Here is a 115,343-nt window from a genome sequence, read left to right on the forward strand (position 1 = left end):
CGTCATCTATCCTGTTCAAAAATTCCGGACTGAAGGTACGTTTTAACGCTTTTTCAATAACTGCTTTGTTATTTTCTTCGCTGTTCTGCTGGCGAGCTGCCGTTGCAAAACCAACTCCTTCTCCAAAATCTTTTAATTGACGAACACCAATATTTGATGTCATGATAATCAGGGTATTTTTGAAATCTACTTTTCTACCTAATCCATCAGTCAATTGTCCATCGTCTAACACCTGTAATAAAATATTATAAATATCAGGATGCGCTTTTTCAATTTCATCTAACAGAATAACACTGTACGGTTTACGTCTAACCCTTTCTGTTAGTTGACCGCCTTCTTCATAACCAACATAACCGGGAGGTGCACCAATCAAACGGCTAACTGTAAATTTTTCCATGTATTCGCTCATGTCGATACGTATCAATGCATCTTCATTATCGAACATTTGTTTTGCCAACGATCTTGCCAATTCTGTTTTACCAACTCCTGTTGGACCTAAGAAGATGAATGTACCGATTGGCTTTTTAGGATCTTTCAACCCAACACGATTACGTTGAATAGCTTTTACCACCTTGCCAATAGCATCTTCCTGACCAATGACAGCACCTTTTAGATCTGTACCCATGCGGCGTAACTTTTCAGTTTCAGCCTGTACCATCCGTTTAACAGGGATACCGGTCATCATACTCACTACTTCTGCAATATCTTCTTCTTCTATCGGATAGCGTTTGTGTTTGCTTTCTTCTTCCCAATCATGTTTGGCTTTTTCCAATTGTTCCTGCAAACGTTTCTCAGAATCTCTCAATGAAGCAGCTTCTTCAAAACGCTGGCTTTTTACTACTTTATTTTTTTCAAGCTTAATATCTTCTATCTTTTTTTCCAGATCGATTACTTCCGCAGGAACATTAATATTTTTGATATGTTTTCTTGCACCTACTTCATCCATTACATCGATGGCCTTGTCCGGCAATAACCTATCAGTCATATAACGTTCACTCAACTTCACACATGCTTCAATGGCATCTTTGCTGTAAGTAACATTGTGATAATCTTCGTACTTGCTCTTAATATTCGAAAGTATCTGAACAGTTTCTTCAACCGAAGGCTGATCAACAATCACTTTTTGAAAACGCCTATCCAATGCACCATCTTTTTCAATATGCATTCTATATTCATCTAAAGTAGAAGCACCGATACATTGTAACTCACCTCTCGCTAAAGCAGGTTTGAATATGTTGGAAGCATCCAATGAACCGCTTGCCCCACCTGCACCTACAATAGTATGTATCTCATCAATGAACAAAATAACATCCCTGTTTTTTTCCAGCTCATTCATGATAGCTTTCATTCTTTCTTCAAACTGTCCACGATATTTTGTACCGGCAACTAAAGCAGCCAGATCCAAACTAACCACACGCTTATCAAATAATACACGACTTACTTTTCTTTGTACGATACGCAATGCCAAACCTTCCACTATCGCTGTTTTACCAACGCCGGGCTCACCAATTAAGATCGGGTTATTCTTTTTACGGCGACTTAATATTTGCGAAACTCTTTCTATTTCATTTTCTCTACCAACGATCGGATCTAATGAAGCTGTTTCTGCCAGGCGGGTTATATCCCTACCAAAGTTATCGAGTACGGGTGTTTTTGTTTTAGGTTGATTAGCTCCGCCACGTTGAGATTTTTGCTGCTGACCATATTGCTTTTTCTCATCGTCAAAATCATCTTCATTTTCTTCAGAAAATTCTGCTGTAGGAGGATTGCTCGTTACAAATCCCAATTCATTTTTGAAAATATCATAATCAACATCGAACTGGTTCAATATCTGCGTAGCAATATTTTCTTTATTTTTTAAGATCGATAACATTAAGTGTTCGCTTTCAACCATTGTACTTTTATTGGCTTTTGCCTCCAGTACAGTGATGCGAATAACTTTTTCTGCCTGCTTGGTCAATGGCAGTGAATTGATGTTTGCAATATTTTTCCCGGTCTTATCTTTTACTGCTACTTCAATCTCTTTACGCAATTCATATAAATCTACATTAAGCGATTTTAATATTTTGATAGCAGTATTCTCTCCATCCCTTATCAGTCCTAACACTAAGTGTTCAGTACCGATAAAATCATTCCCCAAACGCAAAGCTTCTTCGCGGCTGTAGGAAATTATCTCTTTTACTTGTGCTGAAAAATTATTATCCATTTAATTGAGGTTTAACTTTACAATAATAACGATTATTTCTACGATATAGTTTGCTGCGATTCTAAAATGTTAATATGTTCAAAACTCGAAAAATGCTCTGATCAAATTAGGAAAACTCTCCGACAAATCATATTGAATCAATCAAATATTTATCAAAAAGCCTTTACTTTACATCAACACAAACTGTAGCTACCGAATGAATGTCAAAATAGATACCAAAGAGAGATTTACTGTTATTACGCCGGAAGAAGAACAACTTACTGCTAATATGACAGCAGAATTAAAAGATCTGCTGCTTTCTTACCTCCAAAAAGACATACCACATATCATTCTAAACTTACTTAAAGTTACAACATTAGATGAAAAAACAGGAGAAGAATTGGCAATGTTGCAACAACAATTTTATGAGAACAGCGCATCTTTTGTAATTTGCGAATTGCAGGAAAAGGTTGAAAAACTGCTGGATGAAAAGGAGTTGTTGGAAGTAATGAATGTAACCCCAACTGAAAGCGAAGCCTGGGATGTTTTACAAATGGAAGAAATTGAACGGGAATTATTGGATAGCGGAGAAGAATAATTTTTTTATACGCAGCCTTTTATACTATGTTTTTGTCTTAGGTAAAAATTAATAACGCACACAATCTAAGCCTTTGTTAGCATTAACTATACTAGGAAACAATTCTGCAGTTCCTGCTTTTGGCAGAAACCCTACCGCACAGGTTTTACAAACCCTGGAAGAAACTTATTTGATAGATTGTGGAGAAGGCACTCAAATGCAAATGGCGAAATATAAGATCAGGAGAAGTAAGATAAGCCGCATTTTTATTTCGCATTTACACGGCGATCATTATTTTGGATTAATTGGTTTGCTTACCAGTATGAGTTTGTTGGGCAGAACGCAAGACCTGCACTTACATGCTCCCAGGGAACTGGAAGAAATAATCAACTGGCAGTTTAAAGTAGGTGCTGCCAAACTCTCTTATAATTTAATCTTTCATGCAATAACAGAAGATGGTTTAATTGCAGATGATAAAAATCTTACTGTACATGCTTTTAAAGTGAAGCACCGCATTGAATGTTTTGGTTTTTTGTTTAAACAAAAAACCAAACTCAGAAATATTAATGTAGAAAGAACAAAGGCTTATGAAATACCTACTTCTTTTTATCAAAAATTACAGCAAGGGGAAGATTATATCAATAAAAAAGGAACAGTTATTCCCAATGAAGAAGTAACCTTTGCTCCCATCCCTCCTAAAAGTTATGCTTATAGTGCCGATACTTTGTATTGCGAAGACATCATCGACAAAGTAAAAAATGTGGATTTGCTTTATCATGAAGCAACCTATTTAAAACTGCATGAAGAAAGAGCATTGCTACATTTTCATAGCACTACCATACAAGCAGCAACGATCGCTCAAAAAGCAGAAGTAAAAAGATTACTCATAGGACATTTTTCTTCTAAATATGAAGTGTTGGATGAATTCAGAAATGAAGCTCGTGAAGTTTTCCCCAATACCGACCTGGCTTTGGAAGGTATATGTTATAAGATCTAAAAAATTGAATTATTATGATAAAGATCATTTTGTCAATTTTCTTTTTTCTATTTACTATAAAAGGTTTTAGTCAGACTTTAACAAAAGACACTGTCATCAATGATCCTCCTATTGGGTGTGTAGATAATGACACCAGTAGGGTTTTTACAAAACTGGAAATAGAACCGGAATTTCCCGGCGGGGAAGAAGCGTGGATAGCTTATATAAAAACAAATCAGCATAAAGATCTTGCTGCATTAAATGGAGCGCCGGAGGGCGATTACACTGTTATGTTGATTTTTATTGTAAGCATTCACGGTGTTGTAGAAAATGTGCGGGCTGAAACACACAATGGCTTTGGAATGGAAGAAGAAGCAATAAGACTGCTTCAAAGCGGTCCTTTCTGGAAACCGGGAAGGCAGAACGGATGTATTGTAACAGCCTACAAAAGAATTCCTGTTAAGTTTGTTGTGCGGCAGCAATAACTACTCTAGTGCATAATCTATTTTAATAGTTATAGAAGCTGTTTTATTTATGGAGCTTCTATAAAAAGATCGGCTACAACTTGAAAAGTGATTACTTTTCTTTTTACAACTGCCTATTCCTTTATAACCTTAGTGGTGTACACATCTTTTCCGCTGCCAACACGCACAATATAAACTCCGCCAGCAAGATTGCTAACATTAAGTGTTGTAGTTGTTTGCGATAAAGTAGTGCTTAGTACTTCTGTGCCTACTGTATTGTATATACGAAGCGTTTGCGTATTTACTTTAGAGATTGTGCTACTGGTAATAAATAATTGAGAATGTACCGGGTTTGGATACACTTTAATTATTTGCGCAATAACGGTATCTACCGTAGTTTCTGCCGGAACTGTTGGTAAAGCGCCGCCTTGCGGTGAAGCCAGGCTGCTATCGCATTGGAAAGAAGTTAAGAATGAATTACGAACGCCATTTTTAGAGAATAATGCTCTCATTACTTTGACCTGCCCGATAGTAAACATATTCATGCAGGCATCGTCAGAAAAATCCATAAAATTCATGAACATATCTCCATTTGCATTAGGAGAGCAACTTGACATGTGAGGAAAGCTCGGACATCCGTAGTTATATGTTTCCTGCTGAGGAGTATCAGGAATGCTGTCATTACCACACTCATCATCGCCCCATATATGACGTAAACCCAACCAATGACCAATTTCATGCGTTGCTGTACGACCTTTATTGAAAGGAACACGTAACACGCCGGTTGTTCCAAATACATTATACGCTATCACTACGCCATCTCTATCCGCGGGTCCGCCCGGAGGGGTTGCATAACCTAAGCTACGGCTTACCAAATTACACACCCAAATGTTCAAATATTTTGTGCAATCCCATGCATCGTCACCACCCTGAGCAGCATATTTTACTGCATCATCTGTAGTAAACAATTGTGTAGAAGTGAATTTGCGAATGATACCGCTTGTTTTTCTTCCTTTAGGATCTACCTGTGCTAAACAGAAATTTATTTTAGCATCTGCAGCCACTGCTCTAAATGCCGCAGGTGTTAAAGCCGCATCTGCATTTTGGCGACGATAGTCTTTATTTAACACAGTCATTTGAGAAAGCACCTGTGCGTCGCTGATATTTTGTTGATCGGTATTATATAACACATGTATAACTACCGGTATGTTTATTATTTGATTAGGAATAGTATCATTTACAGCGGTTCCGGTTGGACGAAATGCCAACGTTGTAGCCTGTTGCTGAATTTTATTAATAGAAGATTGTAAGGAAGGATCTGCAGCGATCAATTGTTGAATATATTCAACAGTTCCGCAAACACGTTGCGCTTGTGCAGTTAGCAAACATCCAAGAAGAGCAATAGTCCCAAAAAACGATTTCATATAAAATTTCAAAAAGTCTTAAAAAATCCGAGTGCGTTGCAAACGGTTTATAAGGCTCCGCATAGGGTGGGAATATGCACAGGATACGAGGAATCGCTTAGGAGGATGAAGGACGATAAATTTATTGAGGATAATTGGTAATGAAGACTACTTCATTGCTCTGAAAAATAGGGTAACTTGTAGAAGAATGAGAAATACTACATTCAGAGGAGTAACAAAGATAAAAACATTTGCGGCATATGCAAACATTTAAGCCACAAATGTTTAAACAATAACATTTTACTTACCAAACAGTTATTATTTTTGTCCAACATATTGAAATTCACAGGAATGAATAAATATCTATTTTTAATAGGTTTAATTGCCTTAACTGCTTGCCATAACAATTCGTCAAATTCTGATGAATCTGCTCAAAATCAGCAAATTACGACTGTCAATAATATCCCTGTTCCTCCGGATATTAATCTAAATATTGTAAATGTATACCCGCACGATACCAGTTGTTTTACCGAAGGATTACAGGTGTACAACGGAAAGATGTATGAAGGAGCTGGAGACAATGAGAATTCTGCCCTGCAGATCTCTGATATAAAAACAGGCAAAGTGCTGCAACAGCATAAAATGGGCGCTGCCGATGTATTTGGAGAAGGCATTAATGTATTTAAAGGAAAGATATTTCAACTTACCTGGACCAGCCATTTTGTAAATGTGTACGATGTAAATGACATTACTAAAACCATTAAAACGTTTACCTGGCCGTATGAAGGTTGGGGAATGACAAACAATGGCACCGATCTGATCATCAGTGATGGATCCGCCAATCTCTATTTTGTAAATGCCGATGATTTTAAAATTAAAAGCACCATACAGGTAAATGATAACTTAGGACCCGTAGTTAAGTTAAATGAGTTGGAATATATTAATGGATATATCTACGCTAATGTTTGGCTTACTGATAATATTGTAAAAATTGATCCTGCTAACGGGCATGTTGTTGGTAAAATTAATTTAACCAGCTTGTTGGATAAATATGCTCCGGGACAAACGATCCCTGACAGAACGGATGTGCTAAATGGAATTGCGTATGACAGTACTTCTAAAAAAGTATATGTTACCGGTAAACGTTGGCCAAAGTTGTTTGAAGCTACGTTAAATTAAAATTCACCCTAGTAAAAACTTTACAACACCTTATTGTGTAACAGAATCGTAAGTTCCGACAGGGCTTTTGCTTGGTATACTAATTATATTCCCACTTGTTGATCCATTTTGAGAAATGTTAAATAACAATGCTCCTAACCCGATCACTCCAATTATTACTGCCGCAATCCACCAACGCTCCTTTTTGGGCAAAGGATTATCATTAATCAATAATGTGCTGTCGTGTTGTACAACAGTTTCAGGAAGGACATCTCTTTGTACTACAGATTTTGTTTCGGTATATGCAGCAGGTTGGTGTGATATAGTTTCTACTCTTACCGGTTGGTTAAAAATCTCTGCAACTTTTACACCCACAAAATTTATTTCTCCATTATTGCTTTTAGAGAATGTGCCAACACCTTCCAACGTTATATTGTTCTCTGTATCCAACAACATTTTTAAGTGCTGGCTTTCGGCGCTTAGTTCATTGAACACAGCAACTTTTTCATCATAGGGAGTAAATTCAATAACTTCAACCGGTGCTTTTATTTGATGTGTAAAGAAATCGGTATTGGCAGGAGTACGTACGATCTTTAGTTCACCAATACCAGGTAAAAAACAGTTTTTATTTCTAAAAAGATATGAAGCAATTGAATGTTGCATGGCGCTGACAAGGTGGCAAAGATAAGCGGGATAACTGATAATGGATACTTGCAAAATTGATAATTAAAAAATAAAGAAATTATCAATTTCCCATTCACTAATTATCTATTAAAAACTATACTTCGCCCCTATCAAAAAATTCAAGCCATACACAGGATAATTATGCCAGCGTTCATATTTATTATTGAGCAGATTATTGATATCGAGCCATCCACTCCACTGTTTAGTAATAGAATATTCTACTCCTGCACCCAGATCAGCTCCGCCGCTAAGTGATTTGTTTATATTACCGGGCAATAAGTAAGGAGCGCCGCCAAAAGCATAGAGGTCTGCTTTTAACAGTATTTTTTTATCCGCCCACCAACGTACGGAAGATTCCACTTCAATGGGCGATTGATGCCAGGCTTTAGTATTGTCAGTTAAACCGGTAAAGCCATTAATGGTTAAGCCTCCATTAAACGTAAACCGCTCTTTATTGATATAACTAAAGTCAACGTGTATGCGAAGATTATCTGCTTTACTTTCATTACGGATGTAAAAACTATTACCAATTATGGAATCGTTTACAAACAACGGAAGATTATGGTAAGTAACTAATCCTATCTTGGCATTAAAATTAAAGTGATTACCTACCGTTGCTTTAATGCCTCCATAAAATTCCGTTTCTCTTGTGTTAGTTTGCGATAATGGTGTTTGCAAATAAGGATTAACGCCTGATAAATATTGATAGGTATTCTTAATGATTTCCCCTACCCAACCTGCCTGTACCAAGAATATTTTATCCTTTACCGGAAATTCAACATTAATATCAGGTAATACATTCAATTGCGAGTTATCCCATGTTGGAGTAACGCCGGCTTGCACCGTAAACTTCTGTGCATCGTACACTACAGCAGGTGCTAATTGAAATACATTATTATGAATGGATACATTAGCCGGTAAATTCTTGGTGTCGTATGTAGTGGCGTCTGCGTTCAATGCCACTTTAACAGTAAACTTATCATTAATGGTTTTATCAACCGGTGCTTTAACAACTACCGTATTTTCTGTTACCTTATCTGCATTGCTGACAAAGCTAAATTGTATGTTAGGATTATAATTGATACCTGCAGCATTTACATCTTTATTGCGCAAGCCTGCATTTAAAATAAGCGTACTGTAACGTTGTTTAACCTCGTCTTTGCTAAAAGTATCTATTGAATGATCATATCCATATAAATAATAATTGCTTTGGTTGATAGCTGCTTTACCATAAAACTCATTATTGGCAGTAAAATAGCTGCCTGCTGCTTTTACATTGAATTGGGAATAATCCTGGTTGGCAATATTTCCCTTTGATGAAATATAATCAGCGTAAATATTTACTAATGATGTTTTACCATCTCCTAAACTAAACCCTGCTCTTGCATACGGAGTTGAATAATTACCGAATCCTACTTTAATAAAATTGCGGGTACCTAATTCCATTATCGTATCTGTCTGCAATGCCAAAGGTTTTAATGGTAAAGGCTGATAAGTATAAAATAAGTTTTGAGCTGGGATATTATATTGCAATCTTACTTTAGAAGTATCGGCACTTAAGTTAGATGCCTGGAAATTTATTTTCACCGCATTACGCAATACAGGTTTATACGATGACGTGATCTCTATCACCTGCTTGCGTGTTGTATCCTGTGCAACTGCATTGATCGTACTAACTGTACACAGTACACTAAATAAATATAAGGTTAGTCTTTTCATTAATTATCTAGTTTTGAACCGGACTTTTCTTCTGCAACTGCTTTGTCGTACTTCTGTTGCGCTTCCTGTTTTATTTCTGCAATAGTTGAATTTTGTGCTACACTTTGGTACGTTGCCTTTGCATTGAAATAATCTTTCTTCTGCATGAACACATCACCTATTAAGATATAAGCTTTGGTTAACCAATAATCATAAGATGGCGTTTCTTTAATAACCGTCTGCGCTGATTTTTCAGCAGCATTATAATTGCCCAAACTGAACTGACAATTTGCTAATTCATACCTTGCTTCTGCTCCCCAGGCGGATTTATTTATTGCTGCGCAGGATTTGAACGATGCCATTGCCCCATTACAGTCGTTTGCGGACTGTTGAGATTTACCCAATACTAAAAACGCCACCGATTTATCATCTGTGCTAATTCCTTTTTTGGTTAATAACTCTTTTGCTGCATCATTTGCCTGTGTATAATCTTTCAATTGATAATAACAACGAACTACTCCTCTCAAGGCTTCCAGTTTATTATCTTCATTTACCGCATTTGCTCTTAACAGGTCAAAATCCTTTTTAGCATTCTTATAATCCGTTAATTCAAAATAATTAATACGGGCTGCAGATAAGGTTGCCTTTTCGAAATACTTGCTGATACCTTGTGCACTTACAACCTCGTAATTTTTCAAAGCATTTTGCCAATCTTTATTTTGATTATAACATTCTGCTGAAAAATAATTTGCATCTAATACATAAGAACCGTTTGGATATTTGTTTAGATAATTATTGAACCCGGCAATAGAACCCTTACAATCTCCATTACTGTATTTTAATTCAGCCGCCGCATAGGTCAAAGAGTCCGCTTCTGACACAGAAATACTTTTGCCCATACTATTTACCAGCGTAACATATTCATCGGGTTTTCCTTCCTCTACATAAATGCTTTTAATATTGTCCAGCGCTTCATCGGCTTCGGTTGATTGCGGATATTGCTGTAGTAATGTTTTGTAATTAGTTAATGCTGAATTATTATCATTCAGGTTATAATAGCACAATCCTAATTTCAAATAAGCCGCTGGCTTATATCCGGTGTTATTGGTTGTAAGCAAATTATTCAAAGCAGGAATGGCGCTTTTAAAATCCTCGTTTGCCATATAAGTGTTTGCTATTTCCAGGTCTGCATCCGGCACCAAACTGCTTTGTGAATATTGACGCGTAAGGTTATTCAATATTTTTATTTTATCAGGAGAACTTTTTATTCCGGCTATCATTGCTTTCTGGAATAAAGCATAATCGCTTTGAGGCAATGCATTGTCCACAACATAACTATACATGGTATTGGCTGTAGAAAAATCTTTTATCATGTAATAGCAATCAGCGGTGCGTACATATGCATCTTGCTGTAATGTGGTAGAAGTGATCAATGGCTTGCCCAATGGCTCAAAATAAGTTAACGCCTGGCGATAATTTTCTTTCTTAAGCCAGCTATAACCTATATTATATTTTGCAGCGGTTGGCGTTGCTTCTCCTTGTGAAGGAACATTACTTTGTAAATACAACCCCGAAAAGCGAATGGCATCATCATATTTTCCGGTACGATAATCAATTTCTCCTTTCCAGAAATTCGCATACGGAGTAACGTTAGAGGCAGGCAATGCTACCAACTCATTAAACAGATCGTCTGCTGCATTTATTTGCTGATCGTTCAAATATTCTACCGCTCTTCCATATAAAATGCGTGGATACACTTTTTGCATAGAAGCGGTTGGCTTGGTAAAGGAACGATATAATGTGAGCGCATCATTAAAGTTGTTGGTATTTGCCAGCAATGCCACCAGCAGTTCTTTTGCTTCTGTTACATAGTCAGAATTAGGATAATCATTCAAAAATTTCTTCGTTTCATTTAGCGCAATATCCTGGTAGCCTAATTCATAAGAAAGTTTGGCATAATTAAATCGGGATATCTCCTGTTGTGCTTTATTACTGCTGTTCAATGCACAATATTGAAATGCATTCCTTGCATTTTCCTTTTGATTTGTTTTTAAATAGCAATCACCCAACAAATACATAGAGCTTTGTCCTAATGAATCTTTTTCATTGCTCAATTGTTTAAACCCATCAATTGCTTTATTCAACTGTCCATCTTTATAATAGCAATAACTTATTTCATATAGATTTTCCTTGCTTACTTTATTACTATTGTTCACATAATATTCCAAGTAGGGCAATGCTGTTTTAAAATCTCCTTTTTCAAAATATATCTGCCCCAACAATTGTTTCATTTCCTTATCGTAATACAAGCCGCCTTTTTGCAAAGCAGCTTCACCGTATTGTCTTGCTTTTTCTTTATCCCCTTGCAAATAATATATTTCAGCTACATAATAAGGAACTATGCCTTTATATTCATTTTCATTTTCTACTACCTGGAAAGCCTGTAAAGCTTCACTGTATTGATGTTTGTAAAAACAAATAAACCCATAATAATAATTAGCCGCCTTGTAATATTTATTATCAGGTAATTGATGAATTTCATTGAACAGCGGAAAAGCTTCATCAAAGCGTTTTAGATTAAAATAGCAATAGGCTTTTTCAAATTTTGCATCTGCAATTTCATCATTGGTCAGGTTATCTAATCCTGCCCGTTCATAATTAAATAATGCGTCCGTAAAATTTTCCTTTGCAAAATAATAATGTGCCAAATGAAAGCTCATTAATTGGTTACGAGGATCATTGTTTGTCCAATCAATGTAATGCTTTGCATCTTCAGCAGCGATCGGCAGTTGCAATTTCAATCCGCATACAATGTAGTAGTAATCGAAGTCTTCATTTAAATAAAGATGATTGCTTTTTTGGTTATCAAGATATTGTTGTTTGATCTCTTTAAACAACGGATAAGCCAACGCATATTGCTGTTGGATAAATAATTCCTTTGCTTCTTTGAATGCTTTTTGCGGATCGGTCACAGGAAAGGTTGCCTGTGAAAAAGCCGTACTGAAGACAATGGCAAAAAATATAAATAGAGAACTGAACTTTTTTATCATGTTCGTGTTAAGCCGGTTATTGATAAGTGTAAAAGTAAATATTAGTGCATACACTCAAACATTGTTCCAATTGAATTGTGAATAAGTGGATAATTGTTATTAAAGAAACACAAATTAATTTTATACCTCTGTTAAAAAATCGACAAATTACTTTTTATGAAGAAATTACTTTCTATTAATTATTCTGATGGGGCTTTTAATGTTGCTATGTTATTTTTAAGAGTTACCGTTAGTGTTTTAATGATGAGTCACGGGTATCAAAAATTAGTTGGATTTGGTGACATAAAAGATCATTTCATTTCCTTCTTAGGATTGGGCGCAACGCTTTCTTTGATCCTTTGCATTTTTGCAGAATTCTTTTGTTCCATATTATTAATATTAGGATTGTTTACGCGGCTTGCTGCTATTCCTTTAATAATAAACATGTGTGTAATAGTGTTTAAAGTAAATCATGCCGATTTTTTTGGCAAAGGTGTAGACGGACCTTGCCTTTACCTGATCTGCTATGTTGTGTTGCTGTTAATTGGCCCTGGTAAAGCTAGTGTAGATAATATGATCGGAAAATAAACAGATCCAATTTATAAGTTAAAGCAGATATTTAAAAATGTCTGCTTTTTTATTTTATATATACAATCTTTCCAACTTCACCACCACCCCACTCCACTGCACTAAAGCCAGATCGTTTAAATGAAGCTAATTCCTGTTCCGGCATGCTTATTTTTTCTTTTAAAGATTTATACTCCATGTATACGGTAAATACTGTTGTTGGCTGAGGGGTTATTACAAGTTTTGTAGAATTATCTATATTATCATTGATCCAGAAGTGAATAAAATTATATTTATTTTTTTCAAGATAAGGCAGCCAATAAATTAAAAAATCATTTATCTCCTTTTGGTTTAAACCGATCATAGAAAGCTTTTCATATAAAAAATCTCTACTATTCTCTCCACCAACTACAAATCCGTTTTTATACTGAAAGTGGTTGGAAGGAAACGCATAAGATCCTTCCCAAAATAAATATTCATATTTACGGTTGCCAGGAGAATCTATCAAGCTTCCATCCGGCAAAGCAGTGAATTGCCATCCTTTTGCATAGTCGGGATAGGTTGTTTGCAGTCTACCTTTAAAATCCAACTTAACAGAAACGGTGCAGCTTTTCTCCGGATAAAGATAAATAGCAGGTTTTGCTACGGTAACAATTTCTGTCTTTGGGGAAAGGTATAAGATCGTGTCACTTACTACGCTATTAAGATTAATATATTGTTCATCAATTGCATCATTTTCTTTAAAGTATAAGTATTGAAATAAGGCACGCAAACTATCTATGTTGCGCAACGGCAACTCTCCATTTTTAGCTGATCTTCCTATATATACCTTTCTTCTGCTTATAGTATCTGTTGTACAATACACTTTAATCTTTGATGCCGCAATGGTATTTTCTTTATTAGTTAACCCATTACAGATCTTTAGCTGTATAGTAATTTGATTTTGCGAAAACAATGAAGAATAAGCTACAAGTAATGGCATTAAGAAAAATCTCTTATACATTTTATTCATTTAACTATCCAATGCTATTCCTTTATAAATTACATAAAGGATTCAATACCCCAGGTATTTTCTTACTACAACAAAACAAATTAACAACAACAATAAAATAATGGCTATAGCAAGATAAACCCAAGGCTGATCCTTCCAGCGGCGTTTGTCTTTACGCTTCTTCTTTTTGGCGAGTTGTTTTTGTAGATTATCATGCAATTCATTTACATACGACTGAACATTCTTTTTTGCGTCAAAACTTTGCAAGCCTTCTACTGCATCGTTCACAAAAGGATCATCTGCCATCGATCTTTCAACGTCATGCTGCTGCTCACTGCTTAATTGGTTTTGCAGGTATTGCATCAACTGTTGATTATCGATGTCTTTATTGCTGTTAGATAATATGTCTTTTAGATCCTCACTCATTTTTTTGTAATTGCTGCAGCATTATTTTCAAGTTTCGTTTGCCGTTTTGTATGTAGCTTTTTACCTGCAATAAACTATATCCTGTTATACCTGTTATTTCCTGGTAACTTTTCTTTTGAAGATAGAACAAAGTTACGCATTCCCGCTGCTCTGCATTAAGTTGTTCCAAGGCAGACTCCATATTGTTAAGCGTAGTATCCTTTTCCAGAACAGCATTTTTTATTTCCTCATCAGGAGCATTTAACAGGTTTTCTTTTATTTCTTTGAACTGTTTGTCTTTATTCCTCAATTGCATCAGGCAATAATTCTTTGCCACCATGTACAGCCAGCTTTTGAAATAGTCCACTTTGTATTTATGTAATTCGGAGATCACCTTTAGAAAGATCTGCTGTACCGCATCTTTCGCTTCTTCTTCATTTTTTAAATATTTCATGCACACCCCCAGCAGTAACAATGTATAGCGCTGCAATAAAATACCCAACCACTCATTATTTTTATCAGTGTAAAATAATTGAAGCAGTTGGTTATCGTCAATATGTTTATACTTATCGGAGCTCAAAACGAACGTTTTCTATTGTGTAGATGTAAACTTAGTCGAAATTCCATAATTTAGTTTCACACAACGAAACTTATTGAAACATGTTTACCAGCGAAACAACCATTCGTATACATTATGCACTTACCGATCAAATGGGGATGGTGTATTATGGAAATTATGCCCAGTTTTATGAAATAGGCAGAGTAGAAGCTTTCAGGCAATTGGGCTATTCCTATAAAGACATTGAAGCATTTGGCATTATTATGCCTGTAACAGATTTTCATTGCCGCTATCTTCGTCCTGCAAAGTATGATGATATTATAACGGTAAAGACCACTCTAAAAGAATTACCACATCGACATAAGATCCTTTTTTATTCAGAAATATATAATGAACAAAAAGAATTATTAAGTACTGCCGAAATTACCTTGTACATACTGGAAAAAACTTTTATGAAACGCACCGAATTACCCGAAGCATTAAAGGAAACGTTGTTGCCTTATTTTTCAAATTAATTGCAGAATGTCGTAATAGCACTATCAATTGTCGCTTTTTGCATCTCTACTATTTTTTCTGTAGATTACATTTGCAGTACTAAAACTTTAAACATGAAAAAGATAAAGATCTGGTATTGGGTATTTACCATTTTATTTGCAGGCTTAATGTTTTTTTCAGCCATTCCTGATGTTATGGTTTCAAAAGACGCCATTAATATTGTGACAGATATGTTAGGTTACCCGAAATATTTTATTGCATTTATTGGAGTAGCAAAAGTGTTAGGTGTCATTGCTATTTTGATCCCGGGTTTTCCACGCATTAAAGAATGGGCTTATGCAGGATTATTTTTCGATTTGATCGGCGCTACTTATTCCGGTTTGGCAAAAGGAGGTTTTCAATTGCCGATGTTGGGTATGCTGGTGTTTTTTATACCGGGAATATTATCGTATGTTTTTTATCATAAAAAAATAAGTACTGTTGATTAAATTAATAAGTAAAAAGGTCGGTATTAATACCGACCTTTTACTTATATAAAATGATACATCCTTATTGTACTACAAATGTGATCGGTTGTCTGCGATAAGCATTTACAACACGTCCATTTTGCCTGGCAGCAATCCATTTGGGGCCCATTTTAATTACACGAATTGCTTCAGCCTCCATTCCATAACCTTTATTTGTTTCTGCTTCAACATCTGAAATACTGCCATCTTTTGAAACTATAAACCTTATAATAACAGTATAAGTACCATTCGGTGCTTTATTGGCTATTGGAACATAGGCATCCAGGTTTTTCATTAAAAAGTCGCGCCAACCTGCAAGCCCTCCCGGAAAAGATGCTTCCTTTTCTACTCTTGCAAATACAACATTTTCCTGTGCGGTATTCGCTTTTTTCCCCGACATAACAGGACTTGTAGAATCAACTTTTGCCGTGATTTGTGCTGAACTAAAATTCATCAAGCCAAATAAAATAATAGCAGTTAAAAATATTTTTTGCATATAAGGTATTTGTCAACAAGATACAAATTGTAATGAATCGGCAAATTATCTGTTGCAAACGATTGCGCTTAAAAAATTCCATTTAACGTGAGTTCTGTGCTGTTTATAGTATTTTAGCTTTACTCACCGCTAATTCTATATGAAAAAGATACTTTCTTTTTGTGCTATTTATTTATTTGCTCTTTCAACCTTTGCACAATCAACTATACCTGTTGATACCAACTGGAATCAATTATCCAATGTATTAACAAGAATAAAAGCACCAACATTTCCTAACGTAGCTATTAATATTGTAAATCTTGGCGCACCCACTAATGGCACTACCATCGCAACTTCTTACATCCAAAAAGCAATTGATTCCTGTACTAAAATCGGAGGAGGAAGAGTTGTTATTCCTGCCGGAACATTTTTAACGGGAGCGCTTACACTAAAAAACAATGTCAATCTCTATATTTCAAAAAATGCTACCTTAAAATTCAGTACTAATACTAATAATTATTTGCCGGTGGTATTAACCCGTTTTGAAAGTGTGGAGTGTTATAACTTCTCTCCATTTATTTATTCTTATGGTGCAAGCAACATTGCAGTAACCGGTTCGGGCACTTTAGATGGACAAGCGTCTAACAGCAATTGGTGGGCATGGAAAACTTCTGCCCAGGCAACTACTGATAATAACTTATTGAATCAACAAGGGCAGGATGGCGTTCCTGTAGAACAACGGGTATATGGCAGTGGTCATCAGCTGCGCCCGGCATTCATCCAGTTTTATAATAGCAAAAATATTTTGATAGATAGTGTTACTATTATTAATTCTCCCATGTGGGAAGTAAATCCTGTGTTAAGCGAAAATGTAACTGTCTCTAACATTACTATCAATTCTCACGGACCTAATAATGATGGCTGCGATCCTGAATGTTGCAAAGACGTATTAATATATAATTGTTCTTTCAGTACAGGCGATGACTGTATTGCTGTTAAATCAGGCAGAAACAATGATGGCAGAAGAGTAAATGTTCCTTGTCAATATGTAGTGATACAAAAATGCACCATGGCTGATGGGCATGGCGCTGTAACATTGGGCAGCGAATGCTCCGGTGGCATCAATAATGTATTTGCGGAAGATTGCAATATGAGTAGTACGAACCTGGGTACTATTCTTCGTTTTAAAACCAACTCTTTACGTGGCGGTATTATTGAAAATATTTTTATGCGTAATTGTACTGTTGGGCAAATCACTACCGGAGATATTTTAGATGTGGACATGAATTACCAGGAAGGTGATGTAGGAACATTCACTCCCGTTATCCGCAACATAGAATTAAATAACGTCACTTGTGCTAAGAGCGCTTCGGTATGGAATGTAGATGCTTATGCCCGTTCCCCATTAACGGACATAAAAATTATTAATTGCAATTTTAGTAACGCCTTTACAACGGGCACATTAACCAACGTAAGCAGGCTACAGGTGTACAATAGTTTTATCAACAATAAAATTCCATTGATACCAACCAATGCTACCGGTTTTACAGAAGCTGAAACCTATAGCAATAAATCCTCCTGGGGATGGAGCAATGTATTAACAGGATATAGCGGAAACGCATACATGGAATTTGCAGACAGCAGCAATTATATTGAATGGACCACTACACGAACATCAGATGAAATCGACACATTGAATATTCGATATGCCAATACAGATACTGTTACCAAGCCTTGTACTGTTTTGGTGAATGGTACCAATGCGGGACAATTCACCTTTTCTTCTACACAATCCAATTGGGCAAACGAAAAGAAAAATATCTTTTTATATAAAGGAACCAATACGATTCGGTTGGTTGCTTTCAACAATAAACCCGGCGCTTATATTGATCGGTTTAGTACAATGGTACGTCCTGCAATGATAACACTTAGCGATACGTTTGCTTTATGTCCTAATGATGACCTGCAATTAAATTCGGGCATGCATGGCAACAGAAGTTGGCAGTGGCAGATCAATACGGATACCGGCTTTGCAAATATTTATGATAATGCTTTATATACCGGCACTACAAACGATACATTACATCTAACCAACTTACCTGATTCTTTATATGGCAATCAATATCGTTGCGTGATCACTGCACCGGGTTCGCAAAACCTTAGTCACACGTTTGTTATAAAATTTGCTGTTAACTGGACAGGTGCTGTCAGCACTTTATGGGAAGATCCTGCTAATTGGGCATGCGGTATAATCCCTGACACTAATACTGATGTGATCATAAAAGCTCCTGTACTTAATTATCCTGTTGTAAACGATCCTTCTTTTGCAAGAAGCGTAAGTGTTTATTCATCAGCAACATTAATTATTCATGATAATTCGTTATTAAATATTGGGAGAAAACAATAAAACAGGGCGAATTCATAAATAGCAAAGTGGGAAAATCATATCGAAATCGTCGAAATTATTCTTCAGGATCGCATCCGGAAAGGTGATTTTGCCGAATTTATCTTTACGTATGGCACATTTATGCACCAAGTAGGCGAATTTATCATTGAAGACAGGATTACTAAGTATAAATTCAGCAAACTGCTCTTTCCGGCAGGCCATGCATTTATTCTGACACTCATTTTTATTGATTTTCCTCCTTGCCGATGGTTTTGTAGATATTAAAATCTCAAAATTTCGGCAACGTTTGCATTTCACCTATATTTGCGACCAAAATTTAGACGAACATTTATATGAACCAATTGATTTACGCTATCCCCGCCGTAGGACTTATTGGCTTGCTTTACACATTTATTAAGTTCTCGTGGGTATCGAAACAAGACGCCGGAACTGACCGGATGAAAGAAATCAGTAACTATATAGCCGAAGGTGCTATGGCTTTTCTTAAAGCAGAATACAAGATCCTTACCTATTTCGTAATTATCGCCGCTTTATTATTAGGTGTTATGGGCAGTACCAATGCCAACAGTCATTGGAGCATTTCGCTTGCCTTTGTGTTGGGAGCGGTTTTCAGCGCTACTGCCGGTTATATCGGTATGCGCATTGCTACCAAAGCTAACGTACGCACTGCAGAAGCTGCACGTACCAGCCTAAGTAAAGCCTTAAAGGTGTCCTTTACCGGGGGCAGTGTAATGGGCTTAGGCGTTGCCGGTTTGGCGGTTTTGGGCTTAGGCGGATTGTTCATTATTTTAAAAGCAATTTTTGCTCCTGATGCTCCTGTTGGCAGCATTGAAATGGAGCGTACAATAGAAATATTAACAGGCTTTAGCTTAGGTGCTGAAAGCATTGCTTTGTTTGCCCGTGTAGGCGGCGGTATTTATACCAAAGCTGCTGATGTGGGTGCCGATCTGGTTGGTAAAGTAGAAGCCGGCATTCCGGAAGATGATCCACGCAACCCGGCTACTATTGCCGATAATGTGGGTGATAATGTGGGGGATGTTGCCGGTATGGGCGCTGACTTATTCGGAAGCTATGTGGCAACTGTTTTGGCAACAATGGTATTAGGTAGAGAAACCGTTAGCGCAGGTGATAAATTTGGTGGACTGGCTCCTATTCTTTTACCAATGCTGATAGCTGCTATGGGTATTTTATTTTCTATTGTCGGAACTTTCTTTGTAAAAATCTCTGATAAAGCAGGCCTTAGCACAGAAGCTGTTCAAAAAGCATTGAACATGGGTAACTGGGGCTCGATCGTATTAACTGCAATCGCTTCTTACTTCTTGGTATATTTTGTTTTACCGGATCATCTTTCTTTAAGAGGATATGATTTTACACCGAGTGGTGTATTTGGAGCGATCCTAGTTGGATTGGGTGTAGGTACCTTAATGAGCATTATTACCGAGTACTTTACGGCAATGGGTAAACGCCCTGTATTAAGCATTGTTCGTCAGTCAGGCACCGGTCATGCTACCAATATTATTGGCGGATTAGCAGTAGGTATGGAAAGTACTTTATTGCCTATCCTGGTATTGGCTGCAGGTATTTATGGCTCTTATCATTGCGCAGGATTATATGGTGTGGCTATTGCTGCTGCAGGCATGATGGCTACTACTGCTATGCAATTAGCAATTGATGCTTTTGGTCCGATCGCTGATAATGCCGGTGGGATTGCCGAAATGAGTGAACTACCAAAAGAAGTGCGTGAAAAAACAGACATATTGGATGCAGTGGGTAATACTACTGCCGCAACCGGTAAAGGTTTTGCGATCGCTTCTGCTGCTTTAACAGCATTGGCTTTATTTGCTGCATTTGTGGGCATTGCAGGTATTGATGGTATTGATATTTATCATGCGGATGTATTAGCCGGTTTATTTGTCGGCGGTATGATCCCTTTTATATTTTCATCTTTAGCCATTAAAGCAGTTGGTCAGGCTGCTATGGCAATGGTGGAGGAAGTGCGTCGCCAGTTCCGTACTATTCCGGGTATTATGGAAGGAACGGGAAAGCCGGAATACGATAAATGCGTGGCTATTTCAACAGATGCTTCTATTAAAAAAATGTTATTGCCGGGCGCTATTGCTATTTTATCTCCTTTAGTGATTGGTTTTATTTTTGGACCGGAAGTATTGGGTGGTTTCCTGGCAGGCGCTACCGTTAGTGGTGTGTTAATGGGAATGTTCCAGAACAATGCCGGCGGTGCATGGGATAATGCTAAGAAATCTTTTGAAAAAGGTGTTGAAATAAATGGTGAAACACATTACAAAAAGTCAGAACCACACAAGGCTTCTGTAACAGGTGATACCGTGGGCGATCCTTTTAAAGATACCAGCGGACCATCCATGAATATCTTAATTAAACTGATGAGTATAGTATCATTGGTGATCGCTCCTACGTTAGCTAAAATTCATCATAACAAGATAGAAGAAAACCGTAAAGCTAAAATTGAAACACTTATGCGGGTGGGAAGGGATAACAAGTAAAAATTTTGAAAGAAAGTAGTTTTTCTTTTACTTTTTTGCAACTATTTTCGTGCTCTATTCAAAAACGTCTAATCAGAACCATTATAACCATGACCTTGATGTATCTACATCGAGGTCTTTTATTTTAGGGTTAGCATTTTTTTAACTGGTCTCCTTTTATATTTGAGTTAAAGAATAACAGCTATCTTGAAAGTAAAATTCCTACTCATATCATTTTTTATATCCTGTATCATTACTGCTCAACCACTACACCCATTCCCTCAACATTCTACATATTTTGATGGAGTAATTGTTCCTGATCATATTTCACAAAAAGAACTGGATGATTCTGTTACTTCATTTTATGATCAGTGGAAAGAAAAATATTTAAAACAGAGCGCATGTTCCAATAGCTATTATATCTGGGCAGAGAATAGTGCTAAGAACTACGCAAGCGTTTCTGAAGGACAAGGCTATGGAATGATGATAATGGTATTGATGGCAGGATATGATACAGCAGCACGATCAATATTTGATGGATTGTTCAGGTATTACAAAGAACACCCCAGCAAAAGAAATCAATATTTAATGTCGTGGGCACAAATCAATAACTGTAAAGAATTTGAGGAAAGCGCTGCAACAGATGGAGATATTGATATTGCTTATTCCCTTTTGTTGGCAAATGCGCAATGGACAAGCAATAGCGGTATAAATTACTTCCAGGAAGCAAAAAATATCGTTAATGCAATTGAAATGCAGGACATCAATAAAACATCTTTTACCATTTTAGAAAGCAATTCTATTGAAGAAGATAGTAGGGATTATTTTGATATGCGTTCTTCTGATTTTATTCCGTCTGAGATAAGATCATTTTCTGTTACCGATAGCAATACATGGGCAAAAGTGTTGAACAATAATTATACGTTGTTTAATTTTCTGCAAAATGAATACAGTGATGGAACTGGACTGGTACCAGATTTCATTCAGAGCATAAACATCAAACCCAAACCTGCCAGAAGACTTTATTTAGAAAGTATTTACGATGGCATGTATTATTACAATGCCTGCCGGGTGCCCTGGCGTATTGCTACTGATTATATTGTGAATGGAGATGTTCGTGCAAAAAAATTTATAGCTCCTATCAACAAATGGATACAGGAAACTACACAAGGCAATCCTGATAATATTTCTGCCGGCTATTCTTTACAGGGCGATGATATCAAAACAAAAAACTTTGAAGCTCTAAGCTTTATTACTTCGTTTGCTGTTGCAGCTATGATCGATAATAAAAATCAACAATGGCTAAACAGCTTATGGGATTATACCATTCATTTTAAATTGAATGATTTTGATTATTATGATAATACTATAAAGATGATCAACCTGGTTATTTTATCTCATAATTACTGGGCTCCTTAAGGCAGTTTCACTAACTTACTGGCACAAATGAACATTCTTTTTATTTTCACTTATCTAACCTGGCTACTCTCAGAGATCTATTTAAACAGGTTTTTGCGTTCTAATAATACCGATAAACAAAATGCAGATAAAAATTCTTTATTGTTGATATGGATAGTAATTATTGTAACAATCATTACTGCTTTATTTATTACAAATTCTATTTACTGTCCTATATCTTCTCATACTGCGATTCGTTTTATCGGTCTCTGCATAATTATAATTGGTGTACTCTTGCGCCTTTATATTGTTGCCTCGTTGGGAAATTTTTTCACAGTTACTGTTACCATCCGGCAAGATCATCAACTAAAAAAAGACGGATTTTATAAATACCTCAGGCATCCTTCCTATGCCGCTTCTCTCCTTTCCTTTATTGGTTATGGCGTTACACTCAACAACTGGATGTCCTTATTAGTCATAGTATTCGCCATTTTAAGCGTATTTATTATTCGAATCAGAATAGAGGAAAGAGTATTGATCGGGCATTTTGGCTCAGCATATCTTGATTATAAGAAAACAACAAAGGCAATCATTCCATTCATTTATTAACGTTTCGGTATAGATGTTGTATTTAACGTAATACATCATATTACTATACCATGAAAAAGAAATATTTAATAGCAGGGGGTGTAATAGCTTTTATAACCGCTGCACTATTTTTAAAATACAGGCGTTCTATTCCTAAAGGTGCTTCTCCTGTAAAAGATTTTGACAAAGAAAAATATCTAGGCAAGTGGTTCGAAATTGCCCGCCTGGATTATCATTATGAACATAACCTGAACCACACCACAGCAGAATATTTTGTAAATAAAGATGGCAGCATTAAAGTGGTAAATACCGGGTACGATTACACTAAAAATGAAACCAAGACCGCTACAGGCAAAGCTGTATTTGCGGGGTCTGACAAAGAAGGCAAATTAAAGGTTTCGTTCTTCGGCCCATTTTATGCAGGTTACAATGTTATTGCCATTGATGAAGATTACAAATACGCATTGGTTGCCGGAAGAAATTTAGATTACCTGTGGTTGCTTTCCCGGGAAAGAACAATGCCGGAAGATGTAAAGAATGAATACTTGTCTATAGCAGCGTCCATTGGTTATAAAACAAATGATCTAACCTGGGTTAATCAATATTAAATTATATAGAAGTAGCGTAAATTAGTGTGTTGATATAATGATGACACACAAGAAAAATATTTTTATAATAATAGGCAGCGCAAGTAAACATTCTTCCGGTGAAAAATTGATTGATAATTTTATTTCGCTAACCAAAGACGTTTTTGACGTTATTGTTTTTAATGATCTAAGATCGTTGCCTCATTTTGACCCAGAACTTTCTATTGATGAGCCACCTCAAACAATTAAAGCATTCAGAGCATCAGTTGATAAAGCAGATGGGATCATTATTGCAACACCTGAATATATTTTCAGTATCCCCAGCGGGTTAAAGAATGCTATTGAATGGTGTGTATCTACTACCCTTTTCACCGATAAGCCAACAGGTTTAATAACGGCATCAGCTCAAGGAAAAAAAGGCCATGAAGAGTTGCAGTTGGTCATGAAAACAGTAATGGCAAAGTTTACAAATGAAACTACCTTATTGATCCAAGGTGTGAAAGGGAAAATAAATAATGACGGCAAGATCATTGACGAACAAACCTTATCTGCCTTCCTTACATTTATTGAAGCTTATAAAAAGCTGCTGACTTAATTATTTATCGGGCTATATCTACGATATTACTATGAAATTTTTTAAACCCGTTATCCAGCCATTTAGCATGCACCCCATCATTGTAATATTCATCCGTGCCGTTGTCACTTATCAACTGAACCTTGCCTGTAAAGATTCCGTTATTGTAAACCGGGATAATAGCTTCCGATTTTAAATTCTTAACATCAATATTAATTAAAACCGGTGCGTCTGTTGCTGATCCTGTCCAACTATATAATGCTTCATTTAATTCTTCATCGCTGTTACCGGCAACAATTATGTATTTATTACCCAAGCGAATCATATCCCGAATCCCTCTGCCACCCAAGTCCAATTCAATTGGTGCTCCTATCGAAATATTTTCTTTTGGATGTCCTTCATTGAACCATGTTTCAAAATTTTGTATTGGTGCAATTAATGCTTTAGCCCGTTTTGATACAGGGACCATCGGTGCACGAAAACCAATGTACAATGTAGTACTATCAGGAGCAAATACCATTCCTTCTGCATTAAAGCCATCGGTACTTTTTGGAGTATTTCCGTATCCGGCAGCTTTGGAAAGCTTGTAGCCATTATCATCTCCCCACTTTAAAATATCTCTACGCAATTGCATGTAATATCCTTTAAAAGAGAATTTTACATTATTCCCTGTACCATCTATATCCGTTGCAAAAATGCAGCTGCGGTTAGGTTCTTCCTTAAAATTCTTTCCGCCATTACTCATCGAACCTGTCCAGTAAAAACGTTTAGGTTTTTTTAAGCTTGAAGCAACAGCTTCACAATCCACTTCCTTAGCGCCATCAGGCAATTGCATTTCACTGCCATAATTATATGCAGTTAATGGAAGTCCGGATTGATATCGATGATAAATAAATAAAAGATTGTGCTCATCATCTGCCACCAGCATATAATTACTATCTAATGCAATTGCTGCAGAAGCATCTGCCATAGCTGTATGCCAATATGTATCTTTTGAATCCGAAGCAGATGCTGCAAAATTTATCACCAGCGTTGTGCTTTTTTTATTCTGTGTAAGCGTTAGCGTTATATTACTATAGCCAACGCCTGCAGGGTTCATTTTGATAATTGCATGCCCGTCTTCTTTTGTAATAGTGATTTTATCATCTCCGATAACAGATATATTATCGCTATTGGAGGTAAGCATATAATCTGTTTTTGCAAGAGGCATATTATTTTCCTTTACATCTACCACAATTCCCTGGTCAGAAGCCGGGTCTGTTGGATCACCAATGACGCTACTGATGTATGGCGGATTTAACAAAGGAGTTGTAGCTGTATGATCAAAGGTCAACTCCAATCCGCCATCCTGCTTATATTGAAAAGCAAATAAAAAAATGCCTGCGAAACAAAATACTATTATCTGTATTCTTTTTACAAGCATTGCAATATTATTATTCATCTAAAAAATTAATCTATTACTAATTGCCAACCTATTCTAAATTCATTGTGCCATTTATTGGTGTTAATAGATTCTCCACCATATTTGAGGTTAGATTGAGGTTGAAGATTCTGGTCAAAAGAGGCTTTGAGCATTGAATTATAGCCCTTCAGCATATACGAAACGCCGCAAGCCCAATGGTTACTTACGCCATCTACCAAATCATTGGCATTCATTTGATCATAACGGGCTGATAAAATCAGTTTAGCAGGCTTTACATAATAGTTGCCTTGTACATACCAGCCACCTGCATTAAAGTTGCCGCCGGTAAAGCTTTTTGGCAATCCATTTAAGTGTGCATCCGCCGAGTCGTGTGGCGTTGCGTGCAACAAAATAGTTTCTGCCTGTAAAGAGAAGTTACGATATTCAAACGATGCGTCTACGCCCCAGATCATTTTTTGCCCGTTAATAACTTTTAATTCCATTGCTGAAGCGCTGCTGTTTAACATAGCGCCTGTTTCGCCCGGTAAAAAAGTAGCACCTGAAGGTAAAATACGATTGGAGTAACGAATATTGGCACCTACTGAAATATTGGGTGTAGTCAATCCTTGTACATCAATCATCTCTTCATTATGATTTTCAGGATATGACGCTTCTACTCTTCCTATGAATTCAAAGCCGCCGCTTGGATCGTTGGTGCCACCTAATATTGTTTCTCCAACACCTGAGTAAACACCAATAGCACTTCTTAAACGTCCGCTCCAGTCAGAACGGCTCAATTTAATTCCTACATCACGGCGAGACATAAAATCTCCTTTTGTTATTTGTGGACGTTCCCAATATGGCGACTCGAAATGTTCAACTAAAGAGTTTAATGAAAAAGGAACTTTAGAATACCCAAACTTAATGTTGAATAATTTCTTTAGTCCTTTATAAGTAATATTGGCATCTAACAACGGACCTCCATCAGGTTGATAAGCAGTTCCCCATTGCGCAAAATCCAGTTGTACATTATATTCGTAGTCTTTTCCTACTTGCCCTTTAACATCCAGGCGGGCATCTTTTAGCTTGAACAGATTTTTTGTAAGATCAGGCGTTGCACCGGCAGGATATTGTCTTAGATCGATATAAGAAGAAAAAATAGTACCAATCTGAATGGTGTTATTTCCACTGTTTATTTTAAAAGGTTGAATACCGTTGATATTATAATCGGTATACCCCATTTGCTGTTGTGCAGATAACTTACTAAAAGAAAGAACAAGTATTAGTAAGGATGCTATTTTAGCAGTTGTTAGTTTCATTTTTATGATTGATGAGCTTGGTAAATAAATTTATTATTGATTATATCCTTGTACAGTTAAGTTATCAAAACGGTCGTTACCTGATGTATTGGTATTACCATTTGAAAAAGTGATCTTGATCTTAAAGTTTGGATTATTATTCGCAGCAGGAATAGAAGAGAAATCAAATGTATGCAACTCATATGCAGGATCTATTGCACCGATCGTATATGTTGAATTAGCAAGATTAGCCGAAGTATAAGTTGTTCCGTCTGTTGTATAGGAAATAGTATTGACCAATGCAGCATTAGCCGCACTGCTGGCTTCAACTGCATAGCTTACTGTAATAGTTTTATAACCTGTTGTTGGTGCGGTAATAATCAGATCATTGACAGGATTTCTTACACGAAGTGATTTACCATCTACATCACTGTTTTGAGCATTAAGACCTCCCGCTGTGCTTGATTGTGAATCATAATATCCTGTAGTGCTTGATACTGTAGCAAAATCCATAGACAAAGTACCTCCACCAACAGTTGAGGTTGGAACTAGCAAATTGGTCGTAGGATTATCATTATTAAAGTTCCAGTAATGTAATAATGTTAAAACAGAGGCATTACTAACGGTTATGGTTAGTATCTGTGTTCCCGTACCGCTTCCATTAATAGCTTTTAATGTTACCGGGTATGTACCTGCAGTGGTAGGAGTACCACTGATAACACCGGTAGAAGTATTAATAGTTAACCCTGCCGGTAAACCTGTTGCATCATAACTTGTAGGATTATTAGATGCAGTAATAGCATAACTAAAAGATGAACCAACGGTACCGCTTGCAGTGGTAGTGCCAGAGATAACAGGAGTATTCCCTACAGGTTGATCACTAACACCAATGGTCAATGTTTGAGTTCCTGTACCGCTTGCATTAGTAGCTTTTACTGTAACATTAAAAGAACCTGCAACAGTAGGCGATCCGCTGATAACACCTGTTGAAGCATTTACCGTTAACCCAGAAGGTAAACCTACCGCAGCAAATGTTGTTGGATTATTAGAAGCAGTAATGGTATAATTAAAAGGACTGCCAACAGTAGCGCTTGCCGTAGCACCACTTGAAATAACCGGCGCATTTCCTGAAGGAGTAGAACTATTGAGGTCGTCTCCTGTAACTGTTAAATTATCAAAACGATCATTACCTGATGCACCTGTATTACCATTTGAGAAGGTAATTTTTATTTTAAATTTTGAATTATTGTTCGCTGCAGTAATGCCAGAAAAATCAAATGTGACCAACTGGTAATCCGGATCCAATGCGGTTATTGTATAAGTAGCATTATCAAGATTAGCTGAAGAATAATTTGTTCCGTCTGTTGTATAAGAAACTGTATTTGTCAGTGCTGCGCTGCCGCTGCTGGCTTCTATTGCATAAGCGATCTTGATATTTTTATATCCTGTTGTAGGGGCAGTAATAACTATATAGCTGCTTGGGTTTCTTACACGAAGCGACTTGCCATCCACGTCATTGTTTTGGGCGTTTATTCCTCCCGCTGTACTGGATTGTGAATCGAATAAAACAGTTGTACGTGATACTGCAGGAGAATCAATGTATATAGCACCTCCGCCAATTGTGTAATTGGGGATCAGCATTTCGGCGGTGGTATTATCATTATTAAAATTCCAATAATGTAACACAGTTCCTGTTGCACCACCTGATGGAGGTGGAGTATTAGTAGAAGGAAGCCTGTCTTTTACGCATGAGGTAAATGCCAAAATAGTAATGGCAAAAGCAAGTAAATTTTTCATGTAGCTGTTTTAATTGGCGGCGAAGGTATTTTTGTGCTGTTAAGAAAAGGTTACGTAATTGTAAACAAACTATTACTGTAAGCCTGCAAACGTTGCCAGTTGGTGATTGGATTGTTAACGTGGAAAAGACGTGTAAATAAAAGGAAAATTCGGGTGTCGATTTATAACAAGCAAGTTATAGTCAAAAAAAAATCCCGGGTGTTTCTAAAAGAAACATACCGGGATAAAATTTTCATTGTGTAGTGATTACCGCTACTAAACTAAAGCTAAGCTTCAGCTTTTAATATCACTACAAGTATATAATTGATTATTATCAATATAATAATTTACTCAACTTCGGAAAATACGTATGGCAAAACGTATTTTTACGATATAAACAGTATTTTTACGGCGCAGCCTAAATGATTTATTGTAGGATTACCAGCTTACCTCTTAACCACACTATCTTAATAAGCCCGGGCAAACAACACTCGTTGTTTACTGGGCTTTCCACTTAATATACACGACCCTTCTTCTTCAGGGTTATTTAAAGGGATACAGCGAATGGTAGCTTTAGTGAGATCTTTTATTTTTTCTTCTGTTTCCGGCGTGCCATCCCAATGAGCTGAAATAAAACCACCTTTATCATCTAATAGTTGTACAAACTCATCCATATTTTCAGCCTTGGTTATATGCTTTTCCCGGTAACTTCTGGCTTTATCATAAATAGCTGTTTGAATAGTATCTAACAATTGAATGATATTTTCGCCCAACCCATCTATACTCATACTCATTTTTTCTTTAGTATCACGACGGGCTACTTCTACTACATTATTGGCAATATCCCTCGCACCAATTGCAATACGAACAGGAACTCCCTTCATTTCATATTCAGCAAACTTCCAACCGGGACGTGCATTATCATTATCATCATACTTCACTGAAACACCTGCGGCTTTTAATGTTCTCACCAGGTCGTTTACTTTTTCATCGATCTGCTTTTTTTGTTCTTCACCTTTAAAAATTGGAACGATCACCACCTGTATTGGTGCTAACTTGGGAGGCAATATCAAACCGTCATCATCACTATGCGCCATTACCAAGGCACCAATTAAACGTGTACTAACACCCCAACTCGTAGCCCATACATAATCCAATTGATTATTCTTATCAGAGAATTTCACATCGAAAGCTTTTGCAAAATTTTGCCCAAGGAAATGTGATGTACCTGCCTGTAATGCTTTCCCATCCTGCATCAAAGCCTCAATACAATAGGTATCAACAGCACCGGCAAATCGTTCGTTAGCTGTTTTAACTCCTTTAATTACAGGAACAGCCATATAGCGTTCTGCAAAATCAGCATATACATCTAACATCTGCACGGTTTCGTCTACAGCTTCCTGTGAGGTAGCATGTGCAGTGTGTCCTTCCTGCCACAGAAATTCGGCAGTGCGCAAAAACAAGCGTGTGCGCATTTCCCAACGGACTACATTAGCCCATTGGTTTACCAAGATCGGAAGGTCACGATAAGATTGAATCCAACCTTTATATGTATTCCAGATAATTGCCTCACTGGTAGGACGAATTATTAATTCTTCTTCCAGTTTTGCTTCAGGATCAACCATTAGCTTGCCTTTATTTTCCGGATCTGTTTTTAAACGATAATGTGTAACGATGGCACATTCTTTTGCAAACCCTTCTGCATTTTTTTCTTCTGCTTCAAATAAACTTTTAGGAACAAACAAAGGGAAGTAAGCGTTTTGATGACCGGTTTCCTTGAACATTTTATCCAGCACATCCCGCATATTTTCCCAAAGTGCATATCCGTAGGGTTTGATAACCATGCAGCCTCTAACTGCACTATAGTCTGCCAAACCTCCTTTTATAATAAGATCGTTATACCATTGCGAATAATCCTGTTCTCTGCTTGTAATTTCTTTGCTCATTTTTTATTTTTTATTACGCTGTTTTAATTGATTATCGTTGAGAACAATTGAACAGTGGCCGTTAAACTATACGCTTAAATAAAAGTTTAATAGCAGTAATGCCGATGAACGAAATGTGACACAACGATGCTTATTTAAGAAACAAATGCCTGTATCAAAAAAAAATATAAAGATTTAACACTTTAAAGCACCTAAAAACTTCCTAAATAACATCTAAATAACCGGCGCAAAAATAGTAACTTTAATAGGTAATTAAACAGGTTAGTAATGAAGAAGATTTTTTTATATACAATGATCATTGCAGCTTTTGTAAGTAGTTGCTCTACTGTCTATAAAAGCGGGCAAACAGTGGATGATGTTTATTATTCACCTATGACAGGTGGCGGTTATGTTGCAGCAAAGCCGGCACAACAATACCAGGAGCCTTATAGAGACCCGGAAATCGTAATGAGTATACGGGACCCGAGATGGAGGGATATGTATGATGATTACGCCTATTCATCCTATTACTCTCCTTATTACTACGGGTATACTTCTGATTATTATTACAACCCCTATTATTGTCCTTTTCCCGTTTACAGTTATGGTTACGTAAGTCCTTACAATTACGGATATGGTTTTCCATATGGCGGCTACAATTACAATATTGTTTCCTATCAGCCTATAAACACTACGCCCAGGAAGACCAACCTGGATGCTTATAAAAGCGGTTATAATAATGATAACAGTACTATAAACAGGTATCAACCGGCTCCGCAAAAAAATTACAACAACTCTAATTATCAATACAGAACTACAGCACCATCTGATAATTACCAGGCCCCTACTTATAATAATACCGAGTATAATAATAGCAATATTAACCGCAACTATACGCCTTCTCCTTCCTACAATAGCGGAGGTTCATCATCTGGCGGCGGAAGCGGCGGCGGTGTGTCCCGGCCAAGCAACGGCAGACAATAATTAAACTCATAAGAAAGATCATACATGAATCATAAGAAAAAATACTTACTCTCTGCCTTACTGTTTATTACTATTGGAGCTTATTCACAAATACCTGAAGATGCATTGCGTTATTCTTTTTACCCGCAAAATGCATCGGCACGTATAATGGCAGTAGGTGGCGCAATGGGTTCTTTAGGAGGGGATATCAGTGCCAACTATGTAAACCCTGCCGGGTTAGGCATGTACAGAACATCGGAATTGGTTTTTACTCCGGGGTATTTTTTAAACAACAATTCAATCGATTTCAGAGGAACAAGTACACAAAACAATAAGAACAGTCTGGGTTTAGGTCCAACCGGTTTTGTATTTGGGTTTGATGATCAGGGGAAACCAAATACTAGTCATGCTTTCAGCATCGCAATATCACAAACTGCTAATTTTAATAATACTTTGCGTTATTCAGGCTATAACAATTACAGTTCCTATGCGGAACAATGGGCTGAAGAATTTTCAAAAAGCAATCTTTCGATCAACGATGCGATAAACAATCCCGGTTTTGCATTTGGAACAGCGCCTGCTTTATATACTTACCTGGTAGATACGATCACCGTAAATGATACCGTGCGCATAAAAGCGTTGCCTGAATTTACGTTGGCGCAGGGCAATGCATTGTATCAACAAAACACAGTAGAAACAAAAGGCGGCATTTATGAGCTTGCCATCAGCTTTGCGACCAATAAGAATGATAAGTTTTTATTTGGGGGCAGCCTGGGAATACCGATACTGAATTACGACAACACCACTACTTTTTCAGAAACAGATACTTCCTCTAATCACAATAACTATTTTAATCATTTTACATATACAGATGCTTACAGTGTTTCAGGTGTAGGTTTTAATGTAAAGCTTGGCGCTATTTATAAGCCTAAAGAATATATTCGACTTGGATTAGCGTTACACACTCCAACTTATTTTACTTCCTTACAGGAATCGAGAAGAACTTCCCTGGCAACTTATAAAGAAGGATATGCCAACAATAATGATTCTGTAAGTTCTGATCTTTTTACATCTGGACAGCCCGGGTTGAATAAATACAACCTGCTAACGCCTTTCAAACTTATTGCAAGTGGAAGTTACGTATTCAGGGAAACGGCGGACATCACCAAACAAAAGGCATTTATTACTGCAGATATTGAATATGTGGATTATAACATCGCCTCTTTTTCTACAGATAATGAAGCCGCCTTACAGGATGAGCTGGATTATTTTCACCAGTTGAACAGCGTGATAAGAAACCAATATAAAGGCACTTTTAATTTCCGTGCAGGAGGTGAGTTAAAGTTTAATACGATCATGGGCAGATTGGGATTTGCTTATTATGGCAATCCTTATAAAGATGCTGCACTAAAAGCTACCAGAACGTTATTGAGTGGTGGAATTGGTTACAGGAATAATGGCTTTTTTATTGATCTTACATATGTTTATTCTATCAACAAGGATGTGAACTTTCCATACAGATTGGAAGATAAAGCCAATACATTTTCTACCGTTGATACGAAGAGAGGAAATATTGTAGCAACGTTAGGAATTAAGTTATAACTGCTTGCTGAATTGCGTTAAAATCAGGGGCATTCCATTTTACTTCTTCATCTTTTTTAAACCAGGTCATTTGCCGTTTGGCATAATGCCGGGTATTCAGCTTTATGTTGTCTATTGCTTTTTCTAATGAAAGCTTGTTATCAAAATATTCAAATAACTCTTTGTATCCTACCGTCTGCAATGCGTTGATGTGGCGATAAGGCAATAAAGCCTTCACCTCTTCCACCAATCCATCATTTATCATTATGTCTACACGCTGATTGATCCTTTCATACAATTCTTCTTTCTGTAATTGCAATCCTATCTTTATAATATTAAAATCTCTTTGTTTTTTATTTTTTGCTTGAAAGTCAAGTATGGATCTTCCTGTTGATAATTTAACTTCCAATGCACGCATTAATCGTTGAGGATTTTTTATTTCACCTTTTGAGTAATAATGCGGATCATTGTCTTCCGCCTGTTTTTGTAACCATGCTAAGCCTTTGGTTTCATAATCAGTTATGATCTTATTTCTTATTTCAGGATCAATAGAAGGCATTGCATCCATGCCTTCACAAAAAGCTTTTATATACAATCCGGTTCCCCCAACCATAACAGCATGATCATTATTTTCAAAGATCGTGCGCACTTCCTGTAAAGCGTATTTTTCAAATACAGCAGCGTTCATTTCATCGTTAATTGAATGAGAATTGATGAAATAATGTTTTACTGATTGAAGTTCTTCTGTTGAAGGTTTTGCCACACCAATATTCAATTCTTTGTAACATTGGCGACTATCGGCAGAAATGATTTGTGTGGAAAGGAACTGGGCCAGTTGTACAGCAATAGCCGTTTTGCCAACAGCCGTAGGACCAACTATTATAATGCAGGTTTTATTCTTCATCAATTTGTGTGCATGTGAAGTACACTTTCAAATTGTTATCAATAAAATTCAATTAAAATCCATCGTTGCTTTCATCTGCAGCAGATTCTTCTTCACCAAAGGCGGATTCATCTTCCTCTCCTTCTTCTCCAAAGCCATCTTTTAATGCATCCGGTTGCAGATCGTATTTTTCTTCTACTTCAGCCAGGCGACTATCCACCAAACCTTTGGTTCCGTATTGCGAAGGAGCAATACCTTCTGTACGAATACAGCTTGGATAGGTCAGCTTTTTATTCTCTTCTTTATCAACGTTAATTAATTCAACCAGGAATGTCCAGAGCTTATTAAAATCGTACACATAAATAAAGCGTTGATTAGGATCTTTAACTTCTGTACCGATCACTGTTTCGGACATAATTAAAGGCTCTACTTTATACACATGGTCATCGTATTTTTCTGCTGAAATCTCTCTGCCACGTTGCCAATTATCGTTACTGCGATAGAAAGTTGCCTTGTGTTTACTATCGAATTCATATGCTTTTAAAATAGCTGAATGCAGGTCTGCAAATGTTTGTGTATGACGAATAGCAATATCTCTGTAAATACTGTCATCATCTTCCCAATATGTTCTGAATCGTAAGATAGCCATGTAGTAAAATTACAAATATCAGATTATAAATAACAAAATTAAAATTTGAAATTATTCATTAACAACCACTCCTATTTCCTTTGCTTTTTTAAGCATAAATGCATACGCTGCATCATAATCATTGGGTATAATCCCATCCAAAATAGCTTCACGAATTGCATTTTTAATATCACCAACCTGTCGCCCCGGCGAAAGATCAAATCTTTGCATGATAAGCTCTCCTGTTATCGGTGGTTGCCAGTTGCGAATATTATCTTTTTCTTCTACCTCTTTGCAACGTTCCCGCACATGTTCAAAATTATCTAAGTAACGTTTTACTTTTTGTTTGTTTTTAGAAGTAATGTCCGCTTCACACAAGGTCATCAATGCCTCAAAGTCTTCCCCGGCATCAAACAATAATCTTCGAATAGCGGAATCCGTTATATTTTCTTTGGTTAAGCCGATAGGGCGCAAGTGCATTTCTACCATTTTACGAACGAACTTCATTTTTTCGTTTTGCGGCAGCTTCAATTTGGAAAATATTTTCGGCACCATTCGGCCACCCACTACTTCATGTCCATGGAATGTCCAGCCATGCCCTTCTTCAAATTTCTTGGTAGCAGGCTTTGCTATATCATGTAATACAGCTGCCCAGCGCAACCACAGATCATTCGTATTTTGAGAGATATTGTCTATTACCTGTAATGTGTGATAGAAATTATCTTTATGCCCCTTGCCATCAATATATTCTGCTCCCGCCAACTCCACCATTTGCGGAAAAATAATTTTCAATAAGCCGCTTTTATACAACAGATCAAAACCAACAGATGGCTTATTGCTTAATAATATCTTATTCAATTCATCAGCAATACGCTCTCCGCTTACAATTTTTATCCGTTCTGCATTTTGCTTGATTGCTTCAAACGTTTTTTCATTAATAGTAAAATGAAGTTGCGATGCAAATCGAATAGCCCGCATCATACGCAAAGGATCATCACTGAATGTTCGGGAAGGCTCCAGCGGTGTTTCTATATTTTTTAGTTCGATATCTTTTATACCATTGAAAGGGTCGAGCAGTTTTCCAAAATCATTTTTATTTAAGCTGATAGCAAGCGCATTGATCGTAAAATCGCGGCGATTTTGATCATCTTCTAATGTGCCGGTTTCAACTTGTGGTTTTCGGCTGTCATAATTATAACTTTCTTTGCGAGCTCCAACAAACTCAATTTCTATGCTATCTGTTTTTATTTGTGCGGTGCCAAAATTTTTAAAATAATGCACTTCGGGTTTGGGGCGAAATTCCTTTGCTACTTCATGTGCCAATGCAATAGCATCGCCAATGCAAACTACATCCATATCCTTCGTCTGTCTGCCAAGTATCTTATCTCTTACAAAACCGCCGATCAAATAGCAAGGCAGCTCCAGTTTTTGAGCTGAGCTTGCAATTTTGTTTAAAATAGATATTTCTTTATCGGAACATTTAATATACATCAATGCAAAAATAAGAAGATAGAACGCTGATTTTATGATATCAGGATAATCGCTGTAAATCACAGAAACAATGCTTGCGTAATCATATCAGACCTGCAATTGGGTATTTGGAATTTATAATTCAAACATGGCATCAATATTGACCATATACACCCTCGCTAAAAACTACGCAATTAACTGCGTACTTTTGCCAACTTGACTTATATATAAAAAATTATGGATAAACAATTTTACGTGCAGGGTACTGAGGAAGAAATGGAGTTTCTTCCCATGATACCTCTGAATGAAGACGATGCAGAAAATATCGATGAACAGACGATCTCGAGCGAATTACCCTTATTACCTTTAAGAAATACGGTGCTTTTTCCGGGTGTGGTTTTGCCTATTACTGTAGGCAGAGATAAAAGTATAAAAGCAGTAAATGATGCTTATAAGGCTGACAAATTGATAGGGGTTATAGCGCAAAAAGACAGTACTGTGGAAGAACCTACTGTCAGCGATCTGCAGGAAATCGGTACTATCGCCAAAATTGCCAAGCTTATAAAAATGCCCGATGGCGGTACTACTATCATTATCCAGGGAAGAAAACGTTTTAAGGTAGAAGAAATAACAACTGATGATCCTTATTTTAAAGCCAAGACAAAACTTTTAACAGAAGAGTTGATTAAAGATGATAAGGATTTTAATGCCATGGTGGGTAGCATTAAAGACCTGGCTGCTCAGATCATCAACCTCTCCCCTAACCTTCCGAATGAAGCTGCTATTATCTTAAAGAATATTGAGAACCCTTCTTTTTTAATTCACTTTGTAAGCAGCAATTTAAGCAGCGAAATAAAAGACAAACAACGCCTGCTGGAAATAAACGATGTAAAAGCACGAGCGGAATTGCTGATGAACCTGATGCAAACCGAATTGCAATACACCGAATTAAAAAATAAAGTAACCAATAAAACCCGGGCTGAATTAGATAAGCAACAACGTGAATATTTTCTGCAACAGCAAATGAAAGCTATCAAAGAAGAGTTGGGAGGCGATAATGTAGCTGAATTAAAAGAAATGCAGAAAAAAGCGGAAGCAAAAAAATGGACACCAGCTGCAAAAGAAATGTTTGCTAAAGGAATTGAGAAGCTCGAAAGAATGCATCCCAGCACGCCCGATTATTCTGTTGTTTATAATCATTTGGATCTAATGTTGGATCTACCATGGGCAGAATACACCGCTGATCAATACGATCTAAAGCGTGCTAAGAAGATATTGGATCACGATCATTACGGAATGAACAAAATAAAAGAACGGATATTGGAATATCTCGCTGTATTAAAATTAAAAGGTGATATGAAAAGCCCGATACTTTGTTTTGTAGGCCCTCCCGGTATTGGTAAAACAAGCCTTGGTAAAAGTATTGCCAATGCCATTGAAAGAAAATATGTAAGAGTAAGTTTAGGCGGCTTGCATGATGAAAGCGAGATACGTGGTCATCGTAAAACCTATATTGGCGCCATGCCAGGAAGAATTGTTCAATCTATCCGTAAAATAAAATCCAGTAATCCTGTAATGATATTGGATGAAATAGATAAGATCGGCGCTGATCATCGTGGTGATCCGTCTTCTGCCTTGTTAGAAGTATTAGATCCTGAACAAAACAATAATTTCTACGATAATTATTTAGAGCTGGAGTATGATCTAAGTAAAGTATTATTTATTGCAACCGCTAACAATCTTGCTAATATTCAACCGGCATTAAGAGATCGGTTAGAGATCATTGATCTAAGTGGTTATGCAGTGGAAGAAAAAATTGAGATCGCCAAGCAACATCTTATTCCAAAACAGCAGGATGCGCATGGCTTAAAAGATGTGCGTATTAAAATAAGTGACGCTGTTTTAGAAAAAACTATTGAAGATTATACAAGAGAAAGTGGCGTGCGTGATTTGGATAGACAATTAGCTTCCATCATGCGCAATCTTGCTAAACAATACGCCATTAAAGGAAAAATAAAACCAACGCTCTCCAAAGAGGATGTTGAAAAAATATTAGGCAAGCCCCGTTTTAGCAATGAAATTTATAAAACAGCCAACATGCCCGGCGTTGCTGTTGGTTTAGCCTGGACTTACGTAGGCGGAGATATTCTATTTATCGAAACGCAATTAAGCGATGGTAAAGGAGAATTAAAATTAACAGGCAACCTTGGCAACGTAATGAAGGAGAGCGCCACTACTGCTTATACCTGGCTGCAGGCAAACGCTAAAAAGCTATCCATCGATACTGAAGATTTTAATAAAAAGAATGTTCACATACATATTCCGGAAGGTGCTGTTCCTAAAGATGGTCCAAGCGCCGGCATTACTATGATGACCGCATTGGCAAGCGCTTTTACAGGCAGAAAAATAAAACCTTACTTAGCCATGACGGGTGAAATTACCTTACGCGGGCAAGTATTACCAGTTGGTGGCATTAAGGAAAAAGTACTGGCTGCCAAGCGTGCAGGCTTAAAAGAAATTATTATGTGCTGGCAGAATGAAAAAGATGTACATGAAATAAACAGCGAGTTCATTAAAGGCATTAAATTCTATTATGTAAAGACCATGCAGCAGGTTTTAGACATAGCCTTAACATAAATTTTTATTTGACCAAACAACCAATTAGTTGTAAATTTCGTTATATAAGAATCAACAGATCTTCTATGTTGGTTGTTTTAAGGGTTAAAAGAATCTCCCGGTTGTTCCGGGAGATTTTTTATTCCACCTAGCTGCTGTTTATGTGAATAAGTTAGTTGATCTACTTTCAACTGTAATTCATTAAATTTGAAATAGATGGCAGTAAGTAACCAATAACCCATTTCCTCACATTTAAACCCAGCGCACTTTGACAGAAGCTATCATTAACCTCGAAACCGTTAATCCCATAGAATTCTTTGGTGTAAACAACGGTAAACTGGACATTCTTAAAAAGAAATTTCCATTATTAAAGATCTTAAGTCGCGGCACACAGGTAAAGCTTAGCGGCTCTCCCGAACAAATCGTAGATGCAAAAGAAAAGATCGAGCTTATTGTGCAATACATTGAACGTAACGGGCACATGAGTGAGAATTATTTTGAGCAAATACTTGGCGGCGATGATCAACAGGTGGTTGACAATTTTGTTGACCGTAATCCGAACGAAGTATTGGTATTTGGTCCTAATGGTAAAACAGTAAGAGCACGTACCGCCAATCAAAAGAAAATGGTAGCAGCTGTAGACAAAAACGATATTGTTTTTGCTATTGGTCCTGCCGGTACCGGTAAAACCTATACAGCCGTTGCATTAGCTGTAAGAGCATTAAAAAATAAAACAGTTAAAAAGATCATTCTTACCCGCCCTGCGGTAGAAGCGGGTGAAAGCCTTGGTTTTTTACCCGGCGACTTAAAAGAAAAGATCGACCCGTATTTACGCCCGTTATACGATGCATTGGATGACATGATACCTGCAGATAAATTAGGCTATTACATGACCACGAGAACAATTGAAGTGGCTCCTTTAGCTTACATGCGTGGACGTACATTGGATAATGCTTTTATTATTTTGGATGAAGCACAGAATACAAACGATGGACAATTAAAAATGTTCCTCACCCGTATTGGTGCGAATGCAAAAGCTATTATCACCGGCGATCCTACACAGGTTGACTTACCTAAAAATCAACGCAGCGGTATTGAAAAAGCCTTGCGTATTTTAAAAAATGTAGACGGCATTTCTCATATCGAGCTGGATGAAGAAGACGTAGTACGTCATAAATTGGTTAAAGCGATTATTAAAGCGTACGATAAAGAAAAAGAGCGGGAAGATAATATTCAGCCTCATCGTTGATAATAATTTGTAATTAATTTTAAAAGCAGCCTTACAAGCTGCTTTTTTATTTTTATGAGCCGAATAGTTGTTCTTTATTCAACTTCGTTGTGTCACTCACTTGTACTTTTTATTCTTTATTAAGCTATTAACCAGCATTTATTTATTGCAAGTGATTTCTCTATATTTGATAAAAATGCGATTAATGAAAATCACTTTTTTCCTTGTCTTAATTCTTATGTCTTCAAGCATAAAATCCCAGGTGATTTTGATAAAAAACCATGTATATGTAGAAGAAAAACAAGCCGATTCAATTAATATTAAGTTAGATAGCATTTTAATTTTAAGCGTTGGACCTTCTACCACAAGGATTGTTCTAAACGATTTAAATGATTATTTATCTAAAAAATTGAGTAAGAAAAAAATCTTCACCTCTTATGCTTATTTGGGAAGAAATATTACGGATGCGAAAAAGGAATTTAAATTATTAAATACAGACGGATACAAAGCCATCTTACTTTTTTTACCTAAAGATTCTGCTTTTTTCGAAGTAACACATTCTTATTCTAACAGAGATAGAGAACCGGTTGTTTGGACCAGAACCGAAAATTTATATTATGAGCAGGCATTTGATTTTAGGTTTTATAAAGCTGGGCAAAATCCTGAAAAATTCTGGAATGCCCTTGTGGAAATTGATGGCGACCCAAGTGATAACTTTGCCACAAAGAAAATAGGCAATAAATTGATCTCTCTTTTTACAAAACATAAATACATACAATAGTATTATTCAAATTGTAATTATGAACACCGTTAGCTATTTCGAAATTCAATCATCAAACCCGACAAGAGAAATTGAATTTTATACAACAGTCTTTGATTGGAAGTTTATTAAAGAAGAATTTGTGCCAATAGAATATTATCGCATTGAAACAAACGGCATGAACGGCGGTCTTTTAAAGCGACCTGCCCCACTACCACCAACTCAATGTGGCACCAACGCCTTTACCTGCTCTATAATGGTCAATAGCTTTGATAAAACGGCAGCAAAGATCATAGCGAATGGCGGCAAAGTAGCCTTACCGAAATTTGCTATCCCTAAAAGATGCTGGCAGGGATATTTTTTAGACGCTGATAATAACGTGTTTGGGATCTTTGAAGTGAATGAAAATGCAGAATAATTATACACTATAAAACTTATAAAAGACATTAAGCGAATAATAAAATATGCAAGTATTTAAAACCAAAGCTTTACTTATTCTCCTTTTGTTCGTTTTTCTTTTTTCTGCATGCAGGAAAAAGAAAAGGAGCGATAGAACAAAATTCTTTCCTGAAGCTGAATTAAAGCCTACAATTATTCCTAAAAAAGAAAATCTCTGGGTTTTTATTATGGCAGGTCAATCAAATATGGCAGGACGTGGTTTTGTTGAACCTCAAGACACACTGCCTGATAACAGGATCTTTACAATAAATAAAAATGGCGATTTGATCATTGCCAAGGAACCACTTCATTTTTATGAGCCATCTCAAACAGGATTAGACTGCGGCTTATCTTTCGGAAAAGAGTTGAAAAAACACATTTCCGATAGTATTTCAATATTGCTTATTCCAACAGCAGTAGGCAGAAGTTCAATCACACAATGGATCAACGATTCAACGTTCAGGAATGTTACGCTGTTGTCAAACTTTAAACAAAAAGTAAAGATTGCTCAAAATTATGGACTCATCAAAGGTATTCTTTGGGATCAAGGAGAAACAGATGCTGAATCATTAAGTGATATTGATTTATATAAAGACAGGCTTAAGACACTGTTTATTAAATTCAGAAATGAAATTGGTAATAACTCTACTCCTGTACTTATTGGTCAATTAGGATCTTTTTCAACCAACATCACCAACTATCAAAAACTTAATGAGCAGATCGATAAATATGTATCTTCAGATAGTAATGCATCGATCATCACTACAAAAGACTTAATAGATAGAGGGGATAAAATTCATTTTAATTCCTCATCGCAAAGAATATTGGGGCAAAGATTTGCCGATAAGTTTATGGATAAATATATTGGGCGTTAAATTAGTAGAATGTATTTGTGTTAATGCATTGATAACATTACAAGTATAACGCAATATTGAGTAATTTAGCAATCCAAATAACTACAGTGAAAAAATATATAATACCATTCTTTGCTGCATTGTTCATTCTTTCGTGCAGCAGCAAAAAAGAAAGACCCACTACCGCATTAGACACGGGACGTGCTTTTATAAGAGCAACTTTAGACGGCGATTTTGATGAAGCAAAAACTTTATTGTATTCTGCTGATACAGGCAATGTACAATTGTTTGATCTATACAAAATGCAATACGAGCGTTCATCGGGTGCTGATAAAAACAGTTACAAGAGTGCAGATATTATCGTAAATACATATAATGATCTGAACGATTCTACTGCCATTATTAACTACGCTAACTCATACAAAAAAACTCCGCTTGAGATCAAAGTAATAAAAAAGAGTGGTTTGTGGCAAGTGGATTTTAAACACACGATCGGCGAATAATTTTATAACAAAAACAAAATTTAGAAATGTACGTTCTTCATCCATGGCACGGCGCATCTTACGGTAAAAAAGTGCCTGAAGTTGTAAATGGTTTAATTGAAATTCCGCAAGGTTCCCGGGCGAAATACGAAATTGATAAAACAACCGGCTTATTAAAATTAGACCGTGTGGTGTATTCTTCTTTCCACTATCCTATTAATTATGGATTTATTCCGCAAACTTTGGGTTTGGATGGAGATCCATTGGACATTTTGGTCATGTGCTCTGAAAGTATTCAGCCCTTATGTATGGTAGAAGCCACAGTTATTGGAAACATGCAGATGATCGATAATGGCGAAGAAGATGATAAAATAATTGCGGTAGCCACCAAAGATCCAACTGTAAATCATATCACAGATATCGATGAGTTACCGAAGCACTTCATTGCCGTTTTGAAAAATTATTTTGAGCAATACAAAGTGCTGGAAAATAAAGTAGTGGAGATTGATGATTTTCAAAATAAGCAATATGCCTATAATATTATTGAAGATGCGATCAAACTGTATCAAAAAACTTTTCCGGCTAAATAATGGCTGTTAAAAAAGTAAATATGGATATACAAACTGTACTGACAATAATTCTTGTTGGCTTAGCTGCGGGAATGTTAAGCGGCTTTGTAGGTGTGGGAGGAGGATTGATCATTGTGCCTGCATTAGTTTTATTCTTAGGCTTTTCTCAACACAATGCGCAGGGAACATCCCTGGGGCTACTTTTATTACCTGCCGGCATTTTAGCTGTACTGCAATATTACCGGCATGGCGATATTGACTTTAAGGTTGTTGGCTTATTAGCAATAGGTTTTGTAGCTGGTGGTTATTATGGAAGTAAGCTGGCATTGAGCCTTCCCCAGGATACGATAAAAAAAATATTTGCCGTGTTCATGATCCTGGTAGCTATTAAAATGTTATTCATCGATAAAAAGATATCAGAAAAGGCAAATCAAAAAAATGAACAACAACTGAAAAAATAAATTGCGTTATGAAAAATCGATTGGCAATATTGGTCGTTTTATTTGTTGCATTGCTTTCGCAATCAGTAGCAGCTGAAAATACAATCGATACAGTTTATACGGGGATTTATGTTACCAGCATTCATGACATAGATTTTAAACAACAGGAATATGCAATGGATCTGTGGTTGTGGCTACAGTATAAAAACAAAGATTTTGATTTTGAAAAAAACCTGGAGATACCACAAGCAAAAAGCTTTACCAAATCTTATTCTACAACTGACACCTCCGGCGGGCAGGTATTTCTTTTAATGAAGATACAGTGTGTGATGAAAGACTCATGGAAGATCAATAACTTTCCTTTTGATCAGCAAAACCTTCGTTTTTTTATCGAAAATGCAGAGTTTGACTCAAGGCAACTTGTATTTGCTGCCGATACTGCCGGACAGCATTTTGATCCTAAGTTTACACTAAAAGACTGGGATATTGACAGCTTTAAAATAAACATTGGCACAAAAGCTTATGAAACTGATTTTGGTGATGCTACCTTATCAACTCCTCATTCGGAATATAGTAGCTTTAAAGTCAAGATCGAATTAAAACGTGATGCGATGGGATTATTCTGGAAAATATTTCTAGGCATGTACGTAGCATTCCTCATCTCTTACATCTGCTTTTATATTCATGCTGATCATATCGACTCCCGTTTTGGACTAAGCGTAGGTGCCTTATTTGCAGTTATTGGTAATAAATATATTATTGATTCATCTCTACCAGATACTACTACATTTACACTGGTGGATACTTTACATGGCTTGACCTTGTTCTTTATTTTTGCTACAGTTACCTGCTCCGTATTTTCATTACAAATGGCAAAGAAGAATAAGATCAAAGAGGCAAATCGATTTGATAAGGTAATGGCAATCGTATTTCTAGTCACTTATATTGCGCTGAATGCTTACTTTATTTACAATGCGCATTTGTCAGCATAATAATTATTGAGCATCGTCAATAAAGCCCCAATCTGTTTGTAAGCTTTTTAATCTTTCAGGAGACAATTGTAGCTCATTATAATGTCCTGCATTTTGCTTTTGTCGAAAAGCTTCATAAACAGTAACAGCGCATGCCACAGAAATATTCAACGATTTTATTATACCAACCTGAGGAATGATAAAATTACCATCGCACATAGCTAATAATTCATCGCTTACTCCACTATGTTCATTACCAAATATTAAGGCAACAGGTTCCGTCAAATTCAATTCATGTAAAGAAACAGCGTCACTGCTTAAATGCGTTGCATAAATTTTTTTATAGTTTTTACGCAATTGTACAAAGCATTCATTGGCATCCGTAAACTGGTGAATGGTTAACCATTTGGCTGCACTGGAAGAACTTTTTGCTCCCCATTTTTTATGCGGTGGTATTTTATTGTTGAGTATATAAATATCCTGTATTCCTACTGCATCACAGGTACGCATAACCGCAGAAATATTATGCGGATCGAAAACATTTTCCAGCACAACGGTTAAACCGGGTTGGCGCTTGTTTAATACTGAGGTAAGGCGATCGTTACGTTCAGGAGTCATTATTTATGGCGTTCTTTTAATATAGCAATAATATCTTCCAGCTTAAATCCTTTTGCCTGCAACAATATTAAATAATGAAACAATAAGTCTGCTGCCTCATTCTTAAATAATTCATCGTTATTATCCTTTGCTTCAATTACTAACTCTACTGCTTCTTCTCCTACTTTTTGCGCCAACTTATTAATTCCTTTTGCAAATAATGATGCAGTGTATGATTTTTCTGTCGGATTATTTTTTCTATCGCTGATAATATTTTCTAATTGAGATAAGAAATCATTGGAAACATTTTTTTCATCCCAGCAGGTATCAGCGCCGGTATGACAAACAGGTCCAACAGGTTCAGCTTTTATTAATAAGGTATCATTATCACAATCCACTTTAATGTCTTTCAACAATAAAAAATTCCCACTCTCTTCACCTTTTGTCCACAAACGGTTTTTACTGCGACTAAAGAAAGTTACCTTGTTCAATTCTTTGGTCTTTGTCAAAGCTTCTTCATTCATGAAGCCCAGCATTAATACTTTATTAGTAACGGCATCCTGCACAATTGCAGGAACCAAACCATCGGTATATTTTGCAAAATCTATTTTCATTATTATAATTATTTTGTAACGATCATTTGTACTCTATTCATCCTTAGTTGTGTCACTCATTTCATCTATTTGATCATTATTCGTCTTATTTTTTAATAGTTGAATCAACTCTTCCTGTTTATTTAGCATTTGCTCATGCCGGTTTTCTCTACGAGCTCTGCTTTTATCATTAACAGATTTAAAAATATAAATAGCAATTGCAAGCCCCAATAAAATTAAAATCATACCCGAACATTTACATCATTTACCGATAAATATTCTTTCAATTCAGGAATACCAATTTCTTTATAATGAAAGATGCTTGCTGCTAAAGCCGCATCAGCATTGGCATTTTCAAACACTTCTTTAAAATGCTCCATTTTCCCGGCTCCTCCGCTTGCTATTACCGGAACAGAAAGCATATTCGATAAGATACCTGTTATATCCAATGCAAAGCCACCTTTTGTTCCATCATTATTCATTGATGTAAGCAATATTTCTCCTGCGCCTAATTCAACTGCTTGCTTTGCCCAGTCAATAGCTTTGGTTTCTGTTTTTGTTCTTCCACCATTTAAGTAAACATACCATTCGCCGTCCTCTTCTTTTTTTGTATCAATTGCCAAAACCACACATTGACTACCAAATGCTTTGCTCAGATCGTTTATTAACTGTGGATTTTTATAGGCTGATGTATTTACTGAAACCTTGTCTGCTCCATTTTTCAATAACACTGAAACGTCTTCTACTGTTGATATTCCACCACCCACTGTAAACGGAATATTTATGGCAGCAGCTACCCGTTTAACTAATTCAACTAACGTTTTACGTTTTTCAACAGTAGCAGTAATATCTAAAAACACTAATTCATCTGCACCTTGCTGCGAGTATAGCATTGCCAGTTCAACAGGATCTCCTGCATCACGAATATCAACAAAGTTTACACCCTTAACGGTTCTTCCTTCTTTAATATCCAAACATGGTATGATTCTCTTTGTTAACACCTTTGTTTAATTAATAATTAAGAATTTTTTCAAGCCGTTGAGCTGTTACAATTATGGACAAACTTTCCACCTTAAACAATTATCAATTTTTAATTGTTAATTGTTCCAACGTAATTCTCCCTTCATAAATAGCTTTCCCGATAATCGCTCCGCTACAACCAATTTCTTTTAATTGAATAACGTCTTCCATTTTACTAACTCCACCACTTGCGATCAAACTCACTTCAGGATGTTGTTCCATTATTTTTTCATAAAGCTCAATCGATGGACCTTGCAATACGCCATCTTTAGAAATATCCGTACAAAAAATATTGTTTACTCCTAACGCGATCATCTTCCCGATAAAACTGAAAATATCAATCCCTCCATCTTCCAACCAACCGCTGATCTTTATTTTTTCATCCAATACATCGGCACCAATTAAAAATTTATCCGCACCAAACTCCAGCAACCACTCTTCCAATACTTGTGGTTGCTTTACTGCTAAGCTACCAATTGTAACGATCGCCGCTCCTGCATTAATAATATTTCCTACATCAGTAATGGTCTTTACACCTCCGCCAAAATCGATGATCAATTTTGTTTGTTTAACAATTGCTTCCAGCACGTTTAGGTTTACGATCTTTCCGGCTTTTGCTCCATCTAAGTCCACTACATGCAGTCGCTTTATTCCTGCATCTTCAAATTGTTTTGCTACTTCAACAGGATTATCATTATACACTTTCTGTTGTGCGTAATCGCCTTTTGTAAGACGAACACATTTACCATTGATTATATCTATTGCCGGAATGATTTCCATTATTTATTTTTTTGCCGGGAAGGCGGGAAGATGAAAAACGACTTACCGTCTTTCCGGCTATTTAATATTTATAAAATTCTTTAAAATTGTTTCGCCAATCGTTCCTGATTTTTCAGGATGGAATTGTACCGCATAGAAATTATCTTTCTGCAATGCAGAACTGTAGGGCAAAACATAATTAGTTGTCGCTACAGTTTCCTTACACAGTGCTGCATAATAGCTATGAACAAAATAAACATACGCATCATTGGGCAAGTTTGCAAACAATGGCGATTTGTAATCATAGATATTATTCCATCCGATCTGTGGCACTTTAACGTCCTTTGAAGGAAACAATTTTACGACAGTGTCAAATATTCCTAAACATCTCGTATCTCCTTCTTCGGAATGATTGCATAATAATTGTAATCCGAGGCAAATACCCAACACCGGCTGCTTTAACGAAACAATGAGTCTATCTAACTCACGCTCTTTTAAATATTGCATAGCCGCATTCGCATGTCCAACACCGGGAAAGATAACTTTATCTGCTTTTATTATTTCATCAGCATTGTCTGTCACAATTGCGTTTACACCTAACCGTTGCAAAGCGTATAACACGCTTTGCACATTGCCTGCATTGTATTTTATAATTGCGATACTCACAGCACTCCTTTTGTTGAGGGTAATGAATTATTATTAATATCTCTTTTAACTGCCATTTTAATTGCCTTTGCAAACGCTTTGAAAATAGCTTCTATTTTATGATGCTCATTATCACCTTCGGCTTTGATATTGAGATTTGCTTTTGCTGCATCACTGAATGATTTAAAGAAATGGAAGAACATCTCTGTCGGCATTTCTCCAATCTTTTCTCTTTTAAATTCAGCTTCCCAAACGATCCAGTTTCTTCCACCGAAATCAATAGCAACTTGTGCCAAGCAATCATCCATTGGCAATAAAAAGCCATATCGTTCTATGCCTTTCTTATTACCTAATGCTTTTAAAAATGCTTCGCCTAAAGCAATCCCTATGTCTTCTATCGTGTGGTGTTCATCAATATGCAGATCTCCTTTACATTCAACATTCAAATCAATACTTCCATGACGGGCAATTTGATCCAGCATGTGATCAAAAAATGCTAACCCCGTTTTTATATCAGCTTTTCCTGTTCCATCTAAATTTAGCTCAATATCGATCTTTGTTTCATTGGTATTTCTTGTATGCTTTACTATTCGCGGGGGTAATTTTAAAAATTCATAGATATCCTTCCAGTTGGGTGTTTCCAACGCTACAGTATCTTTTCGAAGTGTTTCTATAGCATCTTTAATTTCTTTTGCTCCCAATGAAACATCATTACTTAACCAAATGGCTTTACAACCTAAATTCTTTGCCAATTGAACATCGGTTATTCTATCGCCAATAACAAAAGAATTCGCAAGATCGTATTCAGGATTGTTGATGAATTTAGTTAACATTGCTGTACCCGGCTTACGCGTAGGTGCATTATCTTTTGCAAAAGTTCTATCAATAAATACATCATCAAACTGTATCCCTTCGTTTGATAAGCTATTGAGAATAAAATTTTGAACCGGCAAAAAGGTTTCTTCCGGAAAAGATGCAGTTCCTAATCCATCCTGGTTGCTTACCATCACCAGCTTAAAATCCAGTTCTACAGCTATTCTTGATAAATAACTGAATACACCCGGATAAAAAACAAGTTTATCAAATGAATCTATTTGATAAGTTGGCGGTGCTTCTTTTATTAAAACACCATCTCTGTCTATAAACAATATCTTCTTACTCATATTTATTCAATAAGTTTAGTAATTGTTTGTTTTCTTCCGGCGTGCCGATGGTGATGCGCAAACAATTTTCACACATTATTTCTTTACTTCTGTTACGAACGATAACACCATTGCCTGCCAGGTAATCATATAACTTATCGGCATCATCTACTTTCATTAAAAAGAAATTAGCATCGCTTGGATAAATAGTTTGTACAAAAGAGAAGTTTAATAATTCTTTTGCAAGATCTTCTCTCTCTGCTACAACTTCTTTGATCCAATCGTTCACCACTCCAGTATTTACTAAAGCATCCAATGCCAGCATCTGCGAAGCTTTGTTCACATTATACGGCGGCTTTACTTTATTAAACACATCTATTATATCCAACGATGCGTAAGCAAGTCCCAATCGTAAAGCCGCTAATCCCCAGGCTTTCGATAAAGTTTGCATTACAATTAAATTAGAGTATTCTGTCAGCTCCTGTATAAAAGATTTTTGCGACGAATAGTTAATGTATGCTTCATCAATGATAATGATACCCGGAAAATTATTTAACAGTAGTTCTACATCACTTCTATTCATATTATTTCCTGTGGGATTATTAGGAGAACACACAAAAAGAAGTTTTGTATTTTCATCTACTGCATTTAAAATACCTTCTACATCTAACTGAAAATTGGGCAATAGATTTACTTTTTTAATGGCTACATCATTAATATTAGCGCTTACTTCATACATTCCATATGTAGGCGGACAAACGATCACATTATCCTTTGCAGGGTTGCAAAAAATACGATATGCAAGGTCAATTACTTCATCACTCCCGTTACCAATAAAAATATTTTCAGCAGGAACACCCTTTATCTTAGCCAACTGAAATTTCAACTGCCATTGCAATGGATCAGGATAACGATTAAATGCATCTACTAGCGGTGAGCCGTAAGCATTTTCATTCGCATCCAAAAAAACAGAAGCCTCACCGGTAAACTCGTGTCTTGCCGATGAATAAGGCTTCAGCTTTTTTATATTATCTCTTATTAAATTTTCCAATTCAAATTTCATCTTACAAATTTTTTAACCTGATACTTACTGCGTTCTTATGAGCATCTAATCCTTCTGCAGCAGCCATTGCTTCTACAGCGCTTCCGATATTTTTAATTCCTTCTTTATTTAATTGTTGAAAGGTTATCTTCTTTACAAAACTATCTAACGATACGCCGCTGTATGCCTTTGCATAGCCATTAGTCGGCAATGTGTGATTGGTGCCAGATGCATAATCCCCCACACTCTCAGGAGAATAATGTCCCAAGAAAACACTTCCTGCATTTACCACGAGTTCTGATAATTTCTTAGCATTATCACTGGCAATTATTAAATGCTCTGCTGCATATTCATTCAAAAGATCAAAAGCTGTATCCGCATTTTCCATCACAACAAAACGACTATTTGCCAACGATTTTTCTGCAATCTCTTTTCGGGATAATAACGATAACTGTATTTTGATCTCTTTTTTTACTTTATCAATTATTGTTTGTGAATTAGCCACCAACAAAACCTGGCTATCTACACCATGTTCTGCCTGGCTTAACAGATCGGCCGCCACAAAAGCTGCTTCAGAAGTTTCATCAGCATATACTGCTACTTCACTTGGGCCCGCCGGCATGTCGATCGCAATACCATCTTTATTTATTAATTGCTTAGCGCAGGTTACATATTGATTACCCGGGCCAAAAATTTTGTATACCTGCGATACAGTTTTCGTTCCGTAAGCCATTGCCGCAATTGCCTGCACGCCACCGACCTTATAAATATTTTTTAATCCTATCAATTGCGCTACATATAATATTACAGGATTTACTTTGCCTTTTTTATCTGAAGGAGTACAAACTACGATCTCGCTACAACCCGCTATAGTAGCAGGTATTCCTAGCATCAACAATGTAGAAAATAAAGGCGCTGTGCCTCCCGGAATATACAATCCAACTTTTTGAATAGCAACCGGTTTACGCCAACATAAAACATGCTTAGTAGTTTGAATTTGCCTTACTGCCTCCTTTTGACTTTCGTGAAAAACCGTAATATTCTTCTTGGCTAATTCGATTGCTTCTTTTAATTCGTCACTAACTAAACCAATTGCTTCATTAATTTCTGCTTCAGTTACTTTTAAATCACTCAATTCAACGCCATCAAATTTTGTTGTGTACTTTTTTATTGCAGCATCGCCATGCTGCTTCACATCTTCCAATATAGCAGCAACAGTTGCTTCCAACGATTTATTATCGATCGTTGGTCGCTTTAAAATTTCGTTCCATTGCGCTTGAGATGGATTTATAAAAACATTATTCATTAGACTATCATTTTTTCAATCGGCATTACAATAATACCTTCCGCATCAAATTGTTTTAGTTTTTCAATTACTTCCCAAAAATCATTTTCATTCACTACGCTTTGCACACTGCTCCAGCCTTCTTCTGCCAAAGGCACTACAGTCGGGCTTTTCATGCCGGGCAACAACGAAAAAATATTTTTCAATTGTTTGTTCGGCGCGTTCAACATAATGTACTTATTATTCTTTGCCGTTTTAACAGAGTTAATACGTAACAATAATTTTTCCAGTATTGCTTTCTTTTCTGCAGATAAATTTTTATTAGCAGTTAATACGGCTTCTGATTTTAAAATAACTTCTACTTCTTTCAACCCATTGGTGAAAAGAGTGCTGCCGCTACTAACTAAATCACAAATGGCATCTGCCAAACCAATGCTTGGCGCTATTTCTACAGATCCACTGATCTCATGCACTTCCGCATTTACTTTATTATCGGCTAAATATTTTTGCAACAACACGGAATAACTTGTAGCGATCTTCAATCCATCCAGGTCTTTTACAGAATTATACTCAATAGATTTTGGAACAGCAATACTTAAGCGACACTTTCCAAATCCTAAGCGATAAACCAAATCAATATCCTTCGCTTTTTCAAGTAAAACATTTTCACCAACAATTCCTATATCTGCCACATTATCATAAACGTATTGCGGAATATCATCATCACGCAAAAAATAAACTTCTATAGGAAAATTAAAGGCAACCGCTTTTAATTGTTTGTTGCCATTGTTCAACTCAATTCCACATTCTTTTAAAAGCTTGATGGAATCTTCGTACAGTCTTCCTGATTTTTGAATTGCAATTTTCAGCATTTTATAATTATTATGTTATCGACTTTTATAATCCTGTTAAACATTCTTGTGTCACTCACTTATGCTTTTTCAGCCTTTATTCAGCTAAAAAACAAAGGGCTCACCTTAGTAAGCCCTTTGCAAGTTATGTTCAGCACATACAAATCAAAATAGCTTACCCGTTGGCAAGTGTATGATGATGGTGTGTATGTGTATTTTGTATCATTTGCGATGCAAAGAAAATACGAAGATTTTATTTTTCCAAATAAAATTTAATGCTCCTGTCCATTAAAGTGAAATATCCTGAAGACCTAAGCCTGGTAAGGAATTGTATAAAATACTGCCATTATCAAAATTTATACCTTCTCCCATATTTTCTGACAATAGTAAAGTTCCATCCATATCAACATAATCTAATAAAGGTGCTAATTGTGCAATAGCTGCAGTCCCAACAGCCGTTTCATTCATACAGCCGACCATTACTTTTAAACCTAATTCTCGTGCTTTTGTGATCATTCTTCGTGCAGGTGTTATGCCGCTACATTTTGTAAGCTTAATATTAATACCATGAAAATGATTTACACATTTCTCCACATCAGCTTCTATAACACAAGATTCATCTGCAATAACCGGCAATGCAGACTCTTTGAATAAAATCTTCATCCCTTGCCAATCATCTTTTGCCAAGGGTTGTTCTACAAACTCAACTCCCAACGCTTTTAATTGAGGTATTTTATTCAATGCCTGTTCCAATGTCCATGCTGCATTGGCATCAACCCTAAAAATCGCATTAGTGTGTTTTCTTAATTCAGCTACTGTTTCAATATCATTTTCAAAACCTACTTTTATTTTATAGATCGGCCAAGGTTTTTCTTTTATCTTTTCAACCATCTTTTCTATTGTATCAATGCCAATCGTATAATCTGTAAGTGGTGCTTTTGAGATATCTAAATTCCACAACTCATGCAATTGCTTTCTTTTCAGTTTCCCATATAGATCCCATCCTGCCATATCCAACGCACACACCAAAAAATTATTAGCAGGATATAAATGATGCAGGTAATGCCAATAACGTTCAGGGTCAGTAAAGGAAAATTTTTCTACAAATTGTTTTTTTCGTTCCAGGTCTTCTATCATCTTTTCTACAGTGATATTATAATAGTTGATCGCCGGCGCTTCGCCATACCCCTTGACACCAAAGTGTTTCAGCGCTACTATTAAGGTAGGTTGATGAGTTTTAGTGCCTTTTGAGATAGTAAAAGGATATTTAAATGGAAGATTAAATTGTTGGTATGAAACTTTCATATACTAAAGGGATAAAATTAGTTCTTTCTTTTCACGCAAAAACGCAAAGTAAATAAGCCGCTAAGAAAGTTTATTTTGCATGCCCATATTTACTGACGCAACCTGTAATCCTCGTGTTGTGTCTTTGATATGATTTCGTATCACATAAATTAATTATTATGGCAAAGAAAATATTCAAATGGGTCGGTATTGTTCTATTGGTATTGATCGGTACTGCATTTGCAGCTCCTTTCCTGTTTAAAGGAAAAATTATTGAGATCGTTAAAAAACAGATCAACGAAAACGTAAATGCAAAAGTTGATTTTAAAGATGTGGACATTTCGTTTTTCAGGCATTTCCCAAAAGTGGCTGTTGGCTTGGATGAATTAAGTGTTGTGGGCAATGATGTATTTGCAAAAGACACTTTATTTGCTGCTCAACGAATTGATGCTGCTTTAAATATCATGAGCGTTATCAGCGGAAAAGACATGACCATTTATTCCATTGATGTTGAATCTCCAAGAGTACATGCCATTGTTGATAAGAGCGGCGCAGTTAATTGGGATATTTCTAAGAAAGATACCACAAAAACGACAGACACGTCCAACTCAAAGCCTTTTAAAATGGCGTTACAACATTATGCTATCAAAAATGCTTACATCAGTTATGTGGATTCAGAATCAAATATGAGTACTGAAATTTTTGGATTGAATCATGAAGGCAAAGGAGATTTTACTTCCGATCTTTTTACACTACAAACAACCACCACTGCAGATGTCGTAAATTATTCTTATCATGGAATACCGTTTGTTTCCAATGCAAAAGCTACTGCAGATGCGGATATACAAGTGGATAACAAAACAAATACTTATTCCTTCAAGACAGATAAGATTTCGTTCAACGATTTAAATCTTAGCAGTGAAGGATATGTAAAATCTTTGACTGATACAGGTTATGCAATGGACATAAAATTTAAAACGCCTACTACTTCTTTTAAACAATTATTATCCTTAATTCCATCTATTTATAAAAATGATTTTGATAAAATAAAAACAGATGGCTCTGCTGTTTTTGATGGATATGTAAAAGGCACTTACAGCGCAACAAGCTTACCGGGATATTTTGTAGATATGCAGGTAAACAATGGATTTTTTCAATATCCTGATCTGCCGATGCCTGTGAAAAACATTACTGTAAAAGCACAATTAAGCAATCCTGACGGACAAACAGATAATACCGTTGTGGATATTCAACAAGGGCATATTGAAATGGCAAATGATCCGTTTGATTTTCGATTATTACTGAAAAAGCCCATCAGCAATATGTTTGTAGATGCTGCAGCAAAAGGCAAGCTCGATCTATCAAAAGTAACTCAGTTTGTAAAATTGGAACAAGGCACAAAATTGAGCGGCTTGATCAATGCGGATGTAAATGTAAAAGGAAACGTGAATGATATTGAACAACAGCATTACGACAAGTTTAGCGCCGGAGGATCTGTTAACATCAATAATCTGTTTTATGCTTCAAAAGATTATCCGCAAGGTGTAAGGGTTAATAACCTGCAAAGCAGCTTTACTCCTGCTAAGGTTGATATTGCCAACTTAAGTATGCAATTTTTAAAATCGAATATTACGGGTAGCGGACAGATCAACAACCTGTTACCATACATGCTCAAAAGCAAACCATTAAATGCTGCGTTATCTGTAAGCGCTGACTATATTAATTTAAATGACTGGATGGGATTGGCTGCTGATACCAGTTCTGCTAAAACTGCTACTACTCCTGTTACGGTATTCCCCGTACCGGGAAACCTGGATATCTTGTTAGATGCAAAAGCAGGTAAAGTTCATTATGACAACCTGGATATTCAAAACTTGTCAGGCAATGTAAAGATCAAAGATGAAACGGTAAGTATCAACAATGTAAAAGGCGATGCATTGGATGGAACAATTGGCATCACAGGTTCTTATTCAACCAAAGAAAGTAAAACAAAACCTGCTATTTCTTTCAGCTATAATGTTACAGATGTTGATATTCAGAAAACGTTTTATGCATTTAATACAGTGCAAAAGCTAATGCCGATAGGAAAATTTTTGGCAGGTAAATTCAATTCACAGCTTGCGATCAATGGAAGCTTAGGTGATAATATGATGCCTGATCTGTCTTCCTTAACAGGTAACGGCAACGTATTATTGTTACAAGGTGTACTAAGCAAGTTTGCCCCACTGGATAAAATTGCAAGCACACTAAATGTTCCATCGCTGCAACAGGTTTCTTTAAAAGATATTAAAACGTATTTTGAATTTGCCAATGGTAAAATATTAGTAAAGCCTTTTACTGTTAAAATTGGCGATGTAAGCATGGATATCGGCGGAACACAAGGTATTGACCAGTCTTTGGATTATATTATCAATATGAAGCTGCCACGTACATTATTAGGTACGCAGGGAAATCAATTGATCAATAATTTAACAAGCCAATTGAATAACAAAGGAGTTCCCGTCAGTGTAGGCGAAACCGTTAATCTTGCATTAAACTTAGGGGGCTTTATGAATGCTCCTTCAGTAAAAACCAATTTAAAACAAGGTGCAGAAAGCATGGCGGATCAGCTAAAGCAACAAGCTACTGATTTTGCAAAGGCAAAAGTGGACAGTGTAAAAACATCTGTAAAGAACGCAGTGAAAGATACTGTTGCTTCTATAAAAAACCAGGCAATTAATTCAGCAAAAGATGAACTGGCTAAAAAAGTATTGGGAAAATCTGATACTACTAATACTTCCAAACCAACAGATATAAAAGAATCGGCAAAAGGTTTATTGAATAATATTTTTAAGAAGAAGAATTAAATCGGGCTAATCTCATAGATATAAAAAGGTTATAGCAAATGCTATAACCTTTTTTATAATTAAATATCTTATTCAATGGACCCACTGATTAAGAGTCAATTGCCTCTTCCACTTGCTGCTACCAACCCTTTCAACTCCTCATTAAAATCCTTTTGCTGTAACAAATCTTCTAAAGTAAGATGCATGCGATATCTCCAGTAATGCTCTGGATTTGCCGGATTATTAATTCTTTCATCATTCGGGTTTTCTCTTCTCAGCTTTTCACTGATACCCAAAAAATCCTGCAGCTGAAATACGCACCACATAGCAGGAGAATATAAATGTTGCTGTAATATTTCTTTACAAATAGAGGCATCGCAGAATTGAGGTGCTTTGCCATAATGCCCTAAAATATTATTATAGAATAATTGCGTGGTGTTCTTGTCTTCTTCCCACCAGCCACGTACCGTACTCATATCATGCGTAGCAGGAGTAACCAGGCTCATATACGGAGCATTGTTTGGATGGAAGAATTGTGTCTTTGGGTCTTTGGGCATACGCTGAATTTCCAGGCTTAATAATCCCAATCGTTTCATTACATCCGGAACGCAATTTGGAACCATTCCCAAATCCTCGCCAAACACCAGCATATCTGTATTGCGCTTTAATGCCGGCAGCTTTTGCATCGCTTCCTTCATCCACAAATTATCCTGGCGATAATAGAAATAATCAACGTATAATTTTTTCAATTCTTCTTTTGAATGCCAATCCAGTTGTTGAAATGAGGTCACACTGTCCATATTGATACGGAAGTGAAACTGCTGCATATCAGAGCCTTCTTCTTCTATTAAAATGATATTGCTGATCACATCAAACAAACCATATTTAATAAAATGATGAAACTCATCTTTTGGTTGGTCACAGAAATATCTCTCTACTTTACGTTGTGTATTAAAATGAGGTTTTAATTTATAAGAACCTCCGTTTCTATCCAGGAAATGTTCCCGTACATAATTGGCATGTACATTAAATATTTTGTCCAACGTAAAATCATCAATAAAAGGTTCGCAGTAACGGCTTGGGCTAAACGAAATCCCTCTTCCATACAATTCATCTACATGCACCGGGATAGCCGGAACAAAACGTCCTAAAATTCCTTCCACAGCATCTAAAGGAATTGCCCAAATACGAAAGAAACCGAGAATATGATCAATACGAAATGCATCAAAATAATTTCCCATCTGCTCAAAACGCTGGCGCCACCAGGCATAATCATCCTGTTGCATTTTTTTCCAGTTATAGGTAGGAAACCCCCAGTTCTGTCCTTTAATAGCAAAATCATCCGGTGGAGCACCTGCTTGCTTATCCATAGAATACAAGTCAGGATTAACCCACGCATCAGCGCTTTTGCGGGCAATGCCAATCGGCAGATCTCCTTTTACGATAATGCCATTTCTATGTGCATAAGCCGTAGCTTCTTTCAGCTGCAAATTCAAATGATATTGTGTGAAATAATGCAGCGCAATTTCATCGTAATGCGGTTGCGAAATATCTACTAATTTCTCTATCGCATCTTCATCGTATTTAGCATGTGCTTGCCATAAAGAGACATCCGCTGTTCCGTATTTATCACGCAGGTAACAAAAAGCTGCATATGGCACTAACCAATAACGATTCAGATCAAAGAATTGAAAATAGTTTTTATCGTTCTTAAAATCGTCTTTATGTAATTGGTATAATTCTTTAATGATCTCCAGCTTGATCTTCAGCACTGCTTCATAATCCACTACCGGCAAGGCATTCAGCTCTTCTTGCTTTTTCTTTAACGCTGTTAATGAAGGCAGATTTTCCTCACCTGCTACTTTTTTTAAATTAAGATATAAAGGATGTAATGCAAATGCAGAAATAGCAGCATACGGATAAGAATCTTTCCATGTATGCGTTGCCGTTGTGTCGTTAATTGGTAAGAGCTGGATCATCTTTAATCCGCAAGTCTTTGCCCAATCCACCAATAATTTTATATCTGTAAATTCTCCTGTACCAAAACTGTTCCTTGAACGTAAGCTAAACACCGGAACTGCCGTGCCGGCTCCTTTCCAAACATCCAGCGGCATCCGTACAAACCCATCATGAACCACCGTCAATCGGTTTTTACTGATATGATCTGTTAGCGAACGATTGTTGCCAGTTTCATACCGGACAAACTTTTTATCTTTTACATTATAAACTCCGTACTTATAGGTTACCGGAAAACTTTGTCCTGAAAAATCAATAGTCGTTTTCCACCAGTTTCCATCTTGAGATAATAAAACAGGCGTTTTTGTATCCCAATCACACAAAGGCTCATTGCCGCCTACCATGCAAACCACTTCATCTTTTTGCAAAACAGCCGCCTTTACTTTAAACTCATGCGTATATTTTTTAGCCTGCTTTTGTTTTTCCGGTTGCGATTGAAAAAACACATTGGCAAAAGGCTTTGAATAAAAAACATTGTCGACAGCACCGGCATCATTCCATGTATCGTACAAAACAATTTCATTTGCTTTGTATGCATTAATATCAATCACCCGATCACTCTCCCACTCTATTATTTGATTACCGTTATCTTCCCTGAAAATATATTTGTACCGAAACTCCCCTTCCTGCATATCCTTTTCGCTCAGTTCAATTCTTGCATGCCAGAAATTATGGTTTAGATAATTCATCGGCACAGCTTTTACAATATTTTCATTTCCCAAGGCATTGCTGTTGCCCAAAACAAAGAGGGACTCGCCCAATTTGGTATAAAAACGGATATGAAAATGTATTATCATTTGATTTCTCGAATTAAAATTTCAACAATAAAAATTATTTGTTTTGCCCTATTTTTGCGAAAACTTTTACAATGGCAGAAACAACTAAAAAATCAACCGGTTTATATTGGGTTTTATTTTTTCTTTCAATTGCAGCTTTTTTTATTACTTACCATTTTGGCGGTGGCTATTGTTCAATGATACTCCCTTTCAACTGCACTTTCTTTGCTAAAGCAATGGATTTAATGTAATTTTTTGTAGTCTGCGTTTGTACTGCTATTAAGCACCGTTGTGTCATCTTGATTCCAATTATCGGAATTCCCTTGTGCGGCATATCATTATTCAACTTAGCAAGCGAGCAGTTATCGTTTTAATAATCGTTGCAAGCTACAATTTTATTGTGTATTTTTTACACATTTAAAATAAAATATACCATTTCTTTCCCTTTTGTTATAAACTACAAGCCTCAAGCTGCAAGAAAAGAGCCTTAAAATGTATCTCTTCTCCCTTGCAGCTTGAGGCTCGCAATTTTTTAAGCTTATTTAAGACTGTTGATAATAACTGTAAACTCAGCAGGGATCAGCGATGCGCCGCCTACCAAGCCGCCATCAACATCCGGCTGACCGAAAATCTCTTTTGCATTAGCCGCTTTTACACTGCCCCCGTATAAAATGGAAATAGTGTCTGCCACACCGTTACCGTATTTGGCAGCCAATACTTTACGTATGTGAGCATGCATTTCCTGCGCTTGTTCACTGGTAGCAGTTTTGCCGGTGCCAATTGCCCAAATAGGCTCATAAGCAATTACAAAACCGGTAATTTGTTCTGTAGTTAAATGAAACAAGCTTTCTTTTAATTGCTCTTCTACAAAACTGTTTTGCGTACCTGCTTCACGAATAGATAATGATTCGCCGCAGCAAAAGATCGGCTTCAATCCATATTCAAAACATATATCTACTTTTTGAGCCAGTTGAACATTGCTTTCATTAAAATATTCTCTGCGTTCACTATGTCCTAATATCACGTAAGGAATAGCAATACTTTTCAGCATTTCTACACTTGTTTCGCCGGTATAAGCACCTGATTTTTTATCAGAGCAATTTTGTGCGGCTACAGATACATTTGCTTTGCCCGCAATCTTTGCATTAATGGCAGTTAAATATGGAAATGGGGTTCCAAAAACTACCTGGCGATTTTCGTTTAAAGAATAAGATGTTTTAAATAATTCATCGATCAGTTGCTCTCCCTGTTGAAGGGTCAAATTCATTTTCCAGTTAGCTGCTGCTATTTGTTTTCTCATTTTGGTTGTTTATATATTTTTTCTAATAAAACTTTTTCTTCTTCCGTGATGCGCTTGCCTTTTAATTTCTTCCAATTGTCAATATCATTCATCGCTTTGGGCAATTCATAACGTTCATTGCCCCAGGTAAAATCAGGAATAAATTTTGGTGGAAAGCCTTCGTTGAAAATATTACAGCAAACACCAACAACGGTGCCTGTGTTAAAGGAAGTATTAATAGCTGCACGACTGTAATCTCCCATTATCAATCCACATTTTAAACCGACAGATTCGTACGCCTGTATGGCGTGATTCCACAGCTTAACATCGCCTGCTGTATTTTTTATATTGGAGTTGGACGTTCCTGCTCCCAGGTTGCACCACTCTCCTAATACGCTATCGCCTAAATAACCGTCGTGCGCCTTATTACTATAGCCGAAGATAATGGAATTTTTTATTTCGCCGCCTGCCATGCTATGAGGACCAATAGTTGTGGATGCATAAATTTTAGTCCCCATTTTTACAATGGCATTTTCGCCGATTGAAACAGGTCCACGCAACACCGAACCTTCCATCACTTCTGCATTCTTACCAATATAAACCGGACCATTAGATGCATTAATGATACAATGCTCCATCTTCACTGCCTCTTCTAAAAACACATTTTCCGGTGCAATTATTTTGTTGGTTGATGAAACTGGTTGAGAGGTTCTGTTCTTTGTCAATAATGCAAAATCCTGGCAGATAGCCCAATCATTCAAATGAATGATATCTGTTAGTTTTTCTATTGTTTTTGTTTCATTGGATGTAATGCCGGGAAGACGTAAAGATGTTATTTCTTCATTGGCATTTAATAGTTGCCATTTTTCTTTAATGGTTAATATACCTATGCGAATATCCTCTGCCTTTCTTGTTTGAGTGAAAGGATAGAAATTATCGGAGATTTCCTTTGAAATGGAGAAACTAAGCGACATGGCGGCAAAGATAAATATTGTTACTTGTAGGAAGACGTATAATGAAATAAAGTTGAGCAATGGCACAGCTTGATGAATACACCCTTTATCTTTTTATACCTACTTATTTTATAGGTTGACCTACTAAATCAGTACCACGACCTACTAAATTAGTAAGTGAACCTACTAAAATTGTAGGATGACCTACTCGTTAAGTAGCATTACCTACTTATTTGGTAGGTCAACTTACTGAAATGGTAGGTTCACCTACTAACTTAGTAAGTGAACCTATCGGAACTATAGGACGACCTACTCTATTAGTAGCATGAGCTACTTATTTAGTAGGTGCACTTATTGAAATAGTGAAAAGAGTTATTGATCCAGCAAATGAATCTTAATCTATAACCGATCATGCTATAAAAAACAAAGCCCTTCGCAATGCGAAGGGCTTAAATATTGTATAAGAAAGCAATTAGCTTTTCTTTCCGTAACGTTTTTTGAATTTGTCGATACGTCCTGCAGTATCCACCAACACATTCTTACCGGTATAGAACGGGTGAGATGTGTTTGAAATTTCCAGTTTAATTACAGGGTATTCTTTACCATCTTCAAAAGTTACTGTTTCTTTAGAAGGAGCAGTAGAACGGCTCAAAAACTGGTAACCGTTACTCATATCTTTAAACACTACAAAACGGTAGCTTGATGGATGCAAATCTTTTTTCATGTTTTCTATTTTTGTGCATGGATTTTGCCATGCGATTTTTTAAGAGGTGCAAAGGTAAGGGTAAAATGTCAATTTTCAATTGAAAACGGTATTTACTTAGCTTTTCATATTGATCGTCTGCAGGGCAATGCCTAGTCCCCAGCTTTTTGATGCCTGAATCACATCCTGCAAATCATCGATTTTTTTGGCTGTTACCCGTACAATATCGTCCATAATGGCTGCCTGTACCTTTAAGCCGCTGTCTTTTATATGCTTTACTATTTTCTTGGCATCTTCCTGCTTGATACCGTTGCGAACGATCACTTCTTTTTTAACTACTTTGCCGCTTTGAAACGGCTCTTTGCTTAGATCATAGATCTCTGCCGCCAATCCTTGCTTCATACTCCTGCTGATCATTACATCGGTGATCTGATTCAGCTTCATTTCACTGTCAGCTTCCAGATTTACTTTATAATCTTTTTTATTAAGATCGATCACCACATGCGAATCTTTAAAATCGAAACGATTGGTAATTTCTTTTTTTACGGTGTTGATGGCGTTATCCAATGTTTGCAGATCAACTTTACTTGAAAAATCGAAAGAAGGCATGGTTTAATTAATAATTGATAATTAAAAATCAGTAATTCAACTGCAAAAGTAAAAAACGCAATTCATAAGAACTGCGTTTTTATTTTTATTGGTTCCATGGGAATTAATCCACTTTTTTAACCCTGTTCTGCTCCTCATCAGCACCACCGGTTTTACGTTTTTGAACACCTTTTATCGGTTTACCAAAACGATATACAAAACCTAATGTTACCGATTGAAAATCGCCATATTGCCTGAATGTTGCATCCGTATTATGGAAATTAATACCGCCATGTTCAACATACAACTTAAAAGGATCTTTTAAATTAAGCTTTATACTGGCTTTATCCTTTAATAATTTTTTCTGCACTCCCATATCTATTTGACCTAAAGGATCTACTATAACCTGTGCGTCAATTCCTCTTGTTCTGTAAAAGCCTGATAATTCTGCGCTCCAACCTTTGCCAAAAGTGAACTGGTTATTTACATTGATCAAAAAAGTACCGGCACTTACATTCAAATAATCTCCGTCCACCGTTCCTTTAAAATTCACAAAATCTCCTTCAGTATATAAAATGCTTGTCCACCATTTGGTAACCGGTATTTGAGCTGTTACAGAAAGCGATGCCTGGTCTGAACTGGCATAATTCCCCTGGCTTATCACACTTGAAAATTCATTCAACGTGCCCGGACGAAACACCTGCGTGAAAATATCGCTGGTATGCGAATAATTCAGTGTGGTAGTTAAAAACTGTTTGTAGGTATGTGACACCTCTACTACATTAGCATAAGAAGGACGTAAAAACGGATTACCGATTGCATAGGTGTATTTATCCAGGAAGAATAAGAAAGGGTTCAGATCTTCATAATTAGGACGGTTGATACGGCGACCTATTGAAAAGGTGAACTGGTTCTTTTCGCTGGCATTATAGCCTGCATATAATGTAGGGAAAACATCTACATAACTTTTTTGAAAGCTGCTATCCAATTCAGGATGTTGGGCATTGCCAAACTGGTGCCCGTTATAATTGGTATTCTCCATCCGAAGCCCTGCCTGGAAACTCCATTTTTTGATCTCTTTACTGAAGTTAATATAAGCCGCATTGATGTTCTCTTTATAAGTAAAACGGTTCGTTTTATCGTAATCTATCTCTTTTTGATCATTGATGATATTAAAATAAGAGGCATTGTTATCTGTTTCTACGTAACTGGATTTTACCCCCGCTTCTAATTTTAAACCGCTTTTAAAAGGGTGTGTATAGTCTGCTTTAGCAGAATAAATATTGATGTTAGATGGTAATTCGCCGGTGATCATGTCTGTATCTTTCGGTGTCCAGTCGGGTAAATAAGTGTAATTATTAAAATACTGGCTACGGTTTGAATGGTAATTCAAATAATCAATATCAGCCGTTAATTCAGTACCGGTTGAGTCAAACTGGTGACGAAAATTAAGATTCACTGCACCGTTCTTCCATTTCATATCTTCATTGCTTTCCGCTACTACAATTGAATCGGTGATTCCTGTACTTCCTTTCAGGTAATTGGTATTGATGGTAGGTGTTTGCTCCGGGGTAGTATAACCTGTCAGTACAATACCGAACGTGGTATTTTTAGATGCATAATAGTCCAATCCAACTTTCGCATTATAGTTCTGGTTCTTATGTTTTATGTAAGATGTCTGTTCAAAAATAGCGCTGGTGCTTCCATCAGGATTTTTGAAATGTCTTGTTATATATAAATCCTGGCTGGTAGTGCGGGCATTGGCACTAATGGTGGTAAACAAGTTGAATTTGTTTTTACGATAATTCAACAGCAAACTATTATTGGTTCTGGAATAAATACCCTGACCATAAGCTAAATTCAGGCTGCCGTTAAAACCGGCTGCTTTGGTCTTCTTTGTTTTTAAATTGATGATACCTGAATTACCGGCTGCATCATATTTGGCAGAGGGATTGGTCATTAATTCTATTTGATCAAGATTGGAAGAAGGCATGCTTTTTAAAAAGTTCGCTAGGTCCTGACCGCTCATATAAGAAGGCTTCCCATCGATCATTACAATTACCCCTTGCTTTCCCTTAAGGCTGATGTTACCGTCTTTGTCAACTGTAACACCCGGGCTTTTTTCCAGTACCTCCAAAACCGTAGAGCCGGTATTTGTAACCGAGGCATCTACATTTATAATAGTCCGGTCAGCTTTTCTTTCGATCAATGGCTTTTTTGAATTTACCACCACTTCCTTTAGGTCTTTATTAAGAGGGAGAAGTTGTAAAACACCTACATCTGAAATTGGATTTTCATTAGAAATAGTAATAATATTACTGTAAGCAATATTATGCCCGATGGAAGTTGCTTTAACAAAGTAGCTTCCTTCCTGTACATTTTCGAAAACAAAATTGCCGGCACTATCGGCTACCACAATTTTTATTAAAGAAGAATCTTTTTTTATTAAAGAAGAATCTTTGCTTTTAAGAAGAGAAACAGATGCAGCGTTGATTACTTTTTGATCGCCACCGTCTCTAATAATACCACTTATCTTTCCGGATGTCTGTGCTAAGCTTGTTAAGCCAAAACTCATAACAGTTAGCAGTTGTAATAAATATTTCATGTTCGTTGTTTGAATAGTATGACACAAAATTAAGTACTATGCAATGCAAAGAACATTAGTTTACATAAACGGTAAAATAGAAAGGATAAATGGTGAGGGGTATTTAACTAATTGAAAAACAGGCAAATATTAATCTAGTTGAGGGGTTTTATTTTTTATTTTTAAGTAGATAAACATTATTATACCAATGATAATCAATGAAAAAGAAATTATTTCTGCTTGACTTACGTGAAATCCAAATTTTTGATAATGATAGTTTACTCTTATTTTTTCTACAACAAATCTCTCTAATCCATTTACAATGAGATAAATAGAAAATAAAATACCAGGCGTACTTATACTTTTCCGAATTGCCCAAAGAAACAGAAACAGTAATACACAGGCAATTGTTTCATAAAAAGGCGTGGGGAATACAGGAGTCGGAAGCACCCTGCAATGCTCTTCTTCACAACCGTAGATCTTAATTCCGTCCTTGTTTACATTATTAGGATAATTATAGGCAACCATCCAAACAGGCAAAAAAGAAGGCGCCTTAAAAGAACGATGAGGCACTTTATCTAAGTTCTCGTAAACACGATCGGTAACCCTTACAGGAATAGCAGCACCGGAATCCAATACACTTCCATTTAAAAAGTAAGTATTGTATTTAACTAATTGATTTTTAAATTCATTTTGCGTAGAAGGAACAGACTTATACGTAACCGGATCGGTGACATAAGCACTGTTGTAAATACCCCAGTCGCCATCACCGGCAACCTGGCAACCGATGCGACCAATACCATAAGCTAATATCAAGGCAGGTGCAACAGCATCCATTAAATGAATAAGCGTAATTCCGTTTTTACGGGCATACCATATTATAGCAATCGCAGCTACTATTAATCCGCCATAAAAGGTAAGTCCGGCTGGCGAGAAAATTATGCCGATAGGATCTTTTACAAATTCATCCCAGTTTTCCAATCCGTCAAACAACTTTGCTCCTAATATTCCGAATATTAATCCTAGAACAATAATATCCCCTATCCTGTCGTGTGGCCAAATACGAACAGTACGCTGTTGAGGCTCTTTTAATTTCTGCTTGTTCTTTTCATTCCATTTTAGAAAAGCCAAGACACCTCCAAGTGCCAGTCCGGCTAACAAATTCCCCTCTCTTGAAAAAATATATTCCTGCGCATTTACATCCTCTGGCTTATTAAAAAACAAGCCCACTATCTTATAGGCAAATAAAAATCCGCCAATAAAATTTAAGAATAAGTCCATTATAGAAGCTGGCTTTCCAACTATAATCGATTCTTCCTTAGGCAATAACAAGCCTTGTTTCTCTTTTCTCTTTAGCTCAGAAGACAACACAAAAGCAGCAGCCATAAAAGCAATTGCCACCATTAAGCCGAAAGTATTTAAAAAGCTAAGTCCTTTCCAGTTTACGCCAAACCAGTCTTTAAATACGTAGTATAAATTGGGATACATTCTTAATTAGTAGATTGAAAATGGAGGTTAGAAATTATTTGTGCTGCAAGTTATCGTAATTTTTCACGCAAAGAAGCAAAGAAAGAAAAGTCACAAAGGGTAACAAAGAAATAAAAAATCCCGAAACTATAAAGCTTCGGGACGGTACTATAAACCCAATATTATTAATTACAATATTCGTCAAAAGCAGCCACCAGGTTTTGTGCGATCATGTGGGCGCTTCTTCCTTCAATATTGTGACGTTCGATAAAATGAACCAATTTACCATCTTTAAACAAGGCTATTGCAGGAGATGATGGAGGATAAGGCAATAAATGCTCTCTTAATTTTTGAACAGCCGCCATATCAAAACCAGCAAAGCTGGTAGTTAAATGATCCGGCTTTTTAGCGCCATTACGAATTGCTAAAACAGCTCCCGGACGAGCAGTACCTGCGCTACAACCGCAAACGGAGTTAATAACAACCAAGGTAGTGCCTTTTTCTGCAAGCGCTTTATCTACATCGGCAGGAGTTAATAATTCTGAAAAACCATTTTCAGTTAACTCTTCTTTCATCGGAATCACTATTTCTGCTGGATACATATTGCTTTAAAATTTTTTAGACTGCAAATTTATAATCTTATCCATAACAAACATAGAAATAAGAGAATTGTTCAAAAAGATGACAAAAAGCAAACTTACAAGAGCATGTTTATTAACCTGGTAAGCAATTACCTACACTCATAACAAGCTTTACCTAATTCTCTATTAACCGAACCTATCTTTTAATTAAGTACTGCTTAATTCCCAAATAGGTAATACCTAGCAATTTTAATAGGTATGACCTAATGATTTTATAGCTACTACTTAATATTTCAATAGGATATACCTAATAAATAATTAGGTATATCCTATTTTTTTATTAGCTAAGCCCTAATAATTTAAGAAGTAGTACCTAACAATTCAATAGCAAAAACGACATTTTTACCGATTTTAAGCTCATAAAAAGACTTTTTGTCTTAAAAAATTGACAAACACAGACAATTCGTTTCACTTTTTACAGATGGAATAGCATTTGTTCCATCTACTACGTAAACAAAAATTCTAAAATTTAAAAGTATAATAGCTATGACACTCGTGAAAGTAAACAACCCGCTTAGCAGAACATTTGATGGTTTTGTAAATGATTTCTTTAATGACTTACCCGGCAGACAATTACATAATGGACATTTTGGTTTCCCCCCGGTGAACATTACTGAAAAAGAAAACGCTTATAATTTGGAAGTAGCAGCACCAGGTTGGCAAAAAGAAAACTTTAATGTGAAACTGGATGGTAATTTGTTAACCATCAGCGCAGAAAAGAAAGAAGAAACTAAAGATGAAACTGCTAAAGTGATTCGTAAAGAATTTAAAAGCAAATCGTTCAAACGCAGCTTTACTGTTGATGAAAACATTAATGCTGAAAACATAAGCGCTAAATATGAAAACGGTGTTTTACAGGTAGAGCTTCCTAAAAAAGAAGTAGTAAAACCAAGCGCTAAAGAAATTTCAATTCAATAAGCAAGCAGTTTTTAAGTTTAAGCATACAGTTAGTTTTGGGAAAAATGAAGCCCCGCTTTTTTAAGCGGGGCTTAGTATTTGTATAATTTTAAATGTTCAATATTCAATTCTCAACATTCAATGTTCAATTTTAATATCCCAATATCTTCAACATGCTCTGTGCTGTTTGTTCTTTTGCATACACCCAATCTACCAATTTGCCGTTTTTATCATGCCCAACAATTATGTGCTTGGGCGATGGTATCAAACAGTGTTTAATTCCACCATATCCACTGATCTGGTCCTGGTAAGCACCGGTATGGAAGAATCCTAACACTAAAGGTTCACCATTTGTCAGCTTAGGAAGAAACACTTCATTGATATGTTCTTCAGAATCGTAGTAATCATGACTATCACAGGTAATACCGCCTAACGTTACCCGCTGGTATTCTTCATTCCATTTATTAATAGGAAGCAGTAAGAATTTTTCACCAATACCCCAGGTATCAGGCAATGTAGTAATGAAAGAAGAATCGATCATGTACCAAATCTCACGGTCGTTTTGCATCTTCTGCCCTATCACGCTGTAAATATGCGCCATGCTTTCTCCAACCGTATAGCTACCAAATTCGGTAAAGATGTGCGGCATTGGAACATTACTTTTCTTGCACGCTACTTTAATGTTGCGTACAATCTCATTGATCATGAATTGATAATTATAATCAAATCCCAATGAATGCTTAATAGGGAAACCGCCACCGATATTAATAGAATCCAATTCAGGACAGATCTTTTTCAGCTGGCAATAAAGGTTGATCACTTTATTCAATTCACTCCAATAATAAATATCATCCTTGATACCTTTATTTAAAAAGATGTGCAACATCTTTAATTGAAACCGATCTTCATATCCTTCGATCTCATCTACATAAAATTCCAATACATCTTTTGCACGCATGCCTAACCGTGAGGTATAGAAAGGAAAGGTTGGCTCTTCTTCCGCTGCTACACGAATACCTAACTTGAAAGGAACTTTTACCGTTTTTTTATAATTACGTAATTCCTCTTTATTATCTAAAATGGGAATAACATTTTTAAAGCCTGTGTTCAACAACCGTGCAATGCGGCTGGTATAAGGCTTTTGCTTATAGCCATTACAAATGATGTACGTGTCTTTGCTTATTTTTTTCTTGGCGTATAGCTTATTGATGATTTCAATATCATAAGCGTAAGAAGTTTCTAAATGTATATTATGCTTTAAGGCTTCTTCTACTACAAAAGAAAAATGCGAGCTCTTTGTACAGTAACAATAATTATATTCTCCTTCGTACTTGTGCTTTTTAATTGCAGCTTCAAACATCTTCTTCGCCTTATTGATCTGCATTCCTATTTTAGGCAAATAGGTAAGCTTCATCGGAGTGCCGTATTTATCAATCAACGCTTTTAGGTCTAAGCCATTAAACTGCAGGTATTCGTTTTTAACTTTAAAGTCTTCTTGCGGAAAATTAAAGGTTTGATTTACCAGGTCAGTGTAAGTATTGTTCATTGACGTTAAAATGGGTTTTTTAATTCGGGTACAAATGTAGTTGAATGGAACATTCTAAAAACAAAACCGGATGTGATTTTTTCACATCCGGCTGATAGTATCTTTTACAGTAAATAATTATTTAACTGAATCAACTAATTTTTTGAATGTTTCTGGTTCATTCATAGCTAAGTCAGCTAACACTTTACGATTCAGATCGATCTTTTTAACTGCTAATTTGTGAATGAATTCGCTGTATGTAATACCTTCTGCTCTTACAGCAGCGTTGATACGTGCAATCCATAAAGCACGGTAGTCGCGTTTTTTAACTTTACGACCAACGTATGCATAAGTTTGTCCTTTTTCAAGAACGTTTTTAGCAACGGTATATACATTTTTACGTTTACCGTAAAATCCTTTAGCGGCTTTTAATATTCTTTTACGACGGGCTCTGCTGGCAACGGCGTTTACTGAACGTGGCATATCTTAATGTTTTTAAATTTTAATGAATAAAGTTTAACTGAATTATTTCAGTCTCAACAAACGTTTTACAAAATGTAAGTTAGGATCGCTAACCACACCATCTTTACGCATATTGCGTTTACGCTTGGTTGATTTTTTAGTAAGAATGTGACGTTTGAAAGCCTTTTGAAAGGTAATTTTACCGGTACCGGTAACTTTAAAGCGCTTTTTTGCGCTTGAGTTGGTTTTAACTTTTGGCATTATATAACTTGTTATAGTTACTCCCTGCTGGCGGATTTCACCGGAAATCGCTTTTTGAGCCATGTGGGAAATGTGTAAAAAGAGAACTTCTTTTCGGGCGGCAAAGGTAATGAGTTTAATTGATAATTAGTAATTAATACTGGAAAAATTTGGGGCTGTGAGCTTTAGGCGCTTATCAACAGCTGTTCGGTCTGTCCGCTGCAAGTCCGACACAGCCCAACGCACAGGTCTTCAGCGGGCTTTCCGCTTCCATCCCGCAGCCTGTCGACAGATATAATAAATCGGCTTTTTTAAATTAAGTCAGTCTTTTCCACGCTCAGACTGACAGGCATATTATTGTTAAAATAGGCGGAAATACAAAAATAGCTTTGCTACTACTTTTATTTTCAATGCTTATACTCTTGTCAGGCGAGCTTGAGTAAGCCATTATAATACTATTTAAACCGCTCAACCAATTCTTTTACTCCATAATTATTTACTCCATAAATTTGAAAAAACTACCATCTTATGCATAAAGTCTTACTAACACTTTTGCTTGTATCTCTTTTATCTACAGCAAGCTTTTCTCAAAGTACTAAACCAATTGATTTAAAAGACCTCAGCCCAACTATAAAACCAAGTGACAATTTTTTTGATTACGTAAACAAAAAGTGGATGGACAGCACCGCCATTCCGCCATCAAAATTATTCTGGGGCAGCTTTGCTGTTATTGATGAAGAAAAAACCAAAATTGTAAAAACCATATTACAGGATGCAGCCAAAAACAGCATGGTATCAAGAAATAATCAATTGCTGGGAGATTTTTATACAAGTGGTATGGATAGTGCAGGAATAGAAAAGTTAGGATTTACTCCAATTAAAAAAGATCTGGAGGAGATTGCTGCAACAAAAACGTTGGATGATATTATAAACCTTATTGCAACAGAACGTACTAAAGGCATTGCCAATCCGCTATTTGATTTTTCCATTGAAATAGACAATAAAGAAACCACACAATATGTCCCCTTTCTGCGCCAGGGCGGACTTACATTACCCGATAAAGATTATTATCTGAAATCAGACGAAAGAACGGTAGCCATCCGCAAAGCATACCTGTCTTATGTAATCGACATGTTTAAATTAATTGGCGATGATTCAACAACTGCAATCAACAAAGCCAACGCCATTCTTGAATTAGAAACAAAACTGGCAACACATCATTTCAGTAAAGTAGAATTAAGAGACCCTCATAAAATTTACAATAAATTTTATGAGGGTGATCTCAGCAAAACAACTCCTCATCTTGATTGGAAAATATTGTTTGCTAAAATGCTGATAACAGCTAAACAGGATAGTTTGGTGGTAAACAATCCCGGGTTCTTTCAATTTGCAGACAGTGTGTTAGCAGTAACTCCTGTCAGCACATTACAAACTTATCTTCAATGGAATATTATTAAAAACGCAGCACCTTATTTAAGCGCTGATTTTGTAAATCGTCGTTTTATTTTTAATAAAGCAGTAACCGGGCAAAAAGAGTTATCGCCCCGCTGGCAACGCACCAGTAATTTAGTAGATGGCAGCTTAGGCGATATTATAGGCCAGGTATATGTTACCAATTATTTTAAGCCCGAAGCAAAACAGCGCATGATAGCTTTGGTAAATAACTTACAGGAAACATTTGCAGAAAGGATACAACAGTTAGACTGGATGAGCGATGCTACAAAACAAAAAGCATTGGCAAAGCTGGAAGCAATGGGTAAAAAAATAGCCTATCCGGATAAATGGAAGACATATGATGGTGTTGTCATTAATAAATTTGATCTTTTAGGAAACGTGCGCCGTTGCAGCGAATGGAATTATCAATACCGTGCAAAAAAATTAGGAACAAAGGTTGATAAAACCGAATGGGGAACCACGCCGCAAACCGTAAATGCTTTTTATGCTCCGTCATCAAACGACATTATTTTTCCGGCAATTATTTTACAACCTCCTTTCTTCAATTTCACGGCAGATGATGCTGTTAACTATGGGGCAATCGGCAGTGTGATCGGACATGAAATGACGCACGGCTTTGATGATGAAGGAAGACAATTTGATCTGAACGGGAACTTAAACGATTGGTGGACGGAAGAAGATGCTACAAAATTTAAATCGTATGCTGATAAAGTAGCGGATGAATACGATGCGTTTACAGTAATGGACAGCTTGCATGTAAATGGCAAACTGACCTTAGGCGAAAATATTGCCGATCTTGGCGGTTTGAATATTGCCTATGCAGCTTTTAAAAAAACACCACAGGGAAAATCAACACAAAAAATTGATGGTTTAACCCCCGACCAACGTTTCTTTATGGGCTTTGCACAAGTATGGAGAATAAAAGTTGTACAGCAAATGATGGCGCAATTAATTGTTATCGATCCGCACTCTCCTTCTAAGTATAGAGTAAACGGCGTTGTAAATAATTTGGATGCATTTTACAAAGCATTCGATGTTAAACCGGGCGATAAAATGTATAAGCCGGAAAAGGAAAGAATAAAGATCTGGTAATAATTTTTCCAAATAAAAAAGAGAGAAGCCACGCTTCTCTCTTAAAGTGTTTTTGACTTTCAGAACCTTGTTTTCATTTGGGCTCAGGACTTCAGTCAAATCTTTTCTTGTAATAACATGTGTTTTTCAATCATTGGTTTAGCAAGGCCAAATACTTTAAGAGGCATCTTACTTCATAGGTTACGTTTATCCTACTCACGGGCACGGACTAAAAACCGGTTTTTTCAAAATTGGATTTTCAAAATTTTTCATTGGTCTGGATTCAATTTCAATGGATACGTTTTCAATTGCTTTCGGATTTGGTTTTTTCAACGGATACCGGCTAAAAACGGGCTTTCTAATTTGGATCGTCCTGGTTTTTCATAAGAACATGGATCCTGGATCTTGAATTTTAAGTTTTTAGTTTTCATCGGTTTGGATTGGGCTTTCAGTTTGAACATTGGTTTTTGGTTTTTCAATATTGGATCTTTAAAGTGAAATAGCCGATTACAGTTTTTTTAGGTACGTTTTAAAAAGGTTCTTTACGGATGTTGGATTTTGATCATGGATTTTAAAGTTCTAAACATCGTAACCGGCTATTTCAACTTTCATTTGGACTGTAGTTCATGTGTTGTTCTTATCATCAATATTGTAACACAAAGATAGAGTGAGGGAAAAGCCTTTTTTGTAGTAAACGACATTGATATTTGTCTTATTTAAACTACACGCTCTTGATCTACATCAAGACGATTTTTATGTAGGATTAATTCTATAAATAAAAAAAGAGAAGCAGTTTGCTTCTCTTTCAATTGAATATCAATACAATTATTTATTTTTTCTTTTGACTTTTAGGAGCCAGCATCACCTGCATACGCTTACCTTCCATCTTAGGCATTCCTTCTAATGCACCAATATCTTTTAAGCGATCTGCAAATTTTAATAATAATAATTCTCCTCTTTCCTTGAACATGATAGCGCGCCCTTTAAACTGTACATGTGCTTTTACTTTATTACCATCCTGCAGGAATTTCTCTGCATGCTTGGTTTTAAATTCAAAGTCGTGATCGTCTGTATTGGGAGTAAAGCGAACTTCTTTTACCTCACTGGTTTTGGAATTTGCTTTTACTTCCTTTTCCTTCTTCTTTTTATCGTATAAGAATTTGTTATAGTCGATGATCTTACAAACAGGGGGATCTGCGGTGGGAGATATTTCTACAAGATCGAGCGCTTGATCCTGTGCCATCTTTAAAGCTTCCTGCGTAGGATAAACACCTACTGTTACATTATCGCCAACCAAACGTACCTGCGGTACTCTGATCATGTGGTTGGTACGGTGTTCCTGTTGTTGTTCTTTTCTGAATCGAGGGTTAAAGCCACCTCTGTTTTGATTCGGTATAAATGCCATTAATAGATTTTAGTTAAAAATTTTGTTTTAAAGTTATACAAATTTATTCAAACGCCTTTCGGCTTGCTACTTCTTCCCTGATCATTTCAATAAATTCAGCAATAGTTTGTACTCCGATATCACCTTTCCCCTGCCTTCTTACTGCTGCTTTGTTTTCATTTACTTCTTTTTCTCCGATCACTAACATATAAGGGATCTTGGCCAGTTCAGTATCACGTATCTTTTTTCCTATCTTCTCATTTCTGTCATCAATCTCTGCACGAATATCTGCATTTTTTAGTTGCTGCAAAACATTTTCGGCATAAGGCAAAAATTTATCGCTGATAGGCAAAAGCTTTACCTGGGTTGGTGTTAACCATAATGGGAATTTACCGGCGCAGTGCTCTGTCAATACAGCAATAAAACGCTCCATGCTTCCAAAAGGCGCACGGTGTATCATTACAGGACGGTGCTTGGCATTGTCTTCTCCAATATAAGTAAGATCAAAACGTTCCGGCAAATTATAATCAACCTGTATCGTTCCTAATTGCCATTTACGACCAATGGCATCACGCACCATAAAATCTAATTTAGGACCGTAGAAAGCAGCTTCGCCATATTCAATCACCGTATTCAATCCTTTCTCTGCAGCGGCTTCTATAATTGATTGCTCTGCAATAGTCCAGTTTTCTTCACTGCCAATGTATTTGCTTCTGTCATCTTTATCACGCAAAGAAATCTGCGCAGTGTAATCTGTAAAGCTTAATGATTTAAAAACATATAACACCAGGTCGATCACTTTTTTAAATTCCTCTTTCACCTGTGATGGCATGCAAAATAAATGCGCATCATCCTGGGTAAATCCTCTTACCCTTGTTAAACCGTGTAACTCGCCATGTTGCTCATAACGATACACAGTTCCAAACTCCGCCAAACGTAAAGGCAGGTCTTTATAACTACGTGGCGATGTTTTATAAATTTCGCAATGATGCGGACAGTTCATCGGTTTTAAAAAGAATTCCTCCCCTTCCTGTGGTGTATGAATCGGTTGAAAACTATCCTTGCCATATTTTTCATAATGCCCGGATGTTACATATAAATTTTTATGCCCGATGTGTGGAGTAATTACCGGAAGATACCCCGATTCAATTTGTGCTTTTTGTAAGAACTGCTGTAAACGTTCACGCAACATAGCGCCTTTGGGCAACCATAAAGGCAAACCCATTCCTACTTTCTCAGAAAAAGCAAATAATTCCAACTCTTTTCCCAGTTTACGGTGATCACGTTTCTTTGCTTCTTCCAATAAAACCAAATATTCATCCAATTCTTTTTGCGATGGGAATGTTACACCATAGATACGTGTCAACATTTTATTTTTTTCATCACCCTTCCAGTAAGCACCGGCAATATTGGTTAGTTTGATCCCTTTTATAAACCCGGTATTAGGAATATGCGGACCACGACATAAATCGGTAAAATTGCCTTGAGTATATAAAGTGATGTTGCCATCTTCCAGGTTACTTAACAGGTCTAATTTATACTCATCGCCTTTTTCAGTAAAATAATTTATTGCATCTGTTTTAGAGATCTCTTTTCGTTGAAACACCTCATTTTGTTTTGCCAATTCAGCCATTTTCACTTCCAGCTTGCGCAGATCTTCTTCTTCGATTTTATTATCGCCCAGGTCAATATCATAATAAAAACCCGTTTCCAATGGCGGACCAACCCAAAACTTAACGCCCGGGAACATTGATTCAATAGCTTCTGCCATTAAATGCGCAGAAGAATGCCAAAAGGTTGATTTCCCTGCAATATCATTCCAGGTTAATAATTGTACCGATGAATCTGTATTAATTGGTCTGCTCAGATCCCATATCTGCCCGTTTACATTCGCAGCCAACACTTTTCTTGCCAAACCTTCGCTAATAGATTTTGCAATATCATAAGAAGTTGTTCCTTGCTGATATTCTCTTATCGAACCGTCCGGCAGTGTGATCTTTATCATATTTATATCTCCGTATTAGAGGCGCAAATTTAACGAACTATTAGCGAAGGAAAAATATATCTAAAATAACTTTGTTATTGCTCTGTAACCTCGTATTATTGATGATCAAGAAGATGACAAAGACAATGATGAAAAGAATACTTTCCTTTTTTTTACTACTATTATTATTACACTGTGCAGATGGGCAAACTAAAAATTCGCCTGCATCAAAAAATAAAACAGCTACAGGAGCCAAACTGTTCAATGGACAATGGAGAGGTTTTTTTAATTCAAACGGTGACATAGTGACTACTGGCGAAGGAAGTACAGAATACGTACTGGAATTAGAAGTAACCGGTGCTTTAGTATCGGGCTTTTCATACAGTTATTTTGAAAACAGGTCTTACTATACTATTTGTTCCGTTGATGGCAGGTATGATAAAAAAACGAAAACAGTAACTGTAACAGAAACTGCACGTATCAAAGGTTTAACGCCTCCTGGCTGGCAAGACTGTTTGCAAACTCATATTCTCACTTACCAAAAAGATGCAAAAGGAGAAACACTTAATGGACGATGGAAAATGGCACCCGGACAAATAGGTGATTGTGGTTTTGGAAGAACCACCCTGGTAAGAAGAATGCTGAAAAAACAAATTACGGCTTACAATAAACCTAAAACCAACAGCACTGTTTTTACAGCTCCTAAAAAAGTTACTCCAAAAGCCCCTGCCCCTACTGATATTGCTATTAATAAACCAAAAACACCCACACCTAAGATCGCACCCAAACAGGATCCTGTTATAACGGCACCGTCAACAGATATTGTAGTTACTCCACAGGATAAAAAACCATACGATAATACCTCTGATGGTATAAAGAAAGATCCTACTCCCGATATACCGGATGATGGTTTTGAAAAAAGATATACAGATATTTTAAAAACAGTAGAGATACATAATGAAACCATCCGCATTGACCTGTATGATAATGGAGTGATCGATGGTGACAGCATCTCACTTTTTTATAACGACCGTTTATTGCTGGCGCATCAACGCCTGAGCGAAAAACCTATTACGATCACATTAAACGTAAACACTAAAACAACCAACGAACTGACCATGTATGCAGAGAATTTGGGAGAGATTCCTCCGAATACTGCATTAATGATCGTAACAGATGGAACGAACCGATACGAAGTACCTATTAAATCGGACCTAAAAAGCAGTGGTGTAATTCGTTTTGTATACGCTCCAAAATCGCAGTAGCTATCTTGCCGTTTTAATAACAATTGATTAGCTGTTTTATAATATAAGCACTGTAGCTTTACGTTAATGAAATATTTTTTACTGCTTAGTTTAATTATTACCAATGCTTGTTTTGCGCAGCAAATTGAAACGAGTGTTTCTCAATTAAAATTTGTTGGCGAATATGATCTGCCGAATGCTTTACAATATAAAGGAACCACAGTCGGCGGCTTATCAGGAATAGATTACGATGTAAAGCAGAATGTTTATTATTTGATCTCTGATGATAAAAGCGAAAAAAATCCAGCAAGGTTCTATACTGCAAAAATTCACTTTACGGATAAAACATTTGACAGCGTTCAATTAACGGCTGTTAAATCATTATTAGATAAAGAAGGAAGAGTTTATCCTAATGCAAAACAAGATGCTTTTCATACGCCTGATCCGGAAGCCATACGATACAACCCTTTAAAAGATGATCTTACCTGGACAAGCGAAGGTGAACGAAAAGTAAAAACAGGAGATACTGTTTTAGAAAACCCAGCCATCACTATTATTAATAAGCAAGGTTTGTATAAAGATATCTTTACATTACCTGCTAACATGCTGATGAATAGTGATGATAAAGGTCCAAGAGATAACGGTGTTTTTGAAGGATTATCATTTGCTGATAATTTTAAAAATGTTTTTGTCAGCGTAGAAGAGCCGATATACGAAGATGGGAAACGTGCTGATAATACAGATTCGGCATGGATACGGGTTTTAAAGTTTGATAACACCACGCATCAGCCTATTGCTCAATATGCATATCAAATAGATCCTGTGCCTTATCCTGCCACTCCTGCAGATGCATTTAAGATCAATGGCGTATCCGATATACTTTATATAGGCAATGATAAGCTATTGGTTTTAGAAAGAGCTTACTCAACGGGAAGATTTACCTGTAATGTAAGATTGTATTCAGCAGATCTAAAAAATGCAAGCAACGTATCCAATATTATTTCTTTAGATAAACAAAAGCCGTTTATCCCTTTACAGAAACAATTGTTATTAAACTTTGATTCTTTACATCGTTTTATCGATAATATAGAAGGTGTAACAGTAGGTCCGAAATTATCTAACGGACATCATACTTTATTATTTGTTAGTGATGATAATTTCTCTAAGTTGGAAAGAACTCAATTTTTATTATTTGAAATAATCCCATGATCTTATAAAGTAATTCGATAAGAATAGAATTCGTCATCGGGTTTTTGTTTTTCAAATCCTATTTTTTTATACAAGCTTTGAGCAGTGTAATTATCTGTTGCTGTTGATAGCTCTACAAATTTTGCTCCGCCTGCTTTAGCAAAATCCATGGCCGTTTTTATCAGCAACTCTCCTACTCCTTGTTTCCTGTAAGCCGATTTTACATAGAGATCATTCAATATCCAGTTTTTGCTCGTACGTACAGAAGAATAAGTTGGATATAATTGAGTGAATCCTGCAGGAATTGTTTTGTTATTCTCTATTACCAATGCAAGAAAGATCACAGATTCATTATTATTCAATCGCTCCTCAATAAATTGCTTTGCCAATTCTATATTAGATGCCTGCTTATAAAATATCCTGTATTGATTGAACAACTCAATTACCAGATTACTTTCTGCGATACTTATTCTTCTTATTTCCATTACCGAACTATATTAATTACAAAAATCCCACAAATCTCCGTTCAGACAAAAACAAAAAGCCGGAGAATGAACTCCGGCTTTGTAAATAATACACTCATGGTTGAGGTATAGGTACGGTAAATTATTAACGGAGAAACTGTATTTTTTATTTTAAAAATGCACGAATAAATATGATTTTAATATGAAAGTAGAGGAAGAAAAATTTTGATATTTCAATTTTAGAGTAATATTGCATCAAATTCATTAAAGAAGGATTGCATGGAAAATGCACTCTTATGTGAGAATAATTTAATTTTTCGCACTATTGAAAACGCAACCACAGAGCCGGTTATAACGATAAATTGTAAACTGATTATGGCAAAAAACCTCTTAATAGTAGAGTCTCCTGCAAAAGCAAAAACCATTGAAAAAATTCTTGGTGACGACTTTGAAGTGAAAAGTTGTTACGGTCATATTCGTGACCTGGAAAAGAATGAAATGGGGATCGATATTAAAAATAATTTTGAGCCCCGATATATTGTTCCTGAAGAAAAAGAAAAAGTAGTTAAAGAATTAAAAAGCCTGGCAAAAAAATCTTCGGAAGTTTGGTTAGCATCGGATGAGGACCGTGAAGGAGAAAGCATCAGCTGGCATTTGGCTGAAGTGCTGGGATTGGATCCTAAAACCACCAAGCGCATTGTTTTTCACGAGATCACTAAACCTGCTATTCAAAAAGCAGTACAAAATCCACGTATCATTAATATGAATTTAGTGGATGCACAGCAAGCTCGTCGTGTGTTGGATAGAATTGTAGGATTTGAATTAAGTCCTGTATTATGGAGGAAGATCGGCATGAAAGGTGGCTTGAGTGCCGGGAGAGTGCAAAGTGTAGCGGTGAAATTAATTGCTGAAAAAGAAAGACAGATCAACCAGTTTGTTCCGGAAAGTTCTTTTAAACTGGAAGCAATTTTTGCAGCCAATGATATTAATAATAAAGCAGTAAATTTTAAAGCAGAAGGCGGTAAATATAATTCTTCAGAAGATGCAGAAAAATTTTTACAAAGCTGTATCAATGCAAAATATACCGTAAGAGATATCCAGGTAAAACCCGGCAAACGCACACCGGCGGCACCTTTTACAACTTCTACCTTACAACAGGAAGCCAGCAGGAAATTAGGGTATGGCGTTAGCAAAACCATGTTGCTGGCACAAAAATTATACGAAAGCGGTAAGATTACTTATATGCGTACCGACAGCGTTGCATTGAGTGAAACAGCTGTTGATAATATTAAAAGTGAGATTGTATCGAGCTTTGGCGATAAATATTTACAATTGCGCCAATACAAAAACAAAAATGAAAGTGCGCAGGAAGCGCATGAGGCCATTCGTCCTACATACATGGAGAACAGAACTTCTGACGATGCAGATACGAATAGATTATATGAGCTGATTTGGAAAAGAACCATTGCATCCCAGATGAGTGATGCTGAGTTGGAGAAAACAATTGCGAAGGTCAATATCAGTACTAATAATCAAGACTTAACAGCAACCGGAGAAGTATTGAAATTTGATGGCTTTCTGAAAGTTTATATGGAAAGTAAAGATGACGACGATGAAACCGAAGAAAATGAAGAAGGTCGTTTACCTAATTTAACGGTTGGACAGGTATTGGATTTTAAAGAAATGCTGGCAACAGAAAGATTCACGAAACATTCAGCCCGCTATACAGAAGCTTCGTTGGTAAAGAAACTGGAAGAATTGGGAATTGGTCGCCCGAGCACATACGCCCCTACTATTTCTACTATTATTAAAAGAAGCTATGTTGAAAAGAGAGATAAAGAAGGTATAAAAAGAGAATACCGTGTGCTGAAATTGAAGAATAATAATATTGAAAAGAAAACTGAACAGGAAAATACCGGCGCTGAAAAATCTAAATTGTTTCCTACGGATCTGGGATTAGTGGTTACTGATTTTTTAAACCAGCATTTTGATAAAGTGATGGATTATTCTTTCACTGCTAATATTGAAGAAGAGTTTGATGAAATCGCCGTTGGCAAAATGAAATGGCATGATATGGTGGAAGAATTTTACACGCCTTTTCATAGCGGTGTAGAACACACGCTGGAAAATGCTGAGCGTGCCAAAGGTGAGCGTGCCTTAGGTACTGATGAATCAAGCGGCAAACCAATTATTGCAAGAATGGGGCGCTATGGACCAATGGTACAAATTGGTTCTGCAGAAGATGAAGAGAAGCCACGCTTTGCAAAATTAAAAGCCACGCAGAGCATTGAAACCATTTCGCTGGAAGAAGCGTTGGACCTTTTTAAACTGCCACGTAACCTTGGTCAATTTGAAGATAAAGATGTAACAGTAAATATTGGTCGCTTTGGGCCTTATGCTGCACATGACGGCAAATTTTATTCCTTGAATAAAGAAATGGATCCTTATACGATTGAGTTGGAAGAAGTAGGTCCGATGATTGCAGAGAAGCGCCAGGCAAAGGAAGAACGTACCATCAAAATATTTGAAAAAGAAAAAATACAAATTCTTCGTGGGCCTTATGGACCTTATATCAAACAAGGTTTACGCAACTATAAATTAAATAAAGAGCAACAGGAGAAAGCTGCCGACCTAACCATTGAAGAAGTAAAAGCTATCATTGAAGAGCTGAAAGCTAATCCACCTAAAAAAGTAGCGAGAAAGAAAAAAGCATAAGGTCTATTTAAACCACCTGCTGATATACATTTTATAGAATTTCTGGCTTAGCCATTGAAACCTGCGCCATGTTGTTCTTTTATTGGATGAGATGGTTGCAGACATTAAACCATTATGCGATCCTTGTTCTGTAAAAGGCGGATGCGCCCAATACATGGTGATGACTTTATCCGTTATCAAGGTATTCATCCAAAGATCTATAACAGTAAAACATTTATTCGTCTTCAAATATTCCAATATATTTTTAGCACCCTGAAGATCTATTAAATAAGCGCCGGCACAACGGGAAATAGAAGCTTCGTATATGCGTTTATCCTTTTTTAATTTCCAAACAGATGGAAACCTGAGATTGGTATTTTCCAAAGAGATAATAAATCCGGGCGGCAAATGATCTGCTTCGTTTGCAATTTCTGTTACTTTTTTAGAAAAATCTCCCAGGAAAAATACATCATCTTCAAATATCAAAGCATATTTGTTCTTATTCTTTACAACGTTCTCATAACAAAATATCTGGTTGAGCGTAAGTGAAACAACACCTTGCCGCAACACACTTTTGATCTCCGGAATAAAATACTTGCTTAATAATTCCTCTGTGAATAATGAGGGATCTCCATCGCTTACAAATTCAAACTCAAGCTTGTTTTGAGCAAACAATTTTTTTATATGCGCTTCCTGCATTTCATATCCTTTCTTTGCATGAACCACATACACACCTTCGATGCCTGCTTCTTTTAACATAGTACCCTATTCAGAATTTTATAAGTGAACAAAATTAAGTGAAGTAATGCGTAGCTCAAAAATCTATAACTAAGCGGCTTCCTTACGCTCTTTGTTCTTCAATATCGGATTTTAATGTTTTACTATCATCGTACCTGTTGCTCATTCAAAAGTTAATAACGCTTGTGGAAAATTTTAACATCGTTATATAAATATGAATAACGAAATTCAATTTAAAATCCCACTTTTGGTAGAGAACAAAGAGATAACAGCCCTTTTTCATTTAATAGATGACCCCGATGAGGAGGTCTATAATACCATCAGCGATAAAATAATATCGTTTGGAAAAGGTATCATTCCTAATCTCGAACATCTTTGGGAAAATACCACCAGCGAAGATATCCAGGAACGTATTGAAACGATCATTCATAAGCTTCACTTTCGTGATCTTACGGATGATTTTATGAATTGGAAAGTAGGCAGCAATGAATTATTGCAAGGCGCTTTGCTTACTGCCCAATATCATTATCCTGATATGAACGGCACGCAACCGTTACAGGAATTAGAAAAACTGCGTCGCAATATCTGGCTGGAATTAAACAGCTATCTAACCCCACTTGAACAAATAAATGTTGTAACAAGTATTTTGTACAATTATTACAAGCTACGTGGAGTTGAAATTGCTTATACACAACCCGAAGATTTTCTAATCAATAAAACACTGGAGACTAAAAAAGGAAATGCTATCTCCAATGGTATTATTTACCTGATACTTTCCGAATTATTGGACATTCCAGTAAAAGCGATCAACATTCCCCGCCAATTTATATTAGCTTATTTCGATCCACATTACGAGATCATGAACCCGGGCGGTCACGCATCCGAAAAAATAAATTTTTATATCGATCCTTTGAATGGACAGATCTATTCTCATAAAGACGTAGAGAATTACTTCAAGCGCATTTCTGTGCCTCCTACTACTTCTTACTTTAAGCCGATGAATAATCGCCGCATTATCCAGTTCTTATTAGAAGAGCTGGCAAAATGTTTTGATAACGACCGTAACCGTTACAAAATGAATGAACTCATTTCCTTATCTAATTTACTGGATCCATGATCTATCATGTAGTTAGCGAACCTACTTGGAAAGCAGCGTTGGATAAAGGTTTTTACGAAGCACCTTCGTTAGCAACGGAAGGCTTTATTCATACCAGCAAACAAGAACAGGTAGCAGGCGTATTACAACGCTATTATAAAGACCAACCTGATTTATTGCTGCTTCATATCGATGAAAGCAAATTAACAGCGCCGCTCAAGTACGAATTGGCTCCTTCGGTTAACCAGGAATTTCCTCACATTTATGGTCCCTTGAATTTAGATGCAGTGATAAACATTACAACTATTTAAAGTGTTGATATAAGTGTAAATTTGATAACTCGAATGAACACAGAAATCATATACTATAAATCTCCCGTTGGCATTCTTGAAATAAAAAGTGAGAACGAGTTTATTTCTGCTATTCTTTTTGTGAACTCCTGGAAAGGAAAAAAAATGGAAGAAAGCAGCATTACGTTTGCAACTCCTTCTTCTAGTGTTATTAAAACTGCTATAAAGGAACTCGATGAATATTTTGCAGGAGAACGAAAAACGTTTTCTTTTACAATGCAACAAAACGGTACCGAATTTCAACAAAAAGTATGGAATGAATTATTGAACATCTCTTATGGCAAAACCATTAGCTACCTGGAATTAAGCAAGCGTATCGGAAATGTAAAAGCTATTCGTGCAGCAGGAACTGCCAATGGAAACAATAATATCTGCATTGCTGTTCCATGTCACAGAGTAATTGGCAGCGACGGAAGCCTGGTAGGCTATGGCGGCGATCTGTGGCGAAAAAAATGGTTGCTGGAGCACGAAGCAAAGTTTGGAAACGGAGTACTTAATTTATTTGATAATGGATAGTTCTAAATCTTAATTATTCATCAGGATCTCAGATCATTACCGCCAAAAGCCAAAGGCAATAACTGACTTGCTTTTTCCAACACAATCACTTCTCCTGTTAGTCCGGATAATATTAAACGAATAGGATGCTTTGTTCTTTCTTCATACTCCAATAAGCTTTGCCTGCAGATACCACAAGGAGATACAGGCTCATTACTTTTCCCGTTTTTATTATCATAGCTTATAGCAATGGTATCAACTGATTGCCCCGGATAACGGGAAGCAATAGACGATAATAAAACTCTTTCCGCACAAATTCCCACAGGATAAGATGCATTTTCCTGGTTGGTACCGACTACCGTTTCACCGTTAGATAATTTTGCCACTGCGCCAACATGAAAGTTTGAATAAGGTGCATAGGCATTTTTTGTAACCTTCCTGGCTTCATTTAATAATGCGTTGTCAGCTGCATTTAATTCTTTATCAGAAGAATGAACATCAAACGAAAAATGAAATTCTTTTTTACTCATAAATACCATTTTAGACAAAAAATCCTCCCGGCATTGCTGCCGGAAGGACTACCGATCCATATTTTGAAGTTACAAATTAAATAACAGAGTTTCCAAAAATTATTTTATCACGTTGAAAAGCCGTTTCCAACGGATACCATTCTCAACGCTGAACCATATTAAAGAAGCTTTTCCTACCACATGATCTTCCGGCACAAACCCCCAATAACGGCTGTCCAATGAATTATGGCGATTATCTCCCATCATCCAATAATAGTCCATTTTAAAAGTGTAGGTGGAAGCTTCCTGCCCATTTATAAATACTTTGCCCTCTCTGTTTCCCAGCTTATTGCCTTCGTACACTTCAATACAGCGTTGGTAGCGTATTAAATTATCAGCCGTAAGCTGAATGGTAGTGCCTTTTTTAGGTATCCATAATGGACCATAATTATCAGCGCTCCAGTGTTTAGCAGTGTCATAATAAGGAAAAAGATCATTGGCCACCGGCATTATAAAATTCTGGATCGTATAGCCTTCCGGTAATTTCAGGTTTGCCTTTTCCTGGTTTGTTACGTTGGTGAGTTGTGCCCCATCGTCTGTAAATCGTATATCACCAATGCTTTCATCATCTCTTACATTAATTCCAAATTCGCTTAATTTATCCTTGTCCAGCCCCACTCCTTTTGGACCGGTTATTTTATAATACCTTTCTGATTGAGGAAATACTTCCTGCGGTTTGCCATTAATATAAACGATTCCGTTAATTACCTGCAAGCTATCGCCTGCTACAGCTACACAACGTTTAATAAAGTTTTCTCTTTTATCAACGGGTCTTGTAATAATAATATCGCCGAACTCTTGCCATACTTTATCCCTCCCCATTTGTCGCACTGCTTCATAATACGTTCTTTTAGAACCATAATTCTCTTCGTCATTGATCAACGTATCATTAACAGGAAAATTAAACACTACTACATCATTTCGTTTTACAGGTGTTGCAAACCATCTTGTATAAGGCAGATGGATCCATTCTACATAAGATCTTATATTGATACCGGGAATGGTATGATGCACAAAAGGCATAGCTATTGGCGTATTAGGGATACGTGGACCATAAGACATTTTGCTTACAAACAAAAAGTCGTTTACCAATAACGTTTTCTCCATTGAAGGAGTTGGAATGGTATAAGCTTCAAAAACAAATATGCGTATCAAAGTAGCAGCAACAACAGCAAATACACCCGCGTCCACCCATTCTCTTACAGCAGATTTTTTATACAACTTAACTCCGTCCGGTCCAATGTACCTGTCTTTCTTATTCGTTCCTATATATATCAAATAAGCAAATCCAAAAAAAACTGTAGCTGCATGCTGATAAAACTTATACTTACCAAAGCATTTTACAAATTCTATCAAGATCAACAGGCTAAAAAACCAGCCTGCAACAGGAACAAATTGCGCAAAGAACCACCATTTAGGTTTTTTGGCTGTTTCAAGAAGTACCCATGTATTGTAAAAGGGAATAAACGCTTTCCATGTAGGAATACCTGCTTTTTGAAACATTTTGGATAATCCAAATGCAGGAAGCAATACAATAACTAAAGCAATAATAATTAACACAAAAAGTTGATGTGAACTCATCAGCAGGGTATTTTTAAGTGGTCAAAAGTACCATAATAAAATTTATATGTACTATTTACTTCGTAAATGTTTTAAAATGTTTAACAGATAATAAACGTTTTATTGATTCAGTATTTTTTGAGCAAAAACGCCGGTAGAACCGGATATTTTAACTGTATAAACACCTTGCGAGAATCTGTTGAGATTATCTAAAGAAATGCTTTGTCCTGCTGTAACAGATTGCGGCGATGTTTGTTTTACCAACCTTCCGATCACATCGTATAATTGTATTACAACGTTCGTAACAGTGCTGTTACTTCTTAGCGTAATGCTTCCTGCAGTAACATATGTTGGAATTGACCAGGCTGAGGTAATATTCGTAAAAGTAAGCGCTCTTATTTCTGAATAAACAACATTTCCATTTTTTCCAATCTCTTTAATAATATAGGTATTCGCTCCTTCTACAGGATTCGGATCTATGAATGAATAAGATTGATCAATGCCATTACCGGTAACCGAAGCTTTTTGCCCGATCACGAAAAAGCTATCCGAAACAGCCGTTTTACGTTCTACTTCATAATGATCCACATTTACTTCATTCACCATCCAGCTTAACAATACCTGGTTATTGGCAGCAGTAGCGGTAAAGCTAAGCCACATAATAGGAACAGAGGTATCCTGGATAGTGAAGTTATTATCTGAAATATCATAAAAAATATTTCCCACTGCCATCACCCGTAAACGGGCGGTGTTGCTAGTAATACCCAATGGCATTTGTACCTGCGCAGTACCGGAGTTAGATGTACTGGATACTAACGTTACAGGATAGCTGTTTCCGCCATCTGTAGATAATTGTATGGTTACGTTGGAACAATTGACCGGTGCTGCCTGGGTATTCATGGTATTCCATGTAACTGTTTTGGTAGCGCCGCCCAGCCAGGTAATACCCGTTGCATTTGGATAGGTAACGGTGAACGGACCTGAATTACCGTCAACGGTTACACTATTTTTAGTATTGCAAACACCTCCGCCGCCGGCTTTATTATCTCTTGCTGTTAACCGGAAATGTAAGACTCTTGTGTACGACGGCATTATCTCCCCGATGGTAGTAGTATTATTTATTACATCAGACAGTTTGGGGAAATAGCGTGTAGGCGTTGTATCGGGAAGAAACGAACGGAATATAGGAGCATCTCCTGATGGGTGGTTCCAGGTACCTTCCGGTCCACCCACATCCATTTGTTCCCAGCAATAAGTAAGCGCATCACCATCCACATCGGTAGCGCTTCCTGTTAATACAAATGGGGTTGAACGTGGGATGGTATAATTCGCTACTGCATTTACAACAGGCGGCGTATTGCCCGTAGCTGTAGAAGTATAACAGGAAGAACCAAACATGCTGTACGCTTCTATTTCATCAAAATTAACGGCATTAAAATAAGGATCAGTTGTCGTTTGTAAATTATCTGTTGAACAAATAATATTTGTGGATGAATTGCCCGAAGCATAACACATGATAGTGCTTCCACTACCCGGTTCAGAATTAGTCGTTGCTGAAAACTGTCCGGGTTGACTGCATCCGCCCAAGCTTGAATTAAAGGTATGATGTGCATAGAACTCATGTCCTATTTCATGCGCTACATAATCAATCGCAAACCGATCTCCTACAGGATTGGCAAGCCCGGTCGTGCTGTAGGCTTTAGTATTGTCAACACAAACGATTCCTTCTGCGCTTGCCCCTCCATGAATTTCGGTGCTGAAGGTCTGTCCTACATCGTAATTACCGTTTCCGATATTATTTGTAATAGCAGTCTGCCCGTTATCTACAATAGTTTGTTGGCTTGCACCGGTAGGAAAAGGATCTGTATTAGGATTGGTGTATATGATCGAGTTCTCATTTGCAGCAAATACAAAGCGTATAGACAGCTCTTTTTCATAGATACCATTTACCGTATTGATAACTGATGTGATTACCGAAAGAACATCACTGACCGATGGCGTTGAATTATTGGTTACTTTTTGCGCATACTCACCCGTACATGCAATAGCAATCCTATAAGTATGTAATTGCGAGCCTATGCAGGGAATTGAGGTTACCCATTCATCTGCAGGCCGGCTTTGTAATAAGGAAGGAGCTTTAAGTATGGCATCGCTGTAAATACTGCCTTCCGATCTTAGATCAGAAGCATAACAGGAAAGATAAGCTGTTTTATTTCCAAAAGCATATGGACTGATAAAAACCGTATGCGTTATAACCGATGCTATTACAGCATGTAAGCCCTGATTTGTCCAGTCGATTTTTACAGTAGCATAACGGTCATCAATACCCTGACCGGTATATGTTTTTATTTGAGGAAATTTTGCTGCTAATTCAGGAGCCATTATGGGTGTTTCCCAAATGCGAAACCGGCTGATGGTACCATTAGGAAGCGGCAATGCAATAATGGGAGCCGTCTTTCTTGCAGCAAGTTCGTTTTCCTGCGGAGCCTTTTTAAGTAGTTGCATTACTGAAACCGTATCCAGGGAAAGAGTTCTGTATTTATCTGGGATAATAATGCGCCGGGTAACGTTCTTAAGCTTTGATTCTTTAATATCTGTAAAAAAATTGTTTTGTGCCTGCAGGTTGGTTACCAGCATAAGCAGCAAGACAAAAGCAGAGGTTTTTTTCATCGGACTTATTTAGTGGAATAAAGGTAAAATAAATACTATATATATTAAACCAACAGGTTGTTAACAGGTGTTTACTTCTTTGGCGCTACATATGTTTCTACATCACTTAATGCAATTGTTTTTCCGGAAAGTATCACTAAACGTTCAACCACATTTCTCAATTCACGTATATTACCTGTCCAGTTATATTCCCGCAATGCATCCATTGCATCTTTGTCTATATCTTTTTTAGATTGACCATATTCATCTGCAATAATATCGAGATAGTAGTCAACCAGCGAAGGCACATCTTCTCTTCTTTCATTTAAAGATGGAACATGAATGATGATAACTCCCAAACGGTGATACAGATCAAGACGAAAGTTCTTTGCCTCTACTTCTTTCAACAGGTCTTTATTGGTAGCGGCTATTACACGAACATCCACATTAATATCTTTATCTGCGCCCACCCGGGTGATCTTTCCTTCCTGCAAAGCACGCAATACTTTAGCTTGTGCACCGGCACTCATATCTCCCACTTCATCTAAAAACAACGTGCCACCGTTAGCTTGTTCAAATTTTCCGATGCGTTGTTTTATGGCTGATGTAAACGATCCTTTTTCATGCCCGAATAATTCACTTTCTATCAGCTCGCTTGGGATAGCAGCACAGTTCACTTCTACCATCGGTCCTGTATTACGACTGCTTTTTTCATGGATCCATTTTGCCACTAACTCTTTACCTACACCATTCTCACCGGTTATTAAAACACGGGCATCTGTCGGGGCTACTTTTTCAATCGTCTCTTTTATCTTTCTTATACCGGTACTGTCGCCCACCATTTCCTGTACCCTGCTTACTTTGCGTTTTAATACTTTGGCTTCGGTAACCAATGTTTGCTTATCCAATGCATTGCGAAGCGTGATCAGCAAACGATTGAGATCAGGTGGCTTGCTTACGTAATCAAATGCGCCTTTCTTTACCGCTTCTACTGCCGTTTCTATATTACCATGACCGCTGATTATAATAATGGGAACATCAGGGTTGGCGATTTTTGCTTTCTCTAAAAATTCCAAGCCATCCATTTTCGGCATTTTAATATCGCAAAGCACCACATCAAAATTGCCGGAAGAAAACTTTTTCAATCCGTCTTCTCCGTCTGTTGCTTCTTCTATTTTATACCCTTCATAGCTAAGAATTTCTCCTAATGTTTTCCGGATCGAACGCTCATCATCTATAATTAAAATATTCGGCATGCTGTCTTTTTAAATCTTTAACAATTTCTGCTTATGGAATATTATTGATTTCTCTTCTCAATCGTTTCCAAAAATAATCAATTATGTTTAGTAAAACATCTTTCTGTTGCATAGTTATGATATGCCTGGCCTGCAGAAATACTGGCAACACTTCCGCAGGATTGCTTCAAAAACCCGTTGCCGAAGATTCTGTTATCTACAAGCGGATAGAAGACATTCCTTTACCGGAAGGATATTTCAGAAATAATACTGATTCTGCTTCTTTTGCTTTTTGGTTACGGCACATTGAATTAAAAAAAAGCAATACCGTTTATTTGTACAATGGAACTCCAAAAGCTAACCAGGCTGCGCAATTTGCTGTTCTAAACATCAGCGTAGAAAATAAAGACCTGCAGCAATGTGCCGATGCGGTTATGCGGTTAAGAGCTGAATACCTGTTTGCCAATAAAAAATTCGACAGTATTGATTTTACAGATAATGAGAAAACAAATTACCGTTTTACATCTCCTTATACCCGAGAACATTTTATGAAATATCTCGACAATGTTTTTGGCATGTGCGGCTCTGCATCATTATCCAAACAATTAATTAAAAAGAAAATGGAAGATATTCAACCCGGAGATGTTTTAATAAGAGGCGGATTTCCCGGACATGCCGTAATGGTAATGGATGTTGCCATTAGCAGGTCAGGGAAAAAGCTCTATCTGCTGGCTCAAAGCTATATGCCGGCACAGGATATTCATGTACTTAAAAACCCGATGAATAAAGACCTAAGCCCCTGGTACGAGGTGAACAATGATGAGATTATTGAAACACCGGAATATGTTTTTAAGAGAGGTGAATTAAAGACCTGGTAAAATATTTTTCTCCAGACAACAACCCCATTTCAAATTGTATCTTAGTAAGTATAACACCTAAAAACTTACAATTATGAAAAAATTATTGATGGGAGCCGTTGTTTTATTTCTTTTTGCGGTTTCAATATCGATTATTGAAATAAGTTGCCAAAAGAGTGATGCACAACCAGCACCTACCACATCCACCAGAACGGTTTTATTTGCAAAACCTGCAATAAAAAGCATTATTGGAACAGACACAACTTATTTAGGCGCTAATTTATTCGTTTGCAATATTGACGGAAGTAATGCAAGACAAATACCCATATCTCTGCCTTCATCAAGATACATATTAGCCGCAAATTATCTCGGTTATACAGCTTGTTTAACGCCGAATGCAGATAGTGTCGTGTTCAATGCAAGTAGCAGTAATGGGGGTAATGCAGTTTCTATCTATACCTGCGCATTAGATGGAACAGGGCTAAGAGAAATTGTAGTAGGTGTTAATACAGGTTTGCATGATTTCCCTTATTTATGTGATGTTAAATAGAATGTATTCCTGATATTATAAGAAAGCCCGAAAATATTTTTCGGGCTTTCTTTATAACTAAATCTTTATAAATTATTTCTTCGCATACATCACTTCCTTCACCGCTTTCACCGTTTTCTCAACACTTGGAAGATATGCTGCCACTAAATTTGGTGCATAGTGCATTGGTGCATCGGCACTCACCACACGGCGGATTGGAGCATCTAAATAATCAAATCCTTTCATTTGAATTTGATAGGCAATTTCAGAAGATACAGAAGCAAATGGCCATTGTTCTTCCACGATCACCAAACGATTTGTTTTTTTAACGCTTTCCAAAATAGTGAACCAATCCAACGGACGAATAGTAGCCAAATCGATCACTTCCGCTTCAATACCTTCTTTCGCTAATTCTTCTGCTGCATTTAATGCGATCTTCATCATTTTATTGAAGGATACGATCGTTACATCTTTCCCTTCACGTTTTATAAATGCTTTACCGATGGGTAATAAATATTCTTCTTCAGGCACTTCCCCTTTATCGCCATACATCACTTCACTTTCCATGAAAATAACCGGATCGTCATCACGGATGGCGCTTTTCAATAAGCCTTTTGCATCGTATGGATTGCTAACAGAGATAACTTTTAATCCCGGGATATTTGCATACATCGATTCAAACGCTGTTGAGTGCTGTGCTCCTAATTGTCCGGCGCTTCCGTTTGGTCCGCGGAACACGATCGGGCAACCAACCTGTCCACCGCTCATTGCCAGCATTTTTGAGGCAACGTTCAATATCTGGTCTAATGGTAATACCGCAAAGTTCCATGTCATAAACTCAACGATCGGGCGTAAGCCATTTTGAGCCGCTCCTACTGCAATACCTGCAAAACCAAGCTCTGCGATCGGCGTATCAATGATCCTTCTTTCGCCAAACTCGGCCAACATTCCCTGGCTCACTTTATAGGCACCGTTGTATTCGGCAACTTCTTCTCCCATTAAAAACACCCTGTCATCACGTCTCATTTCCTCTTGCATCGCTTCACGAAGCGCTTCTCTAAAAGCAATTTGTCGCATGTATTAAGTTGATTTTAAATTGTAATCGGATGCAAATTTATTCCTTCACCATCAGATAATCAAATTGAGTTATGATGATTTGGCGGCAACGTTGCCATGAAGAAAATTCCAAATTCAAATTCCGGGCAACAAATTACAGTCTGAAAATTGTTGGATGCTGCCAAATCTGGAATTTGTAATTTGGCATTTGTAATATCAATAGATGCTAAAACAAGATAAAAGGATCGACATCGTAAATGAAGTATTGGAGCTGTGCATCATTGCCTATCCCGTATCATCGTTCATAATTAGTTTGTACAAACAATACAATCAAAGAGGCAGTCTTAGTAAAAAACAATTGCAGGGTTTGTTAGGAAAAGCCTCGGATATTAAAGATGCACCTGCCGGCAAGCTGGCAACGCTGGAGGCATTGATAAATAAAATGCCCAACCGCTATAAATCTGAACTACCGGAAACGAAACCTCTATTTGAAAAAGATACCGTCGGCGGCGAATTGATAAAAGAAATACTGGCTAAATATCCGCAACATAAAAGAGTGTTGTTTTTGCAGGCGAAGTATAATAACAATGAAGTGCTCTCCGCTGCTGATATTGCGGAATTGAAAAAGTTTACGCAATTGCTGAAATGATGTATATTATTTTAAAGAAAACAAATTAGAAATACTTTGATATTGTTTTTAATTTATTAGCTTAGATGTATTATACCCCAAACAATGCAAAAGCTTTTTATCTGTTGCCTGTTATTTTTTTTCTGTTCAACGGCAAATGCCAGTATCACTGTTAGCATTATCAGCCCCACGCAAAACCAGGCGCAATTTTACAACACCATACATCTTAGCGTAGATATTTATTCTGATTACGATCTTAAATCGGTTGTAGCAACATTGAATGGACAAAAGGATACTCTCTCCAGTGATATCAATTCTATAGGTTCTTATACATCTGACTGGGTACTCAATGGAATGCCTACCAATACTCCTTTAACCTTAACCATTACTGCAATAGATTATTTCAATAATCAACAATCCAGTTCAGTAGTAGTTGTGTTTGTTTCTCCTCCTCCTGTAGTAAATAAGCCAGAGTTGCCTGTAATGTATTCCAACATTTATCCTTCTGTTCACTTAAAAGGTTCTTATACCGGTGGCGACAGTGTAACTTTTACGGTATCGGCCGTAGCAGACTATTCTCAGATATTTAGTTTTGTTGCACATAATAATATTGATACAATCATTACTATAAACTTAAAAACTATCCCTCAAGGCACTGTATATATTACTTATACTGCAACAGATAAATGGGGGCAGCATAGCGACGAAACTGTTTATGCTTTTTATGATGATAACGTTTTACTGAAAAAGTTTTATGAGGGAAAAGGAGATATAACGGACTTTAACTATGACAAAGTACTGGAAGGTTATTCTTCCTATCAAATAACAGATCTTTCCACATCTGTCTCTACTCCACTTCCCTCAACATTTACCGGAACCAATGTAATTACTCCTTATGGAGTACTTTCTAACACCGGCAATCTTTTTGATTGGAATACCCGTAAGATCTATTCTTTTCCAAATGTTTCTATTAATAATCCTGATACTCCTGCCTATGCCGGTGGCAGTGCACGTTTTAATAATTCAGGTAAATATGCTACCAGTGCTATTGTTTTTGAAAACTATGACGATCCTTATTCTGCATACATAGATATCTACCTTAATAATTTAGAAACACATACTTCTACTTTTTACGCAAGAAGCCGGGGAAATAATTATTATTATATTCCAGGTGAAAATTTTAGTCAGTATGATGTTGATAATGCCGTGGATTCCAGTGGTTATGTTGAATATGTGGATAATCCTATTTTAATAGACGAGGGATATGAACTACCGCCTATTAGTATGCATCCGGCAACTGACAACTATAATCATGCTTATATGTGGGCAACGCCTGTTATGAATACAGACGGAGCTTTTACCGGCTTATATAATGATACACTTATTATTAATCATTCAACCGCAATAGGACTGGGAGTAGATTGCGATAATTATCGATTGGAAAATAAATTTATAGCGTATGAGAAGAAAGGCCCTTCAGGCGTTACACAAATTTGGTTAAGAGATAGCCTGGGAAATAATACACAGTTAACATATTCCGGAACAGTGGATAGTTATCTTCGATCTCTTAATCCACAGGGAGATATTATTTATACTACGGGCACCACAGGTTACCTCGCTAAAAAAGGAACAACATCACCCATACAATTAGGAAATTTGAGTGGAGTTATTTATTACCGCGATTCTGCCTGGTATGAATCAAAAGGAAATACCTTATATAAATTGCTGGTAGATGCCTACTTACCTGTTACCAATGGAGATTGGAATAATCCTGCTACCTGGCAAAATAATACAGTACCCCCTGCCAATGCCGATGTTATCATTAATAATTTTACTATTACTGTAACAGCAAATGCCAGTTGTAATTCTTTAAAAATGGTTAGTCCCGGAAACGTAACCGTTTTACCGGGAGTTAATTTAACAGTCCTACATTAAGGAATAGACTAATTATCATCACATTATACCTATACGAGTACGTCGGGGACGTATGGAGAATAGGTGGTATAACCTATTGCCATAGGTACTGAACTTATACCGATACTGTTCTGAAATGATGAGTTATACATTGCGAAGTAGTGGCGCATACATTATATAAAGATGACGAATAGGTTGGTATAATGGGTAGTAACAGGTTGTCTATAGATGCTGACCAGATTAGGGATAGATGCGGCATAGATAGTTTAACGATGGTGAATAGGTTAAAGAAATAATCGTATCCTCTTATATAACGTGGTAGCATTAGGTTACTTACAATATAGTCACCACTTGCGGATGTATACACCACTATTTCCAGACGTAGTAAGCAGTAATAATTTAGTAGTGAAGATTAAGTTGATTACCTAATTCGATTGAGTTTTATAGGTAATAGGTATTACTTGCGGATGTATAAGTCACCTGCTTTTCCTATAGATAGCAGCACTCTTTAATTTGTCGCAACGTCCTCTGCGAGAGACGTTGCTAGGAATAAATCAGAGTCCTAAGATGGGTTATCTCACTTTTGTTTTAATGGGCTTAAGACCATCATTTGCATAATCATAATAATAAATTCCATCTGCAAGTTTAAAAACCTGTTTTTGAATATAAGCAGCATCAAATGTTTCGCATGCTGTAGGAATTAAAAAAAGCGGAACGATCGTTTTCCAATTCCCATTTTTATACGAATAGGTTATCATATTATAGGTACATCCGTTTTCGGGTGATTGAAAAACAGATAATTCATCCATGCCATCATTGTCCAGGTCTCCTTCATTTACAAGGTAAGCCTCGCAACAGCCAATTATAATCGGTTGAATAGCAGAATCAGAAAAGAACACTGTGTATTCATTCGGCGTTCCGTTAGGATCGTCCCTATCTCCTTTTTGTATTTTCGTTTGTACGCTATAGGCATTTATAGCGTTGTTTCTTTGCTTAAAGTTCCCGAAAATATTTTCACCCACTTTTGCACGAACAACAGCTGTATCTTTCGTTAAATATTGCATGAGCAGCCAGCCAACACTTGTTTTCTCATTACTATTTATAAAACAGGTATAGCCGAAATCATTTTTTATTTTTTGGATAAAGACCCAATCGGGTTTATTAAAATAAGCTTTGCGTTTGGTAGAAGTATCAGGTGTGGTATAAAAATATACTTTGTTGGATGCTGTTGCATTTACTGTGTAGTAACCCGGTTTAGCTTGGCTATAAGTAAACAAAGGAAAACAAAATAGAATGGGAAGTATCTTTTTCATTTTATTAAAACTATAATAAATTTTACATTTATAATTAAAACCGGCACAGGACAGGCGACTGCGCCTAATTGAGGAAATAATGAGAGACAAAAAAAATTTCGATGAATATTTATATTCCTGGCAGGCAAAGCATATTGAAGATTTGCTTGCGCCTAAAACAGGAAAAAACATATTTCAAAGAATAACAAAATGGGGGAAGGGAATACTGGTTTCCTTTCTTTTTTTATTCTCTAAATGTTCCTATACACAAACATATTTCCCCGATTCATTATCTGCAAAAAACAATAAGACATCGAAACGGGTGATGGGCTCACGTTTATTTTTGGTTGTACCTGCTGATTATGAAATGCAATTGAAAAGTATAGGCTACTATAAATTTAAGAAAAATTCAAGCACGGGCTTTCACATTGATGAGCGCTTTGATGATAATTTTTATTCCGCCACTGATGGTTTTTTAAAAAGTTCTTTTATTTTAAAAACTACTACCGCCGGCATGTGCAAAAAAGTAAAGGTGGGCAACTTTGACGGCATTTACTATAAGGGAAGTTTGAATATGCCAGCAGACAAACAAAAAACAGCCTTTCTGATGTTTGGAGATAGTAGTTTTAAAGCTACCGTATCCGGTTATTTTTTACCTGGAGATAAAATAGCAGAAACAGAAATAAATAATATATTGACAACAGTTGGTTACGATACATCTATAATCCCTGATCGTCTTGAAGTGGAAGATTTTAAGTTTAATCAAAATATTACAGGGTTTAAATATGTTAGCGATGGTAGTGAAAACCCACTAGTTTATTCGATAGATGGAGTACAGCGATCAATACAAACAAGTAAAAATATATCCTCTTTTGAACTACGTAAATATAAATGCAACAGTATAGATAGTGCAAAAAAGATTATTAAACTTAAAGTGGAGGGGCTTACAAAATCCGGCTTGGTAAAATCAACCAGTGTTCAACAAAGAAACATACAAGCCAATGGCAATGCAGCTTATGAAATGATTATGGATGGACAAGGGAAATATTTGACAGGTATAAAATTTTATGCTGTTATAATTCAAAAAGAAAATATGGGGTTGCTTTTTTGGGGTGTTGATAGAAACAATGGAGAATGGATGGATAAATTCAAATCAACAGTTCAGTCAATAACGATTGATTAATTTTCCAGTATATAGAACAATATAGTTTTAGTGATTAAAAAAGCCCCGCAATTGCGGGGCTATATTTTTTCCGTTACTTTTATTTCACTTCTTCAAACTGTGCATCTTCCACATTATCGGAACCTCCACCCTGTTGTTGTGCGCCATCATGAGGCTGTTCACCACCGTTAGGTTGAGCGCCGGCCTGCTGTGTATTGTAAATATCCTGGCTGGCGGCTGTCCATGCATTGTTCAATTCTTCTAAAGTAGCATCAATGGTAGCCAGGTCTTGCGCTTTGTGAGCTTCTTTTAATTTGTTCAATGCGGTTTCAATAACGGCTTTTTTATCTGCAGGTATTTTATCGCCGTATTCTTTCAATTGTTTTTCTGTCTGGAAGATCAAGCTATCTGCCTGGTTCACTTTTTCGATCTTTTCTTTCGCTGCTTTATCTTCTGCTTCATGCGCTTTCGCTTCGGCTTTCATTTTTTCTACTTCATCCTTGCTTAAGCCGCTACCACCTTGTATGGTGATCTTTTGTTCCTTACCGGTGCCTTTATCTTTTGCAGTAACGTGTAAGATACCATTGGCATCCACATCAAACATTACTTCAATTTGCGGAACACCACGTGGAGCCGGTGGAATACCATCCAGGTTAAACATACCTAAGCTCTTGTTTTGATTTGCTAAAGGACGTTCCCCTTGCAACACATGTATCTGTACGCCGGGTTGATTATCCGCAGCGGTACTAAATGTTTCTGATTTTTTTGTAGGGATGGTTGTGTTGGCATCGATCAAACGTGTCATCACACCCCCCATTGTTTCAATACCTAAGCTTAACGGTGTTACATCTAATAGCAACACATCTTTTACTTCACCTGTTAATACAGCACCTTGTATGGCTGCACCTACGGCAACAACTTCATCAGGGTTAACACCTTTGTTTGGTTTTTTACCAAAGAAAGTTTCTACTATTTCCTGTACTTTAGGTATACGCGTGCTACCACCAACCAATATCACTTCATCAATATCCGATTTGCTTAAGCCTGCATCTTTCAAGGCTGCTTCGCATGGCTTTAAACAACGTTCAAATAATTTATCTGCTAATTGTTCAAACTTAGCACGACTTAATTTCTTCACTAAGTGCTTAGGCACTCCGTCAACCGCAGTGATATAAGGAAGATTGATCTCTGTTTCTGAAGATGATGATAACTCAACCTTTGATTTTTCTGCTGCTTCTTTTAAACGTTGCAAAGCCATCGGGTCTTTACGCAAGTCGATCGCTTCATCTTTTTTAAATTCATCAGCCAACCAATCCATGATCACTTTATCAAAATCATCACCACCTAAATGCGTATCACCATTGGTACTTTTTACTTCAAATACACCATCACCTAATTCCAGCACCGATACGTCGAATGTACCACCACCTAAGTCAAACACTACTATTTTCTGATCGTGCTTGCCTTTATCCAAACCATATGCTAAGGCTGCTGCAGTAGGTTCGTTTACAATTCTACGAACAGTTAACCCTGCAATTTCACCGGCTTCTTTAGTTGCCTGGCGTTGCGCATCGTTAAAGTAAGCAGGCACTGTAATAACCGCTTCGGTTACATCCTGTCCAAGGTAATCTTCAGCAGTTTTTTTCATTTTCTGCAGTACCATTGCACTGATTTCCTGTGGCGTATACTGTCTGCCATCTATATCAATACGAACGGTATTATTGTCACCTTTTACTATTTTATAGCTCCAATGTGAGCTTTCTTCTGTTACTTCATCGAAACGGCGACCCATAAAACGCTTAACACTGCTGATAGTATTGTGCGGATTGGTAATTGCCTGGCGTTTGGCAGGATCTCCTACTTTACGCTCTCCGTTTTTCAAAAAAGCCACTACCGACGGGGTTGTACGGCGCCCTTCGTCGTTGGCGATCACTACCGGTTCGTTTCCTTCCATTACGGCAACGCAACTATTGGTAGTTCCTAAGTCTATTCCTATTATTTTTCCCATGATTATTGTGTTTTAAGTTCCCTATTGTTTGACAAGCATTATGCCAAGGGAGGTAAGAGTGAAAAAATGGCAGGATGTTAAAAAGCAAGGTAACGAGGCAACAAGTGATCAGACGGTAACCTTTGTTCTAAAAGTAAAATGCCTTTGGGTTATATAGCTAACGGCGATAATAATAACAGTTGCGATAACCTGGGATAATACAGGCTTGATGTGAAAATATTCAACGAACATTTTCAACAGTACATAGTTGAGGCAGAAATTAAAGATAAAGGAGAGAAAATAACGAAACAGCTGCACCCGTCCTCTCAAATTAGAATCTACAAATACCACATATTTATTAAGAAAAAAGCCCATTGTAAAAGAAGTTAGCCCGTAAATTATCAACGCAAAACTGTATGGCTTAAAAGAATAAAACAAAATATCAATATCCTGCTTTTTTGCTATTAGATGATATACAATAATAAACATAGCAAAAGAAAATACCACATTAGAACCTCCGCAAACTGCATAACGGAATGTCTGCAAAGGCATTATCTTCCTTAAAGGAGGAAAATAAAAAAAATCAATAAAGCTCTTAATTTTCTCTTTCGGCATAATCGGCGGCGAAGATATATATTTTAAGGGTTTCACGCAAAGACGCAAAGGATACAAAGACGCAAAGAATATGTTATTTCATAAATCAATAAAACAAAAATGCCCCCGATCAACGAGAGCATTATAAAATATTGTAAGATGAACTAGAACGTGTAACGTATAGCTATACCACCCCATCCACCATAAAATCCGTTGCCGTAATTAGAACCAAATTCAAATGAAGGCTGCCAATCGACCGACAAATTAATAGGGGCTCCTTGTATCTTATAATCCAACCCTAACACACCATCCACACCTAAAGAACTTCCACCACCGTATTTAGTACCATAAAAACCTACGTGCGCACCACCACCAACATACCATTTTAAACCTTGTACGTCTTTTATGTCCTGGTGCCATTCGTATAAGCCGGTTATTCTAAATCCATAATCCCTGAAATAACCTAAGCCTTCAATAGCAGCATCATCCTTAATAAAATGTTTGATAGTGATCGCACCGGGATAGAATTTAAGACCCAATGCAGTAGTGTAATCGGATGAAAGATTTTGTGCTTTCAATCCTGTTATAGCCATACACGTTAGTAACGAAAAAAGGAAAAGTGTTTTTCTCATAAAAAATATAATTTGTAATCAGTTAGACAAAAAAATCATGCCAAAGGATGCATGTGTTTTATAATAACATTGTTTTAAGCATTTACCATATCGCCGTACATTTCTTCACGCAATGCTTTTACTCTCGTATCCTCCAGGTATTCATCGTAGGTCATTAACCGATCAATGATACCTTTAGGTGTTATTTCAATAATACGATTTGCCACTGTTTGCATGAACTGGTGATCGTGTGTGGTGAATAATACTACTCCCGGGAAACTGATCATACCATCGTTGAACGCTGTGATACTTTCCAGATCCAAGTGATTCGTTGGTTCATCCAATATTACCAGGTTAGGATTTTGCAACATCATCTTGCTAACCATGCAACGCACTTTTTCTCCACCACTTAATACATTGGTTTTCTTTAATATCTCATCGCCACTGAACAACATCTTACCTAAAAATCCGCGTAAAAAATCTTCATCCACATCTGTTACATGTGGCGGTACAAACTGGCGTAACCAATCCATCAAATTTAAGGAGCCCTGAAAAAATTCTGTGTTATCATTCGGTAAATAAGCTGAAGTAATAGTAGTACCCCATTCGTATTTGCCGCTATCGGCTTTGTCCTTTCCATTAATAATATCAAAGAAAGAAGTTAACGCTACATGGTCTTTGCTTAAGAAGGCAATTTTTTGCCCTTTAACTATGTCAAAATTTACGTTACTGAACAATGTTCTGCCATCAATGGACTTAGATAATTTCTCCACATTGAGGATTTGATTCCCCACTTCCCTATCCGGCTTAAAAATAATGCCCGGGTATTTACGGCTGCTCGGTGTGATATCTTCAAATACCAGCTTATCCAATGCTTTTTTACGAGATGTTGCTTGTTTTGATTTAGAAGCGTTCGCACTAAAACGGGCAATGAAATCCAACAGGTCTTTCTTCTTTTCTTCCATTTTCTTGTTCTTGTCCGAAGCTTGTCTGGCTGCTAATTGCGAGCTCTCGTACCAGAATGAATAGTTACCTGTATATATCTTGATCTTCAATTTGTCAACGTCTGCTACATGCGTACATACTGCATCTAAAAAGTGACGATCGTGACTTACTACTAATACAATGTTTTCGTAATCAGCCAAGAAGTTTTCTAACCAGCTGATGGTTTCAACATCCAGGTTATTCGTAGGTTCATCCAATAATAATATATCAGGATTACCGAATAATGCCTGCGCTAATAGCACCCGTACTTTTAAGTTACCGGCAATATCCTTCATCAGCATATTATGCAAATCTTCGCCTACTCCTAATTCGCTTAAAAAAGTAGCCGCATCGCTTTCTGCTGTGTAACCACCCATTTCACCAAATTCTGCTTCCAGTTCACCGGCTTTGATACCGTCTGCTTCACTAAAATCTTCCTTTAAATAGATGGCATCTTTTTCGGTCATCACGTCCCACATTTTTTTGTGGCCCATCATTACCGTATGCAATACCGTTACTTCATCAAATTCAAAATGGTTTTGTTTTAAGATAGCCATGCGTTCACCGGGCGTAATATCCACGGTTCCTTTATTAGGCTCAATCTCGCCACTTAATATTTTTAAAAAAGTAGACTTACCGGCACCGTTTGCACCAATAACACCATAACAATTACCCTTGGTAAAATTAATCTTTACCTCATCGAACAAAACACGCTTACCGTAGGCCAGCGTTACATTATTTACACTTATCATAATTTGAAAATGGCCGCAAAGATAATGAAAGGCAACGAGGCAAAAAGGCAACGAGGCAAAGAGTTGTAAAATAATTTCTTGTTGCCTCATTGCCTCGTTGCCTTTTTGCCTCCTTATCTTTGCTCTATGTCCATAGTCAGTACAATTCAACAAGCAGCCGTTAAGAGCCTTTCTGCATTATACAATCAATCCTTTACAGAAAAAGATTTTCAAATAAACCAAACCAAGCCCGAGTTTGAAGGTGATTATACCATTGTATTATTTGCATTGGTAAAACAATTGAAAAAATCTCCTGAAGGTTTGGGTAAAGAAATTGGAGAACATATCATTCAAAGTAATCCTGATCTGTTTTCATCTTTTAATGTAATTAAAGGATTTTTAAACTTAAGTGTTGCTGATAATTATTGGGCTGATTTCTTACAATCCAACTTCAACAATGAAGCATTTGGCAAAAAACAAAGCAATGGGAAAAAAGTAATGGTAGAGTATTCTTCTCCCAATACCAATAAACCTTTACATCTTGGACATTTAAGAAATAATTTTTTAGGTTGGAGCATTGCAGAAATTTTAAAAGCAAACGGTTTTGATGTTATCAAAAGCTGTATTGTAAACGACAGGGGCATTCATATCTGCAAAAGCATGATCGCATGGCAATTATTTGCAAACGGCGCTACGCCACAATCAACCAATACAAAAGGCGATCATTTTGTGGGTGAATATTATGTGAAATTCAATGACGAATATAAAAGACAAGTTGACGAACTAGCGGCAACAGGTATGTCAAAAGACGAAGCAGAAAAGGAAGCACCAATAATGAAAGCAACCCAACAAATGTTATTGGATTGGGAAGCGGGAAAGCCAGATGTAATGGAGCTTTGGAGAACAATGAACAGCTGGGTATATGAAGGTTTCGATATTACGTATAAAAGAATAGGCAGCGACTTTGATAAAACTTATTACGAAAGCAATACTTACCTATTAGGAAAAGATATTGTTCAGCAAGGTTTATCAAAACGTGTTTTTTATCAAAAAGAAGATGGCAGCGTTTGGATCGATCTTACTGCTGATGGGTTGGATGAAAAAATAGTTCAACGTAAAGATGGTACTTCTGTTTATATAACACAGGACATTGGCTTAGCCATGCAGAAGTACGATGAATATAAAATTGATCAAAGCATTTATGTGATAGGTAACGAACAGGATTATCACATGAAAGTGTTGCAGCTGATCTGTAAAAAATTGGAAATGCCTTCTGCTGATGGCATCTATCATCTAAGTTATGGAATGGTGGAATTACCAAGCGGCAAAATGAAAAGCAGAGAAGGAACGGTTGTTGATGCAGATGATCTGGTAGATGAAATGATCGCTACCTCGCAACAACACACAGAAGAATTAGGAAAAGTAAAAGACTTTACTGCAGATGAACTAAAAGACCTCTACAATACGATTGGCTTAGGTGCCATGAAGTTTTATTTACTAAGAGTAGATCCTAAAAAAACAATGGTGTTTAATCCGCAGGAGTCTATCGACTTTCATGGATTTACGGGGCCGTTTGTGCAATATACGTATGCAAGGATCAGGAGTATTTTGAGAAAAAGCGATCCGTCAATCGTCAATCGTGAGACGTCAGACGTCAATACGTCTCACGCTTCACTTTTATCGTTAGAAAAAGAACTCATTGTTACACTCGAGCAATACCCAACCATAATTGAGCAAGCTTATATTGAACACAATCCGTCTGCTATTGCTATTTATGTTTTCAATCTTGCCAAAATATTTAATTCATTTTACAGTGAGCATTCTATTGCTAACGCAGAATCAGAAGGAAAGAAACAATTACGTTTGCAATTGGCTGTAATGACTTCTTCTGTTATTAAAAGCGCAATGCAGTTGTTGGGCATACATGTTCCTGAAAGGATGTAAGATTACATGAATATTTTACGTTGTAAAGGCTTACCTGGCATGTATTTTATTCTTTGATCTCAACAACCCTGTTTTCTAATATTCTGTCATTGGCCTCGCCTTCAACTTTAATTTTAATGTTAGTAAAAATTATCTTATCGCCAATGGCAGGCTTTAAAATACTTTGCAGGTTATCTGTTCCTTTTACATTTAAGACAGTGCTTTTATTTTGCCTAACTGTTGTAATAGTAAAGCTTCTCACGCTTGCGTTGAACAGAACATCCGGAACAGCAGCTTTTGTTGTTAAGAATTGAATACTCTTTACCTGTTGAACGGAAAGCAAATTTTTTAACATGGACGTATCATGATCACTTGAAATTATTGCTATTGCCGGATCAGGCATGGGAACACAATCAAAGTAATCATATCGCTCGGCAGTAGTTGCTTCACTTAGCTTTTCTTTTATCGTGATCCTGATCTTTCCGGGCTTTGATGGCTTGATGTATTTTTTATTATCAATGGTCAGCAATTCACCGCTATCAATTTTCATTTCGAATGTTCCGCCTTTGATGGATCGTAATGAATATTCATTCAATACATCTTTATAGAATATTTTTGTTTTGGTTTCTACAATTGCAGCGGGGCATTGTGCAAATAAATTACCGAATGAGCTAATAAGAAGGAATACAAGGAGTATTGTTGCTGATCTTTGGGATGTTCTCATATTGATGGGTTAAAGTAGTATTTAGTTATTATTACGCTTTTCGCAAGATCTTTTCCATTGCTTTACCTTTTGCCAATTCATCTATCAGCTTGTCTAAGTATCTTACTTTTTTCGTTAACGAATTTTCAATGTCTTCTACTCTGTAACCGCAAATAACACCTGTTATTAAATGCGCATGAGGATTTAGTTTTGCTTTCTCAAAGAAGGTTGCAAAACTTACTTTATCAGCAACCAACTGTTGAATGTTTTTTTCATTAAAACCGGTTAACCATTTTATTACCTGGTGCAATTCCTCTATTGTTCTGCCTTTGCTTTCTACTTTTTTTATATAATAAGGATAAACCGCTGCAAAGGTGGTTTTTGCCATACGCTCGTTGTGTTCGGGAGTGGGTTGCATGGTGATAGTTTAGTGTAAATTAGCAAAATGTTTTACTAAACCAATTTTACTACTGTCTGTAATAATTATTTGCGGAAACAGGTCGTCTTTGGTATCGGGTATACCATCTTGTCCTGATGAAAAAAGAGAATATTTGCTCCCTCTTTTTTCGTAGTTGTAATAGCCCCCTTCTTTTGCATTTAGTCCTTGAGCCACGTCAATAACCGGGGCTAATTTATCATCATCTGAAACCTGTTTTAAATTATCGGGATATTGTCCATGCTGTAATTTATAGAATTCAATATTTTTCACTAAGCTGTTTAGCTGCATTTGGGCAATATTTTCGAATCCCTTTTTGAAAGGAGAAAGATGTGTGCTTGCATAGAAAATTAATGAATAAAAAACGATCGTCCATATTATCCCTGCTGCACCGATTATTGAAAGCCATTTGTCTTTATACTTTATAAGGCCGTATAGTAACAATGCTAAACCCACAAATGCACCAACTAAAGGAATTAAGCAAAGAAGCCCTATTAAATAAGGCGGTTTAGGTTTTTTTGGTGGGATGGTAGATGTTTCCATTTTTACATGTGATAATATCGCAGAACAATTTAAGAACTAATGTTCAAATTTATTTGTGGATATTGTCTTTGGCGCTTACTTCATGAACCTTTCTCAAGTAAACTTTCGCTTCGCCTCCTCACCAGTAATTGCAGTAGGCGCCTCTTTTGGTTCGGTATTGCCGCAGGCAAGATTGAAAAAAATGCGCAGCAGATTTTTTTCAAAGAAGCAAAAGCAGCGCCGGTGCAGTTACGCAGCTGCGCCGGCTGTGGAGGCGAAAGTTTCAAACTAAATATTTTTACATTTTTTGAAAGAATATTTAAAAAAGTCCGTCTTCGATAAACTCAGGCTGCCACCAAGTATATATTGTTAGACCAACAAAGTATTTCTTCCATTTCTGTAACAATTTGTTTAGATATTTGTATTTACATAAACAAAACAACTGAAACAGATGCCGGGAATATTAGATCTGGTTGGTAACACTCCCTTAGTAGAATTAAAACATATACCTACCAATAAAAATGTAACCATTTATGCAAAGCTGGAAAGTTATAATCCTGGTGGTAGCGTAAAAGACCGTGCTGCTTATGGCATGATAAAAGGCGCTATTGACCGTGGCGAATTAAAACCCGGAATGAAATTGATTGAAGCTACCAGCGGCAATACCGGGATTGCATTGGCAATGATCGCCCGCTTATTTAATATAGAAATAGAAATAGTAATGCCCGAAGATTCTACCAAAGAACGGGTGTTGACCATGGAAGCTTTTGGCGCTAAGGTTATTCTTACACCAAAAGAGCGCTCTATGGAAGGTGCTATTGATTATGCCAATGAACAATTGGCAAAAGGCGGTTATTTAATGTTGAACCAGTTTGCCAATGCAGACAATTGGGGTATGCATTATAAAACCACCGGTCCTGAAATATGGAAAGACACAAAAGGGACGATCACGCATTTTGTTTCTTCGATGGGAACTACAGGTACGATAATGGGCGTATCTAAATATTTAAAAGAACAAAACCCCGATATACAAATTGTAGGTTGCCAGCCAAGGGAAGGTTCCCGCATACCGGGTATTCGTAAATGGGCGGAAGCTTACCTGCCTAAAATATTCGATAGAAAAAGAGTGGATCGCATTATTGAATTAGATGAAAAAGAAGCCCGTGCTATGACCAAACGCCTGGCAAGAGAAGAAGCTATTTTTGCGGGAATGAGCAGCGGCGGTGCTGTACATGCAGCCATTGAATTATCTAAAGGGTTAAGTTCGGGAGTAATTGTTTGTATTATCTGCGATAGCGGCGACAGGTATTTATCTTCGGGGTTATTTGATTGATATTTTACGCAAAGAACGCTTAGAAACAAAGACGCAAAGGTTGGTTGCAGTATAAAAAAATAGTTGCTTTAGCACATACTAAATCAAAACTAACAGGCGTTATAATAGTAGTTAAGTAAGTTTTTTAATAATTTAAAAGCCGGGCAGTGAAACACCCGGTTTTTTTATTTTATATACACCCTTCTTCCCTTCATTTTTTGAGTTAAATTATTCAGTCCGTCTTTTACAAGCTCAGACTGACAGACCATTATTTAACAGAATAAATAAACTCTTTCTTCACCTCTTCGCCAGTAACTGCAGTAGGCGCCTCTTTTGGTTTGGCATTGCCGCAGGCAAGATTGAAAAAATGCGAAGCAGGTTCTTTCAAAGAAGCAAAAGCAGCGCCGGTGCAGTTACGCAGCCCCGCCGCTGTGGAGGTGAAAAATTTACAATAACAGAACTCTATTCCCTTTGACAAATACAAATAATACAAAACATTTATTTTAAAAAATTATATAAGTGATGCTTTACAATAAGAAGATCTGGATGGTCGTTTATATAGTCCAACCACAAGATTGGGTTTTTAATTCGCCCTAGTAAAAATGAAAACTAAAAGTCATTGCTTACCGCTTTGACTTTTTTCTTTTTATCCCTATCTTCCTCAGCAATTATCCATTATAGAACACTTATAAATTATATATCTTTGCGACACATTTATTTTAAGGTGATGGTGGACCACCTAATTGAACCGTCTCGACTTAAAGAGACTGATGGCGCCTACGGATCTAATATTGATCATTGTAATTAATTAGTAGGCATGAAAAAAAACAAATTTTCTTCTGAATTTTTCCCTGTTGTATCTCATCTTGTAAGATGGACTTTATTGTCGACTCCCGTTGCGATCATCATTGGTTCGCTGGTTGCTTTGTTTTTATTCCTGTTAGATAAAGTAACACAGTTAAGATGGCAGCATGGATGGCTACTGTTTTTATTGCCATTAGCGGGCGTTCTCATTTATTTCATATACAAATACCTGGGCAAAAATGCAGAAGCAGGAAATAATCTGGTCATAGATGAAATTCATGAACCCGGTGGCGGTGTTCCTGCCCGCATGACTCCTCTTATCTTATTCACTACCTTAATTACACATTTATTTGGCGGCTCTGCGGGTCGGGAAGGCACTGCTGTACAAATGGGAGGAAGTATTGCCGGTTTCTTTGGCAGACTGATCAAACTTAAAAATGGAGACCTGAGAATATTATTAATGACAGGCATGTCTGCAGGTTTTGGAGCAGTATTCGGCACACCGGTAACAGGAGCGATCTTTGCACTGGAAGTTTTAACCATCGGCAGAATAAGATACATTGCTTTACTGCCTTGTTTAATTGCTGCCATCGTTGCAGACATCACTTGCAAAGCATGGAATATTCAGCATACTGTTTACCATATTTTATTTAAAGACAGCTCGCTTCATTTTTCTTTTATTCCTTTTGATGTTTGGTTATTGGTAAAAGTAATTGGAGCTGCAGTTTGCTTTGGTTTAGCTGGCTATCTTTTTTCATTGCTCACACACAGCATAAAACGAACCAGCAATCAATATATCAAAACAAAATGGCTGATACCTTTTATCGGAGGCTCTATCATCATTGCGCTTACTTTTTTAATTGGCACAAAAGATTATTTAGGTTTAGGTGTTACCAATCCAACAAATGGTGCAAGTATCGTTGCTGCTTTCCATACAAGTCTTCCCTGCTATAGTTGGTTTTTAAAATTGCTGTTTACTGCCATTACGATCGGTATGGGATTTAAAGGAGGAGAAGTAACGCCCCTGTTTTTTATTGGCGCTGCCTTAGGAAACGCCATAGCAATAGTAACGGGCGCACCGATTGATCTATTTGCCGGATTAGGCTTTATTGCTGTATTTGCCGGCGCTACCAATACGCCCCTTGCCTGTACTATTATGGGCGTAGAATTATTCGGCGGAGAATATATTTTGTATTATGCCATCGCTTGTTTTACCGCTTATTATTGCAGCGGGCACTCGGGCATCTATTATTCACAACGTGTTGAAAACTCAAAAATAAATTTTGAAAATTTGCAAAACGCAGAGTAGTCAAGTGATTTCCAGCAACTTAAAATTTGCTTCGCAATTCCTTAACACGCTTACCGTTTCACTTCTCCACATTTCTTTAGAGTTGGCCTGATTCTTGCCAAACACAACATCGCTAATTTATACCATTTTCCTCCCTATAAAAAAACACCTTTGTCGATTTTGTTTTTTTCAATGTTACGACATCGATCCTTGCTACATACAATTTTAATTGTGTAAAAGCAGGCAAATAGTTTAGAACATATTTGTTTTAAAGCAAGACAATATTTTCTATGGCTATAAAAAATTCCAGTATAAGCAGTTCAAAATTTTTTTGTTAAAAAGATGACGTGTCGCAAAGACTGCGTTTGACAAGTTTTAAAATGCCAGTGATGAAAAACCTCTTGACCCTTTTTTTAATGCTAGCCGTTGTGCCTTTATCTTACGCACAAAAAACGGCAAACGATTTTAGTTCGGTTGTTACCTATACGGGCTCATATGCTTACGGTAATAATTTAGGATTCTACGGAAATCAACTCTCCGATCAAAACCTTGGACAGCTTGCCTACAACTCTGGCTCACGCTCCTTACGTCCATCTATTCCTGATTATTTTGTTACACCCAGTCCTACATTCAGAATTCCTGCATTTCAATATTACCAATCGTTGGGCATGAAAGACCTTACGGCTTTTTTAGGTGGTGCTGATCCATCTAACAGGGATACTGCTACTTACCCGGGAAGCGATACAAGAAGCTGGCTATGGAGAGGTTTATACAAGCCGATCTGGAATGCAGACGGTTCGATTGATACTGCTAACACTTTTGCGAATTATGTTTATAAGGCAGTAAACACTTATGGTCCTTACGTTAAATTCTGGGAGATCATTAATGAACCTGATTTTTCAGGAACAGCGAATGCATGGCAGGACTCTTCTTATTCAACCAGCTGGTGGCATGTGAACCCAACAGCCAATGAATTGAATAATTTAAAAGCTCCCATGTTCTATTATATACGCTTGCTAAGAATCTCATGGGAAGTAATAAAAAAGCTGCAGCCCAATGAATATGTTTGTACCGGTGGTGTTGGTTATCCTTCTTTTGTGGATGCTATTTTAAGAAATACAGACAACCCTGTTGATGGAAGTGTGACATCCGATTATCCTTTAAAAGGGGGTGCTTACTTTGATGTATTATCGTATCATGCTTATCCTTTTTATAATTTAAATTATTGGAGCAATGCCTGCGGCTGTACATTGTACAGAAGGTATTCCGATACATTGGCAGATGTTTTAATAGGGTATAAAAAACAAATTGATTACACATTAGGCAAATACGGCTATAACAATTCAACCTATCCTTCAAAAAGATTTATTGTTACTGAAACAGACGTGGCAAGACAGGTGGTAGGTTCTGATTGGGGAAGCAACGATGCGGCTATAAATTATGTGCTGAAGTCTAATATAATGGCACAGATGAACGGCATTGACCAGCTATATAAATATAGTTTAGGTGAAGGTGCAGATGCCAGCAGTGTATTTAATAAATGTGGTTTGTATGGCGATCTTACCCCGGCAACTACAACAGTAGACAATGCACCGAAAAATCCTGAATTCTATGCATTTAAAACCATGTCGAATCTTTTGTACGGTAAAAAATATGATGCAGCCAAAACAGCTCAGTTAAATTTACCGGCAAATGTAAGAGGTGCAGCTTTTAAAGGTGACGATGGAAATTATGTGTATTGTCTTTGGGCTAAAACATTTACAGATCTAAGTGAAGTGGCTGCTGCTGTTTATACTTTCCCCTTTTCATTTTCAGGAACACGCAAAGAATGGGATTTTAGTTCAACAGGCGCAGCTACTGCTGCTACACAAACAGTTGCATTAACCGGTTTTCCTTCTTTTTTTATAGCCAATGCAAGTACTAATAAAGCTCCTACAGTAAATGCAGGAACTGATCAAACTATTCAATTACCTACTTCTACTGTAACATTAAGCGGATCTGCTACAGATGCAGATGGCACCATTGCTTCTTATGCATGGAGTAAAATAAGCGGCGGGGCTGCGACTATTACAAGCCCTACTGCTACCTCTACGACTGTTACCGGATTAGTACAAGGAACGTATCAATTTGTTTTAACTGCTACAGATAATCAAAGTGCGATTACAACAGACACAGTTCAAGTAATTGTAAAAGCAGCGAATGTTGCGCCTGTTGCTAAAGCCGGGACTGATCAAACTATTCAATTACCTACTTCTACTGTAACCTTAACAGGAAGCGGTACGGATGCAGATGGTACCATCGCTTCTTATGCATGGACCAAATTAAGCGGCGGTACAGCTACTATTACAAGCGCATCGGCTGCTACAACAACTATCACAAGCTTGGTTCAAGGAACCTACCAATTTGTTTTGACTGTTACAGACAATCAAGGTGCAACAGGAAAAGACACCATACAAATAATTGTAAATGCTGCTGCAGTGAATAAAGCTCCGGTTGCAAATACGGGTAGCGATCAAACCATTCAATTACCTACTTCTACTGTAACATTAACAGGAAGCGGTACGGATGCAGATGGAACTATTGCTTCTTATGCATGGACCAAATTAAGCGGCGGTACGGCTGCTATTACAAGCGCATCTGCTACTACAACAACTGTTACAAGCTTGGTTCAAGGAACCTACCAATTTGTTTTAACTGTTACAGACAATCAAGGTGCAACAGGAAAAGACACTATACAGGTAATTGTAAAATCAGCAAATGTTGCGCCTGTTGCTAAAGCCGGTACTGATCAAACTATTCAATTACCTACTTCTACTGTAACCTTAACAGGAAGCGGTACAGATGCAGATGGCACCATTGCTTCTTATGCATGGAGTAAATTAAGCGGCGGTACAGCTACTATTACAAGTGCATCGGCTGCAACTACTACCATCACAAGTTTGGTTCAAGGAACCTACCAATTTGTTTTAACTGTTACAGACAATCAAGGTGCAACAGGAAAAGATACTATACAGGTAATTGTAAAATCAGCAAACATCACTCCTGTTGCTAAAGCAGGTACTGATCAAACTATTCAATTACCTACTTCTACTCTAACCTTAACAGGAAGTGGTACAGATGCAGATGGAACTATTGCTTCTTATGCATGGAGTAAATTAAGCGGCGGTACAGCTACTATTACAAGTGCATCGGCTGCAACCACAACTATCACAAGCTTGGTTCAGGGAACCTACCAATTTGTTTTAACTGTTACAGACAATCAAGGTGCAACAGGAAAAGATACTATACAAATAATTGTAAAAGCAGCAAACATCTCTCCTGTTGCTAAAGCCGGTACTGATCAAACTATTCAATTACCTACTTCTACTGTAACCTTAACAGGAAGTGGTACAGATGCAGATGGAACTATTGCTTCTTATGCATGGAGTAAATTAAGCGGCAGTACGGCTACTATTACAAGCTCATCGGCTGCTACAACAACTGTTACAGGTTTGGTACAAGGGACCTATCTATTTGTTTTAACTGTTACAGATAATAATAGCGCTACAGGAAAAGATACTATACAAATAATTGTAAATGCTGCTGCAGTGAATAAAGCTCCGGTTGCAAATGCAGGCACTGATCAAACCATTCAATTACCAACAGCTACTGTAGCCTTAACAGGAAGCGGAACAGATACAGATGGAACTATTGCTTCTTATGCATGGACCAAATTAAGCGGCGGTACAGCTACTATTACAAGCGCATCTTCTGCAACCACAACTATCACAAGCTTGGTTCAAGGGACCTATCAATTTGTTTTAACCGTTACAGATAATAATGGCGCAACAGGAAAAGATACTATACAAATAATTGTAAAAGCAGCAAACATCTCTCCTATTGCTAAAGCAGGTACTGATCAAACTATTCAATTACCTACTTCTACTGTAACCTTAACAGGAAGTGGTACAGATGCAGATGGCACCATCGCTTCTTATGCATGGAGTAAATTAAGCGGCGGTACGGCTACTATTACAAGCTCATCGGCTGCAACTACTACTATCACAAGCTTGGTTCAGGGAACCTACCAATTTGTTTTAACTGTTACAGACAATCAAGGTGCAACGGGAAAAGATACTATACAAATAATTGTAAATGCTGCTGCAGTGAATAAAGCTCCGGTTGCAAATGCAGGCACTGATCAAACCATTCAACTGCCTGTTTCTACTGTAACATTAACAGGAAGCGGTATGGATGCAGATGGCTCCATTGCTTCTTATGCATGGACCAAATTAAGCGGCGGTACAGCTACTATTACAAGCGCATCTTCTGCAACCACAACTATCACAAGCTTGGTTCAAGGAACCTATCTATTTGTTTTAACTGTTACAGACAATCAAGGTGCAACAGGAAAAGATACTATACAGGTAATTGTAAAAGCAGCAAACATCACTCCTGTTGCTAAAGCAGGTACTGATCAAACTATTCAACTGCCTGTTTCAACTGTAACATTAAGCGGATCTGCTACAGATGCAGATGGCACCATCGCTTCTTATGCATGGACCAAATTAAGCGGCGGTACAGCTGCTATTACAAGCGTATCTGCTGCAACTACTACTATCACAAGTTTGGTTCAAGGAACCTATCTATTTGTTTTAACTGTTACAGATAATAATGGCGCTACCGGAAAAGACACTGTACAAGTAATTGTATTAGCAGCAAACATTGCTCCCATTGCTAATGCAGGCTCTGATAAAATAATTACTTTGCCCATCACATCAGTTACAATAACCGGAACAGCAACAGACGCGGATGGAACGATCGCTTCTTATGCATGGGCTAAGATATCTGGTCCATCCTCTCCTACAATTGTATCTCCTGCAGCAGCAACTACCTCTATTACAAATCTTACTGCAGGCGTTTACAAATTCACACTAACAGTAAAAGACAATCAAAATGCAATTGATGTAGATACCGTTCAAATAACAGCTAACACTGCGCCTATCGTAAATGCAGGTGCAGACCAATTAATAAGCTTACCTCTATCCACAGTTACCTTATCAGGAAGTGCGAGTGATGTTGATGGAAGCATTACTGCTTATAAATGGACAAAAGCAAGCGGACCTACAGGTACTATCTCAAATTCTTCCGCAGCAAGCACATCGGTTACAAA

General features: G+C 36.9%; 101 protein-coding genes and 1 riboswitch (2 of these 102 running past the window's edge). Of the genes, 44 read left to right on the plus strand and 57 right to left on the minus strand.

All coding sequences use genetic code 11. The features are described from left to right. Positions 1 to 2,206, minus strand: partial view of an ATP-dependent Clp protease ATP-binding subunit gene (locus K9M53_RS10930; protein ID WP_224014778.1) — the 5' portion only. The gene continues 344 nt to the left of window position 1, outside the view; only the first 2,206 of its 2,550 coding nucleotides appear in the window; its start codon is at positions 2,204 to 2,206; the stop codon falls past the left edge of the window. Positions 2,207 to 2,402: 196 nt separating this feature from the next. Here K9M53_RS10930 and K9M53_RS10935 point away from each other — a divergent pair, with 196 nt between their 5' ends. The 3 genes from K9M53_RS10935 (at position 2,403) to K9M53_RS10945 (ending at position 4,223) form a co-directional block, all read left to right on the plus strand. After that, entirely contained in the window at positions 2,403 to 2,783 is a 381-nt protein-coding gene (locus K9M53_RS10935; RefSeq protein WP_224014780.1) for an STAS domain-containing protein, read from the plus strand. A gap of 73 nt (positions 2,784 to 2,856) precedes the next feature. Continuing rightward, positions 2,857 to 3,759: a ribonuclease Z gene (locus K9M53_RS10940; RefSeq protein ID WP_224014782.1), complete on the plus strand. Its 903-nt coding sequence runs from the start codon at positions 2,857 to 2,859 to the stop codon at positions 3,757 to 3,759. A 14-nt stretch (positions 3,760 to 3,773) separates the two neighbouring features. Next, positions 3,774 to 4,223, plus strand: coding sequence for an energy transducer TonB (locus K9M53_RS10945; RefSeq protein ID WP_224014784.1), 450 nt, complete (start codon positions 3,774 to 3,776; stop codon positions 4,221 to 4,223). A 113-nt stretch (positions 4,224 to 4,336) separates the two neighbouring features. Here K9M53_RS10945 and K9M53_RS10950 read toward each other — a convergent pair whose 3' ends face one another. Beyond that, on the minus strand, positions 4,337 to 5,626 hold the full coding sequence (locus K9M53_RS10950) for a M43 family zinc metalloprotease (RefSeq protein WP_224014786.1): 1,290 nt from the start codon (positions 5,624 to 5,626) through the stop codon (positions 4,337 to 4,339). A gap of 330 nt (positions 5,627 to 5,956) precedes the next feature. Here K9M53_RS10950 and K9M53_RS10955 point away from each other — a divergent pair, with 330 nt between their 5' ends. Continuing rightward, positions 5,957 to 6,784: a glutaminyl-peptide cyclotransferase gene (locus tag K9M53_RS10955; protein ID WP_224014788.1), complete on the plus strand. Its 828-nt coding sequence runs from the start codon at positions 5,957 to 5,959 to the stop codon at positions 6,782 to 6,784. 30 nt (positions 6,785 to 6,814) lie between these two features. Here K9M53_RS10955 and K9M53_RS10960 read toward each other — a convergent pair whose 3' ends face one another. Genes K9M53_RS10960 through K9M53_RS10970 form a run of 3 tightly spaced genes read right to left on the minus strand, consistent with a single transcriptional unit; the run spans position 6,815 to position 12,195 of the window. Next, positions 6,815 to 7,480 carry a hypothetical protein gene (locus K9M53_RS10960; protein WP_224014790.1) on the minus strand — a complete coding sequence of 222 codons (666 nt, stop codon included), beginning with the start codon at positions 7,478 to 7,480 and terminating at the stop codon, positions 6,815 to 6,817. 54 nt (positions 7,481 to 7,534) lie between these two features. After that, positions 7,535 to 9,166: a TonB-dependent receptor gene (locus tag K9M53_RS10965; protein WP_224014792.1), complete on the minus strand. Its 1,632-nt coding sequence runs from the start codon at positions 9,164 to 9,166 to the stop codon at positions 7,535 to 7,537. Next, the gene (locus K9M53_RS10970) at positions 9,166 to 12,195 is read right to left on the minus strand and encodes a tetratricopeptide repeat protein (protein ID WP_224014794.1); all 3,030 of its coding nucleotides are present in this window, start codon (positions 12,193 to 12,195) and stop codon (positions 9,166 to 9,168) included. Before K9M53_RS10970 ends, K9M53_RS10965 begins: the two co-directional genes overlap by 1 nt. Positions 12,196 to 12,351: 156 nt before the next feature. Between K9M53_RS10970 and K9M53_RS10975 the strand changes: the two genes are divergently transcribed. Further along, entirely contained in the window at positions 12,352 to 12,762 is a 411-nt protein-coding gene (locus K9M53_RS10975) for a DoxX family protein (RefSeq protein ID WP_224014796.1), read from the plus strand. Between the two features lie 49 nt (positions 12,763 to 12,811). On the opposite strand, the gene K9M53_RS10980 is transcribed toward K9M53_RS10975, so the two are convergent. Genes K9M53_RS10980 through K9M53_RS10990 form a run of 3 tightly spaced genes read right to left on the minus strand, consistent with a single transcriptional unit; the run spans position 12,812 to position 14,717 of the window. After that, positions 12,812 to 13,744: a hypothetical protein gene (locus K9M53_RS10980; RefSeq protein WP_224014799.1), complete on the minus strand. Its 933-nt coding sequence runs from the start codon at positions 13,742 to 13,744 to the stop codon at positions 12,812 to 12,814. Between the two features lie 51 nt (positions 13,745 to 13,795). Further along, entirely contained in the window at positions 13,796 to 14,158 is a 363-nt protein-coding gene (locus K9M53_RS10985; protein WP_224014801.1) for a hypothetical protein, read from the minus strand. Beyond that, a complete protein-coding gene (locus tag K9M53_RS10990) occupies positions 14,151 to 14,717 on the minus strand; it encodes an RNA polymerase sigma factor (RefSeq protein WP_224014803.1) in 567 nt (188 codons plus the stop codon). Before K9M53_RS10990 ends, K9M53_RS10985 begins: the two co-directional genes overlap by 8 nt. A gap of 80 nt (positions 14,718 to 14,797) precedes the next feature. Here K9M53_RS10990 and K9M53_RS10995 point away from each other — a divergent pair, with 80 nt between their 5' ends. Next, a complete protein-coding gene (locus tag K9M53_RS10995) occupies positions 14,798 to 15,211 on the plus strand; it encodes an acyl-CoA thioesterase (protein ID WP_224014805.1) in 414 nt (137 codons plus the stop codon). 93 nt (positions 15,212 to 15,304) lie between these two features. Then, the gene (locus K9M53_RS11000; protein WP_224014807.1) at positions 15,305 to 15,679 is read left to right on the plus strand and encodes a DoxX family protein; all 375 of its coding nucleotides are present in this window, start codon (positions 15,305 to 15,307) and stop codon (positions 15,677 to 15,679) included. Between the two features lie 61 nt (positions 15,680 to 15,740). Here K9M53_RS11000 and K9M53_RS11005 read toward each other — a convergent pair whose 3' ends face one another. After that, a complete protein-coding gene (locus K9M53_RS11005) occupies positions 15,741 to 16,193 on the minus strand; it encodes an energy transducer TonB (RefSeq protein WP_224014809.1) in 453 nt (150 codons plus the stop codon). A gap of 139 nt (positions 16,194 to 16,332) precedes the next feature. Here K9M53_RS11005 and K9M53_RS11010 point away from each other — a divergent pair, with 139 nt between their 5' ends. The 6 genes from K9M53_RS11010 to K9M53_RS11035 all read left to right on the plus strand — a co-directional run bounded on the left by K9M53_RS11010 (position 16,333) and on the right by K9M53_RS11035 (position 24,245). Further along, the gene (locus K9M53_RS11010; protein ID WP_224014811.1) at positions 16,333 to 18,579 is read left to right on the plus strand and encodes a glycosyl hydrolase family 28 protein; all 2,247 of its coding nucleotides are present in this window, start codon (positions 16,333 to 16,335) and stop codon (positions 18,577 to 18,579) included. Between the two features lie 332 nt (positions 18,580 to 18,911). Next, positions 18,912 to 21,098, plus strand: a complete 2,187-nt coding sequence (locus K9M53_RS11015) for a sodium-translocating pyrophosphatase (RefSeq protein WP_224014813.1) — start codon at positions 18,912 to 18,914, stop codon at positions 21,096 to 21,098. Positions 21,099 to 21,284: 186 nt separating this feature from the next. Next, positions 21,285 to 22,496 (plus strand): glycosyl hydrolase family 8, encoded by a 1,212-nt coding sequence (locus K9M53_RS11020; protein WP_224014815.1) that lies wholly within the window; start codon positions 21,285 to 21,287, stop codon positions 22,494 to 22,496. A 27-nt stretch (positions 22,497 to 22,523) separates the two neighbouring features. Then, positions 22,524 to 23,084, plus strand: coding sequence for a methyltransferase family protein (locus tag K9M53_RS11025; protein ID WP_224014817.1), 561 nt, complete (start codon positions 22,524 to 22,526; stop codon positions 23,082 to 23,084). Between the two features lie 50 nt (positions 23,085 to 23,134). Continuing rightward, positions 23,135 to 23,671 carry a lipocalin family protein gene (locus tag K9M53_RS11030; protein ID WP_224014819.1) on the plus strand — a complete coding sequence of 179 codons (537 nt, stop codon included), beginning with the start codon at positions 23,135 to 23,137 and terminating at the stop codon, positions 23,669 to 23,671. Positions 23,672 to 23,708: 37 nt separating this feature from the next. After that, positions 23,709 to 24,245, plus strand: a complete 537-nt coding sequence (locus K9M53_RS11035; RefSeq protein ID WP_224014821.1) for an NADPH-dependent FMN reductase — start codon at positions 23,709 to 23,711, stop codon at positions 24,243 to 24,245. A gap of 4 nt (positions 24,246 to 24,249) precedes the next feature. Here K9M53_RS11035 and K9M53_RS11040 read toward each other — a convergent pair whose 3' ends face one another. From K9M53_RS11040 to proS, 4 genes are all read right to left on the minus strand, one after another. Next, a complete protein-coding gene (locus tag K9M53_RS11040) occupies positions 24,250 to 25,665 on the minus strand; it encodes a hypothetical protein (RefSeq protein WP_224014823.1) in 1,416 nt (471 codons plus the stop codon). Between the two features lie 8 nt (positions 25,666 to 25,673). Beyond that, entirely contained in the window at positions 25,674 to 26,945 is a 1,272-nt protein-coding gene (locus K9M53_RS11045; RefSeq protein WP_224014825.1) for a porin, read from the minus strand. A gap of 33 nt (positions 26,946 to 26,978) precedes the next feature. Then, positions 26,979 to 28,721, minus strand: a complete 1,743-nt coding sequence (locus tag K9M53_RS11050; RefSeq protein ID WP_224014828.1) for a beta strand repeat-containing protein — start codon at positions 28,719 to 28,721, stop codon at positions 26,979 to 26,981. A 446-nt stretch (positions 28,722 to 29,167) separates the two neighbouring features. After that, entirely contained in the window at positions 29,168 to 30,646 is a 1,479-nt protein-coding gene (gene proS / locus K9M53_RS11055) for a proline--tRNA ligase (protein ID WP_224014830.1), read from the minus strand. Positions 30,647 to 30,913: 267 nt separating this feature from the next. On the opposite strand from proS, the gene K9M53_RS11060 reads away from it, so the two are divergent. Then, positions 30,914 to 31,609: a hypothetical protein gene (locus K9M53_RS11060; RefSeq protein ID WP_224014832.1), complete on the plus strand. Its 696-nt coding sequence runs from the start codon at positions 30,914 to 30,916 to the stop codon at positions 31,607 to 31,609. A 24-nt stretch (positions 31,610 to 31,633) separates the two neighbouring features. Further along, the gene (locus tag K9M53_RS11065) at positions 31,634 to 33,190 is read left to right on the plus strand and encodes an OmpP1/FadL family transporter (protein ID WP_224014834.1); all 1,557 of its coding nucleotides are present in this window, start codon (positions 31,634 to 31,636) and stop codon (positions 33,188 to 33,190) included. Here K9M53_RS11065 and miaA read toward each other — a convergent pair. From miaA to K9M53_RS11080, 3 genes are read right to left on the minus strand one after another with little or no spacing between them, the layout of a single operon-like run. Beyond that, entirely contained in the window at positions 33,180 to 34,073 is an 894-nt protein-coding gene (gene miaA / locus K9M53_RS11070; protein ID WP_224014836.1) for a tRNA (adenosine(37)-N6)-dimethylallyltransferase MiaA, read from the minus strand. The genes K9M53_RS11065 and miaA overlap by 11 nt on opposite strands. Before the next feature lie 52 nt (positions 34,074 to 34,125). Continuing rightward, complete coding sequence (locus K9M53_RS11075; protein ID WP_224014839.1) at positions 34,126 to 34,701, minus strand: plasmid pRiA4b ORF-3 family protein; 576 nt, start codon at positions 34,699 to 34,701, stop codon at positions 34,126 to 34,128. A gap of 51 nt (positions 34,702 to 34,752) precedes the next feature. Next, positions 34,753 to 36,234 (minus strand): CCA tRNA nucleotidyltransferase, encoded by a 1,482-nt coding sequence (locus K9M53_RS11080; RefSeq protein WP_224014841.1) that lies wholly within the window; start codon positions 36,232 to 36,234, stop codon positions 34,753 to 34,755. A 153-nt stretch (positions 36,235 to 36,387) separates the two neighbouring features. Here K9M53_RS11080 and lon point away from each other — a divergent pair, with 153 nt between their 5' ends. Beyond that, complete coding sequence (gene lon / locus K9M53_RS11085) at positions 36,388 to 38,787, plus strand: endopeptidase La (protein ID WP_224014843.1); 2,400 nt, start codon at positions 36,388 to 36,390, stop codon at positions 38,785 to 38,787. Between the two features lie 77 nt (positions 38,788 to 38,864). Here lon and K9M53_RS11090 read toward each other — a convergent pair whose 3' ends face one another. Further along, the gene (locus K9M53_RS11090) at positions 38,865 to 39,008 is read right to left on the minus strand and encodes a hypothetical protein (protein WP_224014845.1); all 144 of its coding nucleotides are present in this window, start codon (positions 39,006 to 39,008) and stop codon (positions 38,865 to 38,867) included. Positions 39,009 to 39,034: 26 nt separating this feature from the next. Here K9M53_RS11090 and K9M53_RS11095 point away from each other — a divergent pair, with 26 nt between their 5' ends. From K9M53_RS11095 to K9M53_RS11130, 8 genes are all read left to right on the plus strand, one after another. After that, positions 39,035 to 40,015, plus strand: coding sequence for a PhoH family protein (locus K9M53_RS11095; RefSeq protein ID WP_224014847.1), 981 nt, complete (start codon positions 39,035 to 39,037; stop codon positions 40,013 to 40,015). A gap of 217 nt (positions 40,016 to 40,232) precedes the next feature. Next, the gene (locus tag K9M53_RS11100) at positions 40,233 to 40,775 is read left to right on the plus strand and encodes a hypothetical protein (protein WP_224014849.1); all 543 of its coding nucleotides are present in this window, start codon (positions 40,233 to 40,235) and stop codon (positions 40,773 to 40,775) included. A 19-nt stretch (positions 40,776 to 40,794) separates the two neighbouring features. Then, positions 40,795 to 41,172: a VOC family protein gene (locus K9M53_RS11105; RefSeq protein WP_224014851.1), complete on the plus strand. Its 378-nt coding sequence runs from the start codon at positions 40,795 to 40,797 to the stop codon at positions 41,170 to 41,172. Positions 41,173 to 41,218: 46 nt separating this feature from the next. Then, positions 41,219 to 42,067, plus strand: coding sequence for a sialate O-acetylesterase (locus K9M53_RS11110; RefSeq protein ID WP_224014853.1), 849 nt, complete (start codon positions 41,219 to 41,221; stop codon positions 42,065 to 42,067). An 86-nt stretch (positions 42,068 to 42,153) separates the two neighbouring features. Next, positions 42,154 to 42,549 carry a hypothetical protein gene (locus tag K9M53_RS11115; protein ID WP_224014856.1) on the plus strand — a complete coding sequence of 132 codons (396 nt, stop codon included), beginning with the start codon at positions 42,154 to 42,156 and terminating at the stop codon, positions 42,547 to 42,549. A 26-nt stretch (positions 42,550 to 42,575) separates the two neighbouring features. Beyond that, on the plus strand, positions 42,576 to 43,118 hold the full coding sequence (locus tag K9M53_RS11120; protein WP_224014858.1) for an inorganic diphosphatase: 543 nt from the start codon (positions 42,576 to 42,578) through the stop codon (positions 43,116 to 43,118). A gap of 20 nt (positions 43,119 to 43,138) precedes the next feature. Next, positions 43,139 to 43,558: a sulfite exporter TauE/SafE family protein gene (locus K9M53_RS11125; protein ID WP_224014860.1), complete on the plus strand. Its 420-nt coding sequence runs from the start codon at positions 43,139 to 43,141 to the stop codon at positions 43,556 to 43,558. Between the two features lie 8 nt (positions 43,559 to 43,566). Continuing rightward, complete coding sequence (locus K9M53_RS11130; RefSeq protein WP_224014862.1) at positions 43,567 to 44,529, plus strand: ligand-gated ion channel; 963 nt, start codon at positions 43,567 to 43,569, stop codon at positions 44,527 to 44,529. Between the two features lie 3 nt (positions 44,530 to 44,532). On the opposite strand, the gene K9M53_RS11135 is transcribed toward K9M53_RS11130, so the two are convergent. The 11 genes from K9M53_RS11135 to K9M53_RS11185 all read right to left on the minus strand — a co-directional run bounded on the left by K9M53_RS11135 (position 44,533) and on the right by K9M53_RS11185 (position 53,747). Next, entirely contained in the window at positions 44,533 to 45,126 is a 594-nt protein-coding gene (locus K9M53_RS11135) for a TrmH family RNA methyltransferase (protein WP_224014863.1), read from the minus strand. Further along, entirely contained in the window at positions 45,126 to 45,719 is a 594-nt protein-coding gene (hisIE, locus tag K9M53_RS11140) for a bifunctional phosphoribosyl-AMP cyclohydrolase/phosphoribosyl-ATP diphosphatase HisIE (RefSeq protein WP_224014865.1), read from the minus strand. The genes K9M53_RS11135 and hisIE overlap by 1 nt, the downstream gene beginning before the upstream one ends. 33 nt (positions 45,720 to 45,752) lie before the next feature. Beyond that, positions 45,753 to 45,944, minus strand: coding sequence for a hypothetical protein (locus K9M53_RS11145; RefSeq protein WP_224014867.1), 192 nt, complete (start codon positions 45,942 to 45,944; stop codon positions 45,753 to 45,755). Beyond that, positions 45,941 to 46,699 carry an imidazole glycerol phosphate synthase subunit HisF gene (gene hisF, locus K9M53_RS11150; protein ID WP_224014869.1) on the minus strand — a complete coding sequence of 253 codons (759 nt, stop codon included), beginning with the start codon at positions 46,697 to 46,699 and terminating at the stop codon, positions 45,941 to 45,943. The genes K9M53_RS11145 and hisF overlap by 4 nt, the downstream gene beginning before the upstream one ends. A gap of 82 nt (positions 46,700 to 46,781) precedes the next feature. After that, positions 46,782 to 47,498, minus strand: coding sequence for a 1-(5-phosphoribosyl)-5-[(5-phosphoribosylamino)methylideneamino]imidazole-4-carboxamide isomerase (gene hisA / locus K9M53_RS11155; protein WP_224014870.1), 717 nt, complete (start codon positions 47,496 to 47,498; stop codon positions 46,782 to 46,784). Positions 47,499 to 47,555: 57 nt separating this feature from the next. After that, on the minus strand, positions 47,556 to 48,143 hold the full coding sequence (gene hisH, locus K9M53_RS11160) for an imidazole glycerol phosphate synthase subunit HisH (protein WP_224014872.1): 588 nt from the start codon (positions 48,141 to 48,143) through the stop codon (positions 47,556 to 47,558). Then, positions 48,140 to 49,285, minus strand: a complete 1,146-nt coding sequence (gene hisB / locus K9M53_RS11165) for a bifunctional histidinol-phosphatase/imidazoleglycerol-phosphate dehydratase HisB (RefSeq protein ID WP_224014874.1) — start codon at positions 49,283 to 49,285, stop codon at positions 48,140 to 48,142. Before hisB ends, hisH begins: the two co-directional genes overlap by 4 nt. Continuing rightward, entirely contained in the window at positions 49,278 to 50,327 is a 1,050-nt protein-coding gene (hisC, locus tag K9M53_RS11170; RefSeq protein WP_224014876.1) for a histidinol-phosphate transaminase, read from the minus strand. The genes hisB and hisC overlap by 8 nt, the downstream gene beginning before the upstream one ends. A gap of 1 nt (position 50,328) precedes the next feature. After that, positions 50,329 to 51,612 carry a histidinol dehydrogenase gene (gene hisD, locus K9M53_RS11175; protein ID WP_224014878.1) on the minus strand — a complete coding sequence of 428 codons (1,284 nt, stop codon included), beginning with the start codon at positions 51,610 to 51,612 and terminating at the stop codon, positions 50,329 to 50,331. Continuing rightward, on the minus strand, positions 51,612 to 52,463 hold the full coding sequence (gene hisG, locus K9M53_RS11180; protein WP_224014880.1) for an ATP phosphoribosyltransferase: 852 nt from the start codon (positions 52,461 to 52,463) through the stop codon (positions 51,612 to 51,614). The genes hisD and hisG overlap by 1 nt, the downstream gene beginning before the upstream one ends. Before the next feature lie 267 nt (positions 52,464 to 52,730). Then, the gene (locus K9M53_RS11185; RefSeq protein WP_224014882.1) at positions 52,731 to 53,747 is read right to left on the minus strand and encodes a dipeptide epimerase; all 1,017 of its coding nucleotides are present in this window, start codon (positions 53,745 to 53,747) and stop codon (positions 52,731 to 52,733) included. Positions 53,748 to 53,905: 158 nt separating this feature from the next. Between K9M53_RS11185 and K9M53_RS11190 the strand changes: the two genes are divergently transcribed. Further along, a complete protein-coding gene (locus tag K9M53_RS11190; RefSeq protein WP_224014884.1) occupies positions 53,906 to 56,572 on the plus strand; it encodes an AsmA-like C-terminal region-containing protein in 2,667 nt (888 codons plus the stop codon). Positions 56,573 to 56,667: 95 nt separating this feature from the next. On the opposite strand, the gene K9M53_RS11195 is transcribed toward K9M53_RS11190, so the two are convergent. Continuing rightward, the gene (locus K9M53_RS11195; protein WP_224014886.1) at positions 56,668 to 59,364 is read right to left on the minus strand and encodes a 4-alpha-glucanotransferase; all 2,697 of its coding nucleotides are present in this window, start codon (positions 59,362 to 59,364) and stop codon (positions 56,668 to 56,670) included. A 71-nt stretch (positions 59,365 to 59,435) separates the two neighbouring features. On the opposite strand from K9M53_RS11195, the gene K9M53_RS11200 reads away from it, so the two are divergent. Further along, a complete protein-coding gene (locus K9M53_RS11200) occupies positions 59,436 to 59,594 on the plus strand; it encodes a hypothetical protein (RefSeq protein ID WP_224014889.1) in 159 nt (52 codons plus the stop codon). A gap of 287 nt (positions 59,595 to 59,881) precedes the next feature. Here the strand turns inward: K9M53_RS11200 and tpiA are convergent, their stop codons facing one another. The 7 genes from tpiA to K9M53_RS11235 all read right to left on the minus strand — a co-directional run bounded on the left by tpiA (position 59,882) and on the right by K9M53_RS11235 (position 67,519). Next, positions 59,882 to 60,643, minus strand: coding sequence for a triose-phosphate isomerase (gene tpiA / locus K9M53_RS11205; RefSeq protein ID WP_224014891.1), 762 nt, complete (start codon positions 60,641 to 60,643; stop codon positions 59,882 to 59,884). Further along, positions 60,640 to 61,596: a putative sugar nucleotidyl transferase gene (locus tag K9M53_RS11210; protein ID WP_224014894.1), complete on the minus strand. Its 957-nt coding sequence runs from the start codon at positions 61,594 to 61,596 to the stop codon at positions 60,640 to 60,642. Before K9M53_RS11210 ends, tpiA begins: the two co-directional genes overlap by 4 nt. Positions 61,597 to 62,047: 451 nt before the next feature. Next, positions 62,048 to 62,299 carry a type B 50S ribosomal protein L31 gene (locus tag K9M53_RS11215; protein WP_224014896.1) on the minus strand — a complete coding sequence of 84 codons (252 nt, stop codon included), beginning with the start codon at positions 62,297 to 62,299 and terminating at the stop codon, positions 62,048 to 62,050. Between the two features lie 96 nt (positions 62,300 to 62,395). After that, a complete protein-coding gene (locus K9M53_RS11220) occupies positions 62,396 to 62,887 on the minus strand; it encodes a YajQ family cyclic di-GMP-binding protein (protein WP_224014898.1) in 492 nt (163 codons plus the stop codon). 103 nt (positions 62,888 to 62,990) lie between these two features. Further along, complete coding sequence (locus K9M53_RS11225) at positions 62,991 to 65,471, minus strand: outer membrane beta-barrel family protein (RefSeq protein ID WP_224014900.1); 2,481 nt, start codon at positions 65,469 to 65,471, stop codon at positions 62,991 to 62,993. 129 nt (positions 65,472 to 65,600) lie between these two features. Further along, positions 65,601 to 66,938 carry a prolipoprotein diacylglyceryl transferase gene (locus K9M53_RS11230; RefSeq protein WP_224014902.1) on the minus strand — a complete coding sequence of 446 codons (1,338 nt, stop codon included), beginning with the start codon at positions 66,936 to 66,938 and terminating at the stop codon, positions 65,601 to 65,603. 164 nt (positions 66,939 to 67,102) lie between these two features. Then, the gene (locus tag K9M53_RS11235; RefSeq protein WP_224014904.1) at positions 67,103 to 67,519 is read right to left on the minus strand and encodes a BrxA/BrxB family bacilliredoxin; all 417 of its coding nucleotides are present in this window, start codon (positions 67,517 to 67,519) and stop codon (positions 67,103 to 67,105) included. A gap of 525 nt (positions 67,520 to 68,044) precedes the next feature. On the opposite strand from K9M53_RS11235, the gene K9M53_RS11240 reads away from it, so the two are divergent. Next, the gene (locus tag K9M53_RS11240; protein ID WP_224014906.1) at positions 68,045 to 68,476 is read left to right on the plus strand and encodes an Hsp20/alpha crystallin family protein; all 432 of its coding nucleotides are present in this window, start codon (positions 68,045 to 68,047) and stop codon (positions 68,474 to 68,476) included. Between the two features lie 130 nt (positions 68,477 to 68,606). Here K9M53_RS11240 and K9M53_RS11245 read toward each other — a convergent pair whose 3' ends face one another. The 3 genes from K9M53_RS11245 to rpmI form a co-directional block, all read right to left on the minus strand. Then, positions 68,607 to 70,001, minus strand: coding sequence for a type III PLP-dependent enzyme domain-containing protein (locus tag K9M53_RS11245; protein ID WP_224014908.1), 1,395 nt, complete (start codon positions 69,999 to 70,001; stop codon positions 68,607 to 68,609). 117 nt (positions 70,002 to 70,118) lie between these two features. Continuing rightward, the gene (gene rplT / locus K9M53_RS11250) at positions 70,119 to 70,463 is read right to left on the minus strand and encodes a 50S ribosomal protein L20 (protein WP_224014910.1); all 345 of its coding nucleotides are present in this window, start codon (positions 70,461 to 70,463) and stop codon (positions 70,119 to 70,121) included. 42 nt (positions 70,464 to 70,505) lie between these two features. Beyond that, a complete protein-coding gene (gene rpmI, locus K9M53_RS11255) occupies positions 70,506 to 70,766 on the minus strand; it encodes a 50S ribosomal protein L35 (RefSeq protein WP_449265789.1) in 261 nt (86 codons plus the stop codon). 444 nt (positions 70,767 to 71,210) lie between these two features. On the opposite strand from rpmI, the gene K9M53_RS11260 reads away from it, so the two are divergent. Next, complete coding sequence (locus K9M53_RS11260; protein ID WP_224014912.1) at positions 71,211 to 73,229, plus strand: M13 family metallopeptidase; 2,019 nt, start codon at positions 71,211 to 71,213, stop codon at positions 73,227 to 73,229. Between the two features lie 808 nt (positions 73,230 to 74,037). On the opposite strand, the gene infC is transcribed toward K9M53_RS11260, so the two are convergent. Beyond that, positions 74,038 to 74,613 (minus strand): translation initiation factor IF-3, encoded by a 576-nt coding sequence (infC, locus tag K9M53_RS11265; RefSeq protein WP_224014914.1) that lies wholly within the window; start codon positions 74,611 to 74,613, stop codon positions 74,038 to 74,040. Between the two features lie 43 nt (positions 74,614 to 74,656). Continuing rightward, positions 74,657 to 76,597 (minus strand): threonine--tRNA ligase, encoded by a 1,941-nt coding sequence (gene thrS / locus K9M53_RS11270; protein WP_224014916.1) that lies wholly within the window; start codon positions 76,595 to 76,597, stop codon positions 74,657 to 74,659. 125 nt (positions 76,598 to 76,722) lie between these two features. Here thrS and K9M53_RS11275 point away from each other — a divergent pair, with 125 nt between their 5' ends. Together K9M53_RS11275 and K9M53_RS11280 are read left to right on the plus strand one after the other, a co-directional pair. Then, a complete protein-coding gene (locus tag K9M53_RS11275; protein WP_224014918.1) occupies positions 76,723 to 77,841 on the plus strand; it encodes a hypothetical protein in 1,119 nt (372 codons plus the stop codon). Positions 77,842 to 77,907: 66 nt separating this feature from the next. Then, positions 77,908 to 79,029 (plus strand): esterase-like activity of phytase family protein, encoded by a 1,122-nt coding sequence (locus tag K9M53_RS11280; protein ID WP_224014920.1) that lies wholly within the window; start codon positions 77,908 to 77,910, stop codon positions 79,027 to 79,029. 2 nt (positions 79,030 to 79,031) lie between these two features. Here K9M53_RS11280 and K9M53_RS11285 read toward each other — a convergent pair whose 3' ends face one another. After that, a complete protein-coding gene (locus K9M53_RS11285; RefSeq protein ID WP_224014922.1) occupies positions 79,032 to 79,493 on the minus strand; it encodes a GNAT family N-acetyltransferase in 462 nt (153 codons plus the stop codon). Between the two features lie 354 nt (positions 79,494 to 79,847). On the opposite strand from K9M53_RS11285, the gene topA reads away from it, so the two are divergent. Beyond that, on the plus strand, positions 79,848 to 82,187 hold the full coding sequence (gene topA / locus K9M53_RS11290) for a type I DNA topoisomerase (protein WP_224014924.1): 2,340 nt from the start codon (positions 79,848 to 79,850) through the stop codon (positions 82,185 to 82,187). A gap of 3 nt (positions 82,188 to 82,190) precedes the next feature. Here the strand turns inward: topA and K9M53_RS11295 are convergent, their stop codons facing one another. Further along, positions 82,191 to 82,925, minus strand: a complete 735-nt coding sequence (locus tag K9M53_RS11295; RefSeq protein ID WP_224014926.1) for a glycosyltransferase family 25 protein — start codon at positions 82,923 to 82,925, stop codon at positions 82,191 to 82,193. Positions 82,926 to 83,118: 193 nt separating this feature from the next. Between K9M53_RS11295 and K9M53_RS11300 the strand changes: the two genes are divergently transcribed. From K9M53_RS11300 to K9M53_RS11310, 3 genes are read left to right on the plus strand one after another with little or no spacing between them, the layout of a single operon-like run. Beyond that, positions 83,119 to 84,021 (plus strand): transglutaminase-like domain-containing protein, encoded by a 903-nt coding sequence (locus K9M53_RS11300; RefSeq protein ID WP_224014928.1) that lies wholly within the window; start codon positions 83,119 to 83,121, stop codon positions 84,019 to 84,021. Beyond that, the gene (locus K9M53_RS11305; RefSeq protein WP_224014930.1) at positions 84,018 to 84,311 is read left to right on the plus strand and encodes a DUF952 domain-containing protein; all 294 of its coding nucleotides are present in this window, start codon (positions 84,018 to 84,020) and stop codon (positions 84,309 to 84,311) included. Before K9M53_RS11300 ends, K9M53_RS11305 begins: the two co-directional genes overlap by 4 nt. A gap of 33 nt (positions 84,312 to 84,344) precedes the next feature. Beyond that, positions 84,345 to 84,866, plus strand: a complete 522-nt coding sequence (locus K9M53_RS11310; RefSeq protein WP_224014933.1) for a methylated-DNA--[protein]-cysteine S-methyltransferase — start codon at positions 84,345 to 84,347, stop codon at positions 84,864 to 84,866. 20 nt (positions 84,867 to 84,886) lie between these two features. Here K9M53_RS11310 and K9M53_RS11315 read toward each other — a convergent pair whose 3' ends face one another. The 4 genes from K9M53_RS11315 to K9M53_RS11330 form a co-directional block, all read right to left on the minus strand. Further along, positions 84,887 to 85,393, minus strand: a complete 507-nt coding sequence (locus tag K9M53_RS11315; protein ID WP_390686642.1) for a cytidine deaminase — start codon at positions 85,391 to 85,393, stop codon at positions 84,887 to 84,889. A gap of 81 nt (positions 85,394 to 85,474) precedes the next feature. Next, on the minus strand, positions 85,475 to 86,995 hold the full coding sequence (gene lepB / locus K9M53_RS11320; RefSeq protein ID WP_224014935.1) for a signal peptidase I: 1,521 nt from the start codon (positions 86,993 to 86,995) through the stop codon (positions 85,475 to 85,477). A 99-nt stretch (positions 86,996 to 87,094) separates the two neighbouring features. Next, positions 87,095 to 89,644, minus strand: a complete 2,550-nt coding sequence (locus K9M53_RS11325) for a reprolysin-like metallopeptidase (protein ID WP_224014936.1) — start codon at positions 89,642 to 89,644, stop codon at positions 87,095 to 87,097. 71 nt (positions 89,645 to 89,715) lie between these two features. Then, positions 89,716 to 90,879 carry a sigma-54-dependent transcriptional regulator gene (locus K9M53_RS11330; protein WP_224014937.1) on the minus strand — a complete coding sequence of 388 codons (1,164 nt, stop codon included), beginning with the start codon at positions 90,877 to 90,879 and terminating at the stop codon, positions 89,716 to 89,718. 83 nt (positions 90,880 to 90,962) lie between these two features. On the opposite strand from K9M53_RS11330, the gene K9M53_RS11335 reads away from it, so the two are divergent. Both K9M53_RS11335 and K9M53_RS11340 read left to right on the plus strand, forming a co-directional pair. Then, entirely contained in the window at positions 90,963 to 91,736 is a 774-nt protein-coding gene (locus K9M53_RS11335) for a DUF4846 domain-containing protein (protein ID WP_224014938.1), read from the plus strand. A gap of 73 nt (positions 91,737 to 91,809) precedes the next feature. Further along, positions 91,810 to 92,265: a TolB-like translocation protein gene (locus K9M53_RS11340; RefSeq protein WP_224014939.1), complete on the plus strand. Its 456-nt coding sequence runs from the start codon at positions 91,810 to 91,812 to the stop codon at positions 92,263 to 92,265. Between the two features lie 72 nt (positions 92,266 to 92,337). On the opposite strand, the gene K9M53_RS11345 is transcribed toward K9M53_RS11340, so the two are convergent. After that, positions 92,338 to 93,321, minus strand: a complete 984-nt coding sequence (locus tag K9M53_RS11345) for a pyruvate dehydrogenase complex E1 component subunit beta (protein WP_224014940.1) — start codon at positions 93,319 to 93,321, stop codon at positions 92,338 to 92,340. Positions 93,322 to 93,523: 202 nt separating this feature from the next. Between K9M53_RS11345 and K9M53_RS11350 the strand changes: the two genes are divergently transcribed. Then, positions 93,524 to 93,949, plus strand: a complete 426-nt coding sequence (locus tag K9M53_RS11350; RefSeq protein WP_224014941.1) for a hypothetical protein — start codon at positions 93,524 to 93,526, stop codon at positions 93,947 to 93,949. Positions 93,950 to 94,033: 84 nt separating this feature from the next. Next, on the plus strand, positions 94,034 to 95,863 hold the full coding sequence (locus K9M53_RS11355; RefSeq protein ID WP_224014942.1) for a hypothetical protein: 1,830 nt from the start codon (positions 94,034 to 94,036) through the stop codon (positions 95,861 to 95,863). A 551-nt stretch (positions 95,864 to 96,414) separates the two neighbouring features. Here K9M53_RS11355 and K9M53_RS11360 read toward each other — a convergent pair. After that, the gene (locus K9M53_RS11360) at positions 96,415 to 97,155 is read right to left on the minus strand and encodes a hypothetical protein (protein WP_224014943.1); all 741 of its coding nucleotides are present in this window, start codon (positions 97,153 to 97,155) and stop codon (positions 96,415 to 96,417) included. Between the two features lie 79 nt (positions 97,156 to 97,234). On the opposite strand from K9M53_RS11360, the gene K9M53_RS11365 reads away from it, so the two are divergent. Then, complete coding sequence (locus K9M53_RS11365) at positions 97,235 to 98,317, plus strand: hypothetical protein (protein WP_224014944.1); 1,083 nt, start codon at positions 97,235 to 97,237, stop codon at positions 98,315 to 98,317. A 79-nt stretch (positions 98,318 to 98,396) separates the two neighbouring features. On the opposite strand, the gene dnaK is transcribed toward K9M53_RS11365, so the two are convergent. The 4 genes from dnaK to K9M53_RS11385 form a co-directional block, all read right to left on the minus strand. Next, a complete protein-coding gene (gene dnaK, locus K9M53_RS11370) occupies positions 98,397 to 100,304 on the minus strand; it encodes a molecular chaperone DnaK (RefSeq protein ID WP_224014945.1) in 1,908 nt (635 codons plus the stop codon). Positions 100,305 to 100,412: 108 nt separating this feature from the next. Further along, positions 100,413 to 100,835, minus strand: coding sequence for a GtrA family protein (locus K9M53_RS11375; protein ID WP_224014946.1), 423 nt, complete (start codon positions 100,833 to 100,835; stop codon positions 100,413 to 100,415). 206 nt (positions 100,836 to 101,041) lie between these two features. Continuing rightward, complete coding sequence (locus K9M53_RS11380) at positions 101,042 to 101,509, minus strand: hypothetical protein (protein ID WP_224014947.1); 468 nt, start codon at positions 101,507 to 101,509, stop codon at positions 101,042 to 101,044. A 74-nt stretch (positions 101,510 to 101,583) separates the two neighbouring features. Next, entirely contained in the window at positions 101,584 to 103,224 is a 1,641-nt protein-coding gene (locus K9M53_RS11385) for an ABC-F family ATP-binding cassette domain-containing protein (RefSeq protein WP_224014948.1), read from the minus strand. A gap of 126 nt (positions 103,225 to 103,350) precedes the next feature. Here K9M53_RS11385 and argS point away from each other — a divergent pair, with 126 nt between their 5' ends. Continuing rightward, entirely contained in the window at positions 103,351 to 105,147 is a 1,797-nt protein-coding gene (argS, locus tag K9M53_RS11390; protein ID WP_224014949.1) for an arginine--tRNA ligase, read from the plus strand. A 46-nt stretch (positions 105,148 to 105,193) separates the two neighbouring features. Here the strand turns inward: argS and K9M53_RS11395 are convergent, their stop codons facing one another. The 3 genes from K9M53_RS11395 to K9M53_RS11405 are packed head-to-tail and all read right to left on the minus strand — an operon-like array spanning position 105,194 to position 106,808. Next, the gene (locus K9M53_RS11395) at positions 105,194 to 105,850 is read right to left on the minus strand and encodes a GldM family protein (protein ID WP_224014950.1); all 657 of its coding nucleotides are present in this window, start codon (positions 105,848 to 105,850) and stop codon (positions 105,194 to 105,196) included. A 31-nt stretch (positions 105,851 to 105,881) separates the two neighbouring features. Further along, positions 105,882 to 106,247: a DUF2200 domain-containing protein gene (locus K9M53_RS11400; protein WP_224014951.1), complete on the minus strand. Its 366-nt coding sequence runs from the start codon at positions 106,245 to 106,247 to the stop codon at positions 105,882 to 105,884. Positions 106,248 to 106,256: 9 nt separating this feature from the next. Then, on the minus strand, positions 106,257 to 106,808 hold the full coding sequence (locus K9M53_RS11405) for a type II secretion system protein GspG (RefSeq protein WP_224014952.1): 552 nt from the start codon (positions 106,806 to 106,808) through the stop codon (positions 106,257 to 106,259). Between the two features lie 39 nt (positions 106,809 to 106,847). Here K9M53_RS11405 and K9M53_RS11410 point away from each other — a divergent pair, with 39 nt between their 5' ends. Beyond that, positions 106,848 to 107,129: a hypothetical protein gene (locus K9M53_RS11410; RefSeq protein ID WP_224014954.1), complete on the plus strand. Its 282-nt coding sequence runs from the start codon at positions 106,848 to 106,850 to the stop codon at positions 107,127 to 107,129. A 109-nt stretch (positions 107,130 to 107,238) separates the two neighbouring features. Next, positions 107,239 to 108,120 carry a cysteine synthase CysM gene (gene cysM, locus K9M53_RS11415; RefSeq protein ID WP_224014956.1) on the plus strand — a complete coding sequence of 294 codons (882 nt, stop codon included), beginning with the start codon at positions 107,239 to 107,241 and terminating at the stop codon, positions 108,118 to 108,120. Positions 108,121 to 108,367: 247 nt separating this feature from the next. Here the strand turns inward: cysM and K9M53_RS11420 are convergent, their stop codons facing one another. Beyond that, the gene (locus K9M53_RS11420; protein ID WP_224014958.1) at positions 108,368 to 108,577 is read right to left on the minus strand and encodes a hypothetical protein; all 210 of its coding nucleotides are present in this window, start codon (positions 108,575 to 108,577) and stop codon (positions 108,368 to 108,370) included. A 236-nt stretch (positions 108,578 to 108,813) separates the two neighbouring features. Then, positions 108,814 to 108,886: riboswitch (Fluoride riboswitch) on the plus strand. A gap of 30 nt (positions 108,887 to 108,916) precedes the next feature. On the opposite strand from K9M53_RS11420, the gene K9M53_RS11425 reads away from it, so the two are divergent. After that, on the plus strand, positions 108,917 to 110,212 hold the full coding sequence (locus K9M53_RS11425; RefSeq protein WP_224014960.1) for a voltage-gated chloride channel family protein: 1,296 nt from the start codon (positions 108,917 to 108,919) through the stop codon (positions 110,210 to 110,212). Between the two features lie 368 nt (positions 110,213 to 110,580). After that, positions 110,581 to 115,343, plus strand: partial view of a T9SS type A sorting domain-containing protein gene (locus K9M53_RS11430; protein WP_224014962.1) — the 5' portion only. Its footprint extends 1,735 nt past the window's final position; the window shows 4,763 of its 6,498 coding nt (coding positions 1-4,763); the start codon lies at positions 110,581 to 110,583; its stop codon lies off the right edge, out of view.

Source organism: Ferruginibacter albus (assembly GCF_020042285.1).
Lineage (GTDB): Bacteria > Bacteroidota > Bacteroidia > Chitinophagales > Chitinophagaceae > Ferruginibacter > Ferruginibacter albus.

Excerpts from the sequence above, each read along its gene's own strand:
- K9M53_RS10935 (WP_224014780.1), top strand. The coding sequence starts at position 2,403 with ATGAATGTCAAAATAGATACCAAAGAGAGATTTACTGTTATTACGCCG.
- K9M53_RS10945 (WP_224014784.1), top strand. The coding sequence starts at position 3,774 with ATGATAAAGATCATTTTGTCAATTTTCTTTTTTCTATTTACTATAAAA.
- K9M53_RS10950 (WP_224014786.1), bottom strand. The coding sequence starts at position 5,626 with ATGAAATCGTTTTTTGGGACTATTGCTCTTCTTGGATGTTTGCTAACT.
- K9M53_RS10955 (WP_224014788.1), top strand. The coding sequence starts at position 5,957 with ATGAATAAATATCTATTTTTAATAGGTTTAATTGCCTTAACTGCTTGC.
- K9M53_RS10965 (WP_224014792.1), bottom strand. The coding sequence starts at position 9,166 with ATGAAAAGACTAACCTTATATTTATTTAGTGTACTGTGTACAGTTAGT.
- K9M53_RS10970 (WP_224014794.1), bottom strand. The coding sequence starts at position 12,195 with ATGATAAAAAAGTTCAGTTCTCTATTTATATTTTTTGCCATTGTCTTC.
- K9M53_RS10975 (WP_224014796.1), top strand. The coding sequence starts at position 12,352 with ATGAAGAAATTACTTTCTATTAATTATTCTGATGGGGCTTTTAATGTT.
- K9M53_RS10980 (WP_224014799.1), bottom strand. The coding sequence starts at position 13,744 with ATGTATAAGAGATTTTTCTTAATGCCATTACTTGTAGCTTATTCTTCA.
- K9M53_RS10985 (WP_224014801.1), bottom strand. The coding sequence starts at position 14,158 with ATGAGTGAGGATCTAAAAGACATATTATCTAACAGCAATAAAGACATC.
- K9M53_RS10995 (WP_224014805.1), top strand. The coding sequence starts at position 14,798 with ATGTTTACCAGCGAAACAACCATTCGTATACATTATGCACTTACCGAT.
- K9M53_RS11000 (WP_224014807.1), top strand. The coding sequence starts at position 15,305 with ATGAAAAAGATAAAGATCTGGTATTGGGTATTTACCATTTTATTTGCA.
- K9M53_RS11005 (WP_224014809.1), bottom strand. The coding sequence starts at position 16,193 with ATGCAAAAAATATTTTTAACTGCTATTATTTTATTTGGCTTGATGAAT.
- K9M53_RS11010 (WP_224014811.1), top strand. The coding sequence starts at position 16,333 with ATGAAAAAGATACTTTCTTTTTGTGCTATTTATTTATTTGCTCTTTCA.
- K9M53_RS11015 (WP_224014813.1), top strand. The coding sequence starts at position 18,912 with ATGAACCAATTGATTTACGCTATCCCCGCCGTAGGACTTATTGGCTTG.
- K9M53_RS11025 (WP_224014817.1), top strand. The coding sequence starts at position 22,524 with ATGAACATTCTTTTTATTTTCACTTATCTAACCTGGCTACTCTCAGAG.
- K9M53_RS11030 (WP_224014819.1), top strand. The coding sequence starts at position 23,135 with ATGAAAAAGAAATATTTAATAGCAGGGGGTGTAATAGCTTTTATAACC.
- K9M53_RS11035 (WP_224014821.1), top strand. The coding sequence starts at position 23,709 with ATGATGACACACAAGAAAAATATTTTTATAATAATAGGCAGCGCAAGT.
- K9M53_RS11040 (WP_224014823.1), bottom strand. The coding sequence starts at position 25,665 with ATGAATAATAATATTGCAATGCTTGTAAAAAGAATACAGATAATAGTA.
- K9M53_RS11045 (WP_224014825.1), bottom strand. The coding sequence starts at position 26,945 with ATGAAACTAACAACTGCTAAAATAGCATCCTTACTAATACTTGTTCTT.
- K9M53_RS11050 (WP_224014828.1), bottom strand. The coding sequence starts at position 28,721 with ATGAAAAATTTACTTGCTTTTGCCATTACTATTTTGGCATTTACCTCA.
- proS (WP_224014830.1), bottom strand. The coding sequence starts at position 30,646 with ATGAGCAAAGAAATTACAAGCAGAGAACAGGATTATTCGCAATGGTAT.
- K9M53_RS11060 (WP_224014832.1), top strand. The coding sequence starts at position 30,914 with ATGAAGAAGATTTTTTTATATACAATGATCATTGCAGCTTTTGTAAGT.
- K9M53_RS11065 (WP_224014834.1), top strand. The coding sequence starts at position 31,634 with ATGAATCATAAGAAAAAATACTTACTCTCTGCCTTACTGTTTATTACT.
- miaA (WP_224014836.1), bottom strand. The coding sequence starts at position 34,073 with ATGAAGAATAAAACCTGCATTATAATAGTTGGTCCTACGGCTGTTGGC.
- K9M53_RS11075 (WP_224014839.1), bottom strand. The coding sequence starts at position 34,701 with ATGGCTATCTTACGATTCAGAACATATTGGGAAGATGATGACAGTATT.
- lon (WP_224014843.1), top strand. The coding sequence starts at position 36,388 with ATGGATAAACAATTTTACGTGCAGGGTACTGAGGAAGAAATGGAGTTT.
- K9M53_RS11090 (WP_224014845.1), bottom strand. The coding sequence starts at position 39,008 with ATGGGTTATTGGTTACTTACTGCCATCTATTTCAAATTTAATGAATTA.
- K9M53_RS11100 (WP_224014849.1), top strand. The coding sequence starts at position 40,233 with ATGTCTTCAAGCATAAAATCCCAGGTGATTTTGATAAAAAACCATGTA.
- K9M53_RS11105 (WP_224014851.1), top strand. The coding sequence starts at position 40,795 with ATGAACACCGTTAGCTATTTCGAAATTCAATCATCAAACCCGACAAGA.
- K9M53_RS11110 (WP_224014853.1), top strand. The coding sequence starts at position 41,219 with ATGCAAGTATTTAAAACCAAAGCTTTACTTATTCTCCTTTTGTTCGTT.
- K9M53_RS11120 (WP_224014858.1), top strand. The coding sequence starts at position 42,576 with ATGTACGTTCTTCATCCATGGCACGGCGCATCTTACGGTAAAAAAGTG.
- K9M53_RS11125 (WP_224014860.1), top strand. The coding sequence starts at position 43,139 with ATGGATATACAAACTGTACTGACAATAATTCTTGTTGGCTTAGCTGCG.
- K9M53_RS11130 (WP_224014862.1), top strand. The coding sequence starts at position 43,567 with ATGAAAAATCGATTGGCAATATTGGTCGTTTTATTTGTTGCATTGCTT.
- K9M53_RS11135 (WP_224014863.1), bottom strand. The coding sequence starts at position 45,126 with ATGACTCCTGAACGTAACGATCGCCTTACCTCAGTATTAAACAAGCGC.
- hisIE (WP_224014865.1), bottom strand. The coding sequence starts at position 45,719 with ATGAAAATAGATTTTGCAAAATATACCGATGGTTTGGTTCCTGCAATT.
- K9M53_RS11145 (WP_224014867.1), bottom strand. The coding sequence starts at position 45,944 with ATGATTTTAATTTTATTGGGGCTTGCAATTGCTATTTATATTTTTAAA.
- hisA (WP_224014870.1), bottom strand. The coding sequence starts at position 47,498 with ATGGAAATCATTCCGGCAATAGATATAATCAATGGTAAATGTGTTCGT.
- hisB (WP_224014874.1), bottom strand. The coding sequence starts at position 49,285 with ATGAGTAAGAAGATATTGTTTATAGACAGAGATGGTGTTTTAATAAAA.
- hisC (WP_224014876.1), bottom strand. The coding sequence starts at position 50,327 with ATGAAATTTGAATTGGAAAATTTAATAAGAGATAATATAAAAAAGCTG.
- hisD (WP_224014878.1), bottom strand. The coding sequence starts at position 51,612 with ATGAATAATGTTTTTATAAATCCATCTCAAGCGCAATGGAACGAAATT.
- hisG (WP_224014880.1), bottom strand. The coding sequence starts at position 52,463 with ATGCTGAAAATTGCAATTCAAAAATCAGGAAGACTGTACGAAGATTCC.
- K9M53_RS11185 (WP_224014882.1), bottom strand. The coding sequence starts at position 53,747 with ATGAAAGTTTCATACCAACAATTTAATCTTCCATTTAAATATCCTTTT.
- K9M53_RS11190 (WP_224014884.1), top strand. The coding sequence starts at position 53,906 with ATGGCAAAGAAAATATTCAAATGGGTCGGTATTGTTCTATTGGTATTG.
- K9M53_RS11195 (WP_224014886.1), bottom strand. The coding sequence starts at position 59,364 with ATGATAATACATTTTCATATCCGTTTTTATACCAAATTGGGCGAGTCC.
- K9M53_RS11200 (WP_224014889.1), top strand. The coding sequence starts at position 59,436 with ATGGCAGAAACAACTAAAAAATCAACCGGTTTATATTGGGTTTTATTT.
- tpiA (WP_224014891.1), bottom strand. The coding sequence starts at position 60,643 with ATGAGAAAACAAATAGCAGCAGCTAACTGGAAAATGAATTTGACCCTT.
- K9M53_RS11210 (WP_224014894.1), bottom strand. The coding sequence starts at position 61,596 with ATGTCGCTTAGTTTCTCCATTTCAAAGGAAATCTCCGATAATTTCTAT.
- K9M53_RS11215 (WP_224014896.1), bottom strand. The coding sequence starts at position 62,299 with ATGAAAAAAGATTTGCATCCATCAAGCTACCGTTTTGTAGTGTTTAAA.
- K9M53_RS11220 (WP_224014898.1), bottom strand. The coding sequence starts at position 62,887 with ATGCCTTCTTTCGATTTTTCAAGTAAAGTTGATCTGCAAACATTGGAT.
- K9M53_RS11225 (WP_224014900.1), bottom strand. The coding sequence starts at position 65,471 with ATGAAATATTTATTACAACTGCTAACTGTTATGAGTTTTGGCTTAACA.
- K9M53_RS11230 (WP_224014902.1), bottom strand. The coding sequence starts at position 66,938 with ATGTATCCCAATTTATACTACGTATTTAAAGACTGGTTTGGCGTAAAC.
- K9M53_RS11235 (WP_224014904.1), bottom strand. The coding sequence starts at position 67,519 with ATGTATCCAGCAGAAATAGTGATTCCGATGAAAGAAGAGTTAACTGAA.
- K9M53_RS11240 (WP_224014906.1), top strand. The coding sequence starts at position 68,045 with ATGACACTCGTGAAAGTAAACAACCCGCTTAGCAGAACATTTGATGGT.
- K9M53_RS11245 (WP_224014908.1), bottom strand. The coding sequence starts at position 70,001 with ATGAACAATACTTACACTGACCTGGTAAATCAAACCTTTAATTTTCCG.
- rplT (WP_224014910.1), bottom strand. The coding sequence starts at position 70,463 with ATGCCACGTTCAGTAAACGCCGTTGCCAGCAGAGCCCGTCGTAAAAGA.
- rpmI (WP_449265789.1), bottom strand. The coding sequence starts at position 70,766 with ATGGCTCAAAAAGCGATTTCCGGTGAAATCCGCCAGCAGGGAGTAACT.
- K9M53_RS11260 (WP_224014912.1), top strand. The coding sequence starts at position 71,211 with ATGCATAAAGTCTTACTAACACTTTTGCTTGTATCTCTTTTATCTACA.
- infC (WP_224014914.1), bottom strand. The coding sequence starts at position 74,613 with ATGGCATTTATACCGAATCAAAACAGAGGTGGCTTTAACCCTCGATTC.
- thrS (WP_224014916.1), bottom strand. The coding sequence starts at position 76,597 with ATGATAAAGATCACACTGCCGGACGGTTCGATAAGAGAATATCAGCAA.
- K9M53_RS11275 (WP_224014918.1), top strand. The coding sequence starts at position 76,723 with ATGATGAAAAGAATACTTTCCTTTTTTTTACTACTATTATTATTACAC.
- K9M53_RS11280 (WP_224014920.1), top strand. The coding sequence starts at position 77,908 with ATGAAATATTTTTTACTGCTTAGTTTAATTATTACCAATGCTTGTTTT.
- K9M53_RS11285 (WP_224014922.1), bottom strand. The coding sequence starts at position 79,493 with ATGGAAATAAGAAGAATAAGTATCGCAGAAAGTAATCTGGTAATTGAG.
- topA (WP_224014924.1), top strand. The coding sequence starts at position 79,848 with ATGGCAAAAAACCTCTTAATAGTAGAGTCTCCTGCAAAAGCAAAAACC.
- K9M53_RS11295 (WP_224014926.1), bottom strand. The coding sequence starts at position 82,925 with ATGTTAAAAGAAGCAGGCATCGAAGGTGTGTATGTGGTTCATGCAAAG.
- K9M53_RS11300 (WP_224014928.1), top strand. The coding sequence starts at position 83,119 with ATGAATAACGAAATTCAATTTAAAATCCCACTTTTGGTAGAGAACAAA.
- K9M53_RS11305 (WP_224014930.1), top strand. The coding sequence starts at position 84,018 with ATGATCTATCATGTAGTTAGCGAACCTACTTGGAAAGCAGCGTTGGAT.
- K9M53_RS11310 (WP_224014933.1), top strand. The coding sequence starts at position 84,345 with ATGAACACAGAAATCATATACTATAAATCTCCCGTTGGCATTCTTGAA.
- lepB (WP_224014935.1), bottom strand. The coding sequence starts at position 86,995 with ATGAGTTCACATCAACTTTTTGTGTTAATTATTATTGCTTTAGTTATT.
- K9M53_RS11325 (WP_224014936.1), bottom strand. The coding sequence starts at position 89,644 with ATGAAAAAAACCTCTGCTTTTGTCTTGCTGCTTATGCTGGTAACCAAC.
- K9M53_RS11330 (WP_224014937.1), bottom strand. The coding sequence starts at position 90,879 with ATGCCGAATATTTTAATTATAGATGATGAGCGTTCGATCCGGAAAACA.
- K9M53_RS11335 (WP_224014938.1), top strand. The coding sequence starts at position 90,963 with ATGTTTAGTAAAACATCTTTCTGTTGCATAGTTATGATATGCCTGGCC.
- K9M53_RS11340 (WP_224014939.1), top strand. The coding sequence starts at position 91,810 with ATGAAAAAATTATTGATGGGAGCCGTTGTTTTATTTCTTTTTGCGGTT.
- K9M53_RS11345 (WP_224014940.1), bottom strand. The coding sequence starts at position 93,321 with ATGCGACAAATTGCTTTTAGAGAAGCGCTTCGTGAAGCGATGCAAGAG.
- K9M53_RS11350 (WP_224014941.1), top strand. The coding sequence starts at position 93,524 with ATGCTAAAACAAGATAAAAGGATCGACATCGTAAATGAAGTATTGGAG.
- K9M53_RS11355 (WP_224014942.1), top strand. The coding sequence starts at position 94,034 with ATGCAAAAGCTTTTTATCTGTTGCCTGTTATTTTTTTTCTGTTCAACG.
- K9M53_RS11360 (WP_224014943.1), bottom strand. The coding sequence starts at position 97,155 with ATGAAAAAGATACTTCCCATTCTATTTTGTTTTCCTTTGTTTACTTAT.
- K9M53_RS11365 (WP_224014944.1), top strand. The coding sequence starts at position 97,235 with ATGAGAGACAAAAAAAATTTCGATGAATATTTATATTCCTGGCAGGCA.
- dnaK (WP_224014945.1), bottom strand. The coding sequence starts at position 100,304 with ATGGGAAAAATAATAGGAATAGACTTAGGAACTACCAATAGTTGCGTT.
- K9M53_RS11375 (WP_224014946.1), bottom strand. The coding sequence starts at position 100,835 with ATGCCTTTGCAGACATTCCGTTATGCAGTTTGCGGAGGTTCTAATGTG.
- K9M53_RS11380 (WP_224014947.1), bottom strand. The coding sequence starts at position 101,509 with ATGAGAAAAACACTTTTCCTTTTTTCGTTACTAACGTGTATGGCTATA.
- K9M53_RS11385 (WP_224014948.1), bottom strand. The coding sequence starts at position 103,224 with ATGATAAGTGTAAATAATGTAACGCTGGCCTACGGTAAGCGTGTTTTG.
- argS (WP_224014949.1), top strand. The coding sequence starts at position 103,351 with ATGTCCATAGTCAGTACAATTCAACAAGCAGCCGTTAAGAGCCTTTCT.
- K9M53_RS11395 (WP_224014950.1), bottom strand. The coding sequence starts at position 105,850 with ATGAGAACATCCCAAAGATCAGCAACAATACTCCTTGTATTCCTTCTT.
- K9M53_RS11400 (WP_224014951.1), bottom strand. The coding sequence starts at position 106,247 with ATGCAACCCACTCCCGAACACAACGAGCGTATGGCAAAAACCACCTTT.
- K9M53_RS11405 (WP_224014952.1), bottom strand. The coding sequence starts at position 106,808 with ATGGAAACATCTACCATCCCACCAAAAAAACCTAAACCGCCTTATTTA.
- K9M53_RS11410 (WP_224014954.1), top strand. The coding sequence starts at position 106,848 with ATGTTCAAATTTATTTGTGGATATTGTCTTTGGCGCTTACTTCATGAA.
- cysM (WP_224014956.1), top strand. The coding sequence starts at position 107,239 with ATGCCGGGAATATTAGATCTGGTTGGTAACACTCCCTTAGTAGAATTA.
- K9M53_RS11425 (WP_224014960.1), top strand. The coding sequence starts at position 108,917 with ATGAAAAAAAACAAATTTTCTTCTGAATTTTTCCCTGTTGTATCTCAT.